The organism is Pseudoalteromonas sp. APC 3893 (assembly GCF_030408095.1).
In the GTDB taxonomy this organism is placed as follows: domain Bacteria; phylum Pseudomonadota; class Gammaproteobacteria; order Enterobacterales; family Alteromonadaceae; genus Pseudoalteromonas.
On the sequence record NZ_JASDCD010000005.1, the window covers coordinates 114,904 to 210,098 of the forward strand.

Annotated in this window: 86 protein-coding genes, 1 tRNA gene and 1 pseudogene (1 of these 88 running past the window's edge); 63 read left to right on the forward strand and 25 right to left on the reverse strand. The window is 41.6% G+C overall.

The window, feature by feature from the left end; genetic code table 11:
• A protein-coding gene (gene plsB, locus QMA12_RS09065; protein WP_290209760.1) for a glycerol-3-phosphate 1-O-acyltransferase PlsB crosses the window boundary here: on the reverse strand, positions 1–511 show its 5' end (the start). It extends 1,931 nt beyond the left edge of the window; only the first 511 of its 2,442 coding nucleotides appear in the window; the start codon lies at positions 509–511; the stop codon falls past the left edge of the window.
• Between the two features lie 391 nt (positions 512–902).
• On the opposite strand from plsB, the gene rpsJ reads away from it, so the two are divergent.
• The 11 genes from rpsJ to rpsQ are packed head-to-tail and all read left to right on the forward strand — an operon-like array spanning position 903 to position 5,869.
• A complete protein-coding gene (gene rpsJ / locus QMA12_RS09070; protein WP_002957900.1) occupies positions 903–1,214 on the forward strand; it encodes a 30S ribosomal protein S10 in 312 nt (103 codons plus the stop codon).
• Positions 1,215–1,241: 27 nt separating this feature from the next.
• Positions 1,242–1,877 (forward strand): 50S ribosomal protein L3, encoded by a 636-nt coding sequence (rplC, locus tag QMA12_RS09075; RefSeq protein WP_058561417.1) that lies wholly within the window; start codon positions 1,242–1,244, stop codon positions 1,875–1,877.
• A 17-nt stretch (positions 1,878–1,894) separates the two neighbouring features.
• Positions 1,895–2,500, forward strand: a complete 606-nt coding sequence (rplD, locus tag QMA12_RS09080) for a 50S ribosomal protein L4 (RefSeq protein WP_058561416.1) — start codon at positions 1,895–1,897, stop codon at positions 2,498–2,500.
• Positions 2,497–2,799: a 50S ribosomal protein L23 gene (gene rplW / locus QMA12_RS09085; protein ID WP_016709050.1), complete on the forward strand. Its 303-nt coding sequence runs from the start codon at positions 2,497–2,499 to the stop codon at positions 2,797–2,799. The genes rplD and rplW overlap by 4 nt, the downstream gene beginning before the upstream one ends.
• 17 nt (positions 2,800–2,816) lie before the next feature.
• Complete coding sequence (rplB, locus tag QMA12_RS09090) at positions 2,817–3,641, forward strand: 50S ribosomal protein L2 (protein WP_004588688.1); 825 nt, start codon at positions 2,817–2,819, stop codon at positions 3,639–3,641.
• 15 nt (positions 3,642–3,656) lie between these two features.
• A complete protein-coding gene (gene rpsS / locus QMA12_RS09095) occupies positions 3,657–3,935 on the forward strand; it encodes a 30S ribosomal protein S19 (RefSeq protein ID WP_004588689.1) in 279 nt (92 codons plus the stop codon).
• Positions 3,936–3,949: 14 nt separating this feature from the next.
• Positions 3,950–4,282 (forward strand): 50S ribosomal protein L22, encoded by a 333-nt coding sequence (gene rplV / locus QMA12_RS09100; RefSeq protein ID WP_087532558.1) that lies wholly within the window; start codon positions 3,950–3,952, stop codon positions 4,280–4,282.
• Positions 4,283–4,293: 11 nt separating this feature from the next.
• Entirely contained in the window at positions 4,294–4,995 is a 702-nt protein-coding gene (gene rpsC, locus QMA12_RS09105) for a 30S ribosomal protein S3 (protein WP_004588691.1), read from the forward strand.
• A gap of 12 nt (positions 4,996–5,007) precedes the next feature.
• A complete protein-coding gene (rplP, locus tag QMA12_RS09110) occupies positions 5,008–5,421 on the forward strand; it encodes a 50S ribosomal protein L16 (protein ID WP_054206129.1) in 414 nt (137 codons plus the stop codon).
• Positions 5,421–5,612, forward strand: a complete 192-nt coding sequence (gene rpmC / locus QMA12_RS09115; protein ID WP_004588692.1) for a 50S ribosomal protein L29 — start codon at positions 5,421–5,423, stop codon at positions 5,610–5,612. The genes rplP and rpmC overlap by 1 nt, the downstream gene beginning before the upstream one ends.
• Positions 5,612–5,869: a 30S ribosomal protein S17 gene (gene rpsQ, locus QMA12_RS09120; protein WP_058561414.1), complete on the forward strand. Its 258-nt coding sequence runs from the start codon at positions 5,612–5,614 to the stop codon at positions 5,867–5,869. The genes rpmC and rpsQ overlap by 1 nt, the downstream gene beginning before the upstream one ends.
• Before the next feature lie 595 nt (positions 5,870–6,464).
• Here rpsQ and QMA12_RS09125 read toward each other — a convergent pair.
• Together QMA12_RS09125 and nfuA are read right to left on the reverse strand one after the other, a co-directional pair.
• The gene (locus QMA12_RS09125; RefSeq protein ID WP_290209750.1) at positions 6,465–6,734 is read right to left on the reverse strand and encodes a hypothetical protein; all 270 of its coding nucleotides are present in this window, start codon (positions 6,732–6,734) and stop codon (positions 6,465–6,467) included.
• A gap of 12 nt (positions 6,735–6,746) precedes the next feature.
• Positions 6,747–7,322, reverse strand: coding sequence for a Fe-S biogenesis protein NfuA (gene nfuA, locus QMA12_RS09130; protein WP_087532553.1), 576 nt, complete (start codon positions 7,320–7,322; stop codon positions 6,747–6,749).
• 145 nt (positions 7,323–7,467) lie between these two features.
• Between nfuA and QMA12_RS09135 the strand changes: the two genes are divergently transcribed.
• Complete coding sequence (locus QMA12_RS09135) at positions 7,468–10,017, forward strand: M14 metallopeptidase family protein (RefSeq protein WP_290209746.1); 2,550 nt, start codon at positions 7,468–7,470, stop codon at positions 10,015–10,017.
• A gap of 2 nt (positions 10,018–10,019) precedes the next feature.
• Here QMA12_RS09135 and QMA12_RS09140 read toward each other — a convergent pair whose 3' ends face one another.
• Positions 10,020–10,721: a phosphoribosyltransferase family protein gene (locus QMA12_RS09140; RefSeq protein ID WP_290209744.1), complete on the reverse strand. Its 702-nt coding sequence runs from the start codon at positions 10,719–10,721 to the stop codon at positions 10,020–10,022.
• A gap of 58 nt (positions 10,722–10,779) precedes the next feature.
• On the opposite strand from QMA12_RS09140, the gene bioH reads away from it, so the two are divergent.
• The 4 genes from bioH (at position 10,780) to QMA12_RS09160 (ending at position 13,666) form a co-directional block, all read left to right on the forward strand.
• Positions 10,780–11,517: a pimeloyl-ACP methyl ester esterase BioH gene (gene bioH, locus QMA12_RS09145; RefSeq protein WP_290209743.1), complete on the forward strand. Its 738-nt coding sequence runs from the start codon at positions 10,780–10,782 to the stop codon at positions 11,515–11,517.
• Positions 11,518–11,618: 101 nt separating this feature from the next.
• Positions 11,619–11,927: a hypothetical protein gene (locus QMA12_RS09150; protein WP_087532549.1), complete on the forward strand. Its 309-nt coding sequence runs from the start codon at positions 11,619–11,621 to the stop codon at positions 11,925–11,927.
• A 6-nt stretch (positions 11,928–11,933) separates the two neighbouring features.
• A complete protein-coding gene (locus QMA12_RS09155) occupies positions 11,934–12,791 on the forward strand; it encodes a putative metalloprotease CJM1_0395 family protein (RefSeq protein ID WP_290209741.1) in 858 nt (285 codons plus the stop codon).
• Positions 12,792–12,937: 146 nt separating this feature from the next.
• Entirely contained in the window at positions 12,938–13,666 is a 729-nt protein-coding gene (locus QMA12_RS09160) for a hypothetical protein (RefSeq protein ID WP_290209739.1), read from the forward strand.
• 56 nt (positions 13,667–13,722) lie between these two features.
• Here QMA12_RS09160 and QMA12_RS09165 read toward each other — a convergent pair whose 3' ends face one another.
• From QMA12_RS09165 to greB, 4 genes are all read right to left on the reverse strand, one after another.
• Positions 13,723–16,056 carry a Tex family protein gene (locus QMA12_RS09165; RefSeq protein WP_290209737.1) on the reverse strand — a complete coding sequence of 778 codons (2,334 nt, stop codon included), beginning with the start codon at positions 16,054–16,056 and terminating at the stop codon, positions 13,723–13,725.
• Positions 16,057–16,213: 157 nt separating this feature from the next.
• Positions 16,214–16,795 (reverse strand): CBS domain-containing protein, encoded by a 582-nt coding sequence (locus tag QMA12_RS09170; RefSeq protein WP_290209735.1) that lies wholly within the window; start codon positions 16,793–16,795, stop codon positions 16,214–16,216.
• Between the two features lie 46 nt (positions 16,796–16,841).
• Positions 16,842–17,153: a hypothetical protein gene (locus tag QMA12_RS09175; RefSeq protein WP_290209734.1), complete on the reverse strand. Its 312-nt coding sequence runs from the start codon at positions 17,151–17,153 to the stop codon at positions 16,842–16,844.
• 143 nt (positions 17,154–17,296) lie between these two features.
• On the reverse strand, positions 17,297–17,776 hold the full coding sequence (gene greB / locus QMA12_RS09180; RefSeq protein WP_290209732.1) for a transcription elongation factor GreB: 480 nt from the start codon (positions 17,774–17,776) through the stop codon (positions 17,297–17,299).
• A gap of 191 nt (positions 17,777–17,967) precedes the next feature.
• Here greB and ompR point away from each other — a divergent pair, with 191 nt between their 5' ends.
• From ompR to QMA12_RS09195, 3 genes are all read left to right on the forward strand, one after another.
• On the forward strand, positions 17,968–18,687 hold the full coding sequence (gene ompR, locus QMA12_RS09185; protein WP_087532542.1) for a two-component system response regulator OmpR: 720 nt from the start codon (positions 17,968–17,970) through the stop codon (positions 18,685–18,687).
• 6 nt (positions 18,688–18,693) lie between these two features.
• Positions 18,694–19,992 carry a two-component system sensor histidine kinase EnvZ gene (envZ, locus tag QMA12_RS09190; protein ID WP_290209731.1) on the forward strand — a complete coding sequence of 433 codons (1,299 nt, stop codon included), beginning with the start codon at positions 18,694–18,696 and terminating at the stop codon, positions 19,990–19,992.
• A gap of 63 nt (positions 19,993–20,055) precedes the next feature.
• The gene (locus tag QMA12_RS09195; RefSeq protein ID WP_087532540.1) at positions 20,056–20,331 is read left to right on the forward strand and encodes a hypothetical protein; all 276 of its coding nucleotides are present in this window, start codon (positions 20,056–20,058) and stop codon (positions 20,329–20,331) included.
• A gap of 107 nt (positions 20,332–20,438) precedes the next feature.
• Here the strand turns inward: QMA12_RS09195 and QMA12_RS09200 are convergent, their stop codons facing one another.
• A complete protein-coding gene (locus tag QMA12_RS09200) occupies positions 20,439–22,481 on the reverse strand; it encodes a glycoside hydrolase family 97 protein (protein ID WP_290209730.1) in 2,043 nt (680 codons plus the stop codon).
• A gap of 182 nt (positions 22,482–22,663) precedes the next feature.
• Here QMA12_RS09200 and QMA12_RS09205 point away from each other — a divergent pair, with 182 nt between their 5' ends.
• Together QMA12_RS09205 and QMA12_RS09210 are read left to right on the forward strand one after the other, a co-directional pair.
• Positions 22,664–23,287 (forward strand): methylamine utilization protein, encoded by a 624-nt coding sequence (locus QMA12_RS09205; RefSeq protein WP_290209729.1) that lies wholly within the window; start codon positions 22,664–22,666, stop codon positions 23,285–23,287.
• Positions 23,277–24,497, forward strand: coding sequence for a hypothetical protein (locus QMA12_RS09210; RefSeq protein WP_290209728.1), 1,221 nt, complete (start codon positions 23,277–23,279; stop codon positions 24,495–24,497). The genes QMA12_RS09205 and QMA12_RS09210 overlap by 11 nt, the downstream gene beginning before the upstream one ends.
• A 53-nt stretch (positions 24,498–24,550) precedes the next feature.
• On the opposite strand, the gene speE is transcribed toward QMA12_RS09210, so the two are convergent.
• Positions 24,551–25,414: a polyamine aminopropyltransferase gene (gene speE / locus QMA12_RS09215; RefSeq protein ID WP_290209726.1), complete on the reverse strand. Its 864-nt coding sequence runs from the start codon at positions 25,412–25,414 to the stop codon at positions 24,551–24,553.
• Between the two features lie 202 nt (positions 25,415–25,616).
• On the opposite strand from speE, the gene speA reads away from it, so the two are divergent.
• Genes speA through QMA12_RS09235 form a run of 4 tightly spaced genes read left to right on the forward strand, consistent with a single transcriptional unit; the run spans position 25,617 to position 30,600 of the window.
• Positions 25,617–27,494 carry a biosynthetic arginine decarboxylase gene (gene speA / locus QMA12_RS09220; RefSeq protein WP_290209724.1) on the forward strand — a complete coding sequence of 626 codons (1,878 nt, stop codon included), beginning with the start codon at positions 25,617–25,619 and terminating at the stop codon, positions 27,492–27,494.
• Positions 27,495–27,519: 25 nt separating this feature from the next.
• Entirely contained in the window at positions 27,520–28,398 is an 879-nt protein-coding gene (locus QMA12_RS09225) for an acyltransferase (protein ID WP_290209723.1), read from the forward strand.
• A 19-nt stretch (positions 28,399–28,417) separates the two neighbouring features.
• Positions 28,418–29,341: an acetyltransferase gene (locus tag QMA12_RS09230; protein ID WP_087532533.1), complete on the forward strand. Its 924-nt coding sequence runs from the start codon at positions 28,418–28,420 to the stop codon at positions 29,339–29,341.
• A 47-nt stretch (positions 29,342–29,388) separates the two neighbouring features.
• Entirely contained in the window at positions 29,389–30,600 is a 1,212-nt protein-coding gene (locus QMA12_RS09235) for a mechanosensitive ion channel domain-containing protein (RefSeq protein WP_087532635.1), read from the forward strand.
• On the opposite strand, the gene chrA is transcribed toward QMA12_RS09235, so the two are convergent.
• Positions 30,560–31,711: a chromate efflux transporter gene (gene chrA / locus QMA12_RS09240; RefSeq protein WP_087532532.1), complete on the reverse strand. Its 1,152-nt coding sequence runs from the start codon at positions 31,709–31,711 to the stop codon at positions 30,560–30,562. The genes QMA12_RS09235 and chrA overlap by 41 nt on opposite strands.
• 157 nt (positions 31,712–31,868) lie before the next feature.
• Between chrA and QMA12_RS09245 the strand changes: the two genes are divergently transcribed.
• Positions 31,869–32,624: a transporter substrate-binding domain-containing protein gene (locus tag QMA12_RS09245; protein WP_087532634.1), complete on the forward strand. Its 756-nt coding sequence runs from the start codon at positions 31,869–31,871 to the stop codon at positions 32,622–32,624.
• A gap of 76 nt (positions 32,625–32,700) precedes the next feature.
• Positions 32,701–33,333: an OmpA family protein gene (locus tag QMA12_RS09250; protein ID WP_087532531.1), complete on the forward strand. Its 633-nt coding sequence runs from the start codon at positions 32,701–32,703 to the stop codon at positions 33,331–33,333.
• Positions 33,334–33,397: 64 nt separating this feature from the next.
• On the opposite strand, the gene QMA12_RS09255 is transcribed toward QMA12_RS09250, so the two are convergent.
• Complete coding sequence (locus QMA12_RS09255; protein ID WP_290209721.1) at positions 33,398–35,173, reverse strand: ABC transporter transmembrane domain-containing protein; 1,776 nt, start codon at positions 35,171–35,173, stop codon at positions 33,398–33,400.
• Between the two features lie 89 nt (positions 35,174–35,262).
• Here QMA12_RS09255 and QMA12_RS09260 point away from each other — a divergent pair, with 89 nt between their 5' ends.
• The 7 genes and pseudogenes from QMA12_RS09260 to QMA12_RS09290 all read left to right on the forward strand — a co-directional run bounded on the left by QMA12_RS09260 (position 35,263) and on the right by QMA12_RS09290 (position 45,510).
• Positions 35,263–35,661, forward strand: coding sequence for a DUF3224 domain-containing protein (locus tag QMA12_RS09260; protein WP_087532529.1), 399 nt, complete (start codon positions 35,263–35,265; stop codon positions 35,659–35,661).
• 11 nt (positions 35,662–35,672) lie between these two features.
• Positions 35,673–35,855, forward strand: coding sequence for a hypothetical protein (locus tag QMA12_RS09265; RefSeq protein ID WP_290209720.1), 183 nt, complete (start codon positions 35,673–35,675; stop codon positions 35,853–35,855).
• Complete coding sequence (locus QMA12_RS09270; RefSeq protein ID WP_290209719.1) at positions 35,856–36,473, forward strand: LysE family translocator; 618 nt, start codon at positions 35,856–35,858, stop codon at positions 36,471–36,473.
• 284 nt (positions 36,474–36,757) lie between these two features.
• Positions 36,758–39,637: pseudogene (locus QMA12_RS09275) on the forward strand (TonB-dependent receptor).
• A 20-nt stretch (positions 39,638–39,657) separates the two neighbouring features.
• Positions 39,658–43,968 carry an alpha-1,6-glucosidase domain-containing protein gene (locus tag QMA12_RS09280; protein WP_290209718.1) on the forward strand — a complete coding sequence of 1,437 codons (4,311 nt, stop codon included), beginning with the start codon at positions 39,658–39,660 and terminating at the stop codon, positions 43,966–43,968.
• Between the two features lie 117 nt (positions 43,969–44,085).
• A complete protein-coding gene (locus QMA12_RS09285; protein WP_290209717.1) occupies positions 44,086–44,631 on the forward strand; it encodes a PH domain-containing protein in 546 nt (181 codons plus the stop codon).
• A gap of 114 nt (positions 44,632–44,745) precedes the next feature.
• Positions 44,746–45,510, forward strand: a complete 765-nt coding sequence (locus tag QMA12_RS09290; RefSeq protein ID WP_290209715.1) for a hypothetical protein — start codon at positions 44,746–44,748, stop codon at positions 45,508–45,510.
• Between the two features lie 179 nt (positions 45,511–45,689).
• Here QMA12_RS09290 and QMA12_RS09295 read toward each other — a convergent pair whose 3' ends face one another.
• The 3 genes from QMA12_RS09295 to QMA12_RS09305 form a co-directional block, all read right to left on the reverse strand.
• On the reverse strand, positions 45,690–47,471 hold the full coding sequence (locus QMA12_RS09295; protein WP_290209713.1) for an alkaline phosphatase D family protein: 1,782 nt from the start codon (positions 47,469–47,471) through the stop codon (positions 45,690–45,692).
• 79 nt (positions 47,472–47,550) lie between these two features.
• Positions 47,551–47,895 carry a rhodanese-like domain-containing protein gene (locus QMA12_RS09300; RefSeq protein ID WP_290209711.1) on the reverse strand — a complete coding sequence of 115 codons (345 nt, stop codon included), beginning with the start codon at positions 47,893–47,895 and terminating at the stop codon, positions 47,551–47,553.
• Between the two features lies 1 nt (position 47,896).
• The gene (locus QMA12_RS09305) at positions 47,897–48,085 is read right to left on the reverse strand and encodes a DUF2892 domain-containing protein (RefSeq protein WP_290209709.1); all 189 of its coding nucleotides are present in this window, start codon (positions 48,083–48,085) and stop codon (positions 47,897–47,899) included.
• Positions 48,086–48,217: 132 nt separating this feature from the next.
• On the opposite strand from QMA12_RS09305, the gene QMA12_RS09310 reads away from it, so the two are divergent.
• The 3 genes from QMA12_RS09310 to QMA12_RS09320 are packed head-to-tail and all read left to right on the forward strand — an operon-like array spanning position 48,218 to position 52,872.
• The gene (locus tag QMA12_RS09310) at positions 48,218–48,520 is read left to right on the forward strand and encodes a metalloregulator ArsR/SmtB family transcription factor (RefSeq protein ID WP_290209708.1); all 303 of its coding nucleotides are present in this window, start codon (positions 48,218–48,220) and stop codon (positions 48,518–48,520) included.
• Between the two features lie 4 nt (positions 48,521–48,524).
• Complete coding sequence (locus QMA12_RS09315; protein WP_290209706.1) at positions 48,525–51,812, forward strand: efflux RND transporter permease subunit; 3,288 nt, start codon at positions 48,525–48,527, stop codon at positions 51,810–51,812.
• Positions 51,802–52,872, forward strand: coding sequence for an efflux RND transporter periplasmic adaptor subunit (locus tag QMA12_RS09320; protein WP_290209704.1), 1,071 nt, complete (start codon positions 51,802–51,804; stop codon positions 52,870–52,872). Before QMA12_RS09315 ends, QMA12_RS09320 begins: the two co-directional genes overlap by 11 nt.
• On the opposite strand, the gene QMA12_RS09325 is transcribed toward QMA12_RS09320, so the two are convergent.
• Positions 52,865–53,542 (reverse strand): nitroreductase family protein, encoded by a 678-nt coding sequence (locus QMA12_RS09325; protein ID WP_087532518.1) that lies wholly within the window; start codon positions 53,540–53,542, stop codon positions 52,865–52,867. The two genes, QMA12_RS09320 and QMA12_RS09325, sit on opposite strands and share 8 nt — an antisense overlap.
• 572 nt (positions 53,543–54,114) lie before the next feature.
• On the opposite strand from QMA12_RS09325, the gene QMA12_RS09330 reads away from it, so the two are divergent.
• The 9 genes from QMA12_RS09330 to QMA12_RS09370 all read left to right on the forward strand — a co-directional run bounded on the left by QMA12_RS09330 (position 54,115) and on the right by QMA12_RS09370 (position 63,865).
• Positions 54,115–54,429 (forward strand): Bor family protein, encoded by a 315-nt coding sequence (locus tag QMA12_RS09330; protein ID WP_087532517.1) that lies wholly within the window; start codon positions 54,115–54,117, stop codon positions 54,427–54,429.
• A complete protein-coding gene (locus QMA12_RS09335) occupies positions 54,426–54,755 on the forward strand; it encodes a hypothetical protein (RefSeq protein ID WP_290209703.1) in 330 nt (109 codons plus the stop codon). Before QMA12_RS09330 ends, QMA12_RS09335 begins: the two co-directional genes overlap by 4 nt.
• Before the next feature lie 150 nt (positions 54,756–54,905).
• Positions 54,906–57,911, forward strand: a complete 3,006-nt coding sequence (locus tag QMA12_RS09340; RefSeq protein ID WP_290209702.1) for a TonB-dependent receptor — start codon at positions 54,906–54,908, stop codon at positions 57,909–57,911.
• A 147-nt stretch (positions 57,912–58,058) separates the two neighbouring features.
• Positions 58,059–58,769 carry a Slam-dependent surface lipoprotein gene (locus QMA12_RS09345; RefSeq protein ID WP_290209701.1) on the forward strand — a complete coding sequence of 237 codons (711 nt, stop codon included), beginning with the start codon at positions 58,059–58,061 and terminating at the stop codon, positions 58,767–58,769.
• Between the two features lie 119 nt (positions 58,770–58,888).
• Positions 58,889–60,328: a surface lipoprotein assembly modifier gene (locus tag QMA12_RS09350; RefSeq protein ID WP_290209700.1), complete on the forward strand. Its 1,440-nt coding sequence runs from the start codon at positions 58,889–58,891 to the stop codon at positions 60,326–60,328.
• A gap of 98 nt (positions 60,329–60,426) precedes the next feature.
• Positions 60,427–60,942 carry a sigma-70 family RNA polymerase sigma factor gene (locus QMA12_RS09355; protein ID WP_290209699.1) on the forward strand — a complete coding sequence of 172 codons (516 nt, stop codon included), beginning with the start codon at positions 60,427–60,429 and terminating at the stop codon, positions 60,940–60,942.
• A gap of 2 nt (positions 60,943–60,944) precedes the next feature.
• A complete protein-coding gene (locus QMA12_RS09360; RefSeq protein WP_290209698.1) occupies positions 60,945–61,883 on the forward strand; it encodes a FecR domain-containing protein in 939 nt (312 codons plus the stop codon).
• Positions 61,884–61,981: 98 nt separating this feature from the next.
• Positions 61,982–62,851, forward strand: coding sequence for an energy transducer TonB (locus QMA12_RS09365; protein ID WP_290209697.1), 870 nt, complete (start codon positions 61,982–61,984; stop codon positions 62,849–62,851).
• A 120-nt stretch (positions 62,852–62,971) separates the two neighbouring features.
• On the forward strand, positions 62,972–63,865 hold the full coding sequence (locus QMA12_RS09370; protein WP_290209696.1) for an aldo/keto reductase: 894 nt from the start codon (positions 62,972–62,974) through the stop codon (positions 63,863–63,865).
• 44 nt (positions 63,866–63,909) lie between these two features.
• Here the strand turns inward: QMA12_RS09370 and QMA12_RS09375 are convergent, their stop codons facing one another.
• The 3 genes from QMA12_RS09375 to QMA12_RS09385 all read right to left on the reverse strand — a co-directional run bounded on the left by QMA12_RS09375 (position 63,910) and on the right by QMA12_RS09385 (position 65,299).
• Positions 63,910–64,104 (reverse strand): hypothetical protein, encoded by a 195-nt coding sequence (locus QMA12_RS09375; protein WP_290209695.1) that lies wholly within the window; start codon positions 64,102–64,104, stop codon positions 63,910–63,912.
• Between the two features lie 371 nt (positions 64,105–64,475).
• Complete coding sequence (locus QMA12_RS09380; RefSeq protein WP_290209694.1) at positions 64,476–64,967, reverse strand: hypothetical protein; 492 nt, start codon at positions 64,965–64,967, stop codon at positions 64,476–64,478.
• Complete coding sequence (locus QMA12_RS09385; protein ID WP_290209693.1) at positions 64,964–65,299, reverse strand: hypothetical protein; 336 nt, start codon at positions 65,297–65,299, stop codon at positions 64,964–64,966. Before QMA12_RS09385 ends, QMA12_RS09380 begins: the two co-directional genes overlap by 4 nt.
• A gap of 423 nt (positions 65,300–65,722) precedes the next feature.
• Here QMA12_RS09385 and QMA12_RS09390 point away from each other — a divergent pair, with 423 nt between their 5' ends.
• Entirely contained in the window at positions 65,723–68,335 is a 2,613-nt protein-coding gene (locus QMA12_RS09390) for an ATP-binding protein (protein WP_290209692.1), read from the forward strand.
• 277 nt (positions 68,336–68,612) lie between these two features.
• Here QMA12_RS09390 and cysQ read toward each other — a convergent pair whose 3' ends face one another.
• From cysQ to cysG, 6 genes are read right to left on the reverse strand one after another with little or no spacing between them, the layout of a single operon-like run.
• The gene (cysQ, locus tag QMA12_RS09395) at positions 68,613–69,383 is read right to left on the reverse strand and encodes a 3'(2'),5'-bisphosphate nucleotidase CysQ (RefSeq protein WP_290209691.1); all 771 of its coding nucleotides are present in this window, start codon (positions 69,381–69,383) and stop codon (positions 68,613–68,615) included.
• A gap of 3 nt (positions 69,384–69,386) precedes the next feature.
• A complete protein-coding gene (cysC, locus tag QMA12_RS09400; RefSeq protein ID WP_290209690.1) occupies positions 69,387–69,986 on the reverse strand; it encodes an adenylyl-sulfate kinase in 600 nt (199 codons plus the stop codon).
• Between the two features lie 39 nt (positions 69,987–70,025).
• The gene (locus QMA12_RS09405) at positions 70,026–71,750 is read right to left on the reverse strand and encodes an SLC13 family permease (protein WP_290209689.1); all 1,725 of its coding nucleotides are present in this window, start codon (positions 71,748–71,750) and stop codon (positions 70,026–70,028) included.
• A 30-nt stretch (positions 71,751–71,780) separates the two neighbouring features.
• Positions 71,781–73,208, reverse strand: coding sequence for a sulfate adenylyltransferase subunit CysN (gene cysN / locus QMA12_RS09410; RefSeq protein WP_087532510.1), 1,428 nt, complete (start codon positions 73,206–73,208; stop codon positions 71,781–71,783).
• A complete protein-coding gene (cysD, locus tag QMA12_RS09415) occupies positions 73,208–74,107 on the reverse strand; it encodes a sulfate adenylyltransferase subunit CysD (RefSeq protein ID WP_087532509.1) in 900 nt (299 codons plus the stop codon). The genes cysN and cysD overlap by 1 nt, the downstream gene beginning before the upstream one ends.
• Positions 74,108–74,160: 53 nt before the next feature.
• The gene (gene cysG, locus QMA12_RS09420) at positions 74,161–75,582 is read right to left on the reverse strand and encodes a siroheme synthase CysG (protein WP_290209688.1); all 1,422 of its coding nucleotides are present in this window, start codon (positions 75,580–75,582) and stop codon (positions 74,161–74,163) included.
• A 269-nt stretch (positions 75,583–75,851) separates the two neighbouring features.
• On the opposite strand from cysG, the gene deoC reads away from it, so the two are divergent.
• From deoC to tuf, 16 genes are all read left to right on the forward strand, one after another.
• Positions 75,852–76,583, forward strand: coding sequence for a deoxyribose-phosphate aldolase (gene deoC, locus QMA12_RS09425; RefSeq protein ID WP_087532507.1), 732 nt, complete (start codon positions 75,852–75,854; stop codon positions 76,581–76,583).
• Complete coding sequence (locus QMA12_RS09430; protein ID WP_087532506.1) at positions 76,573–77,073, forward strand: hypothetical protein; 501 nt, start codon at positions 76,573–76,575, stop codon at positions 77,071–77,073. Before deoC ends, QMA12_RS09430 begins: the two co-directional genes overlap by 11 nt.
• 21 nt (positions 77,074–77,094) lie before the next feature.
• Positions 77,095–77,943, forward strand: a complete 849-nt coding sequence (locus QMA12_RS09435; protein ID WP_290209687.1) for an SPFH domain-containing protein — start codon at positions 77,095–77,097, stop codon at positions 77,941–77,943.
• Between the two features lie 140 nt (positions 77,944–78,083).
• Positions 78,084–78,160, forward strand: a tRNA-Trp gene (locus tag QMA12_RS09440).
• 131 nt (positions 78,161–78,291) lie between these two features.
• Entirely contained in the window at positions 78,292–78,669 is a 378-nt protein-coding gene (gene secE, locus QMA12_RS09445; protein WP_087532505.1) for a preprotein translocase subunit SecE, read from the forward strand.
• A gap of 4 nt (positions 78,670–78,673) precedes the next feature.
• Positions 78,674–79,231: a transcription termination/antitermination protein NusG gene (gene nusG / locus QMA12_RS09450; protein ID WP_087532504.1), complete on the forward strand. Its 558-nt coding sequence runs from the start codon at positions 78,674–78,676 to the stop codon at positions 79,229–79,231.
• A 215-nt stretch (positions 79,232–79,446) separates the two neighbouring features.
• On the forward strand, positions 79,447–79,875 hold the full coding sequence (gene rplK / locus QMA12_RS09455) for a 50S ribosomal protein L11 (protein WP_087532503.1): 429 nt from the start codon (positions 79,447–79,449) through the stop codon (positions 79,873–79,875).
• Positions 79,876–79,879: 4 nt separating this feature from the next.
• Positions 79,880–80,584, forward strand: a complete 705-nt coding sequence (gene rplA / locus QMA12_RS09460; RefSeq protein WP_087532502.1) for a 50S ribosomal protein L1 — start codon at positions 79,880–79,882, stop codon at positions 80,582–80,584.
• A 321-nt stretch (positions 80,585–80,905) separates the two neighbouring features.
• Complete coding sequence (gene rplJ, locus QMA12_RS09465) at positions 80,906–81,400, forward strand: 50S ribosomal protein L10 (protein ID WP_087532501.1); 495 nt, start codon at positions 80,906–80,908, stop codon at positions 81,398–81,400.
• A 77-nt stretch (positions 81,401–81,477) separates the two neighbouring features.
• Positions 81,478–81,840 (forward strand): 50S ribosomal protein L7/L12, encoded by a 363-nt coding sequence (gene rplL, locus QMA12_RS09470; RefSeq protein WP_087532500.1) that lies wholly within the window; start codon positions 81,478–81,480, stop codon positions 81,838–81,840.
• Positions 81,841–82,109: 269 nt separating this feature from the next.
• On the forward strand, positions 82,110–86,135 hold the full coding sequence (gene rpoB / locus QMA12_RS09475; protein ID WP_087532499.1) for a DNA-directed RNA polymerase subunit beta: 4,026 nt from the start codon (positions 82,110–82,112) through the stop codon (positions 86,133–86,135).
• Positions 86,136–86,237: 102 nt separating this feature from the next.
• Positions 86,238–90,410, forward strand: coding sequence for a DNA-directed RNA polymerase subunit beta' (gene rpoC / locus QMA12_RS09480; protein WP_087532498.1), 4,173 nt, complete (start codon positions 86,238–86,240; stop codon positions 90,408–90,410).
• Between the two features lie 193 nt (positions 90,411–90,603).
• Positions 90,604–90,978, forward strand: coding sequence for a 30S ribosomal protein S12 (gene rpsL / locus QMA12_RS09485; RefSeq protein ID WP_002958885.1), 375 nt, complete (start codon positions 90,604–90,606; stop codon positions 90,976–90,978).
• A gap of 97 nt (positions 90,979–91,075) precedes the next feature.
• Positions 91,076–91,546 carry a 30S ribosomal protein S7 gene (gene rpsG, locus QMA12_RS09490; protein WP_004588211.1) on the forward strand — a complete coding sequence of 157 codons (471 nt, stop codon included), beginning with the start codon at positions 91,076–91,078 and terminating at the stop codon, positions 91,544–91,546.
• A 27-nt stretch (positions 91,547–91,573) separates the two neighbouring features.
• Complete coding sequence (gene fusA, locus QMA12_RS09495) at positions 91,574–93,682, forward strand: elongation factor G (protein ID WP_087532497.1); 2,109 nt, start codon at positions 91,574–91,576, stop codon at positions 93,680–93,682.
• Positions 93,683–93,750: 68 nt separating this feature from the next.
• Positions 93,751–94,935, forward strand: coding sequence for an elongation factor Tu (gene tuf / locus QMA12_RS09500; RefSeq protein WP_087532496.1), 1,185 nt, complete (start codon positions 93,751–93,753; stop codon positions 94,933–94,935).
• Positions 94,936–95,195: the final 260 nt, after the last annotated feature.

Genomic DNA, 95,195 nt, shown 5'->3' on the forward strand with positions numbered 1-95,195 from the left:
TAAAGCGAACAAAGTTATCGCGACCAGAAAACAGCAACACAAAAAACTTACGAAACCAACTTGGTGTTAAAGAGTGCGACACTAGCGTGCCTAACCCTGGCTTTTCTTTTCCTGGATTACGGCCCCACAAAATGGTGACAGGAATAACTTGTACATTCTTTTCATCGCTGTCGATGAGCTGATCAATAATATGCTTACCTTTTTGTAAAGCGTCTGTTGGTTTTGCTGTATCACCAAATAAAGGTGGCGGATTTTGTAGGCCTATAAAACGGTCAAGCTCTGCACTGCCTAATAATTGTTGTTCGGTAGGGTCTGGTAACCCGTACTTTTTACATACGCGAGCAAGTGCTGCTAAATCAGACCGTGCATTAAGTTTAACTATATAAAAGGTAGGGTATGCCGGGTTAAGGCCGTATTGTTCAATAGGGTTCTCAGGAAGAACCTTGCTTTTAACAAGCAAACGATTCATCAGCATAGAGAAAAAGTTTAAACAATAATTAAAAATACGCATCAACTCACCAAAGTTAGAGGGTAAAAAGCAAAATAAGCGCAGATAATACCAAGTAATAACTGGACTGACCATTAAGATAGTATTTATACGTTATTAATTATAGCGGATACTACTTTGAGTTTGTTGTATTTTTAATGAACAATTTAATGTCTGACAAGGATTATTGAAATAGTTGTTGCATTTATCACCAATATCACTATAATACGCAGGCTTTCAAAATTCCCTCGGGAACTTGGAAGGAACATTAAGCTTGGATTTCAAGCTAATAAAACAGGAGTTCCGATTTGGAACTCAACGTAGATATAAATCAACAACCGGCATCTTAATTATTAAGATTGTTTCGGTCGTTTTTTTATGCTCTTTTAAATGCTCTTTATATTGAGGTTTAAGAATGTCAAATCAACGCATTCGTATTCGCCTAAAAGCTTTTGACCACCGTTTGATTGACCAATCAACGGCGGAAATCGTGGAAACTGCGAAACGCACTGGCGCACAAGTACGTGGTCCAATTCCACTACCTACACGCTTTGAACGTTTTACTGTACTTACTTCACCGCACGTTAATAAAGACGCGCGTGATCAGTACGAGATCCGCACCCATAAACGTCTGATCGACATCGTAGAACCAACTGACAAGACTGTTGACGCTCTTATGCGTTTAGATCTTGCTGCTGGTGTTGATGTTCAAATCAGCCTGGGTTAATCGGAAGATTAGAGAGGTTTTAGGAAAATGGCATTAGGTCTAGTCGGTCGTAAAGTGGGTATGACACGTATCTTCACTGAAGATGGTGTATCTATCCCTGTGACAGTTATTGAAGCGACACCTAACCGCATTGCTCAGATAAAATCTGAAGCAACAGACGGTTATAACTCACTTCAAGTAACCGCAGGCACTAAAAAAGCAAGCCGTGTAAACAAAGCAGCAGCGGGTCATTTCGCTAAAGCTGGTGTTGAAGCGGGTCGCGGTCTGTGGGAATTCCGCCTAAATGGTGGTGAAGGCGATTTTGAAGTAGGCGCTGAGCTTACTGTTGAATTATTCAACGAAATCAACAAAGTTGACGTAACCGGTACTTCTAAAGGTAAAGGTTTCCAAGGTGGTGTTAAGCGCTGGAATTTCAGCATGCAAGACGCTACACATGGTAACTCTCTATCTCACCGTGCTCCTGGTTCAATCGGTCAAAACCAATCACCTGGTAAGGTGTTTAAAGGTAAGAAAATGGCCGGTCAAATGGGTAATGAGCAAGTAACAACTCAGAACCTAGAACTAGTTCGCGTTGACGCTGAGCGTAATTTGCTTTTAGTTAAAGGTGCAGTACCTGGCGCTATCGGCGGTGACGTTATCGTTAAACCAGCTGTTAAAGCATAAGTCCTGGAGATTTAGTGATGGAATTAGCAATTAAAGACGCTTCTGGCGCTCTTGAAGTTTCTGAAGCTACTTTTGGACGTGAGTTTAACGAAGCATTAGTACACCAAGTAGTTGTTGCATACGCAGCAGGTGCTCGTCAAGGTACTCGTGCTCAGAAGACACGTTCTGAAGTAAGCGGTGGTGGTAAAAAACCATGGGCTCAAAAAGGTACTGGCCGTGCACGTGCTGGTACAATCCGTAGTCCAATTTGGCGTTCAGGTGGCGTTAGCTTCGCAGCTAAACCACAAGACCACAGCCAAAAAGTAAACCGTAAAATGTACCGCGGTGCGATCAAAAGCATCTTATCTGAATTAGTTCGTCAAGAGCGTTTAATCGTTGTTGAAAGTTTTGGTCTTGAAGCACCAAAAACTAAAGAACTAGTTTCTAAGCTTAAAGAACTTGAGCTTAAAGATGTTCTTATCGTGACTGAAGAAGTAGATGAGAATCTATTCTTATCGGCACGTAACCTGTACAAGGTTGACACGCGCGATGTAGCTGGTATCGATCCTGTAAGCTTAATCGCTTTCGACAAGGTACTTATTACAGCTGCTGCTGTTAAGCAACTTGAGGAGACGCTAGCATGATCCGTGAAGAACGTCTTTTAAAAGTGATCCTTGCTCCACATATCTCTGAAAAGAGCACAATTGCTGCTGAAGAAAACAACACGATTGTTTTCAAAGTAACAAATGACGCAACTAAAGCTGAGATCAAATCAGCTGTTGAGAAGCTTTTTGAAGTGGAAGTAACTGGTGTTCGCACACTAAACGTTAAGGGTAAAACAAAACGTACTGGCATGCGTTTCGGTCGTCGTAGCGACTGGAAGAAAGCTTACGTTACTCTTAAAGAAGGTAGCGAGCTAGACTTTGTCGGCGGCGCCGAGTAATAAGGGGAGTTAGAATTATGGCACTTCAAAAGTGTAAACCAACTTCTGCGGGTCGTCGTCACCTAGTTAAAGTGGTTAACCCAGATTTACATAAGGGTAAACCTTACGCACCACTATTAGAGAAAAACTCTAAATCAGGTGGTCGTAATAACAATGGTCGTATTACGGTTCGTCATATCGGTGGTGGTCATAAGCATCATTACCGTTTAATCGATTTTAAACGTACTAAAGATGGCATTCCAGCCACTGTTGAGCGTTTGGAATATGATCCAAACCGTAGCGCAAACATCGCTCTTGTATTATATGCAGACGGTGAGCGTCGTTACATTATCGCACCTAAAGGCTTAAAAGCTGGCGATGCAATCCAGTCTGGTGTTGATGCACCAATCAAACCTGGTAATGCATTACCTATGCGTAATATGCCTGTAGGTTCGACTGTTCACAACGTAGAATTAAAACCAGGTAAAGGTGCTCAAATCGCACGTTCTGCTGGTGCATACGTTCAAATCCTTGCGCGTGATGGTCAATACGTAACATTACGTCTTCGTTCTGGCGAAGTACGTAAAGTACAATCTGATTGTCGTGCAACGCTAGGTGAAGTAGGCAATGCTGAGCATATGCTTCGTTCACTTGGTAAAGCAGGTGCAAATCGCTGGCGTGGTATTCGTCCGACAGTTCGTGGTGTTGCCATGAACCCGGTTGATCACCCACACGGTGGTGGTGAAGGTCGTACATCTGGTGGTCGTCATCCTGTGTCTCCATGGGGTAAGCCTACTAAAGGTGCTAAGACGCGTAAGAACAAGCGTACGGATAAATTTATAGTACGTCGTCGTACTAAGTAATATTGAGGAATAGCCATGCCACGCTCTCTCAAGAAGGGTCCTTTTATAGACCTACACTTGCTGAAGAAGGTAGAGAAAGCTTTGGAAAGCGGTGAAAAGAAGCCAATTAAAACTTGGAGCCGTCGTTCAATGATCATACCTAACATGATCGGATTGACCATTGCTGTCCATAATGGTCGCCAGCATGTACCAGTTTTCGTTTCTGACGAAATGATCGGTCACAAACTAGGTGAATTTGCACCAACTCGCACTTACCGTGGCCATGCTGCGGATAAGAAAGCGAAGAAACGCTAAGAGGGGAATGATAAATGCAAGCATTAGCTAAACATAAATTCGCCTCTGGTTCGGCGCAAAAAGCTCGTCTAGTTGCAGATCAGATCCGCGGACTACCTGTCGATCGCGCTCTAGAAATCCTGGCGTACAGCCCGAAAAAAGCGGCTGTATTAGTTAAAAAAGTACTTGAGTCTGCTATTGCTAACGCAGAGCATAACGAAGGTGCTGACATTGATGAGCTTCGCGTAAGCACGATTTTTGTGGACGATGGTCCTACAATGAAGCGTATTATGCCACGTGCTAAAGGACGCGCAGACCGCATCCTTAAGCGTACAAGCCACATCACTGTTGTGGTTTCAGATAGCTAGGAGTATAAGTAATGGGACAAAAAGTTCATCCTACTGGTATTCGCCTAGGTATATCTAAACCTTGGGTTTCTACCTGGTACGCGAGTTCTAAAGATTTCTCTGATCAGCTTTTTGGCGATCACAAAGTACGTACTTTCCTTACAAAGGAATTAAAAGCGGCTTCTGTGTCTAAAATCGTTATTGAGCGTCCAGCAAAATCGATCCGCGTAACAATCCATACGGCTCGTCCGGGTGTTGTTATCGGTAAAAAAGGCGAAGACGTTGAAAAGCTACGTCAAGCGGTAACTAAGATCGCAGGTGTACCTGCTCAGATTAATATTTCTGAAGTACGTAAACCAGAATTAGATGCACAACTAGTAGCAGACGGCATTGCCTCTCAACTAGAGCGTCGTGTTATGTTCCGTCGCGCTATGAAGCGTTCGGTACAAAATGCAATGCGTATCGGTTCTAAAGGGATCAAAGTTGAAGTTAGCGGTCGTCTTGGCGGCGCAGAAATCGCACGTTCAGAATGGTATCGTGAAGGTCGTGTACCTCTACATACTCTTCGTGCTGATATCGACTACGCAACTTCTGAAGCCTTAACCACTTATGGTATCATTGGTGTTAAAGTTTGGATTTTCAAAGGCGAAGTTATTGGTGGTTTACCACTAGTACAAGAGCAAGAGAAGCCAGCTAAACGCGCACCAAAGAAAGCCAAAAAAAGTGCTAAGTAGAGGTAGCGAGTAATGTTACAGCCAAAACGTACAAAATTCCGTAAAACGCACAAAGGCCGCAACCGTGGTCTTGCGCAAAACGGTAACAAAGTAAGCTTCGGTACTTTCGGTTTGAAAGCTACTGGTCGTGGCCGCATGACTGCTCGTCAAATCGAAGCAGCTCGTCGAGCTATGACACGTCACGTCAAGCGTCAAGGTAAAATCTGGATCCGTGTATTCCCAGACAAGCCAATTACAAACAAACCGCTTGAAGTTCGTATGGGTAAAGGTAAAGGTTCTGTTGAATATTGGGTTGCTGAAATTCAGCCTGGTAAAGTACTTTACGAAATGGAAGGTGTTTCTGAAGAGCTTGCTCGTGAAGCGTTCAACCTTGCTGCACGTAAATTACCATTCAAAACAACTTTCGTAACTCGGACGGTGATGTAATGAAAGCTAGCGAACTAAAAGACAAAAGCGTAGAAGAGCTTAATGCTGAACTTCTAGGACTTCTTCGTGAGCAGTTTAACCTGCGCATGCAAGCAAGTACTGGTCAGTTAGCTCAAACTCACACGCTAAGAACAGTACGTCGCGATATCGCGCGTGTAAAAACAATTATTAACCAGAAGGCAGGTCAATAATGAGCGATAAAATCCGTACTCTTCAAGGCCGTGTAATCAGCGACAAGATGGAAAAATCTTTCACTGTTGCTATCGCACGTTACGTGAAGCACCCAATCTATGGGAAATTCATCAAACGTACGACTAAGTTACACGTACATGACGAAAGCAATACAGCTCAGGCTGGTGACGTAGTTACTATCCGCGAGTGTGCTCCTATTTCTAAGAATAAATCTTGGACTTTAGTAGACGTTGTTGAGCGTCCAAAGAAAGCTTAATTTTTAATTAAGTTTACTTTACTAAAAAGCCCTGGCATTAGCCGGGGCTTTTTGTTTTTGGGGCTGTAAGCGGTAAGCTTTCAGCCATCAGTTGGTCGCAGTGAATTTGAGCCCCGTAGCTTGGGTTGAGTATTGCGAAACCCGAGGAGAAAAGAACGCCAAGAATACGTAAGAGTAGTATATAGCATGAAAAAAGAGCACCATGAATACTCAGAGATATAAAAAATCACACCACAAAATGCACCTCAATAAATTTTCAGCTTAAAAATCCCTTTACCTCAATCTAACTTTAGCTTTTATGATGTGTTTTTTGTCGAATTAACAACATTATGTGCCCAGTTCAAAATTACCTTTTAAGCCTTAGGCTAACAGAATATAAGCCATCTTTTTTACAAGTTGTGAAACTCGTTCAAGCAGTGCAACAGTCAATGGCTGACAATTGTGAGTTTGCGCAAGCGGCATTAGCTTGGGTTGAAAGAAACAATCGCAACTGCATGATCACAAATGAATATGCACTGGTTACATTGCTGCTGAAAAAGCTGTATTTACAATTTTAGAACTGATTTAGAAGACAATGAAAGTTTGAAAAGTAAGACTACTTCCAAAGATCCGGGTCATCTTGTTCTGGCGTGGTTTTATTTAAAACTTGTGAGAAGCGGTTGGCAAAAATACCTAAATAACCCCAAGCTGCAAGACTAAGTGCCACAACGAGAATAACTAAACCGATAACTTGCAGACTATAGTGGCTGTAATAACCAACTGCTATAAATACCACGGCCAGCACAAACAGTGCTAGGCCGTGTAAAAAGCGCTTTAAGCTTAGTTTAGGGTTAGAGCCTAAGCGGTATATAAGCGGCTTTATCATGACTGCGTACTATTAATAGTAAGAGTGATCGCCAGCTTGGTGATCAGTAATATCTGCAACCCCTGAAATTTCATCAAACTTAGCAATCATCTCTTTTTCAATGCCTTCTTTTAGCGTGACATCGATCATAGAGCAACCATTACAACCACCACCAAACTGAAGTACAGCAATGCCTTCGGCTGTTACTTCAACGAGGCTTACTTGGCCACCATGGTTAGCCAGCTGCGGGTTTACTTCGGTTTCTAACATATGCTGAATGCGTTCGTTAAGACTGGCATCATCACCAATCTTACGGGCTTTAGCATTAGGTGCTTTAAGTGTTAACTGGGTGCCCATTTTATCAGTAACAAAATCAATTTCTGCTTCTTCTAAAAATGGTGCACTTTCAACGTCAACTACGGCATCAAAACCATTAAAAGGAAGGCGAATATCGCTTTCTTCTACTGCATCTTCAGGGCAGTAAGAAACACCACATTCCGCTTGTGATGTGCCAGGGTTAACAACAAATACACGGATATTTGTTTTTTCAGCTTGGTCAGCTAATAATTTTGCAAAATGTGATTGTGCGGTTTCGGAAATAGAAATCATAAAACAACTATACTTGACTAAATTACTCGGATACTGAGTATCATACTCCGCTCATCGCGTTGTCGCCAGTGTTGAGCGTAAAAAGTTGGCATCTAATTTAAGCAATGTTAGCGTGCAAACATTGATCATTTTATGAGTGTTTTATATGCGTTTGATAATAACAATCTTTACACTATTTTTGAGCTTTTCGAGTTTAGCTCAGCCACTGTCGTATTATTTTGAAGACGACGTAAAATTTAACCCAGCAATCCCTACTCCAGAGGAAGTATTAGGGTATGAAGTGGGCGAGTGGCATGTGCGTCACGACCAGCTAGTTCGTTATATGGAAATATTGGCAGAAAAAAGCGATCGTATAAACTTTGAAGTGATTGGGCGTACACATGAACAGCGCCCGCTTGTGATGCTAACAATTACTGCCGCTGATAAGTTAGCGAATGTTGAGCAAACACGTCAAGCTCACTTAGCGCGTCTGGCAGATAAAAACGCTAAAAAAGCAGACCAACCAGCAGTTGTATGGATGGGTTATAGTGTTCATGGTAATGAATCATCAGGCAGTAACACAGCGCTGTTAGTTGCCTACTACTTAGCTGCGGCGCAAGGAAGAGAAGTTGAAACGTTATTAAACAATACCGTCATCTTACTTGATCCATCATTGAATCCGGATGGTCTAGCGCGTTTTGCTAATTGGGCCAATAGTAACCGTGGTATGAGCTTATCATCTGACCCACAAACTCGTGAGCATGTTGAAAGTTGGCCAAGTAGCCGCACAAACCATTATTGGTTTGATTTAAACCGTGACTGGTTGTTGTTACAGCACCCGGAATCGCGTGCTCGTATTGCTAAATTCCACCATTGGAAGCCTAATGTTTTAACTGACTTCCACGAGATGGGGCCAAATAGCACTTATTTTTTCCAACCGGGTATTCCAACACGTAAGCACCCTATAACTCCTGATGAAAACGTCAGTCTGACTAAAGCAATTGCTAACTACCATGCAAAAACCTTAGATGAAAACAATGCATTGTATTTCACTGAAGAAAGTTTTGATGATTTCTATTATGGTAAAGGCTCTACCTATCCAGACGTAAATGGTGGCGTGGGTATCTTATTTGAGCAAGCAAGCTCGCGTGGTCATGTGCAAGAAACCCAAAATGGCACTTTAACTTTCCCTTTCACAATTAAAAACCAGCTCTTGACCAGCATGTCTACGTTTCAAGCTGCAATAGACAATCGCCAAGCCTTACTTGATTATCAGGCAAAATTTTATAACCAAGCAGTGGAGCTTGCAAACGAAGAAGATTTTAAAGGTTATGTGGTACAAGCAGGTAACGATCCGGCTCGTTTAGGGTTATTTTTAGATTTACTAAAACAGCATCAAATAGAGGCTTACCCATTAAACAAAGAACTAAAAGCTGACGGCAAGCGTTTTTCTGAGGGCAGCTACTTTGTGCCATTAGCGCAACCACAATTTCGTTTGGTAAAAGCGGTGTTTAGTGAGCAAAAACGCTTTGTAGATAATACTTTTTACGACGTATCAGGCTGGACGCTAGCGCATGCTTTTAACCTTGAGTTTGCCTCAGTAAAAAGTGGTTGGGGACTTGATGTTAGCGATAAGCCATGGCAACGAACTGAAAAGCCTGGCTTTACAGCGTTATCAAATCAGTATGCATTTGGTTTTAAATGGGATAATTATTTAGCACCAAAAATGCTGAATAAACTGCTTAGCCAAGGCGTTAAAGCACGAGTTGCGCTGAGTCCGCTCTCGGCCAAATCAGTAGCAAAGAGTGTCGATTTTGCAGCTGGTAGCATTATCGTTCCTGCGGGTATTCAAGAACAAGAGAATTGGGTTGAATTATTAAACGCAGCACAAAGCGAATTTGGCATTGAAATAACACCAATTACTTCGGGTTTAACTGCAAAAGGTGCCGATTTAGGCTCGCGCTCACTCGCGGTTGTTAAAGCACCCAAAGTGCTATTGGTTGGTGGACAAGGTACTAGCCAATACGAAGTGGGTGAAGTGTGGTATTACCTTGACCGCTTTGTCGGTGTTGCGCCTACAATTGTTGAAATGCAGCGCTTAGGGCGATTAGAGCTTAGTGACTACAGTCATATCGTACTGACACATGGTAACTACAACAGCTTGAGTGATGCTGATAAAATTGCTATTAAAACATGGGTCCGCAAAGGCGGGGTTATTTGGGGACATAAAGGTGGCGCTAAGTTTTTAGTTGACCAACAACTATTAAAAACAGGTTATTTATCACGCCAAGATGTAGCAAGTGCTTTTAATACTGGTGGCTTAAACTATGGTGATAAAGACCACCTAGCAGGTAGACAACGTATTGCTGGGGCAATTTTTAATACGAGTGTTGACTTAACGCACCCACTTACTTATTCGTTAGAGCGCAATACACTACCCGTGTTTAAAAACAGCACTTGGTTATTAGAGACTTCATCAGCCCCATTTGTGAATGTACTGCAATATACCCAAAAGCCGTTATTAGCAGGATTTACAGATGATGTGAACGTCGAACAAGTAGCGGGCGCTGCAGGGCTAGTTGCTCACTCTTATGGACGCGGTAATGTAATTGGGATGACAGACAATCCTGTATTTAGAGGTTACTGGTACGGTACTAGTCGTTTGTTAAGTAATGCGTTATTTTTTGGTCATACTTTTAGAGCAAATAGCGAATAAAATTATCGTCCTAACGGCGTTAAACAGGTAACAAAAGCCCATACCTGTTCAGCGCCAGCTTCTTTTAAAGCTACTGTTGCAGCATTGAGTGTTGCACCAGTAGTCATTACATCATCAACAATAGCAACTGTTCTTCCACTTAAGTCCTCATGACATACAAATGCTCCTTGCACGTTTTTAACTCTTTTAGCTTTGCTAAGAGTTGACTGTGCTTTGGTTTTTTTATCTCTTTTTAAGCAACTTAAGGTTAGAGTATTTGCAGGTATGCATGCGCCCCAAGTTTGGGCTACCTGGTTGTAGCCACGTTGTAAAAATCGCTCGTTGTGCAAAGGCAAAATAATGAACAGTTCAGGCCATTGTTCACAACATGCTTTGCTGCTTTCTAGTTGTTGCTTTATAACCTGTTGCAGCGCTTTTTTATAAAAAATTTGATTGCTAAATTTAAGTTGGCTAAGCCAGTGATCAAAAGGCGCTCTATACCAGGCACATGCAATGAGGTGGTCAAATTGGCAATCTGGGAAAAACTCAGCAATATCGGGACGATAAAGCAAGTTAGCTTGTGCTGTTAAATCCAATAAAGGTAAATCGTTGAGGCAACAGTCACAAATACCTTGGCTTGCTTTTATTGGGGTTTGACATTGCGTGCAAAATGATGGGAAAAACCAATCAAAAACCGCACTGGTACGTTTACTTAAGCTAGTCATTGCATTCATTCCCTTAAACGCTATTATTAGCGCTAAGTTTGGATGAGGGTTGGTAAAAATGCAAAATGAGTTAGTGCTGTTACATGGCTGGGGTATGAATCAAGGCGTGTGGCAGGTGATTTTACCTGAATTAGAGTTCCTACATAGCGGTACTGTAAAGTGTTTAGACCTGCCTGGTTATGGCAATACCCAGCAATGTCCTCAACCTTATAATTTGCATGATGCTGCAAAGCAGCTAAGTAAACAATTACAGCCTCAATCAACTCTAATGGGTTGGTCGTTGGGTGGTTTATTTGCACTGTATATTGCTAAGCATTGGCCAGAAAAAGTCGCTAAAGTTATCCTGGTGGCATCAACCCCATTTTTTGCTGAACAAGCTGATTGGCCGGGTATAAAACCCGATGTGCTTAATGCATTTAAAGAGCAATTAGTCACACACCGCGAGAAAACAATAGAACGCTTTTTAGCAATCCAAGCGATGGGCAGCACAAGTGCACGGGATGATATTAAGCAATTAAAACAATTATTAAATGAGTTTCCCGCGCCTAAAAACGAGGCACTGACAGCAGGGCTTGAGATTTTACAGCAACAAGATTTACGTGACCTTCTAGCTACATGTAACGTGCCAATATTCGGTGTATTTGGTCGCCTAGATGCTCTAGTCCCTTATCGAGCGATTAATAAAATAAAAGCGTTAAATGATACATTTGAATACGAGGTTATTGATAAATCATCTCACGCACCCTTTATCTCTCATAAAGAAGAGTTCTTATCTGCTATTAAATCAATGCTTTAAAATGTAGCAGTCTGAAGCCAGTAAATATAAGGGGTTTATACTTTATTTTGTTTGTTTTATGAGCGATAATTAAAGTAATTTAATATTGGTGGAGGTGTAATATGCCGATCGGATCTGTATTTAACAATGGAGTAGAAGGGTTTAACCGTGCTAGCCAAGGTATTGAAAAGGCAAGCGCGGAGATAAATCGTGCCAGTATTGATCAGCAAGATGATGCGCAACTCGCACAGCAACGTCAATTACAAGCTGCCCGCCCTGAAGAGGCCGTGACTGCGCCAGTATCACAACCTGCTCGAATCGATGAGGCTTTGGTCAACTTAAAAGTTGAAGAGTTTAACGCTAAAGCGAATACGCAATCTATCCAAACAGCTGACGAAGTACTAGGTACTTTAATTGATGTGCGAGTTTAATTAAGCATGAATATCGTCACGCCATTTCCAAATGTAAATATAAACACCGCAAATGTTTATACGGAAACTGCTCGGCGTGACAACCAGCTACGTGAAGTAATCCCCCCTCCTGCGGCCACAAAACCAAGCAATGCTGAAAATAAAGCGCTTGGTGATAATGACAAGGCCAAACAACCAGCTACACATGAAAGCGTTACTTACGATTCTAAAGGTAAAGTTGCTGACGAAACAGTTGTTCAAGAGCGTGAGCAGGGGGAGCAAAACCCTGAGCAACAAAGTGAAGAGCAACAAAAAGAAGCTAAAAAAGAGCAACAGACAGCCGAGCAAGAAGAGTTAGATGCAGCACAAATAACAGAGCTAAAAGCACGGGACACTGAAGTACGCGTTCACGAGCAAGCTCATGCATCTGTAGGTGGTCAGTACGCAGGCTCCCCTAGCTACGAATACCAGCGCGGGCCTGATGGGCAAAACTATGCGGTGGGTGGCGAGGTTCAAATAGATGTTGCCGAAATAGAAGGGGACCCACAAGCTACAATTGAAAAAATGCAAACCGTACGTGCTGCTGCGCTTGCTCCAGCTGAACCCTCTGGTGCAGATAGAGCTATCGCAGCAGATGCCACACAAAAACTTGCAGCAGCGCAAGCAGAGTTAACGGCACCTGAAAGTGACGATGAAAGCGCAAAAGGCAGCGGCGCAACTTTTAAAGTAAATAATGACAATGAGCAAGCCTCATCTATTCCAAATTCTGAAACTGCTACAGCTAAGCGTGACGCCGATGTTGACGCACGAGCAGGGCGTATAGCTCAATTCTACCAAGCCGCTACATCTCCTTATGGACAAGCAGGGTTTTCGGCCACCATTTAGTTTAAGCCGTAAATTTCTATTGCCTATTAAATAAGACTCTCAATTAAAATAATTTCACGTTTGTTTACACTATACTGCTTTTTATGTTGTTAAGAACATTTCTAATTGTTACTTTTCCTGCGATTTTTATTAAGGAAGACAATTAAATGAAATATGCAGTATTAGCAGGGGCTTTATCACTTTTCTCAATCACCGCCGCAGCAAATGAAACATCACTTTTAAGCTATGATTATGTTGAAGCGGGCTACGCTAAAATGGACGTAGATGATATTGATGAGCTTAGCTTTGATGGTTATGTTGTAAAGCTTAGCAAGCAAGTGAGTGATAATTGGTACCTAACAGGTTTATACGCCAGTACATCAGATGATCTTTTTGAGAGCGAATCGATGGATTATCGCGATCTTTATCAAAATGGTGATTATGTTGGCACTTCAACCTTGTATACAGAATCAGGTTTAGACATTGAAATTACTCGCTTAGAGCTTGGTCTAGGGTATATCCAGCAGTTATCAGCAGTGACCAATTTAGATTACAGCATTAAGTTGGGCAGACTGAAGTTCGAATCGGACAATACTTATTTATTTGAAGAAAGGTTTAACGGGGCAGTATTTGATTCATATTCTGATGGTGATTCAGAGTCAAACAGTGCGGATATTCTGTCTGCTAATGTAAAATTAAGACACTTATTAACCGAACAATTCGAAATAAATGCAGGTATTGGTTACGAGCGCTTGCACGATGACGAAAGCGAAAATAACCTAGTACTTCAAGCGGGCTTTAACTTTGCTCTGACTGAAAAAGCAATTTTAGGTGCATCTTATCGTTATGTTGATGAGTATGCTGACATCGCGGCGACTTTACGTTATTACTTCTAGTTTTTAATTGTGAACAACAACGCCACAAACGAGTTTGTGGCGTTGTTGTTTACGCGTTATTTTTTCACTTTTGCATTGGCGAAGGCGTCTGCAAAGGCATTACCCATCATAGCATTACCGGTGTCGCGTTTTGGCTTAGCAGCACGAGGCTGGTGATTATTGCCACGAGCATTATTTTGCGGTTTTTGCTTAGCTGCAGGTGCCGGCTTATTACTAGTGTCAATGTCATCGTCTAAGCGCATGGTAAAGCTAATACGTTTTCGCGCAGCATCTACTTCAACGACTTTTACTTTAACAATATCACCAGCCTTAACAACTTCGCGTGGATCAGAAATAAACTTGTTCGTGATCGCTGAAATATGCACTAGGCCATCTTGATGTACACCAACATCAACAAAGGCACCAAAGTTTGCAACGTTCGACACTACACCTTCTAAAATCATACCGGGTTTTAAGTCAGAGATTTTTTCAACTCCGGCTTTAAATTCAGCTGTTTTAAACTCAGGGCGCGGGTCGCGACCCGGCTTGTCAAGCTCGCTAATAATATCGGTTACAGTCGGTAGACCAAACTTGTCATCAATGTAGTCGTTTGCAGCAAGCTTATTTAATAACTCTGAATTACCGATAAGGCTGTTTACGTCTAAGCTATTTTGCTCACAAATACGCTTCACAACAGGGTAGGCTTCAGGGTGAACAGATGAGTTATCGAGCGGATCTTTACCGTTACTTATTTTCAAGAAACCAGCCGCTTGTTCAAACGCTTTTGGCCCTAGGCGTTCTACTTTTTTAAGCTCTGAGCGTTTAGCAAAAGAGCCATTAGCATCGCGATAGTTAACAATGTTTTGCGCTAAGGTTTTATTTAACCCTGATACACGGGTTAACAGCGGTACTGAGGCCATATTTAAATCAACGCCAACGGTGTTTACACAATCTTCAACAACGGCAGTTAGGGTTTGGCCCAACTGACTTTGCGACACATCGTGTTGATATTGACCTACACCAATTGATTTAGGCTCAATTTTAACCAGCTCTGCAAGTGGGTCTTGTAGGCGACGGGCAATAGACACAGCTCCACGTAGTGATACGTCTAAGTCCGGAAATTCATTGGCGGCAAATTCAGAGGCTGAATAAACCGATGCCCCTGCCTCGCTGACCATGATTTTATTGAGTTTAAGCTCAGTGTTTGCTTTGATGAGTTCAGCGACTAGTTTATCTGACTCACGCGATGCGGTGCCGTTACCAATGGCAATGAGTTCAACTTTATGTTGACGGCATAGCTGCTCAAGGGTGCGTAATGATTTATCCCAATGATTTTGTGGCGCATGTGGGAATATTGTTTGTGTTGCTAATAACTTACCTGTGCTATCAACTACGGCAATTTTACAGCCGGTACGCAGGCCTGGATCAAGCCCAAGTGTGGTACGTGCGCCAGCAGGTGCGGCCATTAATAAATCTTTTAAGTTTTTAGCAAATACATCGATAGCACCGGTTTCGGCCTTTTCGCGCATGGCGGCTAAAAATTCGTTTTCTAAGTGTAGGCCAAGTTTTATTTTCCACGCCCATTGTACCACGGTCATTAACCATGCACTGGCAGCTTGGTTTTTTATATCAAGGCGGTAATGATCGGCAATCATAATGGCGCAAACAATAGATGGATCTTCAGCGTTTGGCTCAGGGTTAATACTTAATTGTAAAATACCTTCATTGCGAGCACGTAGCATAGCTAATGCACGGTGAGACGGTATTTTTTTCAGTGGTTCTTGATGTTCAAAGTAATCACGATACTTTGCACCCGCTTGTTCTTGGCCTTTTATAATGCTAGCTTCTATTTGACCATGTTGGCTGATATGACTGCGGAATTTAGCTAATAATTTAGCGTCTTCGGCAAAGCGTTCCATCAGAATAAACTTAGCCCCATCAAGCACCGCTTTATTATCGGCAAAGCCAGCATCACTGTTTATAAACTGGCTAGCTTGCTGCTCAGGGTCAAGGGTTGGGTCTTTAAACAGCGCATCAGCTAGTGGCTCGATGCCTGCCTCAATCGCTATTTGCCCTTTGGTACGACGTTTTGCTTTATAAGGAAGATATAAGTCTTCAAGCTCTGTTTTGCTCGCTGCATTATTTATATCTGCTTCAAGCGCTGTGGTGAGTTTATCTTGCGCTTTTATCGTGGCTAAAATAAATGTTCTACGTTCTTCTAATTCACGTAAGTAAGATAAGCGCTGCTCTAATAAGCGTAATTGGGTGTCATCTAAACCACCGGTAACTTCTTTACGGTAGCGAGCAATAAAGGGAACAGTCGCCCCTTCATCAAGTAATTTAGTTGCAGCAACAACTTGTTGCTGTTGAGCATTTAGCTCAGTGGCTAAACGTGCAGAGAGTGTGCTCATGCATAAACCTTTTCAAACGAAAAATAAAGCCAGTATTACTTTACTGGCACAGTAAGACTAACTGAATAATATCACAGTACTAAGCAATGGAAAGGCCTTAAAAGCTGAGCTTTTAAGGCCTTGTTAAAATCACTGACACAACGCGGGAAAAGAGGTATTAATGTGGGTGCTCAACATGCTCCAATACTTCACTAAACGTGTGTGCAATTGGGCTAATATGTAGTGGAATTTGCAATGTTTTAGTAATTTCACGTGCTGATAATAAACCGCATATTTCGTTATCAGCGGTCGTGACTAACAAAAACATCGTGCCATGATGCTCCATGGTTTGTAAGGCATCACCAATACAGGCATAGCTTAAGCTTTGCATACTGACGCCAGTTAATTGCGTTAGCGGAGTCATTACATGGCGTAAACTAATATCAGCACGGTTTACATTTAAACGTTGTGCTAACACCATGATTTTTGAACTTTGCAAATCTGCACTTGATACAATACCAATAAGCTTTTCGCTATCGTCAATTACTAAAATGAAGTCAGTATGCTGGCTGCTGGTTTTTTGTAGAGCCTCTATGATACTGATGTCGTAATGAGCGCGCAGTGGATCTTTTTCGGTAAAGTTATTTACCATTTTTAAAGCCGGAGAAGTTAGATCAATTAGCGGCTGAGTGTCACTATACACATGAGATAACACGCCTTTTGATACATCTTGAGTACGTAATTCTTTAAAATTAGCCATAGTAGTCACCATTTTTATTAAATTTAATATTTTTTAAAGCAATCAATTAAATAAAGTAAGCAGGTGGCCCTCGTACCGAAGCACGATTAAAAAGTGAAGCTAATTGTGGTATCACATAATGTGAAATTGTGGCTTCAGGGAGTGGTTGAAGCGCCCCAAAGTAAAGTGTGTTGGCATGAGTATCTATGTCAACATCAAGGCTAGCTTGGTCGGGAATATCACAAGCAATATAATGGGCGGTTGGGGTAGAAAGCTCAGTTGAATAATCAAAGTCATGGGCAAATACGGTCAAACTCACACTCATTAAGAGTGTAAATAACACGGCATTATTAACTATGCGATGCATTAAGTTTGACATAAAACGACCTTCCAATTACCACCTCAAGTGCAAAATGCTTTACTTGAGTAACACTATTTATAGTCTACTAATACACTTTAGACAATCAATAATTAACCTTATCTGAATTATTCTAGCTTAAAGTTCGCTAAGTACTTGCTTGTTTACTTTGCTTCTGGGTACTCAATACTATTGACGTACCATTCTTTTTTCCCTTGTGGGGTTGTGACATAAAATTCGTCATCTACTTGCTTTTTAAGTAGTGCTCGCGCCATTGGAGAGTCAATCGAGATATAATCTTTACGATCATAGATTTCATCGGGGCCGACAATTCTAAACTTGAGTACTTCGCCTTGTTCGTTTTCGACTTCTACCCATGCCCCAAAAAATACTTTACCTGCTTGTTGCGGTGAATAATCAATGATTTGTAAATCAGGCATGCGCTTACGTAAATAACGTACGCGGCGGTCTATTTGTCTAAGTAGTCGTTTATTGTACTGATAATCAGCATTCTCAGAGCGATCTCCTAAACTGGCTGCCCAACTAACAATTTTAGTAACTTCGGGGCGCTTAACATTCCAAAGGTGGTCGTGCTCTTGTTGTAGTTGTAAATACCCTTCGCGGGTAATTAGATTCGTTTTCACTGTTGTTGTTTACTCTGTTGTTGAATGCAGTGGCAAGGTATAAAAAACCACTTATCTTGTCGAGTAGATTTTACGCCAGTTAGCATGTTTGAAATGTTGTGTAACAATCTAATTAATCAATTCATTTTTTATTAGCCTAGTTTTCATTTATATTAACTATTAACAAGTCAAAAACAACAAGAATGAATGTTATGGGACACGAAACCACAAAAGTATTAGTCGTCGATGATGATATGCGATTACGCAGCTTATTGGAGCGTTACTTGGTTGAGCAAGGGTTTATTGTACGCAGCGCTGCAAACTCTGAACAAATGGATCGGTTATTAGAGCGTGAAAACTTTCATTTAATGGTGCTCGACTTAATGCTGCCAGGTGAAGATGGCTTATCTATTTGCCAGCGCTTACGCCAAAAAGAAAACGAAATCCCCATTGTTATGCTGACCGCTAAAGGTGATGAAGTTGACCGCATCATTGGCTTAGAGCTCGGTGCAGATGATTATATCCCTAAACCATTTAATCCCAGAGAATTACTGGCGCGTATTAAAGCTATTTTACGCCGCCGCTCTAAAGAAGTACCAGGTGCGCCCGCTGCAGAAGAAAACGAGATCACATTCGGCGAGTTTTCGTTGAATCTTGCTACGCGAGAAATGACCCAAGGTGATAAAACCATGTCATTGACCAGTGGGGAATTTGCGGTATTAAAGTCGTTAGTGACTCACCCTCGTGAACCGCTTAGTCGCGATAAGTTAATGAATTTAGCTCGTGGCCGTGATTACAGTGCCCTAGAGCGTAGCATCGACGTACAAGTTTCGCGTCTGCGTCGTATGATTGAGGATGATGCTGCCAACCCTCGTTATATACAGACAGTGTGGGGCCTTGGTTATGTATTTGTTCCTGACGGTGAAAAATAACCGTTTATGAGTATGTTTCCCAAAAGTGCATTTGGCCAAACAGTGTTTTTGGTGGCAGCATTATTGCTGATCAACCAAGTTGTTTCATACATCACTGTTAGCCTTTACGTGGTAAAGCCCACCATTGAGCAAGTAAATCTCATTCTCGCGAAACAAGTGAAAACAGTGTTTATTGATTGGGAAGATGGTGTAGAAATTAGCGATGAAGTATCTGCTAAGTTTTTCGAAATTACCGGTATTGAAGTAATGACCCAACGCCAAGCTATGTCTCATGGGCTTGGCCAAACACGTGAATATCCTATGTTATCGCGCAGTATGTCGGAGCAATTAAATGGTTCTGCCCGTGTGCGTATTAGCCAAATAGGCCCGTTGATTTACTGGGTTGAAGCCCCACAAGCGCCGGGTTTTTGGGTAAAAGTACCCCTCACAGGATTTAAAGATAACAATTTAGAGTTTCTAACCTTCTATTTGTCGAGTATCGGCTTTTTAAGCGTGCTAGGTGGTTGGCTGTTTGCCCGGCATTTGAATCGGCCATTAAAAGCATTACAGCAAGCGGCTGTTAAAGTTGGGGTAGGGGATTTCTCTACCAAACTGGAAGAGCATGGTTCCACTGAAGTCATAGAGGTAACACGAGCATTCAATCAAATGTCTCGTGGTATTGCTGCACTTGAAAATGACCGACGGTTACTGATGGCTGGTGTGTCACACGATTTACGCACACCACTTACACGTATTCGCCTTGCGACCGAAATGATGTCGGCAGAAGAAGAATATCTTCGCGAAGGCATTATTTACGATATCGAAGACATGAACGCCATTATCGACCAATTTATTGAATATTTACGCCACCATAAACGTGAAGAGCTAGCACTCGAAGATTTAAATGCGATTGTCTCTGAAGTGGTGCATTCTGAACAAAAGTATCAACGTAATATTCGCTTTATTGAAAATCCAAACCTCGATAGCGTACCTTTAAGTATGGTGGCAATTAAGCGCGTAGTAACCAATATGATTGAGAATGCCATTCGTTATTCTGACGGCGATATAGAGGTTGAAACCGCGTTAAGCCCAGATAAAAAGTATGCCATTGTAATGGTTAATGATAAGGGCCCGGGTATTCCAGAAAGTGAGCTGGAAACAGTGTTTGAGCCCTTTAAACAAGGTGATGCAGCCCGAGGCAGTGAAGGCAGTGGGCTTGGTTTAGCTATTATTAAACGAATTATTGATATGCACGACGGAAAAGTAAAATTAGTAAACCGCCCTGAGGGAGGGCTTAGCGCACAGGTTTTTCTCCCTTTGAAATAAGAGATTTCAACTTATGTTTAGTAGCCTGAGATAATCGGGTATTTGTATAGGAGTTATAAACAAATGGAAGATGATAAAATTAATAAGTTAAAGCGGCTAATAGATAAAGGTAAGTGGCATTATATCTTTGTATATGGTGTGCTAGGTTGGGGAGTTTCGACAGCTGTTTTATTTTCGCTACTACAAGGTTTTTTCGGTTACGTAGGTTTTTTTGGTGTATTACCGCTCTCACTTATTTTATTCCCAATTGGAGGTTTATTTTGGGGACTTTATATGTGGTCTTACTTAGGTAAGCAATATGCCAAGGCTGTTAATGAGCGTAGCGCAGTATCATCTTAAGTTGCCTGTAGCGATAGATTACACAGCTTATATCTTCGGTAGCAATAAAATAAAAAGCGCGATTTAGATCGCGCTTTAACCTATATATAATATAAATATGGCTACTTTTACAGCGCTTTAAACCTAATGGCTGTGCCACCACTTGTCGCTAGCTTTAGCGATAATGTATCTTTTGCTGTCACAATACGTTGTTCAATCTTGATGTCGTAGGGGTTGTTTTCCCATTGTGCGTTGTCACCATCTCTATAAATTTGTGCTTCGAATGCGGTTCCTGCTTCTAAAAAGTCGAGCTTAATATCTATTGTGCGAGCTTGCTCATCGGTGACTGCGCCTAAATACCAATCATTACCTGAATAATTGTCGCGTTTACGCTCTTTACGTGCAAACACTACGTAGTCGCCAACTTCACCTGCCAATGCGATACTTTTTTGCCAATCAGTCGGCACGTCTTGAATAAATTTAAACGCATCCGGTTTTGCTAAGTAATTACGCGGTAAGTCAGCAGCCATTTGAATAGGACTATACATCACTACATACAAAGCCAGTTGCTTAGCTAGGGTTGTTTGCGGACGGTTAGTATCAGCGCCTAAACCATTAAAACCCATATCAAATATGCCCGGGGTAAAATCCATAGGGCCCGCTAACATACGAGTGAAGACAAGCATCGGAATATGTTCTGGTGGATTAGGTGGCGTGCCCCATGCATTAAACTCTTGGCCTCGAGCACCTTCACGAGCTATCCAGTTAGGATAGGTTCGGCGCAGGCCGGTGTCTTTAATCGGCTCATGAGTATTAATACTGAGTTTATGTTTAGCGGCCAGCTTTATACTGTGTAGGTATTCGTTAACCATAAATTGACCGTCGTGCCATTCTTTTCGAACAATACCATTTTCGTCAATGCGTTTGATGTTACCGCCATCTGCGACGTAGCCTGTCTTTACTTGGCTAACGTTGGATTTTTCATACAGCGCGTAAGCATCTTCCATTTGATTACGGTAGTTTGTAACGTTACCAGAGGTTTCGTGATGGCCTATAAGTTGCACACCTTTTTGTTTACCGTAACGAGTCAGTTCGGCGATATCAAAATCATCATAAGGTTTGGTAAAGCTAAATACATCGCCATTGAAGAACCAATCACCGTCCCAACCAATATTCCAGCCTTCAACGAGTACCCCATCAAAGCCGTATTTAGCTGCAAAATCCATGTAGTACTTAGTGTTTGCTGTGGTAGCGCCGTGTTTTTCACCGCTGCCCCAGGTGGTTTCATTGATATGCATACCCCACCAAATACCCACATATTTACCTGGTTTGACCCAAGATACATCGCCTAATTTGTTTGGTTCATTTAGGTTTAAAATTATATCTGAATTAATCAAATCAATGGCTTGCTCGCCAATTTGTACCGTACGCCATGGGGTATTAAATGCGCCGTGTTTTTTAACTGCGATGCCGTCAGACCAAGGTGTTAGATCAGCTTGTAAGGTACCAGGGCGACGTTGATTGAGAACCATACCAGCATAATCAACCAATGCAGCTTCATGAATACTAATATGAACACCATCGGTATTTTTAAACGTGAAAGGGGTGTGCACAAGGGCTGCATCTTGTAATGGTGTGGTGTTGTAAACATATTCGTAGCGATTCCAACCTCGTGCTGGGATCCACCATGCCGTGGCTTTATCTGCGCTGGTTATTGCAAATTCGGTAAGCTCTTTGGTTATCTCTATCTGTTCAAAACCAGTTTGTTTCGGTATTTCGTAGCGAAACCCGACACCACTATTAAACGCTCTAAAACGCACGGTGTAGGTCCCACCATGAGGAGCTGGTTTGCTAAAAGTAACTGCAACTTCATTATGCTGATCAAAAACCGTTTGTCGCTCACCCCATGGTTGCTGCCATTGTTCATTTACCTGTTTACTGGCAATGTTAGTGATTGTGAAACCTTCATCAAATGCTGCTTGCTGTTTGAACTCAAATCCTAGGGATGAGTTTTCAATAACATTTTTATTGTTAAAGCTGATTGAATAATGAGGTGCCGTATTATGATCTGAAATGGTTATTTTGATTTTTTTGTTTGGTGATTCAACAGTGGCTTCTTTAGCGAAGCCACTGCTTGATAAAAGCGCTAGCAGTAGTAAAGGTAATCGCATTGTGTGTCCTTTATGTCTAACTGGTTAATTATCCAGAGTTCAGATTAGTTAGCATAAAGCGAGGGGGTAGCATTTACGAGGTGGCTACATACGTATTCAACGCAATAAATTTTTCAAATTAAGTAATAAAGTATCAATAAAATAGGTCTATACTGTTATATAAAATAATTAGAATAGATAATATGAAACTCCTTACCTTTCTTCTTTTAGCGTTGAGCGCTGTTAAAAGCTATGCAGCCACGGTAGCAATATCTGATTTGAATCAGCAAGCTGTAGAACATGCAGTGGTGTGGTTAACGCCACTGAAACCGTTAGAGAATACAGCTGTAGCTAACCAGTCATTTACCATGGCGCAAAAAGATCGCCAGTTCACTCCACATGTGCTGGTGGTTGAGCAAAATGCTAAGGTCGAATTTCCTAATTTAGATTCGATCATGCATCACGTTTATTCGTTTTCTAAAAGTAAGTCGTTTGAATTAAAGCTTTATCGTGAACAACCCCAAGCGCCGATCACCTTTGATCAAACAGGGGTGGTTGAGCTTGGCTGTAATATCCATGATTGGATGCTTGGTTACATAGTGGTTGTTGATAGCCCATTTTATGGCATAACAAACGAGCAAGGTCAGTTTTCTTTTGATGTTCCTGCGGGTGAATATACACTCACTGTATGGCACGAAGGGTTTGGCGATATTAGCTCAACAGAGTCGCAAACCGTTACAGTTAGCGATACAGATTTCAACTATCAATTAAAACAAAAAGTAACTCCGCGTATTGCAATTGGTGTAGATGAATTTGATGAATATTAGAGTCTTAATCGGTTTTGCTCTTCTGGCTGTTGTGTCAAATGCCACTGCGCAAGTAAAAGGTTTATTGCAAGTAGGTGCAATAAAAGGTGACTCCCACGCTACTTGGCAAGAAGGTGGTGTAGGGCTTTATCGCTACGATACTGATACCGACGGTATTGTACTTACGCAAGGGTTAATCGATTTTAGAGCCGATATAACAAGTGGTTGGTCTGCGCATGGGGTGATTAACGCCTACCAAGATCCTGAACCAACGCTCGGGCTCAGCCAAGCCTATTTACAGTATAAACCCCTAACAAACAGCAAATATAAATGGCATGTTCGCGCTGGAGGTTTTTACCCTTTATTGTCACTAGAAAACCCTGATATGGGCTGGATATCTCCCTACAATTACACGAACTCTGCGATAAACTCATGGATTGGCGAGGAAGTGCGTACTTTGGGCGTAGAAGCAACAATTAAACGCCCTGGTCGCAGTTTTAATAGTAAGCATAGCTTTGCCTTTGTTGGCGCTACATTTAAAGGTAATGACCCCGCAGGTACGCTTTTAGCTTGGCGTGGGTTTGCGATGCATGACCGCCAAACAACACTGAATGAGGGGGTTGCATTTGCCGCTGTTGCATCGCTTGATACGCCTCAACTGCAATTTCAAGCTAATCAAGTTTTGCCGTTTGAAGAGGTTGATGGCCGCTTTGGTTATTATGCCGGTGTGCATTGGGATTATTTAAAAAAGTCGCAATTTCGATTCTATTACTATGATAATAATGGTGACCCAGCGGCTGTTAACTACAGTACTGGGCAATACGCGTGGGATACACGTTTTTCAAGCGCTGCATGGTTATATAAATTCAATGCTAAAACACGTTTAATTACTCAGGTTATGTCTGGTAGTACGGCGATGGGAGATACACGAGGTGTAGATAACCGTTTTTATAGCCATTTTGTTTTATTGAGCCATAAAATGGCATCTCATAGGCTATCTATTCGTTATGACTATTTTGAAGTAACAGATAAAGACGATTGGGCCTTTGATCCAAATGCTAGCCATGGCGAAGGGATTACAGCAACTTGGCGTTATCAGCTTTCACCACAATGGCAGTTAGGTATTGAAGGGTCTGCATTACATAGCCAAGCCGATAATCGTGCCGCTATGGGTATCGCAGAAAAAATTTCCCAGCAGCAAATTAGTCTCAATGCCCAATGGCGCTTTTAGACCCGCATGAAAAAAGTAAGAGATTCTTGGAGTCCCTTACTTTTTAAAACACCTTATTTTTTATCAAAGACACGCTTCATAAAGTTAGGTGTAGCTAATGCGCCGTGGTGAATACCACAGTTATAGTATTCAGTACCTTGAGCAAGCTTACTAGCAGCATCTTCTCTAAAGCCTGCAAATGCTTCATCTTTACGTGCTAGTGTCACAGACCATAAACCGCTTGGGTAAATAGGTTGTGGAAAAGGCAGGGTTTGCAAATCTTTAAAGCCTACGTCTGTCATGGCATCACGCATCTCGACTAGGAGCGGCATGTGCATCAGTGGAGATTCACTTTGTTGCACCATAATACCGCCAGGGCGAAGGGCGTTTAAACAACTAGTATAAAAAGCATGGTTGAACAAGCCTTCTCCAGGGCCAACCGGATCAGTGCCATCAACAATCACTACATCGATAGAATCACTTGGTAGTTCGCGCATGTATTTAATACCGTCATCAAACATTACCGTTGCACGCGGATCTTGATTTGCTTCACATAACTCCGGGAAGTATTTTAGCGACATTTGCGTAACGACTTCATCAATATCAATTTGTGTTACAGCCTCAACACTTGGGTGTTTGAGTACTTCGCGTAAAGTACCGCAATCACCACCGCCGATGATCACGACATTCTTAGGGTTCGGGTGAGCTAATAGCGCTGGGTGACTGATCATTTCATGGTAAAAGAAGTTCTCGCGACTACTTACCATAGTGCAGCCATCAATAATCATTAAGTTACCAAAATCTGTGGTTTCGAACATTTCGACTTTTTGAAAAGGCGACTGTTTTTCGTCTAACTTTTTATTAATGCGTAGAGAAAACGCACTGCCGTCACGTTCGCTTATTTCGGTAAACCATTTGCTTTGATCTAAATTTGCCATGTCGCTAGCTACACTTTTTAGTTGAGTATGAAAAAGGGGCAATTCTGCCAGTGGTTGGCGTTTTGCTCAATGAAATTTTATCAGTATAGCGAATATTTTATCCTAGCTTTGGCTTAAAGGTTAATTTTTGTTAGCTTAGGATGTTATGACGTATTAAAATGCGTGATTAAACACGTATTTGCCAACTAAAGAAGAATTTGCCATGACTTGGGGTTTAGACACTGCACGCGCTACCTATAACGTTGCTCATTGGAGTGATGGTTACTTTGATATAAATAGCCAAGGCGAGCTGGTGGCTTATCCTGATGGAGATCAAAGCAAAGCGGCTATTTCATTAACGGAACTAACTGAGCAGTTTAAAAAACAAGGTCTAACACTGCCGGTGTTAGTGCGCTTTACTGATATTTTGCAAAACCGAGTTGATACACTCACCAGTGCTTTTTGCAAAGCCCGCGAAGCACGTGACTATCATGGTCAATACACCTGTGTTTATCCAATAAAAGTAAACCAGCAGCGCTCAGTCGTGAGTAAGTTGTTAGCTCATCCAAGTGGGTTAGTGGGCCTTGAAGCTGGCTCAAAACCAGAGTTAATGGCTATTTTAGGAGTGGCAACATCACCTATCACTATTGTTTGTAATGGCTATAAAGATAGCGAATTCTTACGCCTAGCCTGTATTGGCCAAGCGATGGGCCACAAGGTTAAAGTGGTTGTTGAAAAGCTATCAGAACTGACCACCTTACTAGCTGAAATAGATGATTTAGGCATTGAACCGGCTATTGGCATTCGTATTCGCTTAAATTCTGTGGGTAAGGGTAAATGGCAAAATACCGGCGGCGAAAAAGGCAAGTTTGGTTTAACTGCAGGACAGGTGCTTAGTGCGGTTGAGGTACTTAAACAACATAATAAGTTGCATTTAATGCAAATGGTGCACTTTCATATCGGTTCTCAGATTGCCAATATTCGTGATATTCATCGGGCTTTACGCGAATGTTCACGCCATTTTGCCGAGTTAACCCAGTTAGGTGTGCCATTAAACACCGTTGATGTGGGTGGTGGACTCGGTGTTGATTATGAAGGTTCTGGCTCACGCAGTGCCTGTTCAATGAACTACACGGTGGATGAATATGCACGAAATGTAGTGAATGCATTTGCTGAAGTGTGTGAACAACATGATTTACCACATCCGGCCATTATTACAGAATCAGGCAGAGCGCTTACCGCACATCATGCGGTATTAATCACCGATGTTATTGACGTTGAGCAAGCACCAAATCATTTGAACCCAAGCTCACCCGAACCTAACAGTGTATTAGTGCTTGATGAAATGTGGCAATGTTTACAGCGTTTGAATCCGCGTATGGCGCTTGAAATTTATCACGATGCGATGCATTTATTTAGTGAAGCGCATGATCAGTACGTACACGGCTTAGTTAGCATGTTGGAATGGGCTAAAATAGAGCAACTTTACTTTACCATATTGCATCGCGTTCGAGCATCATTAAGCAGTGCAAGAGCCCATCGTGAAGTACTTGATGATTTAAATGAAAAACTGGCCGACAAGCTATTCGTTAATTTTTCATTGTTTCAGTCGTTACCCGATGTATGGGGTATTCAGCAGTTATTCCCAGTAATGCCAATTGAGAATTTAGATAAACCTTTAACGCAACGCGCGATTATTCAAGATATAACTTGTGACTCAGACGGGCAAATTCGTGAGTATGTTGAAGGTGCTGGAATTGAAACAAGCTTGCCAATACCGCAATATGTTCCAGGGCAGCAATATCATGTTGCTATGTTTATGGTGGGTGCATACCAAGAAATTTTAGGTGACTTACATAACTTATTTGGCGACACTGATTCGGTGCATGTTGAGTTGAACGAACAAGGCTATCAACTAACAAATGCGATAAAGGGTGATAGCGTTAAGGATGTATTAAAGTTTGTAGACTATGATAGCGAAATTTTAGCCGAGAACTTTGCATCAACTGTCGCAAAATTAAGTATCAGTGATAGCGAAAAAGCACAGTATTTAGTAGAGCTAAATGCAGGACTTGCTGGTTACACGTATTTTGAAGATTAAATTTGATGAAAGGAATTAAGTAGTAATGTCGATGATTCGCTGTGTGTTTAGTATTTTCTTTTACACCTTAAATACGGTGATTTGGTTTATACCAATCTTTCTTTTTGGCTTAATTAAATTACTGCCAATTAAACCATTGCAAAAAGCGATGAGTTGGGCGGCTAAAAAGTGCGCCACTATGTGGGTGAGCTGCAACTCATTAAATCAAAATATATTTACACCTTATCAGCTAAATGTAACAGGTCTTGAGCAAGTTAAACTCAAAGACTGGTATTTGATTATTGCTAATCATCAAAGCTGGGTCGACATTTTAGTTTTACAGCGTTTATTAAATCGAAAAATTCCATTTTTGAATTTCTTTTTGAAGAAAGAGCTTATCTACGTGCCGATTCTTGGCTTAGCTTGGTGGGCTTTAGACTTTCCATTCATGACCCGTACCAGCAAAAGCCAGCTTAAAAAGAACCCTAAACTGCGTGGTAAAGATTTAGAAACAACCCGTAAAGCCTGTGAAAAGTTTAAAGAAATGCCAGTGAGTATTGTTAACTTTGTTGAAGGCACGCGTTTTACTCAAGCTAAACATGCACGCCAAAATAGCCCATTCCCGCATTTATTAAAACCAAAAGCGGGCGGTATTGCTTTTGTAATGCAAGCGATGGGAGAGCAAATATCTAAAGTGGTGAATGTAACAATTCATTACCCTGATGGCATACCTACTTTTGTTGATTTTGCCAGTGGCCGAGTTAAAAACATCAACGTGCACGTTGAAGTGTTACCTGTAAGCCAGGAGTTAATAGGCGATTACACCGGGGATTCTGAGTTTAGAGTTGGCTTTCAATCAGAGTTAAACCGTTTATGGCATGAGAAAGAGCAGCAATTAGTAAAGCTTGAGCAACAAGCTAAGTGATCATTAATAGTGAGTGCACATGCTAAATAGTGTTATTCCAAAATGGCTGAATGGCCTAATTGTGGGGGTTGTACTTTTTAGTAATACCTTACTGTGGGGCTGTGTTGTTTTAGTACTGGGCTTAATAAAACTAGTATTGCCCATGGTGTGGGTAAGTAACGTATTACATAGTGCTTATCAAGGTTGGTGTAGTGGTAACCGGCTCGGGTTAAAATTGAGCAACGCGCAAATCACAACAGTTATTAATGGTGATGTAAATAAACTTGGTTGGTACTTGCTGATATCGAATCATTTTAGCTGGCTCGATATTGTAGTGCTCAGTGCCATCGATGTTTTGCCGGCCCCCAAGTTCTTTTTAAAAGATGAGCTTAAGTATGTGCCGCTTATTGGCTCGGGCGCTTGGGCTATGGGTATGCCATTTATGAAGCGTGTTAGTAAAGCGCAGCTTGCTAAAAACCCTGCCCTAAAAGGCCTTGATGTTGCACGCACTAAGCATAGTTGCCGTAATTTTCGCAGTCACCCAACCACTATAATTAACTTTGTTGAAGGCACGCGTTTTACAAATGCGAAACACCAAACACAGCAAAGCCCATTCAAGCATTTATTAAAGCCTAAAGCCGGTGGCGTCGCATTTGCGCTTGAAGTTCTAGGCGAGCAATTTGATGCCATTCTTAATACCACGCTGGTATATCAAGCACAGAGTAATCATATTTGTGGTAGCTTTTTAAGTGGGCGCTTAAATAAAGTGACCGTTAATATTACTTTAGTGCCTGTTAGCCCTGAGTTATTAGGTAACTACCAGCAAGATTGTCAGTTTAGGGCTCGTTTCCAAAAATCGATTAATCAGTTATGGTTAAACAAAGATAGTGAACTGGCAATTGCTTACGAAGAGCAGAGCTCTGAAATTGTAATTATACCGGATAAGGAGATTGAACTACCGTGACAACACCTACACGCCTACAACAACTGGTTACACCTTGGTTTGAGGGGATGCCGGATGCTGAACTCTTCGGCTCGCTAGCAGCTACTGCGATTGGAGTATGTACATTACTGGTTGTATATTTATTTACTCGGCGCTTAATGTTACCAGGCATTCAAGCTGTGGTTACTAAACTCTCACCTGAGCGAATAGGCTCCCTCTCGCCATTACTTACAAAGCTTAATCGTCGCTTTGCAGGCATGCTTTGCTGTGTATTTTTTTTGGCTACATTTGATAGTGTTTATCCTGTTGGTGAATTTGCCGCCGAAGTATTTAAAACCATAGGTCAAACCCTGTTGATCATTCATGTTGGTTTTATCATTAGCAGTATAGTGAGTATTGCTGGGGCAATTTATAACCAACTTGAATTTGCTCGTGAAGTGCCAATACAAGGATTGATTCAAGTTGTTAAGCTGATCACCTTCATAATCTGCGCAATCTTAATTGTTAGTATTTTACTTGAAAAGTCGCCTACTTATATTTTGTCTGGTTTTGGTGCTATTGCTGCGGTTACTTTACTGGTATTTAAAGACACCATTTTAGGTTTTGTCGCGAGTATCCAAATAGCTGCAAATCGTTTAGTGACCTACGGAGATTGGATCCAAGTTGATAATTACGGCGCAGACGGTGAAGTAATCGACTTAGGCTTAAACACAGTAAAAGTACGTAATTGGGATAATACAATTACGACTATTCCAACTTACATGTTGGTAGCTGGCTCTTTTAAAAATTGGCGTGGTATGCAGGAGTCTGGCGGTCGACGTATAAAACGCTCCCTTAATATTGATATGAATAGTATTCGCTTAGCTGATGATGAGCTTACAAAAACTATTGGTCAAACAATCGCCCTAAAAGACTATATTAAAATGAATAGTTTGCCTGATCCGGTATCAAATTTAGGCTTGTTTCGTCGTTATGCTGAAGGCTATTTAAAGCAACATGACAAAATAAATACCTCATTAACCTTAATGGTGCGTGAGTTACAGCCACTAAATCATGGTTTACCCATTGAGTTCTACTGCTTTAGTCAAGACAAGCGATGGATATCATTCGAACATTTACAAGCTGAAATAATGGATCATCTACTTGCGGTATTACCGCTGTTTGATTTACGTCCTTATCAAAGTGTTACAGGGCAGTTTAGCCCTGCGATAAATGGTTCTACGGGAATTAAACCCACCGTTAAAGTGGCAAATGATACTGCCCAAGACCCATCAGAATAAAGCCAATTAATAGCCACCATATGGGTGGCTTGGCCAACCTTAGCCATGCAAATGCGGCTATTACCAGCGCTACATGCCAAATATTGTGAACTGCTGAAGTCCAAATTGGTGAGTACAGTGCCGCCGCAAGAAAGCCCACAACCGCAGCGTTAAGTGCAGCAATACTGCTTGCAAAACGAGGGTGTTGGGCTAACTGCAACCAACTACGCTGCAAAGCAAACATCAGTAATAGCCCTGGTAAAAAAATTAATGTCGTGGCAATTAATGCGCCTACTACGGGCTGAATCCCCTCAAATTGTGCCCCTAAATAACTTGCTATCGTAAACATTGGCCCAGGCACTGCTTGAGCGCTAGCATAGGCTGTTAAAAATTGCTCGGTATTGAGTGTGGGTAAACCAGCTTGAAGTATTGGCAGTACAACGTGCCCACCACCAAACACCATCGCGCCAGCTTGATAAAATGGCGCAAATAACGCGGCGCTTTCAGTCATGGGCAGAAAGCTTATTATCAGCAGTAAGGCAAATAGCAGCAAAGCAATCCAGTTAACGCCTGCCTTGGTTACTGATTGCGGTTCATTGTTATCAGTTAAGTTTAACATTGGCCAAATAGCGCCAATACTTGCAGCTATAAATAATACCGCTATTTGACCGGCAAGGTTGGGTATTACAATGAGCAACAAAGTACTTGAAGCGGCCAATGCTTTTAATACCCAGCTGGTGCAAAAACTTTTTGCCATACTAAGTGTTGCATCTGCGACAATCACCACTGCAAATAACTTTAATCCGGCGATAATAGCAAAGTAAATTGCATCAAATTGGTGAGCACTGATAGCAAGTAATATCATGATCAATAATGATGGCAGCGTAAAGCCTATAAAAGCTGCGATTCCACCTAATAAGCCACCACGCTCAACACCAATGGCAAACCCTACTTGACTTGAGCCAGGCCCTGGTAATGCTTGGCTTAAACTAATTAACTGTGCATAGCGCTGGGTGTTTAACCACTTAAGGTTATCGACAAAGTGGCGTTTAAAATATCCAAGGTGTGCTGCAGGGCCGCCAAAGCTCATGCAACCAAGTAAAAAAAACTGTTTAAAAATAGCGAGTAACATAATGGATTTATTTTCCTATAGCATGTTTATGTTTCATTATTACAAATTTTAGTGACAATTTTATGGTTATTAATCTATGTACCTGTCTACAATAAGAGTAGGTGATAGCTAAAATAAAGTAGATATGCGATTTATAGTTTCCGTTTTTATTGGCATTATGCTTTGTGTGAGCAACAGTTCTTATGCGGCCGTTGCTATAACTAAGGTCTCATTAGCTGTGGATCATGGTCCACCATATAGCCAAATATCAGAAAGTGGTGAAATTACTGGCGCTATTGTTGATATTTTTCAGTTAATGCAGCAGCAACTTGATTTTAAATTAGAATTAGTAGGCTGCCCATTTTCTCGTTGTATCAGAATGCTTGAAAATGGCGAAGTTAACGCGATGGGAGGGCTAATACTTACACCTGAACGCCAGAAATTGATGCAGTTTGTTACGCCTCCTTATATGGTGATCACCTCGTCGTTTGTATTTTATGCGCGTCATGAAAGCAAGTTAGAAATTAAGCACTACGATGACTTATATGGAAAGAAAATAGCCATTATGCGTGGAGCTGCATATTTTAAGCGCTTTAATGAGGATGATAAGTTAATTAAAGTTCCTGTATTGACCGAAAAGACGGCTATTGATTTACTAGTAAAAGGTCGAGTGGATTTGGTAGTCGGCATTGAAAGCACAACGGATCATGCAATGAGTGTTTTAAATCAACCGGCTAATAAACTAGTGAAAATGGATTACCGTCACAGCGATACCATTTATGGCTACCTTGCTCTAAGCAAGCAGTTTCATAGCACTGATTTGGCTAAGCGTATTGATGAGCAACTAAAAAAGTTGGCTGATAGCGGCGAATTAACGAAACTCGTTGCACCTTATAAATTACCCGCCGTAGATCGAGAGTCGCTGGGCTTTTAACTGATTCTTCATGGTTTGTTCATGGACAGCTTTGCATACTTACTAGCAAATGAGTATTTAGAGGCAAGGAGTTACCATGACGTTAACTAAACCATTATTAACAGTAGCAGTTGTAAGTGTATTACTAACCGGTTGCGAAACTAACAATACTGGTATGGGAGCAGGTATTGGTGCTGCAACAGGTGCTGTACTGGGTAAAGCAACTGGTGACCACGATGACAAACGTATTTTTATTGGCGCTGCAATAGGTGCCTTAGCCGGTGCGGCTGTTGGTGATTACATGGATAAACAAGAACAGGCTTTTCGTGATGAACTCGCCGGTTCTGGTGTTGAAATAGTCCGTGAAGGTGACAACTTACGCTTAGTTATGCCATCAAATATTACCTTTGCGACAGACCAATCATATATTTCATCGGGTTTTCATAATACCTTAGATGCGATTGCTAAAGTAATGAACAAATATGAAAAAACCTTCCTTAGCATTGAAGGTCATACCGATAGCACAGGTAAAGATAGCTACAATATGACACTATCTGAGCAGCGTGCACAAAGTGTGAAAAGCTACTTAGTGAATCAACAAATTCTAGCTGGGCGTATCAGTACTCGCGGCTATGGTGAAACCCAGCCAATCGCCAGTAATGACAGTGCTAACGGCCGCGCGCAAAACCGCCGTGTAGAAATTCAAATCGTACCAAACACCGAAGGCTAGTTATTTGCATTTATCTCAATCACTTGTTTATTAGCTGGTGATTGAGGTTATTGACCGCTTTTCTTCAATCTCTATTAAACTGTAGCTCACATAATTGTTTATATAGTGGGTTTGACTCTATTAATTGCTGGTGCGTACCTGTGGCAATTATCTCACCGTGCTCCATCACGACGATTACATCTGCATGTTTTACTGTGGCCAAGCGATGGGCAATAATTAGTGTAGTGCGGTTTTGCATTAGATGCTCAAGCGCGGCTTGCACATGATGCTCACTTTGCGCATCAAGAGCACTGGTTGCTTCATCAAGCAATAGTATTTCAGGGTCTTTTAATATTGCGCGAGCGAGCACAATCCGCTGTTTTTGCCCGCCAGATAAACGCACGCCTTGCTCTCCCAAAAAGCTTTCATAGCCGTTTGGTAACTGTTGTATAAACTCATCAGCATGGGCATGCTTAGCAGCAGCATAAACTTGCTCGTCAGTGGCACCTGGATTGCCGTAGCGAATGTTGTGCATCACATCAGAGCTAAATAAAATCGGGTTTTGTGCCACCATGCCCATACAATTACGTAGGGTATTGAGTGATAAATCTTTAATATTAATACCGTGAAACTTAATATCGCCGCGAGCGGGGTCGTAAAAGCGCTGTAGTAGTTCAAAAAGAGTGGTTTTACCTGCGCCAGAGGGGCCAACAATTGCTACTGTTTGGCCTTGTGCGATAGTTAGTGTTACATTTTTAAGTGCGCTAACATCAGGGCGTGACGGATAGTTAAAGGTAATATTTTTGAGCTCTATGGCTACTGATTCTTTATGTGATTGCAATTGATCATCAAGCGGTGTTGCAGGATTTACAATCTCGCTTTTCACCGCTAACAGCTCTAGCAGCCTTGCAGCAGCGCCAGCGGCGCGTTGTAGCTCACCATATACTTCGGCTACGGTTGCCACCGACATTGCTACCATAATAGCGTAAAACACAAAGGCACCGAGTTCCCCTCCGGTCATAGTGCCTGCAAGTACGTCAGTGCCGCCAACCCAAAGCATGACGCTTATGGCGCTAAAGGTTAAAAATATTACTGCGGCAATTAAAAATGAGCGCTGTTTAATACGGCTTTTAGCCACATTAAATGCTTTATCGGTTTCAAGAGCAAAGGCCTGTTGCTCGCGTTGTTCATGGCTATAGCTTTGCACTACTTTGATATTTTGAATTATCTCCCCAGCGTAAGTGCTAATGTCGGCAATGGCATCTTGGCTAGAGCTGGCAAGTTTACGTACCTTTTTGCCAAAAACCATCATCGGCACTAATACTAACGGCACACAAGCAACCACCACTAAGGTGAGCTTTAAGTTAGTGACTAGCAGCATCACTAAGCCACCAATAAGCATTAATGCGCTACGCAGCGCCATTGAAAACGATGAGCCTATAATGGATTGTAACAAGGTGGTATCGGTGGTTAGGCGTGACATGAGCTCGCCGCTGCGGTTTTCTTCAAAGTAACTTGGGTGCAGAGTGACGATGCGATCAAATACTGCTTTACGAATATCATTACTAACACGTTCGCCAATCCACGACATTAAATAAAAACGGCTGAATGTTCCAACAGCTAATAAACTGATCAGCCCTATTAGTACTAGCACCGCTTGTTTTAATTGCGCTTGGGAGCCCGCAATAAAGCCATGATCGATGACAAATTTAACCCCTTGGCCAAGTGATAAGTTAACACCTGCGGTAATAAGTAGCGCCAAAAGCGCAGAGAAAACCACCCATTTGTAAGGTTTAATAAATTCAAAAATAGGGATTAAGCTACTAAAAGCCGCTTTTTCTTGATGCGTGGATTTGCTCATGCTGGATTCTTTTTAATGGATAAGGTATAGATATGGCTGCAAATAAAAATATTTCAATAACCGCAAACAACAATCAATAAAGGATTATCATGGCTACTACACACATTACGGGCGAATTTAGCGTTAAACTCAACCCAATAGAAGGCTACGCTAAAGGTATTGATGGCGTTAATTTGGGGCGAATGTCGATAGATAAAACCTTTACAGGCGAGCTTGACGCGACCAGCACTGGCGAAATGCTCAGCGCGATGACTACCACCCAAGGCAGTGCAGGCTATGTTGCTATTGAGCAAGTTGTTGGCACACTTGCAGGTAAGCAAGGTAGTTTTGTATTGCAGCACTTTGGCACCATGGATAAAGGCCAAGATTCATTAATTTTAAATGTCATACCTGATTCTGGTAGTAATGAGCTTGAAGGGCTTAGTGGTAAAATGAGTATTCGCATTGAAGACGGAACTCATTTTTATGATTTTGAGTATCAGCTGTAAGCGGTATAAACATGCAAAAAGTAATAGAATTTAAAAAGACGCGCTTTTTTGGTGGTATTAATATCGATGCCCTCAATGAAAAAATTTATCAATTAAATCAAGATGGCTGGAACTTGATTAATATCAGCCCAGTAACGGGCTTTTTTGGCCAAGTTTATGGTTATGTTCTTTTGATTGAAAATAATGAGTTATAAATGTCGTTATCTTTGTGGTTAAGCCTAGTGGCCATTTGTATGATGGGGGCTATGTCTCCTGGGCCAAGTTTGGCTGTGGTTTTGAAGCACAGTATTCATGGCAGTATGAAAAATGGCATGCTTGCGGCTATTAGTCATGGAGTAGGTGTTGGCTTTTATGCAGCGGCATCTTTGCTTGGTCTTGGCGCATTGATGTTACAGTTTCCCACTGTGTATCAAGTGTTAGTTTACTTAGGTGCGGCGTATTTAGCATATTTAGGTGTTAAAATATTATTAGCAAAGCCCAGTGCTGATGAGCTTCAAGTTGCGCAGCAAAGTGGTAGTGCTCAACAAGCGTTGCAAGATGGTTTTGCTATTGCGTTTTTGAATCCCAAACTTGCGGTGTTCTTTTTAGCCTTATTTTCACAGTTTATAGACCCTGCAAACCTAACTTTTAAAGTGGGCATGATCATGTGCTTGACCGTATTTGTTATTGATACTGGTTGGTATTTGATAGTGGCAGCACTCACTGAACTGTCAAAAAAACGATTTGCGTTTACTAAGTCATCACCTTGGCTTGATAAAGTTCTCGCGGTGATTTTTATAGCCCTTGCTGTACGTGTTGTTTTAACAACGTAATATTTAATCATCCAGTTTTCTGGGCCAAATAAAAAATGTTGGCTCAGACTGAATATTTATTACTTACTTATTTTTCCATACTAAACCCTCTATTCATTTCACGTTAGCTGCTCAATCGTAGCATTTGGCGACAAGTTACTTCTCAGAGCTAGACGTTACCCTTATTAGTGCATACGTATTCATCACACTTATTTTACTTTTTGGTTACACTTTGTTGGTTTTATTTTATCCACAATTTAAAAATAAATCGCACACAATTATAAAATCAATAGGGTAGGAAGCTCATGGGGAAATTTAAACTGAGTGCATTAATGCTCGCAATGTTCGCAGCCAGCAGTGCATTGGCCGCAGCTGAAAGTGATGCACAAGCGACAGTCAATCCACAGTTAGATGATGATCTAGAGGTTATTGAAGTAACAGGCTTTAGCCGAAGCTTAATTCAATCACTTAACCAAAAACGTTTTACAGATACAGTATCAGAGCAGCTATCTGCTGATGATTTAGGGGCGCTACCTGATGTATCAATGGCAGATGCGCTTACTCGACTACCGGGGATTTCAGCTGTACGAACAGGTGGCCAAGCCGCCGAAATAAATATTCGAGGCATGTCGGGTGGATTTGTATTCTCAACCCTCAATGGTCGAGAGCAAGTATCTACAAGTGGTAGCCGCAGTATTGAGTTTGATCAATACCCGTCGGAGCTAATTAGTTCTGCTGCGGTTTATAAATCACCAAAAGCATCGCTCATTGAAGGCGGTGTTGCAGGTACTGTCGAGTTGCAAACGGCGAGTCCGCTTGATAATGAACAGCAGCATAAGTTTGTTGTGAACGCCAGAGGTATGTATAACGACCGTGCCTCAGAAGTGTATGACGCCACAGAATTTGGCGATCGCATTAGTTTTTCATATCAAGGTAAATACCTTGACGACACCCTAGGGGTTGCACTCGGTTATGCGCGCCTATTTCAACCTAGTGTAGCAACGCAATTTATAGGCCTCGCTTATAACGATAATAAAGAAATAGATGGCTTGGCAAATGATACTGGTGGCCCTGAAGTAAACCCAGAGAACGAATACATCAGTGAGGGTTTTGAGCTCCAGCACTTAGGCGGTGAAGAAACCCGTAACGGTTACATGGCAGCGATTGAGTGGATACCTGTAGATAACTTTAAGTTGAAGGGGGATGTGTTTTTATCACGATTTGATACTGAGTCATTTGCCCGTGGTTTGCGAGTTAAACTTGGTGGCCCATCTGCAACTTTTACCAATGCACAGTTAGAGGGTAATTCAGTTATTGGCGCAGCCGTTAATCGTACCTCAAAAAGCTATACCTGAATTGAAATCGTTAATGATGACAATCAAGATTTTGACGAAGTAGACAGTTACGGTGTTAACGCGGATTGGCAAGTAACAGAGCGTTTAAACGTCAATATAGATGTGTCTTTGTCGCGAGCAAAAAGTAACTTTCGCAATGGTTTACTTTGGGCATTGGTAGCTGAAGACGCTAGCGCTGAAGAACCGGTACTTGATAATAATGTGTCAATAAATTATCAGCTTAATGGTCTCAACCTGCCCGATGTAGGTTTTAATCAGGCAGCCGCATTTAGCGACATAGACCGTGTTATGGTGAGTAAGTACGGTATTTACCCTTTTCAAAATGAAGATGAAGTTAGTGCTTATCGTCTCGATTTTAAATATGAACTAGATAACAACTGGTTCAGCTCAGTTGAATTTGGTGCGCGTTATTCTGACCGTGAATATAGCAATAACCGTTCTGTGTTTGAATATGGTGATGATGGTGCGTTTTCAGCAAGTGAGCCGTCACTTCGTTTAACTGATGACATGGTTGATGTGGTGGATTGGCAAGGCGAATTTAGTTACTTTCCATCGTATTTAGCAATAGATGTTGATAAAGCGCTGAATGCGTGGTTCCCTGAAGGTGCTCCTACACCTGTAACTACATGGGGTAACGCTGATGGGGTGGTTGATGCACAGGGTTACACCACAAACTATTCATGGACTATGTTACAAAGTGGCTCAGTGTATGAAGAAGTGCTGTCAGCCTATGCCATGCTCAATATTAATGCTGAAATTGGCAATATGCCAGTGCTGGGTAATATTGGTATTCGCCGTGTAGATACCGATCAATCGGCAACAATTTTAGAGAACGTCAATGGTGATTTAGCGCTAGGCGCACAAAATATTACTGACAGCATCGGCATTGTAAATCAAAACTATTTACCTAATGTGCTTGGCACGACCTACACCGACTACCTGCCATCACTTAACTTAAACTTTCAGTTAACGGATAACACGCAATTGCGTTTTGCCGCAGCTAAAGTTATGTCACGTCCACCAATCAATCGCCTAGCGGGAGATGCTAGTGCACAGGCAGATAAAACCACAGGTAAAATTAACGGCTCAAGTACTAATAATCCATTCTTAAAACCATTTTATGCCGACCAATACGATATCTCTTATGAGCATTATTTTGATGAATCAGATGGTGCGCTAGTGGTCGCAGGTTTTTATAAAAATATAGATTCGTTTATCGATACGATTGCGATAGAGGGATTTGACTTTAAAGGTAATGGCTTTAACGTTCCTGACTACATAGAAAACCCAGTCAGCGGCGAGCAAGTAGCTACCACTAATGGCACATATACAACCGCAGTTAATAACGCCAATGGCGGTTATATTCGCGGTATTGAGCTTGCTTATACACAAGTTTTTTCATTCTTACCTGCGCCTTTTGATGGTTTAGGCTTTAACGGCAGCTACTCCTACACCGAAAGCGAAGTTGAATCTATCACCAGTTTAGGGGGCGACACGACGACTCAAGGTTTACCTGGTTTGTCTAAAAATGTGTTAAACGGCACTTTGTTTTATAGCTTAGATAATTTTGAAACCCGCCTTAATGTGCGCTACCGCTCAGACTTTGTGTCCGAGCAAGTGGCTATCAATGAACAAGTGGTGAATTTTGATGCCGAGACCGTGGTCGATTTTCAAACCTCTTATCAATTTACTGATTCATTTGGCATGTTGCTACAGGTTAATAACCTCACCGACGAACCCACCCAAAGCTACTTTGGTAATGAAAGTATTACTGGGACTACCCAGTACTTTGGTCGTCAGGTTTATTTAGGTTTTACCTATAGCCATTAATGCAAATTGGAGCATATATAATGAATACAATAACTAAAATGACTCATTTGCTATTCGCTGTGAGTTTAACGTTACTTTTTGGCTGTGGTGGTTCAGGTAGTAGCGATGTAAAAGCAGGGCAAACTCTTTTAACTTGTGATGTACCACAAGTACCTAACACTGAAGGGACGCAATGCGTTGATCCCGAGCCTATCTCTTGCGACGCACCGTTATTTCCAGATGCGAACAATGAAAGCTGTATCAATGGCTACAACCCGGATTTACCTGATCCTGTTGTTTTTGCTGGAGAGAACGAAGCTGTTTTATTTTATAAACGTGATGAAAATGAAGGGTATGAAGGCTACCGTTTACACTCATGGAATACTGACGGTTGCGATGCTTACGCGCCGCCGTTTGATGCCACAGATTGGGGCAATGGTCACGAATACGACGGTGTTGATCCAAATTATGGTGCTTATTGGGTTGTAGCACTCAAAGAAGGTTATACCGAATGTGCCAATTTTATAATACATATTGGCACAGAAGGCACCGGCAAAGCCCATGGTGATGTGGATTTAACTATGCCACTGATGCAAGACGACGAGCGTTTTGTGCGTATGAACTTTACCTTTGATGGAGAGCCGTCTGTATTTGAGTTCCCAGTTGCAAGCCTTGGCGAACGCCCCGTTGCAATTGACGGTGCATCAGCACACTGGATTGATTTAAATACGGTATTGTATAAGCCAAGTAATGAGCTTACGCAAATTATCAAGTTACACTCATCTGCAACCGCTGAGCTAGGGGTTGATTTAGATACAGGTTTAAATGGTGAAACCATTGAGCTAACAGCAACACAGCTAAGCGATGAACAAGCTGCAAAAGTACCACACTTAACGGATTGGACTGCATATCAAGGTAATTGGGATGCTGACACTGCAAAGCAACTTATAAAGCAACAGCTTGCTGTTGCAGGCTACGATGCGGACGGCAAGTTACTTGAAGCAAGCTTTGTACAATCCGCTAAAGTACTCGATGCACTTTACACCCAAGGTGAGAACGATGCGAACGAGGCAATGTTGGGTGTGCATTATAACAACAATGCAATTGATGTTTCAGTATGGGCACCAACTGCTAGTAACATGATGATTAGTGTATTTGACGCTGATAAAGCACAAGTGCATAGCACCGCCATGACGTTAGACAACAATACTGGTATTTGGTCAGCCAGCTTAGACAGCCAATACGACCGTCATTATTATCGCTTTGCGTTTGATGTTTATCACCCAACTACTAAAGCAATCGAAAGCCTATGGAGTACAGACCCTTACTCATTAAACGTATCAAGCAATGGCCTGTATTCGCAGTTGATAGATTTAAATGATGATGACACCAAACCAGAGGGCTGGGATGATCGCATTGTACCAACGGTGACTAACCCAGAAGATGCAATAATTTACGAAGGTCATGTGCGTGATTTTAGTGTGCGTGATACGTCAGTAAGTGAAACTAATCGTGGTAAGTACCTCGCGTTTACGGAACTTGAAAGCGTGCCAATGCAGCACCTTAAACAATTAGCTGATAAAGGTTTAACGCATTTTCACTTATTACCTGTTACTGACATCGGCACTATTGAAGAAGATACAGAGCAACGTGTTGAAATCACCGATACCTTAGGTAAATTATGTGATCGTATAAACGATGAAGCCGATGCCTGTAAAATCGAAGATAAAAGCAGCACGATAGCCGACATTATGCAAAGTTATCTGCCGGGCTCTGATGATGCACAAGCACTTGCCAGCGCGATGCGTGATTTAGACGGTTTTAACTGGGGTTATGACCCACACCACTTTATAGCTCCAGAGGGCTCGTATGCATCTAGCAGCGATGGCATTGCTCGTGTAAAAGAGACGCGCGCCATGGTGCAGTCACTGCAAGAAGTCGGTCTTCGTGTGGTTCTTGATGTGGTATACAACCACACAACGTCATCAGGCATTTGGGAAAAATCTGTTTTTGATAAATTGGTTCCTGGTTATTACCACAGATACAATGAAGTATCAGGTACGATAGAGCGCTCAACATGTTGTGAAAACACCGCTACAGAACATGTAATGATGGACAAGTTTGTTACAGATTCAATGGTTATTCTTGCTCGCGACTTTGGTTATGACAGTTTCCGTTTTGATGTGATGGGCCACATGCCTAAATCATCAATTTTAGCAGCGCGCGAAGCTGTGCAAGCAGTTGACACAGATAACTACTTTTACGGTGAAGGTTGGGATTTTGGTGAAGTAGCCAACAATCGTTTATTCACTCAAGCTAAGCAAGCTGATATGGCAGGCTCAGAGGTTGGCACATTCAATGATCGTATTCGTGAAGCTGTGCGCGGTGGGGCATTGTTTAGTAATAATCCGACCGATGGTAATTTAGCTGACCAAGATACCTTACGTTTATCGCTGGCGGGTAACTTACAAAACTACATATTAAAAGACTTTAAGGGTAACTCAGCAAAAGGTAATAGCTTTAGCTGGAACACCCAGCCTACTGCTTATGCGTTAGACCCAGCAGATAGCATTAACTACGTATCAAAGCATGACAACGAAACACTTTGGGATCAGCTGCAATATAAGCACGCATCAAGCATGAGTATAGAGCAGCGTGTACGTGCCCATAATATGGCATTATCGATTCCGTTGGTGAGTCAAGGTATCCCGTTTATGCAATTGGGTGCTGATTTACTTCGCTCAAAATCAATGGACCGCGATAGCTACAATGCGGGTGATTGGTTCAATGCGGTAGATTTAACGAAAGAAAATAACAATTGGAATATTGGTTTACCTAATGCAGAAAAGAACGAAGAGAAGTGGTCTGAAATAATGCCTATTTCTGCTAACGCTGATGCACAAGCAATGCCACAAGATATTGCTTATGCAGGCGATGTGTTCCAAGAGTTCTTAGCTATTCGTAGTGCAAGCCCTTTATTTAGATTAACCACCGAACAAGATGTGATTGACCGTGTGGGCTTTCATAATGTAGGTAAAAACCAGCAACATGGCCTGATAGTAATGAGTATCGATGATGGCCAGGGCTTTGAGGACATAGACTCCCAGTTTGATGCACTCGTAGTCGTCATTAATGCAACAGAGCAAACGCTTTTACATACCGTACCTACGGCAGCAGGGTTTGAAATACACCCAACACTTAAAAATAGTGTTGATAGTGCAATGTCAGAGGCTAGTTTTACCGCTAGTGAAATGGACGGAACCTTTAGCGTTCCAGCTTATACCATCGCGGTATTTGTGAAGCCTCAGGGAGATACACAAGGTGTAGGGTTAAGTGCTAATGCAACCGTTGGCGCACCGGATGTTGTTCCTTTTGGTAGTACTGCCGTTTATGTTCGTGGCACCCTTAATGACTGGGGGACAGCAGATAACTTTGAGTATGTGGGCAGCGGCGAGTACCGTGTTGCTATTACACTTACTGCGGGTGATTATGAGTTTAAGATAGCATCTGAAGACTGGTCTACTGTTGATTTTGGGGCTTTGTCAGATGAAGATAAAGACGTTATTGAAAACCAAAATGAATCATTAATACGCAGTGGTTCAAATATGACCTTTACAGCGGCCAATGATGCAACCTATGTGTTCTCGTTTGATGCTAGTGATAAAGAAAATCCGACACTCAAAGTGTATAACGAAGAACCGTTTGTTGGCATGCCTGTTTACGTACGAGGTAGTTTAAATGAATGGGGAACCAGTGATGAGCTAATGTATCAAGGTAAAGGTATTTATACTTTTACTAAAACACTCAGCGCAGGTAGTTATGAGTTTAAAATTGCATCTGAGGATTGGGAGTCAGTGGATTTTGGTTCAGGTGAGTCAGATACACTTGTAACAGTTGCCAAAGCGAAATTGTTAGCGGTTAAAGGTGAAAACATGATGATGGATATTGCCAGTGATGGTGATTACCAATTTGTTTTTGATGCGAGCGATTTAAACGAGCCAACCTTGAGTATATTCGATGCGAAAATGTTTTCTGATACACAGGTGTTTTTACGAGGTAGTTTAAATAGCTGGGGTACAGATAACCCGCTTATGTACCAAGGCAATGCGATGTATAGCACAACACTCGACTTAGCTGTAGGCGATTATGAATTTAAAATAGCCTCAGAAGATTGGAGCACTGTTGATTATGGTGGTTTGGGTGAGTCACCTACGGTAATAGTGGGTGAACAAAGCTCATTGGAAGCGGTAGGGGCAAACATTAAGCTATCTATTTCAGAGCAAGGGAATTACACCTTTAGTGTGATTGGACCTGACCGTAATAACGTTAAGCTGATTGTTAGTAAAAACTAATCACTCTTAATAATATACTGAAAAGCCGAGCAGCCTTAGTGTGCTCGGCTTTTTTTATAGTTGCATTCAGTCGCAATATTACCTAGGTTAATAGAATAAATATCAAGGAGGTTATGAATGTCTGAATTAGCCCTGAAAACCGCAAGTTTTAATCCTAAAGTGAAATCTTACTGGATCACGTTAGGAGTCATTACCTGCTTAGTGTGTTTGGTTGGTATCCCATTAATTCCAATTGTAGCCTTAATAATTTGGATCGTTTCAGGGCGTATGCTCAAAGCAATGTCAGCAGTGCTACTGGAGCGTAAGCTGGTGGTAAAGCGCGGTGTATTTTTCAAAGAAGAAAAGTCCATCCCGCTTGAAAAAATAACCGATGTAGGGTTAAGCCAAGGGCCATTGATGCGTCTATTTGGTTTATATCGATTAAGTTTTGAAACTGCTGGTCAGTCGGGGCACGGTGCATTAGTGTCGTTACTGGGAGTTGAAAATGCCAGTGAATTTCGCGAGGCTATATTAACGCAAAAAGACAATCTAGCCGAAACAAAGCCAAGTAAGGCTAAAGCGGATGAACCTCAAAGCCAAGTCGAATTACTCCGCGCACTTACCTACAGCGTAAAAAACATCGAGCAGATGATGGTAACTTTGTTGGATGAGAAGAAATCATAATAATTTCTTAAATTTACTTGTTGTATAAACTTGATATTATCATGATATATAAAGTGCACTGCTTAGTTGTTAAATTAAGCTATTTTATTTTGATTGCAAAGAAGTGGTGAAAGTATGGATGTAAATAACCCTGCGGGAAGACTCCTAAATATTTTAACAGAAGGGAAGGCTGCTAATAAAAATGAAAGTTGTAGAGAAGTATGGGCTAAAATTTTAGGAGTTGAGGAAAGCGATTCTTTTTTACTTATAGGTAGAGTCGGTAAAGTTTTTTCGTTAGCTGACAGTATTTCGATAGAATTACAAAAAATAGATAATATAGATATTGCAAGGTATATGTCGTGGACAAAATTTTTAGAAAGTGCTTTTTCTAATTGTAATCTGAGTAGTAACTGGAATGAGTTTATAAAACATATAAATGAGCCTGTTTTAGACTACTTACACATGACGTCTGGAATGCTTTCAACGAACTGCCCGCAACCCGTATTGCCACGAAACGATCTGGAAAATATATTTTCTGGTGCAAAAGATCTAATTGAAGAAATTACTATTGCAGAATTACCTGATAATATTAAACGCTATTTTATACTGCAGTTACGAAAGATAATTGCTGCTATCGAAGAATATAAAATTACTGGCGCTGCAGAAGTTGTTGATATAGTTCAAGCTACTTTTGGTAAAGCTGTTCTTTCTAAAGACATTATTGATGGTAAAGCAACAAATGAGGCAATGGGGAATTTTTGGAAGTTTATGGCTAACACTGCATTAGTTGTTTCCACAGTTGTAGGTTTGATCCAAATAGCTGATTATACAAAAAAAGCATTTCCAGAACTTGCTTCATCAAAAGAAATTATAATCACGTCAGAGGAAAATAAACCATAAGGTATACAGGTAAATAACCTTTGTTATTCAAGCTGTATAGATTAAAAAGGCTAAGCATTATATTCGCTACAAGTATCCTTGCTTTGAACTCAAATCAACCCGGCGATCAGCTGTTCGCCGGGCTTCTTTAATCTTTCACCTAGAACCTTTCCCTAGCCCCTAGGTACTTTCTTGAGCCTTTACCCTTGAATTACTGGCTGACCTGCTAGCATACGTAGCTCTTTGCTGCGCTCAGTTTGCATGGCGTAAGACGCGGTTTTAATACTGCTTACGTAGTTCCACTTAGCGGCGGCTTGCTCTGGGGTAAAAGTAACGGTTAAGTAGCCACGATCTACTAGGTTGTTATAGATTAAATCATTAACTAGTAATGGGATCACTTGCTCCATTTGCGCTGTTGCTTCAGGTCCTTGGGTGTTCAGCGCTAAGTACTCTTCAAGACCTGGCGAAGACACCGATGATGTTGCAAATTCAACACCGGCATTTTGTGAAGCGGCGATTGGGTTGCTGGCATCAGTGGTTAATTGGCCTGCCCACGCATTATGAGTGTCGCCAGCTAACACAACTAAATTCTTTTGTGTCGCTATAGCAGTACCAAGCAGAACTTCACGTTCGTAGGCATAGCCGTCCCATGCATCTAAATTGTAAGGAGCTGTGGTATCAACGCGGGCACGCTTAGCATCAGTGACTGTTGGATCACCGGCTAGAATGCGGCCTTTAATTTGTGCTAGTTCTGTAAATAATGCAGATGCTTGAGCTAACAGAGTTTCAGTATCTGCGCCATTTGCTTGGCTTACTTGTAGGCTTACTAAAAGTTGTAGTACTTCAAACGGCAGGTGCATCTTGGTCATTAGCACTTGCTGGCCAAGTACTTGCCATTTTGAGCTTGAAGTTGTCATACCATCGGTGAGCCAGGTTAGCTGTTCACTTCCCAGTAATGCGCGTGTTGGCGAACTAATAGCACCAACAAAATCGCTTTGCCCTTGTGGGCTGGTTAAATCAAAGTCCCCGTAGCTTAGTTGTTCATCACGAGCGAGTACACGGGTATCCAGCATATACAACGAGACTAAATCACCAAACTCAAAGCGGCGATAAATACGCTCTTTATCGGCAACATTACGAATTGGCATCCATTCAAAATAGGCCTGTAGAGCATGTAATTTACGCTCACTAAACTCGCCTTCGCCATCATTATGGTTTTCTGCGCCTTCACGCCACGTGTCGTTAGTTACTTCGTGATCATCCCATACTGTTATAAAAGCGCAATTGCTGTGAGCTGCTTGTAAGTTGCTATCGGTACGGTAATGGGCATAGCGCTTACGATAGTCAGCTAAGCTGATAATTTCTGCGCTATTATCATCTGGTAGTAAGCGCCCTAGAAGGGCGGCGTCTTGTGAAGCATAGCCACCATTACCGTATTCATAAATATAGTCACCGAGGTGAAGTACTGCATCAAGGTCAGTTTGTTTGGCTATTTCACCATACACATGGAAAAAGCCAGCAGGGTAGTTAGCGCACGACACGACTGCAAATTTTACTTTATCAACACTACCTGTTGGTAATGTTTTACCTGAGCCCGTAGGTGAGGTTTTACCGTTTGAAATAAAGCGATAGTAGTAAGTGGTGTTGGCATCTAAGCCTTGTAAGTCAACTTTTAGAGTAAAGTCGCTGGCGGTCGTTACTTCGGTTTCACCATCATGAACTATATTGTTAAAGTTACTGTCGGTGGCTGCTTGCCATTGCACTTTTATGCTGGTGGTTGCTGCGTCAACAGGTGTTACACGAGTCCATAAAATTAGGCTATCACTAAGTGGGTCGCCACTGGCTACACCATGATCAAAGCTAACCTCAATGATTTCATCATCATCGTTATCAAATGTACAACCTGTGATGCCTAATGATAAAACGGCAGCGCCAAAACCCGCTGCCGATGCCTTTAAAAAACTTCTTCGTGTAAACGTCATTGCTCTGTACCGTTAAAAGTAAAACTATGAGCTTATCCGACCAGTGTGACTTTTATATGAAGTTGCTATGCTATTTGTATTAAAATACCTGGCAAATAGTGTCTGCTTTACAAGTGATTACAGTAACGTTTTCATACCCTACTCGGGTCAGCGCTTCTGCACTTAATGTGGCCCGTGCACTACTGGCACAGTGGAGGTAAATCGCTCGTGTAGGATCTTTTTCGATTTCCATGAGTTTCATTTCAAGCAAACCTCTAGGGATATTAATTGCACCTGTTGCAGCCTTGGTTGCATGTTCTGCTGGTTCTCGCACGTCAATTAATAAGCCATGATTTTGCTCAAGCTCTTGTTTAGCTTGTTCAGCATCGATACGACGTTGGTTGGGTGTAATAATTTTCATAAGATCTGGAATTGAAGTAAGCATGTTATTCCTCGAAGCCTAGTTTTTTTAATACAGTGATCATAGGGCACCATTTGCTAAATGCCGATTGAATTAAGTTTAGGGCAATAAATACAGTAAACCAAATCCACTGTGGATCATGAAAGTGTTGTAGTAATAATGAAATACCAATCATTACTCCTGCAATAAGACGAAGTGCCTCATTTAGTTTCATAGTGAACCTTATCTATTGTGGTTGTTGTTTTGTAATATATTAGAAAAAACTAAATTAGTAAAACCTAATATTAGACTTTTCTAATATATAGATTTATACTTAGTATGTAATTTGAATATAAGAGCGCAACTTATGACTATCGACTTTACAGCCATGACAGAAAATGTAGAACGGGCTGAGCAGCTACTAAAAATTTTAGCGAATAAAAACCGTTTAATGATCTTGTGCTCGTTACAAGATAGAGAAATGAGTGTCTCAGAATTAAATGCTGCAATACCTCTGGCACAATCAGCTTTGTCACAGCATTTAGCTGCATTACGAAAAGCTAACATCGTCACTACGCGCCGTGAAAGCCAAACTATTTTTTATCGTGTAATTGACGAAAATGCACAAGTTATTCTAGCCACTTTATATGGCTTATTTTGTAAGGAATAACGGTATGAATACGCTCGATAGTGCAGTGAAGAAAAGCCTTAACGGCCGTATTCCGATCATTATTTTTGTTATGGCTGTATTGCTTGGCATGATGGCTTTAAAGCAAACTCCTCGAGAAGAAGAGCCGCAAATTGTCGTTCCCATGCTTGATATTTATGTCTCAGCCCCTAATGTTGAAGCGCCGGAAGTTGCAAGGCTAGTTACTCAACCTTTAGAGAAGCTGTTAGCGCAATTGCGCGGTGTTGAGCATATTTATTCGACGACCCAATCTAATGGCTCTGTGGTTACATTACGGTTTGAGGTTGGTCACGACCGAGAGCAAGCCATACTCGATACATACGCTAAGCTTTATAGTTATCAACATACCATGGCATCGGTTATTAGCTCGTGGCAAGTTCGTCCTGTCGAAGTTAATGATGTACCCATAGTGATGTTGGGTTTATTCAGTAAAGATCCTAAGTTATATAGCGATTTTGAACTAACACGATTTGCTAATGAAATTGCCAATAGCTTACAGCGCATAGAAAATACCAGCGAAGTGAAAGTAATTGCAGGGCGTGAGAGAACGCTAACAGTTAATTTAGATGCCAGTGCATTAGCAGCCCATCAAACAACACTAAGTGATGTATATTACGCGTTAAGTGTATCCAATCAATTATCGCAAGTAGGTAGTGTCGTCAGCGCGAAGCAGCAAATAACACTGCAAGCCGGTGATGTATTACGCGCAAAAACTGATATAGAGCAGCTTGTTGTTAATGTAATTAATGGCAAAAACATCTATTTAAAAGATGTTGCTAACGTACTTGATGGCCCGGGTGAACCGCAAAATTATCAATGGCTAGCGCAGAGCAATACAGCACAAGAGCTGCCACTCGTGACATTGAGCGTAGCTAAGCAAGCGGGCACCAACGCTGTTGCGGTTGCTAATGATGTCCACGCCATGATGGCTGAATTAAAAGAAAGCTTTTTACCCTCGCAAATAGACTACACCATACTCAGAGATTACGGCCAAACCGCTAACGAAAAAGTAAATAACTTAACATCCAGCCTCGTATTTGCGGTGTTTACTGTGGTTATATTTGTCGGGGTGTTTTTAGGTTGGCGACCAGCCATCGTTGTCGGCCTTGCTGTGCCTATTTGTTATGGTATTACTTTAAGTCTTGATTTTGCCTTTGGTTATACGATTAATCGCGTCACGCTTTTTGCGCTTATTTTATCATTAGGTTTGCTGGTGGATGACCCTATTACGGGCATTGATAACATTAGTCGCTTCTTACAGAAAAAAGGCAATAAAAAGCAACAGATAGTCGCCGCAATGAGTGAAATACGTGGCGCACTTTTAATGTCTACATTAACCATTATGGTGGCTTTTATTCCTTTGGCTTATATAACCGGCATGATGGGCCCCTATATGGCACCAATGGCGTTTAATGTGCCAGTTAGTGTTATGGTTTCAACTATAGTCGCGTTTTTTGTTACTCCTTGGCTTGCTATGAAATTATTAAAAGAGCCTGTGGCTGAGCATGCAACTTTAGCGGATGACAAAGCTGGTATTTATGCGCGATTACTTACTCCACTTTTGGCCTCTAAAGGCAGAGCTAAATTAATTTTATGGATAACACTTGGCCTATTTATTATTAGCGCAATGCTACCTGTTATGCGCCTTGTACCTTTGAAGTTATTACCTTTTGATAATAAAAATGAGCTACAAATATTAATAGATATGCCAGAAGGCACTAACTTAGAGCAAACAGCACTCATTGCTCGTAAAGTGCAAACAATTACATGGCAGCTTAGCGAAGTCAGTGAAATTGCTGCTTATATAGGTCAACCCTCTAGCATGGACTTTAATGGCATGGTGCGCGGGTATTATCGCCGCGAAGCGCCGAATTTAGCCGAGCTCAGAGTGCTTTTATTAGATAAAACCGAGCGAGATCATCAATCACACGCAGTGGTTATGCGATTGCGTAAAAAGCTAGAGTCGATAGCAGATAACGGCATTATCATAAAGGTGGTTGAAGTTCCCCCTGGGCCGCCAGTGTTTAGCACACTCGTTGCAGAAGTTTATCGTGATGCATTTGTTGATACCGAGACTTTTCATCAAGCGGCATACAATGTTGCCAAACGATTAAAGCAAGAACCTTATGTCGTCGAAGTTGATACCAGTATTGCGGTAGCAGCACCGTTACAGCGTTTTATTACAGACAAAGATAAAGCGGCACTGTCGGCGGTTTCAACTGAGGATATTGCAAGCTCATTAGCTATTGCCTCAGCAGGCAAAAATGTGGGAGTGATGTATGTAAGCGGCGAAACTAAGCCCGTTGATATCAAGCTGCAGCTACCATATCAGCAACGTAACCAGCTTGCCCAATTACTGGCAATTCAAGTGCGCGGCGATCGAGAACTCACAAAAACGACAGATGACTTTGGTTTATCTAGTGCGCCAAGACCGCTTGTCGCTTTGTCTGAATTAGGTGAATTTAAATACTTAGAAGTAGCCAAACCGATTATGCGTAAAGATCAGCGCGATGTGGTTTACGTTATGGCTGAATTAAATGGTCGTACACCTGCCGAAATTATTGCTGACGTGAATGCTGATTTAAATGTCAAAAGTGATGAGTTCTCTCAAACTAACTGGCTTAATAGACACTTTTTTAATAATGGTGGTACGGCTGCGTGGCATCTACCACAAGGCACTCACGTGACCTTTAGCGGCGAAGGGGAGTGGCGAATTACTATTGATGTGTTTAGAGATATGGGCATTGCATTTGCGTTTGCGCTCAGTGCTATTTTCATTATTTTACGTATTCAAACTCAATCGGCTAGTTTATCACTGATTATTATGTCAGCCATCCCACTTACAGTTATTGGTATTATGCCTGGCTTTTGGCTGCTGAATCAGTTTGGTGAGCGTACCATTGCAGGCGCGCCAGAACCTGTATTATTCACAGCTACGGCGATGATCGGCATGATTGCATTAGCGGGAATTGTGGTGCGCAACTCGTTAATTTTAGTTGAGTTTATAAATCAAGCGCGTGGGCAAGGTATGGTAATTAAAGATGCGTTAATTGCCGCAGGAACCACCCGTATGCGCCCTGTATTATTAACCGCTGGGACTACTCTATTAGGTAATTTGGTGATTACTTTAGATCCTGTATTTAGCGGTCTCGCTATTGCCATCATTTTTGGTATTGTTGCCTCCACATTGTTTTCATTATTTGTGGTTCCGTTAGTTTATTATTTAGTGTTTGCAAACACTCAAACAACCGAGGACGAAGTTCATGCAAGGTAAATCAAAACTATTTGGTTCAATCATTGCGTTGTTAGTGATTATTTTAGCAGTGCTGTTTATGGCAGGTAGCTTTTCCGATAAGCAAGCGCCGGGTAATAAGCCTGTGTCAATTTCTACATACAAGGGTAAGATCGTCGCAGTTGAATTAACGACTATAAAGCGCAATGAGTTAGTGCCGGGCACTGTGATTGCAAAGCAAAATACACAAATATCATCTAGGGTTATGGCGCAAGTTGAACGCTTTAACGTACGCGCAGGCGATAAGGTGGCAAAAGATGATGTACTTATCACGCTTCAACAAGATGATTTTAAAGCGCAATTGGCACAAAGTAATGCACAAATTAAAGCAATACAAGCCTCTCTAACTCAAGCTGAAAAACAACTTAAACGAGTAAAGGAGCTATATTCACAAGGCTTGGTATCAGTTAGTGACTATGATGATGCTAAAGCTAAGTTTGATAACTCAACCGCCAATTTAGCCGTAGCCCAGCAGCAGCAAACTCAAGCACAAGTTGCATTGAATTATACCCAGATCAAAGCGCCAATCTCAGGTGTTGTGGTTGAAAGGCTGGTTGAACCGGGCGATATAGCTTCACCGGGCGCTCCTTTACTTGCTTTATATAATCCTCAGCAACTACAACTTGAGTTTAACGTGCGAGAGCGTCAAGCGATAAAGTTAAAGTTGGGAGATTTACTTAACGTTAACTTACCTTCGTTAAATCTAACTGCAAGTGCAACCGTTACGGAGATAGTGCCCGTTGCAGATAGTGCCGCTCGTAGTATGCTTATTCGTTTAGAACTGTCGTCTCAAACAGGTTTAACACCAGGGTTGTATACTCAACTACAGTTACCATTAAAGCCAGAAGCCGGAGTTTTAATTTCACCAGATTGGGTGTATCAATTTGGTCAGTTAAACATGGTGTATGTTATTAATAATGACTTGATTGAACGGCGCTTTATTCGTTTAGGGGAAGTACTTAATACTAAGCAACATGTTGTCGCAGGGCTTAACCCTGGCGACAAGCTCGCTGTTGATTATAAACCTGAAAACATCAAATAAAGGTCGCTATTTCATCCAGTGACTTCTTCACAAGGGCATGCTCAGGTACGGTTGCTTCATCACTAGGGTAACCGGCAATTAACAGCATATAAGGGCGTTCGTTGTCTTTATCTCGGCCGCAGATATCAGTTAAAAAGCTCATAGGCTTTGGTGTATGGGTAAGTGTTGCAAGGCCAGCTCTGTGCAGTGCTTGAATTAAAAAACCTGTTGCCAGTCCTACTGACTCATGCACGTAATAGTTAGTATTTTTATCATCAGTACTTAACCCACCTTTCTTTTGGCTAAATACCGCAATTAACCAAGGTGCATGCTCTAAATAAGGTTTGCTGGCATCAGTACCTAGCGGCTTTAATGCATCAAGCCATTCTTCGCCTGCACGGCCTTCATAAAAAGAGCGTTCTAGCTTTTCAGCTGCCTCACGAATTTGCTTTTTCACGTCATGAGAATGAATCGCTACAAAATGCCAAGGTTGGTGATTTGCACCACTTGGTGCAGTACCCGCAGCTTTAATGCAAGTTTCAATGATCTCTTTTGGCACAGGGCGGTCACTAAAACTACGAATACTATGGCGACGTTGGCATGTAGTTAAAAACTCTTGGGCACGCTCTAGCATTTGATCATGAGGGTATTCGGTAAAGTCGGTGAGTGGTTGATTATCATGTTGTTGCATGGCTTTTCGCTTCTAATTAGAGTGAGTGATTATTTTTATACCTAGTCGCAAGATTAGGTGCAAGTAATATCTACTTCACTGCTTTTCTTTTTTACGTTCATTTGCTTGTTTATTGAACGTTGCGTTCACAAAATGTTCAGCTATATTTGCTTATAGTAACGCTCTAGATAGAGAGAGCATGAACATTCAAGCAACTAATCAGGTTACTCAGTACCAGTTAAGCACTACTCTAAATGCTAGCAGTAAGTTACTTACGCCTATTTAGAAAAAGATAAGATAGAACAGACTAATGAGATTGCCGACATTATGCTCGATTCAATTAATCAAAATGATGAGCAAGGTAATTTATTGCAATATTAGTATTCAGAATTTAAGTCACCTCTCCTAAAGAGTGAAACCAAGCCGCATTTATGCGGCTTTTCTGTTTTCATCAGATTAAAGTTTACATTGTAAAAAAGTGTCTATCTGGTTATTGGTTTTGGCAACATATTCACTACAGTTTCTTACCTTTTATTGTATTTGTTATATGTACAATTACAGCTCTTAACTAAATACATAAAAAGGATATAACAATGAGAGCGTTAATTACTTGCTCAGCGTTACTCATGCTCAGTGCGTGCTCTTCGGTGACTATTCAACCGCAGCAAGTTGCTAAGCTTAGTTCTAAACCTAGTTATCAAGATAGCCGACCATTTTTTATGTGGGGGTTAGTTGGCGAACAGCGTGTTGATGTAAAACAAGTGTGTGGCGAGCAAGACGTAGTGCAAATGCAGTCACAACAAACATTTATCGATGGCGCGTTAGGTTTGGTAACCCTAGGAATATATGCACCGCATACAGTTAAAGTTTGGTGTAATGAACAACAAGCCACAGGAGAAGAAGCATGAAAAATCTAAGCTTGTTTACAGTGTGCCTATTTATATTGGTTTTAACTGGTTGTACAAATATTCACTTTGATAATGGTGAGTATGATGATTTAGCTAATAACCATAAAAGCGAACAATGGCATCACAATTTTGCAGCAGCATTATATGAAGGTTCTAACGCGGTAGATTTATCTGACATCTGTCCTGACTTGCAATGGCAAAGTGTGCACACTTATAAATCATTTACTAATGGCTTGGCCGAGCTGGTTGTCAATGATGTTGGTCCTATCTGGTATCCTAAAACAGTGGAAGTAAGCTGCGCTAAGGTACCGATGGCTGTACGTTAAGGGATTGAGTGGGTAAAGTAGTTTAGTAATACTGTTTTACCCAGTTTTAAAATATGAGTAAAAATAAAAACTAAACTTTTATTGAGGATTTGTCACTTTCATTCGGTGTATCGCTTAGTTGATACACAATTAATAAGAAAGGAAGCCGACATGCAGTTTTTATCAAAGCCTAAATTACTCACGCTATTACTCAGCGCTCACTTAGGAGTCGCAACTTTAGCAGTACCTACAACCTCATATGCAGTCACAACGGATGTACACTCTTTTAATATCCCTGCAGGAAAATTAGATGACAGCTTAAATAAGCTTGCAACTATTGCAGGTATAGAGCTGCATTTAGACGCGAGTTTATCTCAAAAACTTCAAAGCCCTCTACTTCAAGGTAATTACAATTCTGCACAAGCATTAAACATGTTACTCGCAAATAGCGGGCTTTATAGTGTTATTCAAGCGGATGGCTCATATCGTATTTTAACTAAAGCTAATGAAAATAGAATGATATTAGATACGATCAATGTGGCAATGGGGGATAATTATGGCATCACTCGTGATGAGGCTGGTAAGCATGCAATCTATGATGAAGATATATCATCGGTATATACGTCAATAGATGAAATCGAAAGGTACAAAGGGAAGGATGCGGCTGACTTATTTAAAGGGATGTTAAATGTCTACAGTGGTGATGCGCGAAATGGTGGTGGTGTAGATCCAAGTATCCGTGGCGTACAAGGTCCAGGGCGAGTACCATTATCAATAGATGGTACAGAGCAAGCAATTACAGTGTGGCGTGGCTATCGCGGCGTTTCAAATCGTAATTATGTTGATTCAAATTTAATTGGCAGTATTAAAGCAATAAAAGGCCCTTCACTAACTCCTAATGCACATACTTCAGTTGGCGGGGGAGTACAAGTTAGTACTATTAATGCTAGCGATGTATTGCTTGAAGGGGAAACAAGCGGTGGTGGTCTTGTTGTTGAGAGTAGTAATAATGCCGTTGATCCTAAGCTACCCACTTTATTCACCGGGCAAGATTACAGGGAGGTGGAAGGTTTTCCGCAAATGACGCCTAATTTTGCTTACGGCGACCCTTCTTTATGGCAAGAGATGAGTGGTGATAAAGAAAATAACCCTTTGTCAGGTGAAGACTACGCTTATCGTTTAGCGTTAGCTACGCGTCAAGATAGCTATGAATTACTCGCCGCCTATGCATATCGCAATAAGGGCAACTACTTTAGTGGCACAAGAAAATCAGAGTTTTATAATCAGCCTAATGATCAAGAGTTCAATATTACTAAAATGAATCCGCGCTCTCTAGCGCACCGTCAACGACCAGGTTATGAAGTGCCAAATACATCCAGCGAGTTGGAATCTTTCTTACTCAAAGGTGAATTTAATATTAGTGAAAACCAGCAATTAAACCTAGGTGCACGTGTAACAAATGCGCAATACGGTGAAATTATGGCAAGTCGAGCAGGTGACATAGGTGAAAATGGTGAAATGGCACAGTGGCCTCTTAGCAAAGTTGAAGCACAAGCCTATAACATAAAATATCAGTGGAACCCGAAAAGTAAGCTTATTAATGTCACTTCAAACCTCTGGAGCACTCATACAATTAGCAATACTAATTCTGCTGGGGGGTTCCCAAATTACGCTAATGCCATTTGGGAGCTAGCGGATCCAGATGCTAGTCCAATAATTCGTAATACAGCCGTTGCCAATAACCGTGAGAACCGTTTTGGTTTTGATGTAAGTAACCAAATGATGTTATCAGACGAGCTTGAGCTAATTATGTCAGCGCGTTATCAATATCATAAAATTCGCTCAGAAGATGAATACCGCGGTACAGTCGATGGTTGGAAGCACTGGCCACGCGAGGGTAGACGAGAAGAGCTTGAAGGGCAGTTTAATTTTAAATGGATGCCAACAGATTCGTTAATTTTTACTGCCGGTGCTAGTTATAAAAGCTACTGGGCGATTGATGACTTTTTATCAAGCCGAATTGCGGCTGAGGATGAGCGCTTTACGAAAGAGCACTCTGCCGCAGAAGGTGTATATTTAGAATATAAAACAGCTTACACAGAAGCGGAACATCAAGAATTAAGAGAGCAAGAGAGAGAGCAGTATGGTGATTCAAGCTTCTTTGTTGATAACCCCGCAGGCTTAGAAAATTTCCTCGATTTTAGAGAGAGTGAGCGTAGAAAAAAACACAAAGCAGTCTTAGAACCATGGTTACATAACGGTGAGGGAAAATACCGCAGAGCGAATAATATATGTGTTAACGGTGAATTGAATAACGTAGCTAATTATATAGAAGGCAGTTGTCGCCAAGCAGGTGGGCCTGTTAATGAGTACGGTAAGCAAATTGATGGCGGTAAAAAAAAGGGGAACCACTGGGCTCCAGCATTTGCTGCAACCTATTTACTTAATGAACATAGTCGAGTGTACATACGTTATACTGAGGGTATTCGCTTCCCGAGTATGTTCGAAAGTACTTTAGGCTTCTCGGCTAATAACAACCCTTATACAGATATTAAACCAGAGCATACCTATAATTATGAAACTGCGTTTGTACATAACTTTGAACAAGGGGACATTAAATTAACCTACTTTCATCATAAAACAAAAGATGTCATAGAGCGCTCAGGTAATTTACTTCGCTTTTATAATATTGATAAGCAAACGCTGCAAGGATTTGAGTTTCAAGGTCGCTATGACAATGGTTCGTTTTTTGCTGATTTAAGCTTATCACACATGACTAAGAATGAAGTCTGTGATGAAAGTCTTGCAATTACTCAGGACCCTGTCGAGGGCTCAATTCCAAATTGTGTACATGCTGGTTTTGCGGGAGGTTACTTAAGTGATCAAGCTATTCCTAATGACTCTGTTAATTTAAGTCTTGGTGGCCGTTATTTCGAAAATGCTTTGGAAACTGGGTTACGAAGTGTTTATTTATCAGCAAGTAAAAGTGAAGAAGATCTTGAGCGAGATAAAGCGCTGACTTTTGACGCATACGCAAAGTATAGCTGGAGTGAGCGGCTTAACGTTGAGCTGATAGCCACTAATTTGACCGATCTTTATTATATTGATCCACTGGTACGTTCGAGTGTTCCGGCTCCTGGAAGAACAGTGAAGTTAAAACTACAAATGAGCTTTTAATTTATTTAATTAGCTTAAAAAAACAAACCCACAAACTAAATAGTTATTATTTTTTGTGGGTTTTTGTTTTTCGTTCGGTGTTGTTAATGAAAGCATCTTAGTTGTGCTTTTTATTTCATTGATTTTTTATTTAAAAGGAACTGAAAAATGAACAAATTATTCGCAACAATCGCCGTACTTACAACCACTTTTAGCTTTGCTACCCATGCAAATTACGTAGGGACTCAAAGTGACAATACCAATATTGAAGTAGGAGAGTCTACGGTTAATGGTGGTCCTCATGTAGCAGGGCGAGCTGGTATTGGCATTGCGGCAATGGGCTCTACTCAACAGAAAGTCGATTTTCAGGCGTTATCAGCTTATGCCCAACCAACTAACGGTATTCACTCTTTAAGCATGGGTCATGGTGGTATTGGCGCATTTAATTTTGCAAAAGTGGGTACTAGCGATGTCTGGTTTGGAGAATGGTCACAAGATTTTAACGGTAATGGCAACGACCGCGCAGTATATTATGTTGGCAATAGTACCAACACGACAGTACCAGTAAGCGGCACGGCTAGTTATGCCATTAAAGGGGTTAATAAATTTAGCGGTAGTAATCAGTTAACCGGAGATTTTACGGCTAACTTTGGTGCACAAAAGTTAACTGGTAGCTTGGCTAATTCAGCGCTTTCAGTGAGCATTGATGCAGATATCGTGACATCTACGGCTGCTTTTTCAGGAACGGCGCTTGCCAATGGTGCGGTATTTGGTAATAGCGAAGGCCACTTCTTTGGTGCTGGCGCTGCATCACTTGCAGGTATTGCTACCTTTGCTGATCGTCAATTAGATACTGCGTTTGGTGGAACTAAAAAGTAATCGCAATTATTTAGTCGGGGGCTAATATTTAGCCCCTTTAATTGACGCTTTTGAGTATTATTATGAGCCACCAAAATAAAAGTTATTATTACCATAATACAGTACAATTATGGGTAGTAATGTTAGTGTTAAACTCCCCTCTTTTATCTGCATCGACTGAAACGCGATTACATTTACAGCAACGTATAGAGCAAAATATAAAACAAAATGAGCATTCAATCGTTGCCGATGCGGCGCATGATTCAGCTAAATCTTCCTCTTTTACAATTAATGGGCAACAAATCCAAGTTAATAACAATGTTCATGAGTTAGGCCAAGCAGTCTATTTTTTAATTCAGCATAAGCAATGGCCAGCAGCACAAAATTTGTTATCTCGCTATGTGTCATTAGAAAATTACGATGTGATGCTAGCCCATTATGCACAAGGTGCGATTGATCGTTCTGCAGGACGTTTAAACGAAGCTGAGCAGCAACATTTGGCTGTGCTGGTTCAACAACAAGACTTTTTACCTAGCCAATTAGAGTTGGCGCGGGTGTTGTTTGATAACAATAAAAATACTGATGCGCTTATATTGTTTGAGCAAATTGCTGAGCAGTTACCAAATGACAACCCTAAGGTTGAGGGTGTGCGGCACACGGTAAATAGTTTTATTGATGCGCTTAACTATCGTCAAGCTTGGCGAGGTTCTTTTGCGCTAGGGCCAAGTTTTAGCGATAACTTAAATCAATCATCACAAAGTTATACGTGTTTGCTTTGGCTACCGACTGAAGAGTGCTTAATTGAGCGTGAAACTCCGCAGGCTGTATCGGGAGAGGGCGTTGACTTTGATGCGAATATTAGTAAGCGATTTGCTTTTTCAGGTCACCACGGGTTGAGTTTCCGAGGTCTTGCTTATGGCAGTAATTATCTAAGTAATAGTGAATATAATGAACACACTGTGATTGCTAACTTAGGTTATAGCTATCAAACGGCTTATGAGCAATTTTCAGCATCAGGGCAATTTAAATACAATGCTTTAGGTAATAGTACACTTTACAGTGCAGCGGGTATTAAGCTTGATTGGCTAAAAAACTTATCAAAAAAACTAAATGTAAAACTTGAGCTTGAAATTGAACAGCAATCATATCAACCGCAGCACTACAGTTACCAATCCGGTACACAATTGGCAAATTATAATACTCTTTGGTATCAGCTTAATGAACAGTGGCTGCTGTTTGGCGGACTCGATTACAGTAAAAAAAATAACAATGATAAGGTACATGCATACCAATTATTTTCGAGTCGATTTGGTGTTAATAAGCGCTGGAGTAACGGGGTAGAGGCAACTTTATTTGCATCACTCAGGGCGCGTAAATATGAGCAATATAGTGCTTTATTGGCGCAAAAGCGTAAAGATCTTGAACAAAATTACACACTGATTGTAAGCATGCCAAATCTAGCTGTATTTAGTATGACACCAATTTTTACCTTAAATCATACTGCTGTTAACAGTAATGTAGATTGGTTATATAGCTATGATAAAAATAGTGTCAGTTTAAAGTTTGAGAAAAAGTTTTAGCGACTAAATGCAAACACTCTTATTTAAAGGTTTGGCTTGAGTTTAATCTAACTAATAAGTATTATCATTTGCATTGGTGTTATTTTAAGAGGTGCAAAATGATAAGCAGTCCTGTCAATATTGCGAGTGTTGATGATATGTATAAAAAGCACAGTAATTGGCTGTCTATTTATATTCAACGTCGTTTAGGTTGTCCTGAAGCCACTGCAGATTTAGTACAAGATACTTATTTACGCTTGTTAGCTAAAACAACATTACCAAGTTTGCAAGATTCACGACGTTACTTAACACATATTGCTAAAGGATTGGTGATAGATTTGTATCGCAAGCGCAATGTAGAAACTGCGTACTTAGAATTAATTGCAAATGATCCTATTGCTTTGTCAACCTCTGCTGAGTCTCAATTGCTAATGATTGAAGCGCTGACGGAAATAGATAATCTTTTGCAGCAGTTACCCGAAAAAGTCCGCCAGGCATTATTGATGCGTCAGCTTGAAAATATGAGTTACAAGCAAATCGCAAAGCAGTTAAATGTTTCGGTATCGTCGGTAGAGAAATACATCGCCAGAGCATTGCAAAGCTGCTTAATGGTTAATCTAGAAATGCTGCTTTAATCATGACTAAGATATCGCCAGATACAATACAGCAAGCTGCAACTTGGATGGCTCGATTATGGGCTGATGATGTTAGCCAGCAGGATCAAAGTGCCTTTCAAACTTGGTTTCAAGCACAACCAGAAAACGCTTTAGCATGGCAGCAACTAGAGCAACTACAAGGTACCTTTCTCAAAGCTCCACAATCAAAGTTGAGTCGTTCCGTGTTATCTCGTACTGCTACAGGGTTTTCACGCAGACAAGTACTTCTACTCGGGCTTTTTACATTAGGAAACCTAGGTTTAATTTTCGCGGGGCGGGCTGAGCAACCTAATGGAAAAGAATATATAACTGCTATCGGTGAAACTAAAACCGTGACATTAAATGATGGCACTGTAATAACGTTAAATACTGAAACAAATGTTTACCTAGACTCTGACCATTTAGAGCATAGGTTGCATTTAATTAAAGGTGAAATTTGGGTCGCTAGTGCGCAAGGCGGCTCATCCTTATATGTAACTACGCGAGATGGCAAAGCGGTGCCTATTGGAACTACTTTTACTGTACGTCAGCGTGAGCATGATAGCGTCGTAAGTGTATATGAAGGTATTGTAGAGCTGCGGCCATTGCAAACTGCGCAAATAGTACAGTTAAAAGCTATGCAGCAAGCGGCCTTTAGTTGTAAGACAATTATGCCTATAGAAAATTTGTTCAGTAGCAAAGCGCTCTGGCTTGAGCATAAAATTCAACCAAATAGAACTCAGTTAACTGATTTTATCGCAGAGCTTGCGCGTTATCGACGAGGTGTAGTTTGGGTTTCGCCAGAGCTTGCTAAGTATAGAGTAACGGGAACTTTTTCGACTAAGAACACAGATAAAACGTTGCTTCACCTAAGTGAAATTTTGCCTATTGAGGTGCATTATCGCTCATCTCTTTGGGTTTCAATTACAGAACGAAAATAAAATTACGGGTTAACGCAATTCGTTCGGTATATCTAAAGAGTAATTCAATGATGTATTTAATCGTTAGGGAATAGGGAGCTGTTAGTGGTGGGTAGTTTATGAGTAAGGTTGACTTGTTAAAGCCTACAAAACAAGGTTCGGGCTATTTCTACATAGCCATTATTTTTAGCGTATTTTTGCATGTTGTTATTGTTAAAGCTGAATTTTTTAAAATTGAAACTATCAAAACGCCTGCACAAGTACTAGCCGCGCCATTACTTACAAGTATAGTTGCTTCTTTGTCTTCTCCAAGGCATACAATTAATAATGCAAATATAGGGGTCACTCAACAAGAATCAGAAGCAACCCAACCTGACATAGAGAAAGCAGAAGAAGTTAATAAACAGCCAAAACATGATGCTTTAGCGGCAGATCATAGTTACTCTGAATTTAAAGCAGATAAAAACATAGTCAGAGCAGATAATAAACAACCACTTGAGGTTGATAAGAAGCACCTTAAACAAAACGAAGCAAAAAAGCAGATCCAAAAACTAGAAAATAGTCTCGCGACTGAAAAAGTAAAAAAGCAAACTGAAGACAAAGTACAAAAGCAAGCACAAGCGATGCCCACGGCAAAAGACGCTTTGTTGAGTAACAAAGCAGCTGTGCAACAACAGGGGCCATTGAACCACCAAGGCCAGCAAGCAAAGCTAAATTGGCAACAAATGCTCTATTTACAGTTAGAAAAAGAAAAGCGCTATCCAAGATCGGCTCGACGAATGCGTCGTCAAGGCGTACCAACCATCACTTTTACTATGAACCGGGCTGGTAAGGTGTTGGATGTTTACTTAGTAAATAGCTCAGGAACAGATTCGTTAGACAAAGAAGCCGTGGCATTGGTTTACCGAGCTGAGCCATTACCTCAACCACCTGCTAGCGTTGCTGGTGTGAAACTAACTTTGACTGTTCCTATAAGCTTTTCAATGTAATACAACTGCTATTAATATTTTATGAAATAGGTAGAATTAAACATGACCAATACGTAATTGGGCTAGAAAGTATTTATGATACTCACTTATCATGAGTCATAAAACATCATAAGGTATACAATGTATAATACAGAACGAAAAATAAATGAGTTAGTCCTTGGATTTTGGCGCTTATTAGATTGGCAAATCACCCCGCAGCAATGTTTAAACTTTCTTGAGCAGGCTATTGAAGCAGGTGTAACAGATACAGATCACGCCGATATCTACGGTGAATATGGTTGTGAGGCTGAGTTTGGTAAGGCTTTGGCGCTTAAGCCAAGCATTCGTGATGAAATTAAAATAATCACTAAATGCGGAATTAAGCCTGCGTTTCCAAGTCTAGGGTTGGCAGGGCAGGCCAACCACTATGATTCGAGTGCGCAACATATTATTACTTCAGCTCAACAGTCACTCAAGCACTTTAATACTGACCGGTTAGATGTGCTGTTGATTCACCGCCCTGATTATTTAATGCATGCCGATGAAATGGCACAAGCTTTTAATACCTTAAAGCAAAACGGTGATGTGTTAGAGTTTGGTGTATCGAACTTTACACCATCACAGCTAAGTTTATTACAGTCACGTCTGGATTTTGAATTAGTGACAAACCAAGTTGAGTTTTCACCTTATGAAATGAAAGCCCTTGATGATGGTACGCTTGATCAATGCCAGTTATTAGATATTAAACCAATGCTCTGGTCACCGCTTGCAGGCGGGCGTTTATTTTCAGACAGCGATGAAAAAGCGATACGTTTACGCCATGTGCTTGAACAAGTTGCGAGTGAAATTGGCGCAAGCTCAATTGACCAAGTGGTATACGCATGGTTACTGATGCACCCAAGCGCGCCATCGGTAGTACTAGGTACAGGTAATATCAAACGTATTGAGTCAGCCGTTGCTGCCCAGCAATTAAAACTAAACCGCGAACAGTGGTATCGGATTTGGCAAGGTTCAACAGGGCACAGTGTGCCGTAGAATATAGTGAGTGAGCACAGTTGTGTGCTCACTCTAATAAACAGTTATTGCGCAGCTGCGTTAAGCGCGCGAGCTTTAATATCGGCAGCAAAGGCCAAGCCTTTTTTAAAGCTTGCCTCAGCAACAGCAATATCCTCAACATCACCATTAGCCCCTAAAATTGCCTGACTCAGGGCGTTATATAAATTAGTAATTTGTGTTTGGTATGCCGATTCAATCGCTTTTTCAACAGTCGTCATTATTGTTCCTTATTATTAATTTGTGATTTCATTTTAAGGTACAGCAATAAATCATGCACGAAAAATTTGAACGCAGAAAGCTTTTCGTGGCTGTAACCCTTTCCTACGGTGGATTGGGGCTTGCGGTATTTATCTTGTAGGTCTGGCTTTAGCCTGAAAAATGTGACGAGATAAATCCCGACCTACAAAAGAATACGAATACCACACTTCAATGTACCGCGAAGCGCCTCGGTGGCGTTGTGTGAAATTGTCTTTGACTGATTTATTGCGGCTAAATCACATTACTAAGCTATTATCATGCTGGGTTTCGCTTCGCTCTACCCAGCCTACGGTGGTGCAATTAGCACTGAAATTGCTTTATTAAAGTTTGGCTAATCGAAGTTATCCATTGTCTTAATCAAGTTAAATGGTTTATTTAACTTTTCTAAATCTGAAAACTGTTTACGCATACCTAGTGGCAATATAAAGTAATCGGCTTTAGTTCTCTCATAGGTTAAAGGGATGGCCATAAGCAACTGATTATATTTATCAAGCATCGGTTTATCAGTGTCTTTTAAAGCCTGTAATTTAGCCGAAAGTAAAGAATATCTTTCCAATTCATCACGTGTACACAAGTCTTGAGTTTTAGCATAATGATAGGATAGAGCACTACTTAATACAGCCCAATCATTCGAAATATGCTTAACATCATCAGGTGTGATGGTTGCTTCTACTTGTTGGCATTTTTCAAGCTTAGCGTCATATGCTTTTATTGAATTCTGATATTCGATAGTTAGATAATTGACAAGGTCCTGTTCTGCTGAACCTGCATACGTGAAAGTAGAACTAAATATTGTAAAAAATAAAATAATATAGTTATTCATTTTGCAGCCTCACAACCTTTATATACGGCTTTCCAGAATTGCCTTTCTTTAGACGTTTTGGCTTTAACTGCTTGAAGGCCTAATATTGTTTCTATAGTTTTTCTTGCAATGCTGGGCGAGCTTTTAAGTGCTGCGGCAAAAGAGTCAAAATCAGTTTGAGTGAGGTTGTAATAGCTTTTGATTACACCGTTACCAGCAAATATGTTAGCAAAAGTACCGACAGTAATCGATGCACTAAGCCACTGATTAATTTCTTTTATTCGTCTTATTTCCTTTACGGCTAACTTTCCACGCTCAGAAAACTCTAAATCATTAATTTCAGGACATTTCATGATTACTCCTTGTTATTGAATTCCATGAATATGGAGCCTAGCAAAAGCAATCTAAATGTTGTACCTGAAAATTGTAACCAAGAAGTAGAGCTCTTAAATTTCTATTTTTATTCAACAGGGTATACACTGGCTTGGTATATGGTTTATAAGGATATTAAATTGTCGCAGCCTCTTCCTATTCCAGCGCAACGTTGGCTCTCACTTTTATTGTGTGCAATTACCGCAGCCGCGATTACAGTATTTTTAAGTAACGTTAGTTTTGTACAACAAACTTATGCAAACTGGGGCAGTATTTTATTCGCAAGCCCCGTGCTGCATTATAGTTTTGCTTTTCTCGCAGGCATTGGCATCAAGCTAATGCTGGATAAGTTTTATATCTCTCACGCCAAGCGCAGTATTTGGTTTAGTTGGCGATATCCGCCGGTGACGATAAGCGTATTGTTTGGCTTACTTTTCATTATGGGTTATGTGTATTCAACGCATTCAGATGAAGCATTAGAGCAACTAATAGCTCAAACCTTTAATGCTCTTAAATTTATAGCGCTGAGCTTTTTAGCTATTGCAGCGACTACGATCTATCAAACAAAACTGTACACAGAAAAGCCTGTATTTTCAGCGGTACTGTGCGCGGTATCAGCATTTTATTTATTTTCAGCAATAAACCTAGTTGAGTCAGAACAAGCATTTTGGGTGTTTTTATTTATAGCAGCTGCCTATTTGGGTATGTCGGTATATTTGTTATTAGAGCAGCTAAGAGTATCCAACAAAGAATTGATAGTTGAATCAAAACAAGAAGCTGAATTAACGCTTGAGAGCTTAAAAGATTTTCAACGATGGTTTAAAGACGATTCAATTATTAAAAACAAAGAAGAACTTGAGCAAGATCTAGAGGTTTACGCTAATCGTATTACTGATCGACTTCGTAGTGGTGGTGACCATGAAGAGGGTATAGCGCAGCACATCGCACTATGCGGGCCATTTGGTTGTGGTAAAAGCAGCATTGTCGCAGCAATAGCAAACGAGCTCAGAAAATCTAAAAAGGTAGAAGCTGAATTATCAGATGAAGAAAAGCTAAAAATAGAACAACAAAACAAGATTAATTGGATACACAGCGATATATCAACGTGGGGCGCAGCTAGTGGCAGTGTTGCGCATGTTGTACTTAGCCATATTATCGATGATATCAGCCAGCACATTGATATGTGCGCCTTCCGTGCGTTACCAAAACATTATACCGAAGCCTTAAAATCAGGCGGTAGCTTTTTTCAATTTGCATCTACACTACTCGCAGGCCCCGTTGATATTGAGCAAAGCTTTCAAAAGCTTAATGATGTTCTTGAAGTAACCAACCACAAAATACTGATCACTCTGCAAGATGTTGACCGTGGTACTGGCGATGAAAATGAAAAACGTTTAAATGATATTGCTGCACTTTTAGATCGACTAAAGAATAAAAATCTAGGACAAATTAACTTTATCATCGCAATGGGTAATGAAAATGATATTGCCGCAGAAGTGATTTCAAAAGCAACAGACTATAGAGAAGATATTACTCAAATAGATTACTCTGAAATTACTCGTAAATTTATTGAAGAATCCCTTGTAGCTGCAGTTAACGAGGGAAATATTTTAATTATTTGGGATAATCTACCAAAATTCAGGCTTGAAGAGCGTGCTTTAGAAGATAGCTATACAGTACTTGCTGTAGGTAACAAACAACATCTAATACAAGTTTTAAGAAGTCGGGTTAATAATTTATTTAATGATGAAGTGTCAGTTTTAAATAGTACGGTTACCTCGATTAGGACATTAAAAAAAATCTTCCGTAGGGTACATCAAAGTTGGCAACCAGATAAATTAATGGGAGAAGTTAATTTTCTATCTTTAGTGTTGGCTTCTTGCTTAAGAGAAGTTAAGCCACTTTACTTTCAAAGATTTATTAGTAATTACGATAAGTTTATTAAGGATAAAAATAAGAATATCAACAAGTTTATAGATTCTGAAGATCAACTATTTATAGACTATTTTAAAGTCATGCTAGGCCATGGTGAAGACAGGTTTAAAATGATGGAAGAGGAACAACAAAAAAAGCCATTATTAACTGCTTTAGAGGAAATAGCTAACAAGTTAGATACAAATAAAGAACCTGAAGTAATAACAGTGCAACCCAATGAGCTTTTAAAATCGACGCAATCTCTTGCATGTATGGATCCGACGGTTGATTATTTAAAAAGAATATTAAATGAGGGTATACAAGAAAACGAGTTAAGTGAACAGCATGTGTTTAAGCGCTTAATGAAAGTTGAGGGGCTTCAGTCGCTTGCAGGCGACTTTTGCTATAACTTGCAATTTCAAAGAGTTGTATCGAGGTTTGAAGATATCCTCTTTGGTAAAAACGGCATAATGGAAGTGACGCCTACAGAGAAATTATATACTGCCGTTATTCAGAAAATAAATGATGATTACTATACGAACGGAAGAGTTTTTACTGGAATTTTTTCAAAAATGTTTGTATACCTTGCAAAACATAAAAGTTTGAAATCTTTAGTATCAAATATGCTCACAACGTTTGATAAAAATGGTTCTTGGGATTTAATTAGTGACTGCTTAGATGAATTAAGAAGGCAACTCCCCTCTAGAAGTGATCTAGATAAAAAAATAGAGACGGAAGAAAAGAATTTACTAGAAATTGGTGAGTTATTGTTGGGAAAAGATGTCGATGAGAGTCTCCTCGACTGTATTTATAGTTTAGCGACGCTCGCTAATTATTTTAAAGGTGGTGCTGGGCGGCCTAATTTTACGTTTGTTTTTGAGCTAATACTAAGTAATTTGGGAAGCAATGCTGCTAAATTGTTTGTGAAAATTTACCTTGTAGAGAGAGCGAAAAAGTATGATAGGACGTTTATTTCTGCAATGAAAGATCAATCATTGCCTAAACTAGCTCTTTTATCAAAAGAAGTTAAAAAATTAACTTCGCAAGGGTTTAGTAGTCAAGATATTGATGACGCATGTAAGGATCTTGACTCTTTTAGGTAGAAACTAATGCTAATAAGACTCTTTGCGATGAAGAGCCACGCTGATGGAGTGAGCTTCATAGCATAGAGATGATTAGAATTTTTCTCTGTGCAGCGCGAAGCGCCTCGGTGTTCTCGGTGGTGAAATTCGTTCTTTCAAACATAATGTAGAGCAGGACTTTTCGTGGCTGAAGCCATCTCCTACGAGACGGAATATGAGTCTTAAAACTTACCGCTTATGGCTTAAACATGCTGGGTTTCGCTTCGCTCTACCCAGCCTACCTTACAGCTGAAAGCTCTTATTCTTCTATCACACTCACCACAAAATACGGGTTCAAATACTCATCCTTAGTATTGTAAACAAGCGGGCTGCCGTCGAGTTTAGTGACTTTTGCCCCGGCTATTTCAGCGATAGCGTGGCCGGCGCCTGTGTCCCATTCGCAGGTTGGGCCGAGGCGTGGATAAATGTCAGCGCTGCCTTCGGCGACTAAGCACAGCTTTAGTGAACTGCCTTTTGACACCATTTCAACGTCATCAAAGCGTTTTACAAATTCAGCTAAATCAGGGGAGGGGTGTGAACGGCTGCCAACTACGCGAATTAAGCCTTTATTTGCTTTAGTCGTAACTTTAAGCTCAATGCGTTCATCGCCTTTGTCTTTAAATGCACCTATGGCCTCTGCGGCGAGATACGAAACTCCAAGCGCTGGGGCATCAACCACGGCTAACGTAGGTTTACCGTTTTCGATAAGTGCGATGTTTACCGTGAACTCACCGTTCTTTTTAATGAATTCTTTGGTGCCATCAATTGGGTCAACCAGCCAATAACGGTCCCATGTTTGACGAACACCCCAGCTGATATCGGCGCTTTCTTCACTAAGAATAGGAATGTCAGGGGTTAAGTGCTTTAAACCATTAGCGATGACTTTGTGAGCTGCTAGATCGGCGTCGGTTACTGGGCTTTCATCGGCTTTGTATTCAACGTTAAAATCTTTTTCGTAAATCCCCATAATAGCGCTGCCAGCTTGGCGAGCGAGGATTAATACTTCTTCTAGCAGTTCCGTTTGGTTCATGACTTAACCTTTAATAATTTGCTGTTGTTTTAGATACGCTATCAGCTCTTGCACCGATTGGTCTAGGCTATTTTTGCTGGTATCTAAAATTATTTCTGGTGAATTGGGAATTTGATAATCAGAATCTATCCCTGTGAAGTGTTTAATTTCACCCGCGCGGGCTTTTTTATAAAGGCCTTTAGGATCGCGACTTTCGCACACATCCAGCGGTGTATCTATAAACACTTCAATGAACTCACCGTCATCGACTAAGTCTCTAACCATATCGCGCTCGGCGCGAAATGGTGAAATAAATGCGGTGAGTACCAAAAGCCCGGCATCAACCATGAGTTTTGCGGTTTCGCCTACGCGGCGAATATTCTCGATGCGATCTTCGTCACTAAAGCCTAAGTCTTTACATAAGCCATGGCGTACGTTGTCGCCATCGAGCAAGTAGGTATGAATACCTTGCTGATTAAGTGCGCTTTCAAGTGCATTAGCAACGGTGCTTTTACCTGATCCTGAAAAGCCGGTAAACCACAAAATAGCGGGTTTATGGTTCTTATGTTCACTACGTTGTGCTTTAGTAATGGCATAGTTATGCCAAACAATGTTCTCATCCATTGTAATACTCTCTTACTCTTTATGTGCTAATGCGCTGGCTTAAAACGGGAATACCAGCGGAATAAGGGTTAATACCGTTATTGAATAAATTATAGAAAGCGGTAAACCCATTAATATGTAATCTTTTAGTCGGTAGTTACCGGCGCTGTAAACCATTAAGTTAGTTTGATAACCAAACGGTGATATAAAACTGGCTGATGCACCAAATGCCACCGCCATAATAAATGGCAACGGGTCAACATTAAAGCCAACCGCCAGTGCATAAGCAACAGGAAACGATAATGCCGCTGCTGCATTGTTAGTAATAAGCTCAGTGAATAGCACTGTCATAATAAATATAGCGATAAAGGCACCATAAGGACCAAAGTCACCGAGTACATAAAACATTGCATCAGATATCTGCCCTGCTAAACCTGTGCCGATCATGAGTTTAGCAAGGCCAATGGCACTGCCAACTACTGCGAGTAGTTCAATCGGGAATCGGCGTTTCACTTCGTTTAATTTAATTGTACCGCTAAGCATTAAACCGATGAGCAATACCAGTAAGCCTTTAACAAGTGGCACGATACCAAAAATGCTTAAGCCTAACACGGCTGCAAAGCTCGCAAGCACTAAATTAGATTGCTTTGGCGCTAAATGGGTTTGTAAATCAAGCCCTGAGATATAAACAAACTCGCGCTTTAAATTAGGTAGGGTATAAAAGTCTTTACCGGGAGCAAGAATAAGTGAATCGCCAGCTTGTAACTGCACTTTTCCAAGGCCACCTTGCAGGCGGTCATGACCACGTCGAATCGCGATAACCGCGGCATGAAACTGCTCACGAAAACGAATCTCTTTAACCGTTTTACCAATAAATTTAGATGACTGACTCACCACCACTTCAACCAAGTGTTCTACGTCTTTTTCGTGTTTGTCATGCACCACTTTTAAGCCATCAAAACGTGTGAGTAGTGGTACTGATTTAATGTCGCCAACAAACAGTAATACATCGCCAGATTTAATCACTTGCTGCGGAGTGACCGCGCATATGCGTCTGTCGCCACGTAGAATTTCGGCGAGGAACAAGTCTTTAAGGTCGCGCAGGCCATTTTCTTCTACGCTTTTCCCAATCAGTTTTGAGCCTGTCTCTACTTTACCTTCGAGATAAAAGGGCACAACTTCTTGGTCGTTTTTACCATTGTCGGGTAAATATTTAAGCATGACTAAAATAGTAATTAGACCAACACTTAATGCGCCTAAGCCGACTAAGGTAAAGTCGAAAAAGCCCAGTGGTGCCATACCAGCATCAACGGCAAAACCATTGACGATTAAATTTGTTGAAGTACCAATTAAGGTAATCGTGCCACCTAAAATAGCAGTGTACGATAAAGGTAATAACAGCTTTGATGGTGAATGGGTTGGGTTATCTTTAATTGACGTAATTAATGATGCAACCACCGCTGTATTATTAGTAAATGATGATAAAAAGGCTGTCGATAGGCCAAGCTTTGTTACTGAGCTAGTTAAACTACCTTTAGATAGTGATTGAGCCAACTTTTGCACTAGCGTGGTTTTTTCAACCGCGATAGAAACTAAAACTAATAAAACCAGTGTAATGAGAGAAGGGTTGGCGTAGTTTACCAACATGTCTTCAAGCTCAATCAGGCCCGCTAAATAGGCGGTGCCAATCGCACCGACAAAAAGCCATGCCGGCTTTAGTCGGGTGCCAAAAAGGCAGCCGACTAAAGTTAGCATAATGCCTGTTAATACTAGCTGTTGATACATGCTCTATGCGTCCTTAACAGGCAGTGCTGATTATTTAAGCTTTGAGATATCAAGCGCTTGCCAATGCGGGAAGTGCTTGCGTACTAAAGCGTTAAATTCAACTTCAAAATCACTAAAGTCACCGCTTTGTTCTTGGCTGGCAAGTGCTTGTTCTACCATGCCTGCTGCAACGGTTAAATTAGACAAACGGTCGATTAAAATAAACGAGCCCGTTTCGTGATTGTTATGATATTCATCAGCTAGAATCGTTTCTGTCAGTTCAAGTGTCACAATAGCGATTTCATTAAGCTGTAGGCTGTCTGCGCTACCATGCTCAAGGGTGTTCACATCAATAGTGTGATCAATCTTTTTAACAATGGCTGAGGTATTCTTACTGCCTAACTTAAAGTTATAGCTTTTACCTAATACCAATGGCGCTTCGTGCATCCATACTAACTTTGCTTGTACTTGGTTCGTCACAGCAACAGTAGAATCAGCAGGAACAATCACATCGCCACGGCTAATATCAATTTCAGTATTAAGTGTAATCGTGATTGCTTGGCCCGCTTGTGCGGTATCTAAGTTACCGTCAAACGTTACTAGCTCTTTAATGCTTGATGTTTTACCCGACGGTAATACTTTTACTGCATCGCCAACGCTTAACTTGCCCGAGGTTAATGTACCTTGGAAGCCACGGAAGTTTAAGTTAGGGCGCACTACATATTGCACCGGGAAACGCGCTTCAAAGCCGGTGTCGGTTTCAGCTGCTGGTGAGTCTTCTAATAGCTCAAGTAGCGGCTTGTCTGTGTAATACGGTGTGTGCTCAGAGCGAGTAACCACGTTATCGCCTTTAAGCGCTGACATAGGCACAAACTTGATGTTAGATACATTAAGTTGCTCAGCAAACTTTAGGTAATCAGCTTTGATGCGCTCATAAACGATTTCGTCAAAATCAACGATGTCCATTTTGTTAATCGCTACCACAAACTGTTTAATGCCCAGTGAATCACAAATAAAGCTATGACGCTTCGTTTGAACTTGCACACCATAACGCGCATCGACAAGAATAATCGCGACATCACTGGTTGATGCACCGGTTACCATGTTGCGGGTGTACTGCTCGTGCCCTGGGGTGTCAGCAATAATAAACTTACGTTTAGCGGTTGAGAAGTAACGATACGCTACGTCAATGGTTATGCCTTGCTCACGCTCGGCTTGTAGGCCATCAACCAGTAGGGCTAAATCAAGCTCTTCGCCGGCGTTACCGACTTTTTCGTTATCTTTATGCAGTGCAGCAAGCTGATCTTCATAAATTTGGTGACTGTCATGTAATAGGCGGCCAATCAGGGTTGATTTACCATCATCCACGCTGCCACAGGTCAACATACGTAATAGGCTTTTATCTTGTTGGCGAGCAAGGTAGGCGTCGATGCCTATTTCTCTTACTTCGTTAATTGTGTCGTTAGTATTAGTAGACATTAGAAATAGCCCTCACGTTTTTTCTTCTCCATTGAACCTGCTGAATCATGGTCAATGACTCGTCCTTCACGCTCTGATGAAGTCGATAACAGCATTTCTTCGATAATTTCAGTTAATGTGCTTGCCGTTGATTCCACTGCACCGGTAAGTGGGTAGCAACCAAGGGTGCGAAAACGCACTGATTTCATTTGTGGTACTTCGCCATCAGCAAGCGGCATACGCTCATCGTCAACCATGATCAAGGTGCCATCACGCTCTACAACTGGGCGTTCTTTCGCTAGGTAAAGCGGAACCATATCGATGTTTTCTTGGTAAATGTATTGCCAAATATCTAACTCAGTCCAGTTAGACAGTGGAAATACTCGAATACTCTCACCTGGGTTAACTTGGCTGTTGTAAGTATTCCAAAGTTCAGGACGCTGATTTTTTGGATCCCAGCGGTGATGTTTATCACGGAACGAGTAAACACGCTCTTTTGCACGTGATTTTTCTTCGTCACGACGCGCGCCACCAAAGGCTGCATCAAAACCGTATTTATCAAGCGCTTGTTTTAAGCCCTGAGTTTTCATGATGTCTGTATGTTTACCAGAGCCATGGGTGAATGGGCTGATATCAATAGCCAGACCTTCAGGGTTTTTATGGACGATTAAATCAAAGCCGTATTCTTTGGCTAAGCGGTCACGAAATTCAATCATTTCTTTAAACTTCCAGTTGGTATCAACGTGAAGTAGTGGGAATGGAATTTTACCTGGGTAAAACGCTTTACGCGCTAAGTGTAAAAGCACCGATGAGTCTTTACCGATAGAGTAAAGCATAACTGGGTTCTCAAACTCAGCGGCGACTTCGCGCATGATTTTGATACTTTCAGCTTCTAATTGCTGAAGGTGAGTTAAAGCCATTGTTAGTCGTCCTACTAAAATGATTAAAAGTTAAAATCTAAATAAGTTAAAGCTTATGCTACGCCAGTAAGTGGCTGGGCAAAGCTGCTGGTTTGAGCTTTTTCGCCAAACCAATGAAGCTGCTGATGTAATGAAGCAACTTCACCAATAATGAGTAATGCCGGTGAAATAATACTGTGGCGTTCGATTAAATCAGCCAGTTCACCGAGTGTGCCTGTAACCACACGTTGATTTTTACGGGTGCCATTTTCAATAATGCCCACCGGGGTATCTGCACCACGACCATGTTTAAGTAGTTGCGCTTGAATATGAGGTGATTTAATAACCCCCATATAAATTGCCACAGTTTGGTTTGGCTTAGCCAGTGATTGCCAATCGAGTTCTTGGCCGTCTTTTTTACAGTGGCCGGTAACAAATTGAATTGCTTGTGCGTGGTCACGGTGCGTTAGCGGAATTCCCGCATAGGCACTACAACCTGCGGCAGCGGTAATGCCGGGAACTATCTGGTAACTTACGTTATTCGCTGCTAGTACTTGTACTTCTTCGCCACCGCGGCCATAAATAAATGGGTCGCCACCTTTAATTCGGCATACTTTTTTACCTTGTTTGGCAAAGTCGACTAGCATTTGGTTAGTATCTTCTTGCGCCACACTGTGATCGCCTAAACGCTTACCAACGCACACTAAATCAGCATCACGACGCACTAGGTCCATAATCTCGTCAGATACTAAGTAGTCATAAACTACTACATCGGCTTGTTGCATTAATTGCAGTGCTTTTAAGGTTAATAACTCAGGATCACCAGGGCCTGCACCAATGACATATACTTCACCTTCAGGCTCAGGTTTAGCATCGAGTAGCTGTTCAAGTTGCTCGCTCGCTGACTGCGTATCGCCACTTTGTACTTTGCTCACCACTGATGAATCAAATACCGTTTCCCAAAACTGACGGCGATCGGCAAAGTGTTTAAAGCGTTGTTTTACTTTATCACGAAAGCTACCTACTAGAGTCGCAAGCGGGCCAATATGTTGTGGGATCAGCGTTTCAAGCTTTTCACGTAAACGACGAGCAAGTACTGGGGCTGTTCCGGCACTTGAAATCGCAATCGTGATTGGATCGCGGTCAACAATAGATGGAAAGATAAAGCTGCATTTAGGCTGGTCATCAACCACATTAACGAATATATTGCGGGCGTTGGCAAGTTCAAATACTTGGGCGTTGACCTCTTCAAGATCTGTTGCTGCAATAACCAGCATCATGCCGTCAAGATGTTGCTCGTTAAAATAGGCTTCAACCAGTGTTACTTCATTATTGTTTGCAAGCTCAATGAGCTCATCACAAAACTCAGGTGCAACTAGAGTAACCGCTGCGCGGGCTTTTAAAAATGCACGGCACTTTCTTAGTGCCACATCTCCACCGCCGACAACCAATACTGGTTTATTGTCTAACTTGGTAAAGATAGGTAAATATTGCATTGTAGTAACACCCCTTAACAACAGTCGTAGCATAAATGCTTTTCAGAGAGCCAGAATATAGCGCTCAAAGGTAAGTAAAAAATAATTAAAACCCAGTTTATATAACCAAAAGTTATATGTGGTGTGTTAATTTGGCCTAAGGCTTAGTTAACAGGGGATTGCGAGCAGTTACAAGGAGATTACGTTGCTTATGGTGATTAGTTATGAGATATAGCGAGATTATGAAAATTTGTTACTATAGTCAGCACAACCGCTAACAGGATAAATTTATGACAACGCAATTAGCTGTGCAATTAATGGATTTAACGAGTTTAAATGACGACGATACCACTGCGAGTATAAAAAAGCTGGTTGACAGTATTGAGCCCAAGTTGGGCACGCCAGCTGCTATTTGTGTGTTTAGTGAATTTGTCGATGACGCTAAAGTTTTTCTCGGCGAAAGAGAGTTAAATCACGTTAAAGTGGCAACGGTGACTAATTTTCCAACTGGGAATAACCCACTTAGCGATGTAATTAATGAAACACTTATTGCGATTGAGCGTGGAGCTGATGAAATTGATTTGGTTTTACCTTATCAAGCATTAATGGCTGGCGAGCATGAGTTAGCTTTAAAATATGTTAAAGCCAGCAAAGAGTGTTGCCCAGAGCATGTGCAATTAAAAGTAATTATTGAATCCGGAGAACTAAAAACACCAGAAATGATCACCCAAGCGACCCAAATAGCAATTGCTGGCGGCGCTGATTTTGTAAAAACAAGCACAGGTAAAGTTCCGGTAAATGCGACTTTGCAAGCGACCAAGATAATGCTGAATGCTATTAAAGAGTCAAAAAAGCTAGTTGGGTTTAAAGCTGCTGGCGGTGTTAAAACAGTCGCTCAGGCTGATGAATACTTGGCACTCGCTACCGACATTATGGGGCAAGCGTACTTAAGCCCACTGACATTTAGGTTTGGTGCTTCTAGTTTGTTAAGTAACGTTTATGCGATATTAAATGAAGCGTGATAGTGAGCGTGAAAAAATAGCACTTGAACATGGTGCAGCTAAATTGTTTTTGCAGTGCTACGAAAAAAAATACGGCACTAAAATGCGAAATATTTGGCATAACTCACCAAGCAAGCCTGATATTAGTTGTTATCAAGGTGAGGCTAAATTAGATATTGAAATTGCGCACTTGTATGCCAGTGAAATTGAGGCGATGGCTATACTTGGGCGGCCACTATCGATTTCTATGCAGCGTGCAATCGCACAGCTGGCTCAAGACCCAAACGACTCTAAATTATGTACCGCCTTACAACGTTTGCTAAAACAAAAAGCGACTAAAAATTACAACTCAAAACGGGCTTGGTTATTGATTCGAAATGCCAGCCCATTATGGGCTAAAGCTGATTTTGAAGCTCAGCTTGATAATATCATAATACCTACTAATCATCCGTTTGAGCAAATTTGGCTCTTATGTGATTTTTATAAAGGTGAATTATTACGTTTGGCATAATAATTAAACAATAAGAGAAAAATGAAAATGAGAAAGTCAGGGAAGCAAGTTGTCGTAAAAAACTTAACCAAAGGCGCAATACTTGCCGGCGCAGTTTTAGGTAGCTTAACAGCGTGCACCAACCCAAGCACGCCCGCAGGTCAAGAAGGTTATGTTTACGAAAAACCAAGAGTATTCGGAGAAGGAGGTTATCAAGGTTCTATGGTTGGCCCTGCTAATTTTGGTATGTCATTGTTACGTAATGAAGTAATTAACATAGATATGCGGCCAAATACATACACAGAGACATTTCAAATACTGGCTAACGATGATTTAAATATTCGGTTTGATTTTCATGCTGTGATTTCGATTGAAACGGGTTCGGTTAAAACCGTAATTGAGCAGTTCGGTGGTGAAAATTGGTATCAACGGTTTGTAAGAGAAACCTTTAGAACCTATGTTCGTGATATCGTACAAAAATACGATAGCGGTGAACTTAAAACTAATCGTGAAAAAATAGCGTTGGAAGTGACTGTCAGGTTACAAAAATATCTATCTGCGACGCCATTTAATTTAGCAAACGTCGTTGTAGGTAATATAAATTACCCAGCGATAGTTGCCAATGCAGTAGAGAAAAAGCTCGCCGCACAGCAGTTGTTATCAGAAAAAGAAACGCAAAAAGAAATTGCTCGTAAAGATGCAGAGATCAGAGTCGAAGAAGCCAAAGGTATCGCCCAGGCACAAAAGATAATTAATGCGACACTCACACCCAATTATTTACAGCATGAAGCTATCAATGCACAAATGAAAATGGCTGAATCACCAAATCACACCACTGTATATATTCCTGTAGGTAATAACGGTGTACCGCTAGTGAAAGGGACTAAGTAAGTTATGCCCAAACCACCTTAAGAGGTAGTTTGGGTATATTTATTAACTTAGCGGTAAATTAACCGCTAAGATTTTATAATATGGGTATCTTTTACTCTTGTGTTAATGAATTGCGTAAGTATAATAGGCATCCACTTTGCAGGGGCGTAGTTCCAATTGGTAGAACAGCGGTCTCCAAAACCGACGGTTGGGAGTTCGAATCTCTCCGCCCCTGCCAATTTTCTTGTGAGTGGGTAAAGTCTTAGGTTAAAAATCGGTTTAAATAAGTCTGTTTTTAAGTTTAGATTTTAATGGATTAACCCTGCCGTAGTGTAGGGTTGTTGTGTCTGTAGTTAAGGTAATAATATTATGAGCACGAATGTGGAAACGCCATCAAGTGGGATGGATGCAGTAAAGTGGCTTGTGGCAATTGCGCTACTTGCAGGCGCAGTAGTTGGTAATTATATGTACGCAGACCAGTCTGTGTTATTACGTGCTATTGGTGTTGTTATTGCGGTTGCAGCCGGTTTAGGTATTGCTGCAGTAACAGAAAAAGGACGTACCTTCCTTGCTTTTGCAAAAGAAGCGCGTATTGAAGTACGTAAAGTAGTGTGGCCAACGCGCCAAGAAACTACCCATACGACATTTATTGTAATGGTAGCAACTGTGATTATGGCACTTATCCTTTGGGGATTAGATGGCATTTTATTCCGCGCAGTAGGCTTTTTAACTGGATTGGAGATCTGATCCCATGTCGGATGAGAACAACGAAAAGAAACTACGTTGGTACGTAGTACAGGCTTTCTCAGGTTATGAGAAGCGTGTTGCACAAACCCTTCTTGAGCATATCAAGATTGAAGGTTTAGAAGACAGTTTTGGTGAAATATTAGTACCAACAGAGGAAGTCGTTGAGATGCGCGCTGGTCAAAAGCGTAAATCTGAGCGTAAATTCTTCCCAGGTTATGTACTAGTACAAATGGATATGAACGATGCAAGCTGGCACTTAGTGAATAGCACTGCACGTGTAATGGGCTTTATCGGTGGTACATCTGACCGTCCAGCGCCAATCAGCTCGAAAGAAGCTGACCGTATTCTTAACCGCTTACAAGAAAACGCTGAAGCACCTAAACCTGCTACATTATTTGAACCAGGTGAAGTTGTTCGTGTTGTTGATGGCCCATTCGCTGACTTTAGTGGTGTGGTTGAAGCCGTTGACTACGAAAAGAGTCGCGTAAAAGTATCTGTACTTATCTTTGGGCGTTCTACGCCAGTTGACCTTGAATTTGGTCAAGTTGAGCAAGATAAGTAATAAAATTAGATAGTTTATGTGAAGTGATTTATTACTTTGCATAGGACTTGAAAAAGGCCGCTGATTAACTTATAATCAGCGGCCTTTTTGTATTCAGGGATAGAGTTTCTTGAATTGATTACAAAAAGTACGAAACCAATTTTTAAACTGGGAAGCCGCTAGAGTACGCGTCCTCGCGCGCACAAGGCTAAGACCCACCTAATGAGGTATTTATAATGGCTAAGAAAGTTGAAGCTCTAATCAAGCTACAAGTTGCTGCTGGTATGGCTAACCCTAGTCCTCCAGTAGGTCCAGCACTAGGTCAACACGGTGTAAACATCATGGAATTCTGTAAAGCGTTCAACGCACGTACAGAATCTATCGAAAAAGGCGCTCCAGTTCCTGTAGTGATCTCTGTTTACGGCGACCGTTCATTTACGTTCGACATGAAAACGCCACCGGCTGCTTACTTACTTAAGAAAGCTGCAGGCATCAAATCAGGCTCAGGCCGTCCTAACACTGAAAAAGTAGGCTCGGTTACTCGTGCTCAACTTGAAGAAATCGTTGAGACTAAACGACCTGATCTTACAGCGGCTGATTTAGACGCTGCGGTTCGCACTATCGCAGGTTCTGCGCGTGCGATGGGCTTGAACGTAGAGGACTAAGATAATGGCTAAATTAACTAAACGTATGCGTACTATCCGCGAGAAAGTGGAAGTAACTAAAGATTACGAAATTAACGAAGCAGTTGCTCTTTTAAAAGAGTTAGCGACAGCTAAATTCGTAGAAAGTGTTGACGTTGCTGTTAACCTTGGTATCGATGCTCGTAAATCTGATCAAAACGTTCGTGGTGCAACTGTACTACCTAACGGTACTGGTCGTGACGTTCGCGTTGCAGTATTCACACAAGGCGCTAACGCAGAAGCTGCGAAAGAAGCCGGTGCTGAGCTTGTAGGTATGGAAGATCTTGCTGATCTAGTTAAGAAAGGCGAGATGAACTTTGACGTTGTTGTTGCATCACCAGACGCTATGCGTGTTGTTGGTCAACTAGGTCAAATCTTAGGCCCACGTGGTCTAATGCCAAACCCTAAAACTGGTACTGTAACACCTAACGTTGCAGAAGCAGTTAAAAATGCTAAAGCTGGTCAAGTGCGTTACCGCAATGACAAAAATGGTATCATCCACACTACTATTGGTAAGGTTGATTTCACAGCTGAGCAACTTCAAGAAAACCTTGAATCTCTTATTGTTGCGCTTAAGAAGGCTAAACCTTCTCAAGCTAAAGGTACTTACGTGAAGAAAGTAACTATCTCTACAACAATGGGCGCAGGTGTTTCTGTAGACCAAGGCACTTTAAGCACAACTGTAGCTTAATAGGTGTTTACATGGCGTGAAATTTGTACTATAATTTTGCGCCATTTTGTTGAATAATTTGATTACTCAGCAAAGTAAAGAATTCGGGTTGAAGTCCATAATTTCGGTGCGCCTTCGGGTAAAGCGATAAATTGGGCTTCCGTCCAAGACCGTAGGTGGTTTAGGCCTTAATTTTACCTACGTAGACGGTGTGAATCCCCAGATAGATTTTTCCTAATCTCTTCTGGCTCTCGCCGTAAAAAGCATCTCCATCACGTGTGGTGGGGAAGAGTAAAACAGGGAAACCGATAACGGTAACCCATTAAACCAGGAGTAACACCCATGGCTTTAAATCTTCAAGGCAAAAAAGCAATTGTTGCTGAAGTCAACGAAGCAGCCACTGGTGCTCTATCTGCAGTAATCGCAGATTCTCGTGGTGTAACAGTTGGTGCAATTACTGCCCTTCGTAAAGAAGCTCGTGAGAACGGTGTTTGGATGAAAGTTGTCCGTAACACTCTAGCAAAACGTGCTATCGAAGGAACAGATTTTGAGTGCCTTAACGATTCATTAGTTGGTCCAAGCTTAATCGCTTTCTCATCAGAGCACCCAGGTGCTGCTGCGCGTATCTTCTCAGATTTCGCGAAAAAGAATGAGAAATTCGAAATTAAAACGGCCGCTTTTGAAGGTAATGTAGTAGACGCAGCTATGCTTGCAACTCTACCTACATACGACGAAGCTGTTGCACGCTTAATGAGCGCTATGAAAGAAGCGTCTGCCGGCAAATTGTGTAAAACAATTGAAGCAGTACGCGTACAGAAAGAAGAGCAAGCTGCTTAATTTTAAGCTGTTTAAACTCTCTTTCGGTGTAAAATTTTTTTGGACCTTTGAGTCCGTTAATTATTAGGAAATTTGTAATGTCTGTAACTAAAGACCAAATCCTTGACGCAATTGCTGAAATGTCAGTAATGGACGTTGTTGCTCTTGTTGAAGCAATGGAAGAAAAATTCGGCGTAACTGCTGCAGCTGCTATGGTAGCAGGTCCTGCTGCTGAAGCTGCTGAAGAGAAAACTGAATTTGACGTAATCCTTACTGGCGCTGGCGCTAACAAGGTTGCGGCAATCAAAGCTGTACGTGGCGCAACTGGCCTAGGCCTTAAAGAAGCGAAAGCTCTTGTTGAAGCTGCTCCAACTCCAGTTAAAGAAGGTATCTCTAAAGAAGAAGCTGAAGCTCTTGCTAAAGATCTTTCTGAAGCTGGTGCTGAAGTTGAGGTTAAGTAATCTAGCTTTTGCTAGGTTCGCTGTCTGAGAAATCAGGCAAGGGCTGGTGATTATTTAATCACCGGCCTTTTTGCGCTATATAGCGACTATTCTTATAGCGCAAATAAAATCTGATTTTCTCTTTACTTTCAACGCTTTATAGTTTGCTAGTGTTGAAGTGGGAGTTTATCGGAACAACAATTAAATGTTGTACATCTTGGCATAGATGCCAGTTAAGTCTGTTCTTACAAGAACAGGTCGGGTCAAAGATCAGCAAGCTGAGGAACCCCATGGCTTACTCTTATTCTGAAAAGAAACGTATCCGTAAGGATTTTGGTAAACGTCCACAAGTATTGGATATACCTTTCTTACTGTCGACGCAGTTAGAATCGTTTAAAAAATTCTTAGTCCCGGACGCTGATGGCGATCATGGTTTGGAAGCAGCCTTCCAATCTGTGTTTCCAATCAAAAGCTACTCGGGAAATTCTGAGCTTCAATACGTAAGTTATCGTATTGGTGAGCCAGTTTTCGATGTAAAAGAATGTCAAATTCGCGGTGTGACTTATTCTGCTCCACTTCGCGTGAAACTGCGTCTTGTAGTAATGGACAAAGAAGCTCCAGGCACAGTTAAAGACATTAAAGAGCAAGAAGTTTACATGGGCGAAATTCCGCTCATGACCGATACCGGTACCTTTGTAATCAATGGTACAGAGCGTGTTATCGTTTCTCAGCTACACCGTAGCCCTGGTGTATTCTTTGATAACGACCGCGGTAAAACTCACTCATCGGGTAAAGTACTATATAACGCACGTGTAATTCCTTACCGTGGTTCGTGGTTAGACTTTGAGTTTGATGCAAAAGATAACTTATATGTACGTATTGACCGTCGTCGTAAATTACCGGCGTCTATCATGTTGCGTGCACTTGAGTACACGACTGAAGAAATCCTTGAGATGTTCTTCGACACCACTGCGTTTGAAGTAACTGACGGTAAAGTTCTTATGGAACTTGTGCCTTCACGTTTACGTGGTGAAACCGCTGCCTTTGATATTAAAGGTGAAGACGGTGATGTGCTGGTTGAAAGTGGCCGTCGTATTACTGCGCGTCATATCAAGAGCATTGAGAAAAAAGGCATTACTCAGTTAGAAGTACCACATGAGTACATCATTGGCCGTGTTATTGCGAAGAACTACGTTGACGAGTCAACGGGTGAAATCATCGCAACTGCTAATGACGAACTAACACTCGAAGTAATGGCTGAGCTTGTTAAAGCGGGTCACACTAAGATTGATACTTTATATATCAACGAAGTTGACAGCGGTGCATACATTTCAGATACCTTACGTATCGATTCAAGCACTAACCGTTTAGAAGCACTTGTAGAAATTTATCGCATGATGCGCCCTGGCGAGCCACCGACGAAAGACGCGGCTGAAGCCTTATTTGAGAACTTATTCTTCTCAGAAGAACGCTATGACTTATCAACTGTAGGTCGTATGAAGTTCAATAGTCGTGTTGGTTATGACACTGACACAGGCCCTGGCACATTAAGCAAAGAAGACATCGTGTCTGTTATGAAAGTATTAATTGCTATTCGTAACGGTCAAGGCGATGTTGATGATATTGACCACTTAGGTAACCGTCGTATCCGTAGTGTTGGCGAAATGGCTGAGAACCAATTCCGTGTAGGTTTAGTACGTGTTGAACGTGCTGTACGTGAGCGTTTAAGCTTAGGTGACCTTGATGCGGTAATGCCACAAGATCTAATTAACGCTAAGCCTATTTCGGCAGCAGTTAAAGAGTTCTTTGGTTCATCTCAGTTATCACAGTTCATGGACCAAAATAACCCGCTATCAGAAGTAACGCACAAACGTCGTATTTCTGCATTAGGTCCGGGCGGTCTAACACGTGAACGCGCTGGCTTTGAAGTACGTGACGTTCACGTAACTCACTATGGTCGCGTATGTCCAATCGAGACTCCTGAGGGTCCAAACATCGGTCTAATTAACTCATTATCTACGTACGCACGTACTAATGATTATGGTTTCTTAGAAACACCTTACCGCAAAGTGGTAGATGGTGTTGTAACTGATGAAGTTGATTATTTATCAGCCATTGAAGAAGGTCAGTTTGTTATCGCTCAGGCGAACTCAAACTTAACTGAAACCAATGAGTTTGTTGATGAACTAATTCCATGTCGTCACAAAGGTGAATCAACCTTTATGGGCAAAATGGACCAACAATATATGGATGTATCACCACAACAGGTGATCTCTGTAGCGGCAGCACTTATCCCGTTCCTAGAACACGATGATGCTAACCGTGCATTGATGGGTTCAAACATGCAACGTCAAGCAGTACCAACATTGAAAGCGGATAAGCCGTTAGTAGGTACAGGTATTGAGTTAACACTAGCGAAAGATTCTGGTGTAACGATTGTTGCAAAACGTGGTGGTGAAGTAATGTATGCTGACGCAAGTCGCATCGTTGTTAATGTACATGAAGAAGAACGCATTCCTGGTGAAGCGGGTATCGACATCTACAACTTAACTAAATACACCCGTTCTAACCAAAACACATGTATTAACCAAAAACCAACTTGTATGGTTGGTGAACCGGTTACTCGTGGCGATGTGTTAGCAGATGGTCCTTCGACTGACTTAGGTGACTTAGCCCTTGGTCAAAACCTTCGCGTGGCATTCATGCCATGGAACGGTTATAACTTCGAGGATTCAATCCTACTATCAGAGCGCGTAGTTGAAGAAGATCGTCTAACGACTATCCATATTCAAGAACTACAGTGTATCGCCCGTGATACTAAGTTAGGTCCTGAAGAGATCACAGCAGATATCCCGAACGTGGGTGAATCTGCACTAGGCAAACTTGATGAATCAGGTGTTGTTTATATCGGTGCTGAAGTTAAAGGCGGCGATATCCTAGTAGGTAAAGTGACTCCTAAAGGCGAAACGCAATTAACACCAGAAGAGAAGCTACTACGTGCTATCTTCGGTGAAAAAGCGTCTGACGTTAAAGACAGCTCATTACGTGTACCAAACTCTGTAACTGGTACTGTAATCGACGTGCAAGTTTTCACCCGTGATGGTGTTGAAAAAGACAAGCGCGCGCTAGAAGTTGAAGAAATGCAACTTCGTGATGCGAAAAAAGACTTTAATGAAGAATTCCGTATTCTTGAAGCAGGCGTGTTAGACCGTGCTCGCAAGTTACTTGTAGCTGCTGGTCAAAACGAAGAACAATTAGCGACACTTAATGCTGAGAAGCTACTAACTCAGAGCCTTGCTGAAGAAGACAAGCAAGCTGAACTTGAGCAACTAGCTGCACAGTACGATGAGCTTAAAGCTGAATACGATAAGAAGTTTGAAAACAAACGTCGTAAAATTACTCAAGGTGATGACTTAGCACCGGGCGTACTTAAGATTGTTAAAGTATACCTAGCTGTTAAACGTCGTATCCAACCGGGTGATAAGATGGCGGGTCGTCACGGTAACAAAGGTGTTATCTCGACTATCGTACCAGTAGAAGATATGCCATACGATGACAAAGGTCGTACGGTAGATATCGTATTGAATCCACTAGGTGTACCATCACGTATGAACATCGGTCAGATCCTTGAAACACATATGGGTCTAGCTGCACGTGGTATCGGTGAACGTCTAGAAGAAATGATGAAAGAACAACGTGAGCTTCATGAGCTACGTGAATTCATCAAGCAAGCCTACGAGATCGGTGATTGCCGTCAAAAAGTAGACATTGCTAGCTTCTCTGATGATGAAGTTCGTCGCTTAGCTGTAAACTTAAAAGGTGGTTTACCAATCGCTACTCCTGCATTTGATGGCGCGAAAGAAGACGAAATCAAAGACATGCTTGAGTTAGGTGGCTACCCAAGAAGTGGTCAGGTTACACTTTATGATGGCCGTACTGGCGATCAGTTTGAACGTCAAGTAACTGTAGGTTACATGTACATGCTGAAACTAAATCACTTAGTTGATGACAAGATGCATGCGCGTTCAACTGGTTCTTATAGCCTTGTTACTCAGCAGCCGCTGGGTGGTAAAGCACAGTTCGGTGGCCAGCGTTTTGGTGAGATGGAAGTATGGGCACTTGAAGCATACGGTGCTGCTTACACTCTACAAGAAATGCTAACAGTGAAATCGGATGACGTGAACGGTCGTACTAAGATGTATAAAAACATCGTTGATGGTAACCATAAAATGGAACCAGGTATGCCAGAATCGTTCAACGTATTGTTGAAAGAAATCCGCTCACTGGGTATCAACATCGAGTTGGAAGAAAATTAAGCCAATTAGGTGCTGTAGCTAGCTACAGCACCTGTTACGGCCGAATAGAATGTAGGGGCGAGATTATCCGCCCTCAAGATTAACTCCGACAGGAGAGCTAAGGTGAAAGACTTACTTAAGTTTCTGAAGCAACAAAATAAGACCGAAGAATTCGATGCAATTCGCATTGGTCTTGCTTCACCAGACATGGTTCGTTCATGGTCATACGGTGAAGTAAAGAAACCTGAGACTATTAACTACCGTACTTTCAAGCCTGAGCGCGATGGCTTATTCTGTGCCCGTATTTTCGGTCCAGTGAAAGATTATGAGTGTTTATGTGGTAAATATAAACGCCTTAAACACCGTGGTGTGATCTGTGAAAAGTGTGGCGTTGAAGTAACACTGACTAAAGTGCGTCGTGACAGAATGGGTCACATCGACTTGGCAAGCCCAGTTGCGCATATTTGGTTCTTAAAATCATTACCGTCACGTATCGGCTTAATGCTTGATATGACGCTTCGTGATATTGAACGTGTTCTTTACTTCGAATCATTCGTGGTAACTGAGCCTGGTATGACAACGCTTGAGCGTGGTCAACTACTAGGTGAAGAAGAATACCTAGATGCACTTGAAGAGCATGGTGATGAATTTGAAGCGAAGATGGGTGCTGAAGCAGTATTAGACTTGCTTCGTGAACTTGATCTTGGCCAATTAATTGCTGAGATGCGTGAAGAGTTACCAACAATTAACTCTGAAACTAAGCGTAAGAAGATCACTAAACGTCTTAAATTAATGGAATCGTTCCACCAATCAGGTAACAACCCTGAGTGGATGATCATGACAGTACTTCCAGTATTGCCACCTGACTTACGTCCATTAGTACCACTAGACGGTGGTCGTTTTGCGACATCTGATCTAAATGACCTTTACCGTCGTGTTATTAACCGTAATAACCGTCTTAAGCGTCTACTAGATTTAGCAGCACCAGATATTATCGTACGCAACGAAAAACGTATGTTACAAGAAGCGGTAGATGCGCTACTTGATAACGGTCGTCGTGGTCGTGCAATTACAGGTTCTAACAAGCGTCCGCTTAAATCTCTTGCTGATATGATCAAGGGTAAGCAAGGTCGTTTCCGTCAGAACTTACTTGGTAAGCGTGTAGATTACTCAGGCCGTTCTGTAATCACGGTTGGTCCTACTCTTAAGCTTCACCAATGTGGTCTTCCTAAGAAGATGGCACTTGAGCTATTCAAACCATTCATCTATGGCAAATTAGAGCGTCGCGGCATGGCTACGACAATCAAAGCTGCTAAGAAAATGGTAGAGCGTGAAGTTCCGGAAGTATGGGATGTATTAGACGAAGTAATTCGTGAACACCCAGTATTACTTAACCGTGCACCAACACTTCACCGTTTGGGTATCCAAGCGTTTGAACCTGTGCTTATCGAAGGTAAAGCAATTCACTTGCACCCATTAGTATGTGCGGCTTACAACGCCGACTTCGATGGTGACCAAATGGCGGTACACGTACCGTTAACGATTGAAGCACAGCTTGAAGCACGTGCGTTAATGATGTCGACTAACAACATCTTATCGCCTGCTAATGGTGAGCCAATCATCGTTCCTTCACAGGACGTTGTATTAGGTCTTTACTACATGACGCGTGATCGCATTAATGCGAAAGGCGAAGGTACTGTATTTAAAGATCCAAAAGAAGCAGAAAAAGCATACCGTAGTGGCAATGCTGAACTTCACGCTCGCGTAAAAGTTCGTATTAGCCAATCAGTGAAGAACGAAAATGGTGTAGTAGAAGATACTATTACTATTATCGAGACTACTGTTGGTCGTGCAATTCTGTCGCTAATTTTACCTAAAGGTATGCCGTTTGAGTCAATCAACCAAGCATTAGGTAAAAAGCAGATTTCTAGCTTATTAAACGAGTGTTACCGTCGTCTAGGTCTAAAAGACACAGTTGTGTTTGCTGACCAAGTTATGTACACCGGTTTCCACTACGCAATGAAATCAGGTGTTTCAATTGGTATCGATGACTTAGTTATCCCACCAGTTAAAGCATCAATCATTGAAGCAGCAGAAGCTGAAGTAACTGAAATCAACCAACAATTCCAATCAGGTCTTGTAACGGCTGGTGAAAAGTACAATAAAGTTATCGATATCTGGTCACGTGTAAATGAAAACTTATCACGTGAAATGATGGCCAACTTGTCAAAAGACACGGTTATCAATGCTAAAGGTGAAGAAGAAGAGCAACCGTCATTTAACTCAGTGTTTATGATGGCCGACTCAGGTGCTCGTGGTAGTGCCGCTCAGATCCGTCAGCTAGCAGGTATGCGTGGTCTAATGGCACGTCCAGATGGTTCAATCATCGAGACGCCAATCACGGCTAACTTCCGTGAAGGTCTAAATGTACTTCAGTACTTCATCTCAACGCACGGTGCGCGTAAAGGTCTTGCCGATACAGCACTGAAAACAGCGAACTCGGGTTACCTAACGCGTCGTCTAGTAGACGTTGCACAAGATTTGGTAATCAACGAAGACGATTGTGGAACAGAAGATGGCTTAACAATGAAACCGCTTATTGAAGGTGGTGACGTTGTAGAAGCACTTCGCGAACGTGTTCTTGGTCGTGTTGTTGCTGAAGATATCGTTATTCCAGGTACTAATACAGTACTTGTTGAACGTAATATCATGCTTGATGAAAAACTGTGTGACCTGTTAGAAGAGCACTCAGTTGATGAAGTTCGCGTACGCTCAGTTATCACATGTGATAACGACTTTGGTGTATGTGCTAAGTGTTATGGTCGTGACCTTGCACGTGGTCATATCATCAACGCGGGTGAATCAGTTGGTGTTATCGCGGCACAGTCAATCGGTGAGCCGGGTACACAGCTTACGATGCGTACATTCCACATCGGTGGTGCGGCATCAAGAGCATCAGCAGAAAATAACGTACAAGTTAAAACTAACGGTACATTAAAACTGCACAACGCTAAATATGTATTAAATACAGACGGTAAGATTGTTATTACCTCACGTTCTACTGAGATCACTATCATTGATAGCTATGGTCGTGAAAAAGAGCGTTATAAAGTACCTTATGGTGCGGTATTAACAGTTCAAGATAATGCTGAAGTTCAAGGTAACGACATTGTTGCTACTTGGGACCCGCATAGTCACCCAATCGTTCTTGAGCATAAATCAAAAGTATCGTTCAGCGATATCGATGACTCGAATACAGAGACACAAACTGATGAATTAACCGGTTTAACTCGTATTGTTGTTAAAGATCTTGCTAAAGCGAATGCGAAAGAGCCTAAGCTTATCATTGAAAGTGAAGAGCGCGGCTTGCAAGAAACACGTCTTCCTTCATTCACTACGATTGAAGTAACAGATGGTGCGACTGCAAACCCTGGTGACGTGTTAGCACGTATTCCGCAAGAAGGTTCGAAAACTCGTGATATCACGGGTGGTCTACCACGCGTAGCCGACTTATTTGAAGCGCGTAAACCTAAAGAGCCAGCTATCTTAGCTGAGATCACAGGTACTATTAGCTTCGGTAAAGAGACTAAAGGTAAGAAGCGTTTAGTTATTACTCCACCAGAAGGCGATCATTACGAAGAAATGATTCCTAAGTGGCGTCAACTTAACGTGTTTGAAGGTGAGCAAGTGTCTAAAGGTGAAGTTATCGCCGATGGTCCTGAATCACCACATGACATCTTACGCCTACGTGGTGTGACTCATGTTGCTAACTACATCGTTAACGAAGTGCAAGAGGTTTACCGTTTGCAAGGCGTTAAGATCAATGACAAGCACATTGAAACAATTATCCGTCAGATGATCCGTAAATGTACCATCCTTGACGGCGGCCATAGTGAATTCTTAGCCGGTGAGCAAATTGAAGTGGCACGCGTTAATATCGCAAACCGCGACTTAGAAGCTCAAGGCAAGTTGCCTGCTAAGTATGAAATCCAATTAATGGGTATCACTAAAGCATCACTAGCCACAGAATCTTTCATCTCGGCAGCCTCGTTCCAGGAGACAACTCGTGTCCTAACAGAAGCCGCTGTAAATGGTAAGAGCGATGAACTTCGCGGTCTGAAAGAAAACGTAATTGTGGGTCGTTTGATCCCAGCCGGTACCGGTTTTGCGTATCATCAAGATCGTATGGCACGTCGTAAGCAAAGTTTAGTTGTTGAAGAGCAAACAGTAAGTGCAGAAGAGGCGACTCAAGCACTAACAGATGCTTTAAACGCTGATTTATCTGGAAATCAATAAACTTAATCTAATCAATAGATTAGATTTTAGCAAGGCAGATATCTACTGCCTTGCTAACGGTTTATGTTGACAGGTTAATCTTTGCTCATTAAAATTCCGCCACCCATTTACCTGCGCGTTTGTAACGAGCTTGTAAAAAGGGCGGATTTTTTTATTTTTTTCAGTAGTAATTTTAATTTCAGGAGCTATTTAAATGGCAACTATTAACCAGCTAGTGCGTAAGCCACGTCGTAGCAAGGTTACTAAAAGTAACTCAGCTGCGCTTAAAGCGTGTCCGCAAAAGCGTGGTGTATGTACTCGCGTATATACAACTACACCTAAGAAACCAAACTCGGCGTTACGTAAAGTAGCTCGTGTACGTTTAACTAACGGTTTCGAAGTAACATCATACATCGGTGGTGAAGGTCATAACCTTCAAGAGCACAGTGTAATCCTAATCCGTGGTGGTCGTGTTAAAGATTTACCAGGTGTGCGTTTCCACACTGTACGTGGTGCACTTGACTGTGCAGGCGTAAGCGACCGTCGTCAAGCTCGTTCTAAATACGGTGCAAAACGCCCTAAGGGCTAATTGTATTCCGTTAGTAAGGCCAAGCACTAAATATTATTAATTATTGTTTTGGGTTATTGCCTCGAAAGAGCAAACCTGAATAAACCGGAGATACAAAATGCCTAGAAGACGCGTAATAGGTCAACGTAAAATTCTTCCAGATCCTAAGTTCGGATCGGAACTTCTTGCAAAATTCGTTAACATCGTAATGTTAGACGGCAAGAAATCTACTGCTGAAAAAATCGTTTACGGTGCGCTAGATGTGGCTGCTGAGAAATCAGGCAAATCGCACCTTGAAATCTTTGAGTCTGCACTTGATAACATCCGTCCACAGGTAGAGGTTAAATCTCGCCGTGTTGGTGGTTCAACTTATCAAGTACCAGTTGAAGTACGTCCAGTACGTCGCAACGCATTAGGTATGCGTTGGTTAGTAGACGCTGCACGTAAGCGTGGCGAAAAATCTATGGGCTTACGTTTAGCTCAAGAAATCGTTGACGCTGCTGATAACAAAGGCACTGCGGTTAAGAAACGTGAAGACGTTCACCGTATGGCTGAAGCGAATAAAGCATTCGCTCATTACCGTTGGTAATCTGCCCTTAACCTTTAAGAGGATCATATGGCACGTACAACTCCACTTGAGCGCTATCGTAATATCGGTATTGTTGCTCACGTAGATGCAGGCAAAACCACCACAACAGAACGTGTTCTGTTCTACACGGGTCTTTCTCATAAGATCGGTGAAGTACATGATGGCGCCGCAACTATGGATTGGATGGAGCAGGAACAAGAGCGTGGTATCACAATCACTTCTGCTGCAACAACGTGTTTCTGGAAAGGGATGGACGCGCAATTTGACGACCATCGTATCAATATCATTGATACTCCAGGACACGTAGATTTCACTATCGAAGTAGAACGTTCTTTACGTGTACTTGATGGTGCGGTAGTTGTTCTTTGTGCTTCATCAGGTGTACAGCCACAAACTGAGACAGTTTGGCGTCAAGCGAACAAATACGAAGTTCCGAGAATGATCTTCGTAAACAAAATGGATCGCACGGGCGCTGACTTCTTAACGGTTGTTAGCCAGGTGAAATCTCGTCTTGGAGCAACGCCTGTTCCAATTCAGCTGCCAGTTGGCGCTGAAGACGACTTTAAAGGTGTAATTGACCTTATAAAAATGAAAGTGATTAACTGGAATTCTGAAGACCAGGGCATGACTTTCTCTTATGAGGCAATACCGGCAGACCTTCAAGAGCTCGCTGAAGAGTGGCACTCTCACTTAGTTGAAAGTGCTGCTGAGGCCTCTGAAGAACTAATGGATAAGTATTTGGAAGGTGAAGACCTGAGCGAAGCTGAAATTAAAGCAGCTTTGCGTCAGCGTACATTAGCAAACGAAATCGTCCCAATGACTTGTGGTAGTGCATTTAAAAATAAAGGTGTTCAAGCTGTGCTTGATGGCGTTATTGAATATATGCCTGCGCCAACACAAGTGAAACAAATTCAAGGTATTCTTGAAGATGGTACTGAGGAAGAACGTCCAGCTGATGACAACGCACCGTTTGCTGCACTTGCTTTTAAGATTGCAACAGATCCGTTCGTTGGTACTTTAACCTTTTTCCGTGTTTACTCTGGTACTGTTAAACAGGGTGATGCGGTTTACAACCCAGTAAAAAGTAAGCGTGAGCGCCTTGGTCGTATCGTTCAGATGCATTCAAACTCACGTGAAGAGATCAAAGAAGTCCACGCAGGCGACATCGCGGCGGCTATTGGTCTTAAAGACGTAACAACAGGTGAAACACTGTGTGATCCGAATTCTAAAATTACGCTTGAGCGTATGGAATTCCCAGAACCAGTAATCTCTGTTGCGGTTGAGCCTCGCACAATCGCTGACCAGGACAAGATGGCTATCGCACTAGGTAAACTAGCGGCAGAAGATCCATCTTTCCGCGTACAAACTGATGATGAGTCAGGCCAGACTATAATATCTGGTATGGGTGAACTTCACCTCGATATCATTGTCGACCGTATGAAACGTGAATTCAGTGTTGAATGTAACGTTGGTAAGCCGCAGGTTTCTTACCGTGAAGCTATCCGTGATACCGTTAAGGTAGAAGGAAAGTTCGTACGTCAATCAGGTGGTCGTGGTCAATATGGTCACGTCTGGCTTAAACTTGAACCGATGGATATTTCGGATGATGAAGCCCCAATTTACGAGTTCGTTAACGAAACCGTAGGTGGCTCAGTTCCTAAAGAATACATCCCTGCGGTAGACAAAGGCATCCAAGAGCAAATGGCTCAAGGTGTGCTGGCCGGCTACCCATTACTTGGCGTGAAAGCGACTTTATATGATGGTTCATTCCATGATGTTGATTCGAATGAAATGGCATTTAAAATAGCAGGTTCTTTGGCAATGAAGCAGGGCGCACTTGATGCAAACCCTGTACTTTTAGAGCCAATGATGAAGGTTGAAGTACTCACTCCTGAAGCAAACATGGGTGATGTAGTTGGCGACTTAAACCGTCGTCGCGGCATGATCGAAGGCATGGAAGAAGCACTAGGCGGACTTAAACAAGTTAACGCTTTAGTACCGCTCTCTGAAATGTTTGGTTATGCAACTGATCTGCGATCTGCAACACAAGGTCGTGCCTCATACTCTATGGAGTTTTTGAAGTACGCAGAAGCCGCAAAAAATGTTGCAGATAAAATAATTGCAGCTCGCACTTAAGTAATTTTTAGCTTGGTTTAGCTCAATAACGAGCTTAACCTTTAATTTCTTTATAGGAATTTTTTAAGATGGCAAAAGAAAAGTTTGAACGCGTAAAACCGCACGTAAACGTTGGTACAATCGGCCACGTTGACCACGGTAAAACAACCCTAACTGCAGCAATCACTAACGTACTTGCAAAAGTATACGGTGGTGTAGCTAAAGATTTCGCATCAATCGATAACGCTCCAGAAGAGCGCGAGCGTGGTATCACAATCTCAACTTCACACGTTGAGTACGATACACCTACTCGTCACTACGCACACGTAGATTGTCCTGGACACGCCGATTATGTTAAAAACATGATCACTGGTGCTGCTCAAATGGACGGCGCAATCTTAGTAGTAGCTGCGACTGATGGCCCTATGCCACAAACTCGTGAGCACATCCTACTTTCTCGTCAGGTTGGCGTTCCTTACATCATCGTATTCATGAACAAATGTGACATGGTTGATGACGAAGAGCTACTTGAGCTAGTAGAAATGGAAGTTCGTGAACTTCTTTCTGAATATGACTTCCCAGGTGATGACTTACCACTAATTCAAGGTTCTGCTCTTAAAGCACTTGAAGGCGAAAAGCAGTGGGAAGACAAGATCGTTGAGCTTGCAGAAGCACTAGATTCTTACATCCCAGAGCCAGAGCGTGACATCGATAAGCCATTCATCATGCCTATCGAAGATGTTTTCTCAATTCAAGGCCGTGGTACAGTTGTAACTGGTCGTGTTGAAGCTGGTATCATCAACGTGAATGACGAAGTTGAAATCGTTGGTATCAAAGAGACTACTAAGTCTACTTGTACTGGTGTTGAAATGTTCCGTAAGCTTCTTGACGAAGGTCGTGCTGGTGAGAACATTGGTGCACTTCTACGTGGTACTAAGCGTGAAGACGTTGAACGTGGTCAAGTACTAGCTAAGCCTGGTTCAATCAACCCACATACAACTTTCACTTCAGAAGTATACGTACTTTCTAAAGATGAAGGTGGTCGTCATACTCCTTTCTTTAAAGGTTACCGTCCACAGTTCTACTTCCGTACAACTGACGTAACTGGTGACGTACAGTTACCAGATGGCGTAGAAATGGTAATGCCTGGTGATAACGTTAAGATGACTGTAACTCTAATCGCACCAATCGCGATGGATGAAGGTCTTCGTTTCGCTATCCGTGAAGGTGGCCGTACTGTAGGTGCTGGTGTTGTAGCAACTATCGTAGAGTAATAGTTAGCCTAGCTAATTAATACTAAAAAAACCCGAGCTTTGTCTCGGGTTTTTTAATGTCTGCGATTTGAGCTGTCAGCCGTCAGGAAAGACAAGATTCTCTTGACACGTAGGTTAATATGAACAAAATTTCTAGCTGATAGCTGATAGCTGATAGCTGATAGCTGATAGCTGATAGCTGATAGCTGATAGCTGATAGCTGATAGCTGATAGCTGATAGCTGATAGCTGATAGCTGATAGCTGATAGCTGATAGCTGAT

Bases quoted from the DNA above. Each gene is read 5' to 3' on its own strand.
- rpsJ (WP_002957900.1), top strand. From the start codon at position 903: ATGTCAAATCAACGCATTCGTATTCGCCTAAAAGCTTTTGACCACCGT.
- rplC (WP_058561417.1), top strand. From the start codon at position 1,242: ATGGCATTAGGTCTAGTCGGTCGTAAAGTGGGTATGACACGTATCTTC.
- rplD (WP_058561416.1), top strand. From the start codon at position 1,895: ATGGAATTAGCAATTAAAGACGCTTCTGGCGCTCTTGAAGTTTCTGAA.
- rplW (WP_016709050.1), top strand. From the start codon at position 2,497: ATGATCCGTGAAGAACGTCTTTTAAAAGTGATCCTTGCTCCACATATC.
- rplB (WP_004588688.1), top strand. From the start codon at position 2,817: ATGGCACTTCAAAAGTGTAAACCAACTTCTGCGGGTCGTCGTCACCTA.
- rpsS (WP_004588689.1), top strand. From the start codon at position 3,657: ATGCCACGCTCTCTCAAGAAGGGTCCTTTTATAGACCTACACTTGCTG.
- rplV (WP_087532558.1), top strand. From the start codon at position 3,950: ATGCAAGCATTAGCTAAACATAAATTCGCCTCTGGTTCGGCGCAAAAA.
- rpsC (WP_004588691.1), top strand. From the start codon at position 4,294: ATGGGACAAAAAGTTCATCCTACTGGTATTCGCCTAGGTATATCTAAA.
- rplP (WP_054206129.1), top strand. From the start codon at position 5,008: ATGTTACAGCCAAAACGTACAAAATTCCGTAAAACGCACAAAGGCCGC.
- rpmC (WP_004588692.1), top strand. From the start codon at position 5,421: ATGAAAGCTAGCGAACTAAAAGACAAAAGCGTAGAAGAGCTTAATGCT.
- rpsQ (WP_058561414.1), top strand. From the start codon at position 5,612: ATGAGCGATAAAATCCGTACTCTTCAAGGCCGTGTAATCAGCGACAAG.
- QMA12_RS09125 (WP_290209750.1), bottom strand. From the start codon at position 6,734: ATGATAAAGCCGCTTATATACCGCTTAGGCTCTAACCCTAAACTAAGC.
- nfuA (WP_087532553.1), bottom strand. From the start codon at position 7,322: ATGATTTCTATTTCCGAAACCGCACAATCACATTTTGCAAAATTATTA.
- QMA12_RS09135 (WP_290209746.1), top strand. From the start codon at position 7,468: ATGCGTTTGATAATAACAATCTTTACACTATTTTTGAGCTTTTCGAGT.
- QMA12_RS09140 (WP_290209744.1), bottom strand. From the start codon at position 10,721: ATGACTAGCTTAAGTAAACGTACCAGTGCGGTTTTTGATTGGTTTTTC.
- bioH (WP_290209743.1), top strand. From the start codon at position 10,780: ATGCAAAATGAGTTAGTGCTGTTACATGGCTGGGGTATGAATCAAGGC.
- QMA12_RS09150 (WP_087532549.1), top strand. From the start codon at position 11,619: ATGCCGATCGGATCTGTATTTAACAATGGAGTAGAAGGGTTTAACCGT.
- QMA12_RS09155 (WP_290209741.1), top strand. From the start codon at position 11,934: ATGAATATCGTCACGCCATTTCCAAATGTAAATATAAACACCGCAAAT.
- QMA12_RS09160 (WP_290209739.1), top strand. From the start codon at position 12,938: ATGAAATATGCAGTATTAGCAGGGGCTTTATCACTTTTCTCAATCACC.
- QMA12_RS09165 (WP_290209737.1), bottom strand. From the start codon at position 16,056: ATGAGCACACTCTCTGCACGTTTAGCCACTGAGCTAAATGCTCAACAG.
- QMA12_RS09170 (WP_290209735.1), bottom strand. From the start codon at position 16,795: ATGGCTAATTTTAAAGAATTACGTACTCAAGATGTATCAAAAGGCGTG.
- QMA12_RS09175 (WP_290209734.1), bottom strand. From the start codon at position 17,153: ATGTCAAACTTAATGCATCGCATAGTTAATAATGCCGTGTTATTTACA.
- ompR (WP_087532542.1), top strand. From the start codon at position 17,968: ATGGGACACGAAACCACAAAAGTATTAGTCGTCGATGATGATATGCGA.
- envZ (WP_290209731.1), top strand. From the start codon at position 18,694: ATGAGTATGTTTCCCAAAAGTGCATTTGGCCAAACAGTGTTTTTGGTG.
- QMA12_RS09195 (WP_087532540.1), top strand. From the start codon at position 20,056: ATGGAAGATGATAAAATTAATAAGTTAAAGCGGCTAATAGATAAAGGT.
- QMA12_RS09200 (WP_290209730.1), bottom strand. From the start codon at position 22,481: ATGCGATTACCTTTACTACTGCTAGCGCTTTTATCAAGCAGTGGCTTC.
- QMA12_RS09205 (WP_290209729.1), top strand. From the start codon at position 22,664: ATGAAACTCCTTACCTTTCTTCTTTTAGCGTTGAGCGCTGTTAAAAGC.
- QMA12_RS09210 (WP_290209728.1), top strand. From the start codon at position 23,277: ATGAATATTAGAGTCTTAATCGGTTTTGCTCTTCTGGCTGTTGTGTCA.
- speE (WP_290209726.1), bottom strand. From the start codon at position 25,414: ATGGCAAATTTAGATCAAAGCAAATGGTTTACCGAAATAAGCGAACGT.
- speA (WP_290209724.1), top strand. From the start codon at position 25,617: ATGACTTGGGGTTTAGACACTGCACGCGCTACCTATAACGTTGCTCAT.
- QMA12_RS09225 (WP_290209723.1), top strand. From the start codon at position 27,520: ATGTCGATGATTCGCTGTGTGTTTAGTATTTTCTTTTACACCTTAAAT.
- QMA12_RS09230 (WP_087532533.1), top strand. From the start codon at position 28,418: ATGCTAAATAGTGTTATTCCAAAATGGCTGAATGGCCTAATTGTGGGG.
- QMA12_RS09235 (WP_087532635.1), top strand. From the start codon at position 29,389: ATGCCGGATGCTGAACTCTTCGGCTCGCTAGCAGCTACTGCGATTGGA.
- chrA (WP_087532532.1), bottom strand. From the start codon at position 31,711: ATGTTACTCGCTATTTTTAAACAGTTTTTTTTACTTGGTTGCATGAGC.
- QMA12_RS09245 (WP_087532634.1), top strand. From the start codon at position 31,869: ATGCTTTGTGTGAGCAACAGTTCTTATGCGGCCGTTGCTATAACTAAG.
- QMA12_RS09250 (WP_087532531.1), top strand. From the start codon at position 32,701: ATGACGTTAACTAAACCATTATTAACAGTAGCAGTTGTAAGTGTATTA.
- QMA12_RS09255 (WP_290209721.1), bottom strand. From the start codon at position 35,173: ATGAGCAAATCCACGCATCAAGAAAAAGCGGCTTTTAGTAGCTTAATC.
- QMA12_RS09260 (WP_087532529.1), top strand. From the start codon at position 35,263: ATGGCTACTACACACATTACGGGCGAATTTAGCGTTAAACTCAACCCA.
- QMA12_RS09265 (WP_290209720.1), top strand. From the start codon at position 35,673: ATGCAAAAAGTAATAGAATTTAAAAAGACGCGCTTTTTTGGTGGTATT.
- QMA12_RS09270 (WP_290209719.1), top strand. From the start codon at position 35,856: ATGTCGTTATCTTTGTGGTTAAGCCTAGTGGCCATTTGTATGATGGGG.
- QMA12_RS09280 (WP_290209718.1), top strand. From the start codon at position 39,658: ATGAATACAATAACTAAAATGACTCATTTGCTATTCGCTGTGAGTTTA.
- QMA12_RS09285 (WP_290209717.1), top strand. From the start codon at position 44,086: ATGTCTGAATTAGCCCTGAAAACCGCAAGTTTTAATCCTAAAGTGAAA.
- QMA12_RS09290 (WP_290209715.1), top strand. From the start codon at position 44,746: ATGGATGTAAATAACCCTGCGGGAAGACTCCTAAATATTTTAACAGAA.
- QMA12_RS09295 (WP_290209713.1), bottom strand. From the start codon at position 47,471: ATGACGTTTACACGAAGAAGTTTTTTAAAGGCATCGGCAGCGGGTTTT.
- QMA12_RS09300 (WP_290209711.1), bottom strand. From the start codon at position 47,895: ATGCTTACTTCAATTCCAGATCTTATGAAAATTATTACACCCAACCAA.
- QMA12_RS09305 (WP_290209709.1), bottom strand. From the start codon at position 48,085: ATGAAACTAAATGAGGCACTTCGTCTTATTGCAGGAGTAATGATTGGT.
- QMA12_RS09310 (WP_290209708.1), top strand. From the start codon at position 48,218: ATGACTATCGACTTTACAGCCATGACAGAAAATGTAGAACGGGCTGAG.
- QMA12_RS09315 (WP_290209706.1), top strand. From the start codon at position 48,525: ATGAATACGCTCGATAGTGCAGTGAAGAAAAGCCTTAACGGCCGTATT.
- QMA12_RS09320 (WP_290209704.1), top strand. From the start codon at position 51,802: ATGCAAGGTAAATCAAAACTATTTGGTTCAATCATTGCGTTGTTAGTG.
- QMA12_RS09325 (WP_087532518.1), bottom strand. From the start codon at position 53,542: ATGCAACAACATGATAATCAACCACTCACCGACTTTACCGAATACCCT.
- QMA12_RS09330 (WP_087532517.1), top strand. From the start codon at position 54,115: ATGAGAGCGTTAATTACTTGCTCAGCGTTACTCATGCTCAGTGCGTGC.
- QMA12_RS09335 (WP_290209703.1), top strand. From the start codon at position 54,426: ATGAAAAATCTAAGCTTGTTTACAGTGTGCCTATTTATATTGGTTTTA.
- QMA12_RS09340 (WP_290209702.1), top strand. From the start codon at position 54,906: ATGCAGTTTTTATCAAAGCCTAAATTACTCACGCTATTACTCAGCGCT.
- QMA12_RS09345 (WP_290209701.1), top strand. From the start codon at position 58,059: ATGAACAAATTATTCGCAACAATCGCCGTACTTACAACCACTTTTAGC.
- QMA12_RS09350 (WP_290209700.1), top strand. From the start codon at position 58,889: ATGTTAGTGTTAAACTCCCCTCTTTTATCTGCATCGACTGAAACGCGA.
- QMA12_RS09355 (WP_290209699.1), top strand. From the start codon at position 60,427: ATGATAAGCAGTCCTGTCAATATTGCGAGTGTTGATGATATGTATAAA.
- QMA12_RS09360 (WP_290209698.1), top strand. From the start codon at position 60,945: ATGACTAAGATATCGCCAGATACAATACAGCAAGCTGCAACTTGGATG.
- QMA12_RS09365 (WP_290209697.1), top strand. From the start codon at position 61,982: ATGAGTAAGGTTGACTTGTTAAAGCCTACAAAACAAGGTTCGGGCTAT.
- QMA12_RS09370 (WP_290209696.1), top strand. From the start codon at position 62,972: ATGTATAATACAGAACGAAAAATAAATGAGTTAGTCCTTGGATTTTGG.
- QMA12_RS09375 (WP_290209695.1), bottom strand. From the start codon at position 64,104: ATGACGACTGTTGAAAAAGCGATTGAATCGGCATACCAAACACAAATT.
- QMA12_RS09380 (WP_290209694.1), bottom strand. From the start codon at position 64,967: ATGAATAACTATATTATTTTATTTTTTACAATATTTAGTTCTACTTTC.
- QMA12_RS09385 (WP_290209693.1), bottom strand. From the start codon at position 65,299: ATGAAATGTCCTGAAATTAATGATTTAGAGTTTTCTGAGCGTGGAAAG.
- cysQ (WP_290209691.1), bottom strand. From the start codon at position 69,383: ATGAACCAAACGGAACTGCTAGAAGAAGTATTAATCCTCGCTCGCCAA.
- cysC (WP_290209690.1), bottom strand. From the start codon at position 69,986: ATGGATGAGAACATTGTTTGGCATAACTATGCCATTACTAAAGCACAA.
- QMA12_RS09405 (WP_290209689.1), bottom strand. From the start codon at position 71,750: ATGTATCAACAGCTAGTATTAACAGGCATTATGCTAACTTTAGTCGGC.
- cysN (WP_087532510.1), bottom strand. From the start codon at position 73,208: ATGTCTACTAATACTAACGACACAATTAACGAAGTAAGAGAAATAGGC.
- cysD (WP_087532509.1), bottom strand. From the start codon at position 74,107: ATGGCTTTAACTCACCTTCAGCAATTAGAAGCTGAAAGTATCAAAATC.
- cysG (WP_290209688.1), bottom strand. From the start codon at position 75,582: ATGCAATATTTACCTATCTTTACCAAGTTAGACAATAAACCAGTATTG.
- deoC (WP_087532507.1), top strand. From the start codon at position 75,852: ATGACAACGCAATTAGCTGTGCAATTAATGGATTTAACGAGTTTAAAT.
- QMA12_RS09430 (WP_087532506.1), top strand. From the start codon at position 76,573: ATGAAGCGTGATAGTGAGCGTGAAAAAATAGCACTTGAACATGGTGCA.
- QMA12_RS09435 (WP_290209687.1), top strand. From the start codon at position 77,095: ATGAAAATGAGAAAGTCAGGGAAGCAAGTTGTCGTAAAAAACTTAACC.
- secE (WP_087532505.1), top strand. From the start codon at position 78,292: ATGAGCACGAATGTGGAAACGCCATCAAGTGGGATGGATGCAGTAAAG.
- nusG (WP_087532504.1), top strand. From the start codon at position 78,674: ATGTCGGATGAGAACAACGAAAAGAAACTACGTTGGTACGTAGTACAG.
- rplK (WP_087532503.1), top strand. From the start codon at position 79,447: ATGGCTAAGAAAGTTGAAGCTCTAATCAAGCTACAAGTTGCTGCTGGT.
- rplA (WP_087532502.1), top strand. From the start codon at position 79,880: ATGGCTAAATTAACTAAACGTATGCGTACTATCCGCGAGAAAGTGGAA.
- rplJ (WP_087532501.1), top strand. From the start codon at position 80,906: ATGGCTTTAAATCTTCAAGGCAAAAAAGCAATTGTTGCTGAAGTCAAC.
- rplL (WP_087532500.1), top strand. From the start codon at position 81,478: ATGTCTGTAACTAAAGACCAAATCCTTGACGCAATTGCTGAAATGTCA.
- rpoB (WP_087532499.1), top strand. From the start codon at position 82,110: ATGGCTTACTCTTATTCTGAAAAGAAACGTATCCGTAAGGATTTTGGT.
- rpsL (WP_002958885.1), top strand. From the start codon at position 90,604: ATGGCAACTATTAACCAGCTAGTGCGTAAGCCACGTCGTAGCAAGGTT.
- rpsG (WP_004588211.1), top strand. From the start codon at position 91,076: ATGCCTAGAAGACGCGTAATAGGTCAACGTAAAATTCTTCCAGATCCT.
- fusA (WP_087532497.1), top strand. From the start codon at position 91,574: ATGGCACGTACAACTCCACTTGAGCGCTATCGTAATATCGGTATTGTT.
- tuf (WP_087532496.1), top strand. From the start codon at position 93,751: ATGGCAAAAGAAAAGTTTGAACGCGTAAAACCGCACGTAAACGTTGGT.